Origin of the sequence: Methylobacterium sp. E-025, assembly GCF_022829705.1 — a bacterium.
GTDB lineage: Bacteria > Pseudomonadota > Alphaproteobacteria > Rhizobiales > Beijerinckiaceae > Methylobacterium.
Genome location: NZ_JAKSYR010000102.1, coordinates 281,187 through 394,276, shown reverse-complemented (window position 1 = coordinate 394,276; position 113,090 = coordinate 281,187). Strand labels below are relative to the sequence as shown.

Here is a 113,090-nt window from a genome sequence, read left to right as displayed (position 1 = left end):
GGTTCGGCGGCCCAAGCACGATGCCCCGTGGAAACGGGGACCGCGGGGCGTCGCGCGCGCTACGGCGGCGTCATCGATGACGGGCGAACGTCTGCCGGAACCATGAGCCCCTGTTAGACAGCGGCACCCGGCCACGCAACCCGCCGCCCGCTCATGCCGGTGCCGCAGCGACGGCGCGCAGATCCGCAACCAGCTCAGCGACGCGCTCACGCTTCGCGTCCCAGGCGAACATGAACCGGGCTCCACCACCGATGAAGGTGTAGAAGCGCCAGCCCCTGCCGCGCAGGCGTTCCATCGTGTCCGCCGGCATCGCCAGGAACACGGCGTTGGCCTGGACCGGGAACATCGGCGCGATGCCGGGCATGTCCGCGACCGCCGCCGCGAAGTCCTGTGCGCAGGCGTTGCCGTGCGCGGCGTTTCTCAGCCACGCCCCGCTCTCCAGCATCCCGACCCAGGGGGCCGAGAGGAAGCGCATCTTCGAGGCGAGCTGCCCCGCCTGCTTGCAACGATAGCCGAAATCCTCGGCCAGTGCGGCGTCGAAGAACACCACCGCCTCGCCGGCATGCATGCCGTTCTTGGTGCCGCCGAAGCAGAGCACGTCGACGCCCGACAGCCACGTCATGTCCGCCGCGCTGCATCCGAGATGGGCGCAGGCGTTGGCGAAGCGGGCCCCGTCCATGTGCAGCGACAGGCCGAGGTCGCGGCAGGTCGCCGAGATCGCCCGCAACTCGGCGAGGGTGTAGACCTGCCCCGTCTCGGTCGGCTGCGTCACCGTCACCACGCGGACCTTCGGGAAGTGGATGTCCTTGCGGTTGGTGGCGAGCGCCCAGATCGCGTCCGGGGTCAGCTTGCCGCTCTCGGTGCGGACCGTGAGCAGCTTCGAGCCGTTCGAGAAGAACTCCGGCGCGCCGCACTCGTCGGTCTCCACGTGGGCGGCGTCGGCACAGATCACGCTGTGGTAGGAGCGGCAGAGCGCGGCCAGCGCCAGCGCGTTGGCGGCCGTGCCGTTGAAGGCGAAGAACACCTCGCAGCGGCTCTCGAACAGGGTGCGGAAGGCATCCGCCGCGCGTGCCGTCCAGGCATCCTCGCCGTAGGCCGGCGCATGCCCGGCATTGGCGGCCGCCATCGCCGCCCAGGCTTCCGGGCAGATGCCGGAATAGTTGTCGCTGGCGAATTGCTGCGCGTCGTCGGTCATCGCTGTCTCTCACCCGTCATGAGCGTCCCTTCGCCAGCCTTGCCGGGACGAGTCCGGCCTGGGATGTCATACCCGACTTAGGACGGCATTGCAGGAGCCGGGCCGGATTGCTGCGCCCGGCATGTCCTGTGCGGGCGGACGACGGCCTTCCCCCCCTGCGTCCGCGCGGTCACACCGCACGCGGATCGACGTCGCGTCGCCAATCCGGTTGGAACTCGCGGGCGCTTGGTGTAAGAGCCTGCCCAAGGTGCAGATTTGGTGCCGAATCGAGACGGTCCGAACCGCGTCCCGCCCGGGCGATCCCCGGGTCCGGGGCGCTGTCGGTTTCCCGCAATGCTCGCGGGCGTCACGCTGACCGCGCCGACCGAATGCCACGTTCAAACCGGTTCTAGAGGATCCACTCCGTTGCAGGTACTCGTTCGCGATAACAACGTCGATCAGGCGCTCCGCGTCCTCAAGAAGAAGATGCAGCGCGAAGGCATCTTCCGCGAGATGAAGCAGCGCAAGGCCTACGAGAAGCCGTCCGTGCGCAAGGCGCGCGAGAAGGCCGAGGCGGTCCGTCGCGCCCGCAAGCAGGCCCGCAAGACCGCGATCCGCGAGGGCCTGATCGCTGCTCCGAAGCCGAAGCCCCGTTTCGGCGCCGGCGCCCCCCGTCGTCCCGGCTTCCCGTCGATGACCCCGTCCGCTCCGGCCAGCGGCGCTCCGGCGGCTTCCGCCGCCGAGTAAGACGATCCGGGCCGCGAGGCCCGTCGATCGCGATCCTCGAAAAAGGCCCGGCCGCCCTTGTGGTCCGGGCTTTTTTCGTTCGTGAAAGGATTTCGGACGACGCCGCGTGCGCCGTCCTCGTATCGGACCGGAACGCGCTCAGGCGGCGCGGGCGGCTTCCGTCGCATGCTCGGCCTGGACCAGCACGTCGAGGGCGCGCCACGGCTTCTGCATGAACACCGCCTGCGCCGGCATCCTCGCATCGCCGCCGGCATCGTAGCCCGAGGTCACCACCACCCGCACGTCCGGCCAGCGGCGCTCGACGGTGCGGGCGAGCGCGAGCCCATCCATGGCGCCCGGCAGGCGAATGTCGGCGAAGAGCAGCGCGACGGTGACGTCGTCGCGCTCCAGGATCGAGATCGCGGCCTCCGCGCTGTCGCAGGCGATCACCCCGAGGTCGGTCTCCTCGAGCACGGCGGCGGCGAGGTTGCGGACCGCGGCATCGTCCTCGACGACAAGGGCGACCGGACAAGGGGAGGGGGCGCGGTCCATGGGACCTCCTTCACGAGATGTTGCGGATGCGGGTTCGATGCCTGACCGGCGACGCGACCTCATGCGTGGGGCGCTGATTCCCGGATGAGCCATGCTGCGCCGTCCGAAGCCGGGTAACAAGAGTCCGAATTCGTCTCAAGCGCATGCCTGCGTTGCGACCGGTTTGGCGAGGATCCGTTCAGGAGCGCACAAACTCCGTGCATGCTGCAGTGCGTTAGCGAACTGTTCATCATCGACAACGAAATGTTACGGTTCGGCGATGGCGCGGCACCGGGCTTGCCCGAGGGCAGACTGGGTAAGGTTCGCGCCAGCGCGATCAGCAAGAGGTTGGCCCCAACCATGTGCCGCTTCCTGGCCTATAGCGGTGAGCCGGTTTTCCTGTCGGACCTCGTCTGCGCGCCGACGCACTCGCTCGTGCATCAATCGTTGCACGCCGAGCAGGGGAAGACCGAGACCAACGGCGACGGCTTCGGCCTCGGTTGGTACGGCGAACGACCGGAGCCGGGCGTCTATCGCGACATCTCGCCCGCGTGGTCGGACGAGAACCTCGTCAACCTGTGCGGGCAGGTCCGCGCCCGGACCTTCTTCGCGCACGTGCGCGCCTCCACCGGGACGGCGACCGCGCGGACCAACTGCCACCCCTTCGTGAACGGCCGGCACCTGTTCATGCACAACGGTCAGATCGGCGGATATCTGCGGATCAAGCGCCGCCTCGAGGCGCTGATCCCGGACGCCCTGTACGACGGGCGTCGCGGCAGCACCGACTCCGAGGCCCTTTTCCTGCTCGCCCTCTCCAACGGCCTTGCCGAGGACCCGATCGGCGCCATGGCCGAGACCTTGGCCACCGTGCGCGACCTGATGAAGGCGGCCGGCATCACCGAGCCGCTGCGCTTCACCGCGCTGCTGACCGACGGCGACGAGCTCATCGCCTATCGGTGGGCCTGCGATGCGCGGCCCCCGAGCCTGTACTATCGCCAGACCGAGGCCGGCCTGGTCGTGGTCTCCGAGCCGATCGACGGCGCCAAGGACGGCTGGCAGGTCGTGCCGAAGGGCGGCACGCTGCGCGCGCGCCGCGGGGGCCCCGTCACGGTGAAGGGCTCGGAGCCGGTCAAGCGCAGCATCGCCGCCTGAGCCGGACATCCCGGCCGGTTCGTTCCCGCCGGCGCCTTGCCCCCGGCGACGTCGAGCGCGACATTGCCTCAGTCGCCGGCCCATCGCGGCCGGCCGGGCAGGGATCGCAGGGCCGACATGTATCCGGACGTGACGCTTCACATCGCCGGCGCCTGGGTCGCCGGCTCGGGCGGCGAGACGCTGCCGGTGCTCAACCCCGCCACCGGCGAGACCATCGGGCGATGCGCCGTCGCCACCCGGGACGACCTCGACCGGGCGCTCGAGGCCGCCGCGCGCGGCTTCGCGCAGTGGCGCAAGGTCTCGGTTTTCGATCGCGGCAAGGTGCTGCGCCGGGCCGCCGACCTGCTGCGGGAGCGCGCCGACGCCATCGCCCGGATCATGACGCTGGAGCAGGGCAAGCCCCTCGCCGAGGCGTGCATCGAGACGATGGCCGCGGCCGACGTCACCGATTGGTTCGCCGAGGAAGGCAAGCGCGCCTACGGCCGGGTGATCCCGCCCCGCGGCGACGGGGTGCTGCAGTTCGTGGTGCGCGAGCCGGTCGGGCCGGTGGCCTGCTTCACCCCGTGGAACTTCCCGATCAACCAGGCCGTCCGCAAGATCGCCGCCGCGCTCTGCACCGGCAACCCGGTGATCCTCAAGGGACCCGAGGACACGCCGGCGAGCTGCGCCGAGCTGGTGCGCGCCTACCTCGATGCTGGCGTGCCAGGCGATTGCCTCGCGCTGGTCTACGGCGATCCGGCGACGATCTCGTCGTACCTGATCCCGCATCCGGTGATCCGGAAGATCTCGTTCACCGGCTCGACCGTGGTCGGCAAGCAGCTTGCGGCCCTGGCCGGCCAGCACATGAAGCGGGCGACGATGGAGCTCGGCGGCCACGCGCCGGCGATCGTCTTCGGCGATGCCGATGTCGAGAAGGCGGTGGCGGTTCTCGGCGCCAACAAGTTCCGCAACGCCGGCCAGGTCTGCGTCGCGCCGACCCGCTTCCTCGTCCACGATTCGGTGTTCGACCGCTTCGTCGACGGCTTCACCGACCTCGCCTCCAACCTGAAGGTCGGCGACGGCCTCGATCCCGAGACGAAGATGGGGCCCCTAATCCACGGGCGGCGCCTGGAGGCGATGGAAGCGCTGGTCGCCGATGCCAACGCGCAGGGCGCCACGCTGCGCACCGGCGGCAAGCGCATCGGCAACCGCGGCAACTTCTTCGAGCCGACGGTGCTGACCGACCTGCCGCTGACGTCCCGGATCATGAACGAGGAGCCGTTCGGCCCCGTCGCGGCGATCCAGCGCTTCTTTGACGACGCGGAAGCCTACGCGGAGGCCAACCGCCTGCCCTACGGCTTGGCGGCCTACGCCTACACCCGCTCGTCGGAGCAGGCGACGCGGGTGTCGAGCATGGTCGAGAGCGGCATGGTCTCGATCAACCACCACGGCATCGCCCTGCCGGAGACGCCCTTCGGCGGGGTGAAGGAATCCGGCTACGGCAGCGAGGGCGGCTCCGAAGCGCTGGACGGCTACCTCGCCACCAAGTTCGTCACGCAGGCGAATTTCTAGGCTTCGAAGGCAGGTTCACCGCGTCTTCTCTCCCCTTTCGCGGGGGAGGGAAGGGCGCGCTGATGCCCTCAATAATGCGGCGGTGGGGGCTCGGCGCCGCCGGCAGCCGTGCGAGCGCCCGCCTCCTCGACGCGCTCGATCAGCGATTCCACCTGCCGCCGCAGCCGGTCGATCAGCCGCCACTGCTCGGTGACGGTGCGGTTGAGGTCGTCGATGGTCGCGTCCTGCTCGGTGAGGCGCATCTCGAGATGGTCGATGCGGGCGGACTCGCTCATCGCGGGATCGCTCATCGCAGGGCCTCCGGCGGATGGTCGGGCCGCTCGGCCAGCGCCGGCCCCAGCGCGATGCGGCCGTCGAAGACGAAGCAGTCGCCGGTCCAGCGGCTCTTGGCCTCCGGCACGGTCTCGAGGTATTTCAGGATGCCGCCCTGGAGCAGATGGACGTGCGCGAACCCGCGCGCCTTGAGGTAGGCGCCGGCCTTCTCGCAGCGGATGCCGCCGGTGCAGAACAGGGCGACCTCGGTGCAGGAGTCGAGCGTCTCCGCGAACGCGCGAAACTCGCCGAAGCGCGACAGACCGGGATCGACCGCGCCCGCGAACGTGCCGAGCGCCACCTCGAACCGGTTGCGAGTGTCGACCGCCACCACCCCCGGCCGGTCGAGCAGCGCGTTCCAGTCCTCGGGCGCGACGTAGGTCCCGACCCCGTCGGCCGGGTCGGTGGCGCCGCCGTCGAAGGTCACGATCTCCGGCTTGCGCTTCACCTTCATCCGCGCGAACGGTGGCGCCTCGGCCGTCGACAGCTTGCATTCGAGCCGATCGAGGCGTCCGCCGAACAGGTCGGGCCCGTTCAGGGCGGGGAGGAACGCCGCGATCGCCTCGGCCGAGCCCGCCACCGTGCCGTTGATGCCTTCGTGCGCCAGCAGGAGCGTGCCGGTCAGGCCGAGGTCTTTGCACAAGCCCTCGATCACCGGCGCGAGCGTTGCGGCATCGGGGAGGGGGACGAACTGGTAGAGGGTGGCGACGGTTTGGAGCATGGCGCGGGTTTAGCAGGGCCTCGCTATCCGGGGAATTCACACGCGGTCCGCCATTCCCGTCCTCGACTCATCCTGAGGTGCCCGCGTCAGCGGGCGTCGAAGGAGGCCTCCAGAACCCTCGGTGTGACCTGGAGGCCCCCGCTGGGCTTCGACGCCTCAGGATGCAGTGGTTTGACGGAGGTCTGAAGCTCGATCACTTGACGACCGGGTGAGCCCCTGCTCAATGCGCCTCCTCCCAGTTCTCCGCTGCCCGCGCCTCGACCACCAGCGGCACGTGGAGCGTGAGCGCCGGAGCCGGGGCCTCTTCCATGATGCGCTTGATCACCGGGATCGCGCGATCCACCTCGGCCTCGTTCGTCTCGAACACCAGCTCGTCGTGCACCTGCAGCAGCATGCGGACGTTCAGGCGCTCGGCGGTGAGCGCCGCCTCCATCCGGGTCATCGCCCGGCGGATGATGTCGGCGGCGGTGCCCTGGATCGGGGCGTTGATCGCCTGCCGCTCGACGCTGGCGCGCTCGGACGGGTTGTTGGAGCGAATCTGCGGGTAGTGGCAGACGCGGCCGAACAGGGTTGTGACGTAGCCCTTGTCGCGGCAGGCGCGCTTGGTGGTGTCGATGTAGTCGCGGATGCCGGGGAAGCGCTCGAAATACTGCTTGATGAACAGGCTCGCCTCCTCGCGGCCGATGCCGAGGCGATCGGCGAGCCCGAAGGCCGAGATGCCGTAGATGATGCCGAAGTTGATGGTTTTGGCCCGCCGCCGCAGGTCCGGCGTCATCTCGGAGAGCGGCACGCCGAACATGGCGCTCGCGGTCGCCGCATGGATGTCGATGCCGTCGGCGAAGGCCTGCCGCAGCTGCGGGATGTCGGCCATGTGGGCGAGCAGGCGCAGCTCGATCTGGCTGTAGTCGGCCGAGATCAGGCGGTTGCCGGGGTCGGCGACGAAGGCGCGGCGGATGCGGCGCCCCTCCTCGGTGCGGATCGGGATGTTCTGCAGGTTCGGGTCCGAGGAGGACAGCCGTCCGGTGGTGGTGGCGGCGAGCGAGAACGAGGTGTGGACCCGGTTGGTGTCGCGGTCGGCGTGCTCTTGCAGCGAGTCGGTGTAGGTAGACTTCAGCTTGGCCAGCTGGCGCCAGTTGAGAATCTTCTTCGGAAGGTCGTGCCCGGCCTGGGCCAGCTCCTCGAGCAGGGTCGCTGGCGTCGCCCATTGGCCGGACGGCGTCTTCTTGGCGCCGGGCAGGCCCATCTTGCCGAACAGGATGTCGCCGATCTGCTTCGGTGAGGAAACCTGGAAGCGCTCGCCGGCAATCTCCTGGATCTCCTCTTCGAGACGCGCCAGGATCTGCGAGAAGTCGCCCGACAGCCGCGAGAGCATGTTGCGGTCGACGCGGATGCCGTGCTGCTCCATCCGGGCGATTACCGCGATCAGGGGCCGTTCCAGGGTCTCGTAGACGGCGAGCCGCCGCTCGGCGACGAGGCGGGGCTTCATCATCCGCCACAGCCGCAGCGTCACGTCGGCATCCTCGGCCGCGTAGGCGGTGGCCCGGTCGAGCGGCACCCGGTCGAAGGTGACCTTGGCCTTGCCGGTGCCGGCCACGTCCGAGAAGGTGATCGGCTGGTGGCCGAGATGGCGCTTGGCGAGTTCGTCCATGCCGTGCCCGCCCTTGCCGGCATCGAGCACGTAGGAGATCAGCATGGTGTCGTCACACGGCGCCACGGTGATGCCGTAGCGCTGGAACACGAGCCAATCGTATTTCAGGTTCTGCGCCACCTTGAGCACGCTCGGGCTCTCGAGCAGCGGCCTCAGCCGACTGAGCGCGGCGTCGCGGTCGATCTGCGAAGGCAGCGGCTCCACGAGATCGGACGCCGTCGCCCCGCCGCCGAACAGGTCGTCGGCGTTCGGCGCGGCCTCGACCGCGCGGACATGGGCAAGGGGGATGTAGGCGGCGCGCCCCGGCGCGAAGCAGAGCGACACGCCGACGAGGTTGGCGTGGTGCGCATCGAGCGAGTCGGTCTCGGTGTCGACTGCGATCACGCCGACCTCGTGCGCTTCGGCGATCCAGGCATCGAGATGCTCGAGCGAGAGGATCGTCTCGTAGGCGCTGGTGTCGAACGGCTTGCTCGCCTCCGCCGCGCGCGCCGCGACGAGGTTCGACGGCGTCGGATCGGACGGGCCGCGGGCTTTGGGCGCGGCGTCCGGCAGGCCGAGATCGGCGAAGGGGTCGATCTCGGCGCCATCCCCGGCCGCGGCTGCGGCGTCGGAGAAGGGGGCGTCGTCGCCCGGGACATGGCCCGGGAGCAGGCGCGGATCGGGCTTCACCGCTTCCGGGTCGACATGCAGCATCGCGGCGATGCGCCGGGTCAGCGTGTTGAACTCCATCGCCTTGAGGAAGCCGACGAGCTTTTCCGGGTCGGGCTTGGGCAGGCGCAGGTCGTCGAGCGCCACCGGCACGTCGACGTCCTCGACCAGGGCCACGAGCCGGCGCGAGAGCCGCGCCTGCTCGATGCCGGCGAGCAGCATCTCGCGGCGCTTGGGCTGCTTGATCTCGCCCGCCCGCTCCAGCAGCTGCTCGAGGCTGCCGTATTCCTTGATCAAGGCCGCCGCGGTCTTCAGGCCGATGCCGGGCACGCCGGGCACGTTGTCGGAGGTGTCGCCGATCAGCGCCAGCGCGTCGCCGATCTGGTTCGGCTGCAGGCCTTCCCACTTCGCGACGATCGCCGCCTCGTCGAGGTTGCGCTCGGGGCGGTGGCCCGGCTTGCCCTTGGAGCCGGATTCGAAATCGTAGAACCGAACCAGCGGCCCGACGAGCTGCATCAGGTCCTTGTCGGACGAGACGATGATGACGCCGGCGCCCCGCGCCTCGGCCTGCCGGGCATAGGTGGCGATCAGGTCGTCGGCCTCGTAGCGCTCCATCTCGATCGCATGCAGGCCGAAGGCGCGCACCGCGTCGCGCATCAGCGGCATCTGCCGCTTCAGGTCGTCCGGCGCGTCGGGGCGGTGGCCCTTGTAGTCGGAGTAGAGCTCCTTGCGGAACGAGCCCTCCGACTTGTCGAAGACGATGCCGAGATGGGTCGGGCAGATGCCGGCCGCGCCCTCCTGAACAAACTGCGCGATCTTGGTGCAGAACAGCCGCACGGCTCCGGTCGGCAGCCCGTCCGAGGGCCGAAAGTTGAATTTCTCCGGCTGGTTTATCGCCTGGAAGTAGGCCCGGAAGATGAACGACGACCCGTCCACCAGGATCACCTGATCGCCGGGGCCGACGGGGGAAGGAAGCGTCTCGTCGGTCATGGTGCGCGGACATCTCGGCGAACGGGAGAACAGAGGATCACGCAGCCGGATCCTGATGCGCCTCGAGCTCGGCGCGGCAGACCACAGCGATCTCCATCAGCGGCTCGTGGACGGTCCTCCATACGATGTCCAGCGCGACACGATGGTAGGCGTGGCGATAGAAGTTGCCCGTATCTGCGACGTCCTGCCAGGGGATGTGCGGATGCCGGGCTTTGAATGCCGCTCCGAGGCGTCGGCTCGCCTCGGACACGATCTCGATGCAGCGGATCACCGCGTAATTCGTCCGCAGATCGGCGGCGAAAGCCTCGTAGGGCATGCCGTCGATGAAGTCGCGGGCGGCCTGAACGTTGGCGACGATATCGACGCAGGCGTCCGATTCACGCTCAGAAAGCACGGACAGCATCCCGCTCGGCGCGCGAGAGAATGTGCGGCTTCAACGTCTCGCGATTGGCGACGTCGACGGGGATCGGGAACAGGCTCCCGATGGCTCGGCAAATCCCGACGTAGTTGAAGGCATCTCGTACCGCCCGCGCGTCGATCTCGATCATCACGTCGAGGTCGCTGCCTGCATGGTTCTCGCCCCGCGCGACCGAGCCGAACACCGCGGCATGCCGCACGCCGAGGCGTTGCAGCTCCGGCTCATGCGCACGCAGGATATCGATGGCGGCGTCGCGATCCATGGACCGACCCTACTGCGGATCCGACCTTCGCGGAACGCGCCTCAGGTCGCAGCCCCCACCGTATCCGCCATCTTCGCCCGCCGCGTGCCGAGCGGCTGCGGCGCCCCGACCGTGGTGTCGTGGACGGTCTGGTGCTCCATCTCGGCATTCACCTCCGCGCCGAGCAGCACGATCACCGTCGAGATCCAGATCCAGGTCATGAACCCGATCACGGCGCCGAGCGAGCCGTAGGTGTCGTTGTACTTGCCGAAGTTCGCCACGTACCACGAGAAGCCGAGGGAGCCGGCGAGCCAGGCGAAGGCGGCGATCGCGCTGCCCCACGTCACCCAGCGCCAGCGCGGCGCGTCGCGGCAGGGGCCGTAGCGGTAGAGCAGGGCGAGGCCGCCGAGGACGGCGACGAACAGGGCGGGCCAGCGCAGCAGCGCCAGGTACCACGCGTCCGCCGACAGGCCGACCGTGTTGAACACCACCGGCAACACCACGATCGCCCCGAGCGCCAGGATGATGAACAGCAGCGCGCCCGCGGTGAAGGCGAGGGACCGCAGGTTCAGCCAGACGAAGTTTCGCGTCTCGCGCTCCTCGTAGACGATGTTGAGCGCGTCGAAGACCGCCTTCATGCCGCCATTGGCGCTCCAGACCGAGAGCAGGATGCCGGTGAAGAACGTGACGCCGAGGGTCGTGTCGCCCTTGGCCGCGATGCGCTTGACCTGCTCGCCGACGATGTCGATCGCGCCGGAGGGCATCACCCCCTGGAGGCTGGCGAGGTGGTCGTTGATCGTGGCGACGTCGGCGAAGAGGCCGTAGCAGGACACCAGCGCCGCCACGGCCGGGAAGATCGCGAGCAGCACGTAGAAGGTGACGCCGGCCGCGACCGAGACCAGGCGATTCTCCTTCAGGTCGCGGAACACGCGCAGCCCGACATCCTTCCAGCCGCTTTTGGGTATCTCGGAGGGGGTGCTCGCCTGCCGGCCGCGGTCCGACTCGGTTTGCGCCACCGCCCGGGCGTCGCCGCCGGAATGCGAGGGCGAGGGTGCACGGGGACCGTCCAGGGCCGGCGCGGGCCGGTCTCCGCCGCGCCGATACGGCAGCGCGGCGATGCCGACGAGGGTGGCGGCGAGCGCCAGCGTCCACACGGCGGAATGGCGCTCGTCCAGTCCGTCTGCGCTATGGTTTCGGTCGGTCATCAATGGTCCCGTCGCGATGGCCGTCTACGAGACGGCGCGTCGCGACGACAACCGGTGGTCGCAAGGAGTGGTTTCCTCGGACGACGGGCGAATTCTCAGGCTGCCCCGTGCTATTTCACCTGAACACTGTCCACGACCTCGCGAAATTTGGCGAGCGTGCCCTCGCGCTGGTCCTCGCGCACCACCCCGAGGGCGCGGAGATAGCCGTCCGGCGCGAAGCGGATCGTCTGGGAGACGACGACCGGCGTGTTCGTCGGCATGTCGGTGGCGCGCGCCACGATCTCGTGCCAATCGGTTCCGTTGGAGCGGTAGCTCTGCGAGCGCTCGATCACGAAATCCTTCATGGTCTGGTTGGAGTACAGCGCGGCCTTGGCGAAGCCGTCGCGCTGCTCGGCCGTCGGCGGCTGCTGCACCGCCTGAGCCAGCACCAGGATCGGCTGCTCGAGGTTGCTCATCTGGTCCTTCGGTCCCTGCGTCAGCAGCACCGAGTTGCCGGCGAGCACGCGCAGCGGGCGGAACCCCGCCGGATCGGCGATGCGGAAGGGCAGCGCGTCGACCTGCTGCGCCAGCGTCAGCGCCGGCCGGATCGTCACGCCGGTGACGAGGCTGCGCATGGTCTTCTCGGTCTCGGCATCGGGCAGCGCCTGCCCGATGATCAGGCCGGTGACGGTCGGATCGCCGACGAGCAGCAGCCACTTGCGGACCGTCGGCGTGGCGCTGCCCGGTTCGCCCGGCTGCGAGCCGGTGAACAGCATGCCGTCGGCCTCGCCGATCTTCACCGGCTCGCGGGTCTCGACGGCGAAGCCCTGGTTCTTCAGGTTGGCGTCGGTGAAGGTCTGCACGAGGTCGGCGAAGGCGGTCGCCGGCAGCTCGACCACCGAGAGCGTCGCCCCGCCCTCCTTGCGCTCGAAGCCGGAGAAGCGGCGCGAGGGCGACATGTCGGAGGGCGGCTCGAACCCGAAGCGCGAGCCCGCGGGATAGACCGGCTCGGCGGCCGACGCCGGCCCCGCATCGAAGCCGAGCACCAGGGCAAGCAGCGCGAGGGCGGACAGACGGGGGCGCAGGCGCATCGAACCAGGATCTCCACAATCCGGAACGGCGCCGGACCGGATGCGATGCGTCGGCCCGCGGCCGGGTCCTGTCAAGCGGACGCGTTCACGCGTCTGCCCGGAAGCTGGACCTGCGGGCCTTGGCGCGAACTTCGAACCAGGCGCCTGTCTGCATGAGTCCGCATCAACCAGGGCCCTTCGCGTTCAAGGCGCCCTCGTCACCCGCCGCAGGGTCAGGTTGCAGCGGCCGCCCGGGGGCAGGAAGGGCGGGTCCGGGTCTTCCGCCACCGACAGCAGGTCGCCGCCCGCGACGATGCGGTCGACGCCGTGGTGGATGAGGCGGGAGGGGCCGCCGATCACCAGGGCGTCGCCGGCCGTCAGGCGGATCGAGCGGGTCGGGTCGGAGCGCTTCGGGCCGCCGTAGCGGAACACCGCCGCCGCGCCCAGCGACAGGGACACGACCGCGGCCGTCAGGTCGTCCTCGTCGCGGTCCTGGTGCAGGCCCATGCGGGCGCCCGGCGCGTAGAGGTTGATCAGGCAGGCCTCGGGCGGGCGGGGATGATCGGCGAGCGCGCCCCAGGCGGCGCGTGCGGTCGCGGGCATCGCCGGCCAGGGGTCGCCGGTCTCGGGATGATCCGGCTGGTAGCGGTATCCGGCGACGTCCGAGACCCAGCCGAGCGGGCCGGCATTCGACATCCGCACCGAGAACGGTTTTCCCGTGCGCGGCATCCGCGGCATCCGCGGCGTGAACGGCGGCGCGGCCGCCAGCACGGTCGCGATCTCGTCGGCGAGGCGCCGCCGGGCCGCCGCATCGAGCCAGCCGGGATGGTGGATCAGGCCCGGCGCGAGTTCGACCGCCACGCGCTGCGCGTCACGCGTCGTCGATGTCGCGTTCCAGCACCGTCTTCGAGGCGACGGTGGTGTCGGCCTTGAGGCGGTAGACGAGCGGCACGCCGGTGGCGATCTCCAGGCCGGCGATGGTCGTGGTGTTGAGCCGGTCGAGCACCATCACCAGGGCGCGGAGCGAGTTGCCGTGGGCGGCCACGAGCACCCGGTCGCCGGCCATCACGCGGGGCAGGATCGTCTCGATATAGTAGGGCAGCACCCGGGCCGCGGTGTCCTTCAGGCTCTCGCCGCCGGGCGGCGGGATATCGTAGGAGCGGCGCCACTGGTGCACCTGCTCGGCCCCCCAGCGCGCCTTGGCGTCTTCCTTGTTGAGGCCGGACAGGTCGCCGTAATCGCGCTCGTTCAACGCCTCCGAGCGGATCGTCTCGATCTCGGACAGGCCCATCTCGCCGAGCATCAGCTTGCAGGTCCGCTGCGCCCGCCCGAGGTTCGAGGTGAACGCCACGTCGAAGCCGTAGCCCTCGCTCTTCAGCCAGCGCCCGGCCTTGTGCGCCTCGTCGACGCCGCGCTCGGTGAGGTCCGGGTTGCGCCAGCCGGTGAAGAGGTTCTTGAGGTTCCACTCGCTCTGGCCGTGGCGAGCGAGGACGAGCAAGCGGTCCATCGGGGTCCGGTCTTTCTGGGGAGGCGCCCGATCGGGCAGGTCGCTGCGGCTCCTACCAGAGCCGGGCCGAGGCCCCAAGCGCGGGCCGACCACCCGCGCCCGTCCGTGGTCGAGCGTAGCCTTACAGCCCGAGCACGTCTGTCATGCTGTAGAGGCCCGGCGGCTTCGGATGCGCCCAGAGCGCCGCCTTCACCGCTCCGGCCGCGAACAGGCTGCGATCTTCGGCGTGGTGCGAGAGGGTGATGCGCTCGCCGGCGCCGGCGAACATCACCGAATGGTCGCCAACGACGCTGCCGCCGCGCAGCGTCGCGAAGCCGATGTCGCCGGCCCGGCGCGCGCCGGTATGGCCGTCCCGGGTCGAGACGCGGACGTCGGCGAGGTCGACGCCGCGGCCTGCCGCGGCGGCCTCCCCGAGCAGCAGGGCGGTGCCGGAGGGCGCGTCCACCTTCATGCGGTGGTGCATCTCGGCGATCTCGATGTCGAATTCCGGCCCCAGGGCGGCGGCGACCCGCTGCACCAGGGCGGCGAGCAGGTTGACCCCGAGCGACATGTTGCCGGAGCGCACGATGCGGGCGTGGTAGGCGGCGGCCCGGAGCTTGGCGAGGTCGTCCTCCGACAAGCCGGTGGTGCCGACCACGTGGACGATGCGGGCCTGCGCCGCGAGCTCGGCGAACTGCACCGTCGCCGCCGGGACGGTGAAATCGAGCACGCCGTCGCTGGCCGCGAACGCCGTCAGCGGGTCGTCGGTGACGGGCACGCCGAGCGGGTGGAGGCCGGCGAGCGTCCCGGCATCGTGGCCGATCGCGTCCGAGCCTTCGCGCTCGATCGCGGCCGAGAGCGTGCAGCCCTCGGCTTCCGCCACCGCGCGGATCAGCATCCGCCCCATGCGCCCGTCGGCGCCCACCACCACCAGCCGCATCGTCTTCGCCGTCCTTCGATCCGAGGATCACGGGTATAGGCTCGGTGCCGGCCTGCCAACCCGATCCTGCCGACCTGAACGTGCCTGTGCGCCGGAACACCCCCGGGTGCCATCGCGTACGGAATTCGATGCGCGATTCCGCTACGGCGTTCAGGAACGCCCATCCCGACGCCGACGCCAGGAGACCATCGCCCCGTGCCGCATGCGACCGAGCTGATCGCCATCATCGCCCTGGGCCTCGTGATCGCCTTCGTGTTCGGCATGCTGGCTCAACGCCTGCGGCTGCCGCCGCTGGTCGGCTACCTCGTAGCCGGCATCGCCATCGGGCCGTTCACGCCGGGCTTCGTCGGCGACCAGAAGCTCGCCGGCCAGCTCGCCGAGATCGGCGTCATCCTGCTGATGTTCGGCGTCGGCCTGCACTTCTCGATCAAGGACCTCATGGCGGTGCGCACGATCGCGCTGCCCGGCGCCGTGGTGCAGATCGCGGTGGCGACCGCGATGGGCGGCGGCCTGGCGCTCGCCTGGGGGTGGGGCCTCGGCGCCGGCCTGGTGTTCGGCCTCGCCCTGTCGGTGGCGAGCACGGTGGTGCTGCTGCGGGCGCTGGAGGAGCGCAACCTGCTCGACAGCGACAAGGGCCGCATCGCGGTCGGCTGGCTCATCGTAGAGGATCTCGCGATGGTCCTCGCCTTGGTGCTGCTGCCGGCGCTGGCGCCCTCGCTCGGCGGGAGCGCCGGTACCGGCGACCATGCCACGGGCAACACCCTCGCGCAGGCGCTCTCCGGCTATCTCGGCGACAGCATCTGGCTCACCCTCGGGCTGACGCTCGCTAAGGTCGGCGTCTTCACCACCCTGATGCTGGTCGCAGGCCGCCGCATGGTGCCGTGGCTGCTCGACCAGGCGGCCCGCACGGGATCGCGCGAGCTGTTCACCCTCGCCGTGCTCGCGCTCGCGCTCGGCATCGCCTTCGGCTCGGCGGAACTGTTCGGCGTGTCCTTCGCCCTCGGCGCCTTCTTCGCCGGCATGGTGCTCGCCGAGTCCGACCTGAGCCATCAGGCCGCAGCCGATTCCCTGCCGCTGCAGGACGCGTTCGCGGTACTGTTCTTCGTCTCGGTCGGCATGCTGTTCGACCCCGGCATCCTCGTGCGCGAGCCGCTCTCGGTGCTGGCGGTGCTCGGCGTGATCCTGCTCGGCAAGTCGATCGCCGCGGTGGCGATCGTGCTGGCGTTCAAGCATCCGGTCGGCACCGCGCTCACCATCGCCGCGAGCCTGGCGCAGATCGGCGAGTTCTCCTTCATCCTCGTCGGGCTCGGCCTCTCCCTGAAGCTGCTGCCGGAGGAGGGGCGCGACCTCATCCTCGGCGGAGCGCTGCTGTCGATCACGCTGAACCCGTTGTTCTTCGTGCTCGCCGCGCGGGTCGAGCGCTACCTCGCCGACAGGCCCGACCTCGCGCGCCGGTTCGAGCGGCGCGGCGCCGATGCGATCGCGGTCGCCGAGCCCGCCAAGCCCCATCGCGGCCACGCGATCATCGTCGGCTACGGCCGGGTCGGCAGCGGGATCGGCAAGGCGCTCGACGCCTGGGACCTGCCCTTCGTCGTGGTCGACCGCGACCGCCGGCGGGTGCTCGACCTGCGCGCCTCGGGCCTGGAGGTGGTGTTCGGCGATGCGCTGGCGCCGGGCATCCTCGCCGCCGCCGATATCGCGCAGGCCCGCCTCCTGGTGATCGCGACACCGGATTCGCACCATGCGCGCCGGCTGGTCGAGATCGCCCGGGAGGCGAACCCGCGGATCGACACCCTGATCCGCACCCACAGCGACGCCGAGCGCCGCCGGATGGAGGAGGAGAAGGTCGGGCTGGTGCTGATGGCCGAGCGCGAGCTCGCCTTCGGCATGACCTTCTATGCCCTACGCAGCCTCGGCCTGACCGAGGGCGAGGCCCGCCTCTTCGTCGATGCGAGCCGCGCCGACAGCCGCGCCGAGGCGCCGACGGAGGCCGAGATCGACCCATCGCCGGAACTCCGGCCGCACAAGGAGGAGCCGGCGGCGGGGTGAGCGCCGACCGCGTCGTCCTAGGCCGCCAGCGCGTGGCCCATTTCCGCGACCCGACGCAGGTCGTCGACGAAGGTGGCGTAGGCCTCCTCCTTCGCCTCGTCCGGCAGGCGCAGCAGGTAGGAGGGGTGGACGGTGATGAAGCCCTGGAAGCGGTCGTCGAGGCGCTCGAACCGGAACGGGCCGCGGGCACGGGTGATCGGGATCTGCTTGCCCGTCAGCGCCAGCACGGCGGTCGCGCCGAGCGCGACGACGAGCTTCGGGGCGACGAAGTCCAGCTCGCGATCGAGCCACCAGCGGTAGTGGCTGACCTCGCCCGCGGTCGGCTTCTGGTGGATGCGACGCTTGCCGCGCTCCTCGAACTTGAAGTGCTTGACGGCGTTCGTGAGGTAGCTCGCCGCGCGGTCGAGACCCGCTTCCGCCATCGCCCGCGACAGCAGCTGGCCGGCCGGCCCGACGAAGGGGCGGCCCTGCCGGTCCTCCTGGTCGCCCGGCTGCTCGCCGACGAAGGCGATGGTCGAGCCGATGCGGCCCTCGCCGAGCACGGCCTGCGTCGCGCCCGGCACCAGCGGCTCGGAACGCTTGATGATCGCGTTCAGCGCCTCGAGGGTCTTCGGCGCCTGGTCGGACATCGCCGCCACCGCCTTGGCCGGATCGCGCTTGATCGTCATCTGGGGGGCCCTTTCGATCATCTGCGTGGTTCGGGTCGCGGCCGCGCGGACGAGGCCGGGGATGGCGGCGGTCTCCGGCATGTTGTGCCAGTACTTCTTCGGCATCTCCGCCCGCATCGCCTTGAGGTTGGTACGGGCCGGGTTGAACGTGCTCTCGTAATAGTCCCGCCAGCCGGCCTCGAAGCCATCGCCCTCCGGCAGCTGCGCCTTGTCGCCCGGCGGTCCGAAGGTCAGCGCCGTGCGGTCCCAATGCGCCGAGCCGTCCGGCGTCAGGATCGTCCAGTCCATGGCGCGGAACCGGTCGACGAAGAACGGAGCCGCCGCCTCAAGGATGTGGTTGTCCGGCTCGAACCACGCGACGAAGCGTTCGTTCGTATCGGTTTCGATACGGCGAAAGCGCAGGAACGCGTGCATCTTGTGCAGGTCGCGGGCGATCGCCTTGCGCATCCCGTTGAGGCGGTGAACCAGCGGGTCGCTCGCCACCTCCGGCAGGTGGCGCTCGCCGCGGAGCACGCGCCAGACCAGGGTGTGGAGCAGCGCGTAGCGCTCGGGATCGCGGTGGGGCACCACCATCGGGATCAGCCCGGCCACGGGCTTCGGCAGCGCGACCGGCGACGCGTCGGGCTCGTCGCTGGCGGACGTGCCGAACAAGCCGGGCGCATCGCCCGCCGACCACGTGACGCGATCGGGCGGAACCCCGTCGGCGACCAACCGGCGCAGGGCGGCGCGGAAGCCATCGAGATCGGCACCGGGGCGCAGGTGGATCGTGCGATGCGCGCTGTCTGTCCCTCCCCCCTCTGCGGGGGAAGGTGGCCCGCGCAGCGGGTCGGGAGAGGGGAGCGGCATTTCCGGATACGGCGCTCCCCTCTCCCGACCCTCGCTGACGCGAGGCCTACCCTCCCCCGCACAGGGGAGAGGGACGAGGTCGCGCGCATCCATCAGAACAGGCTCAGCTGCTGCGCCGGCTCCACCAGACGGCTGCGCAGATCGAGCCGATCTGTGAGCCCACCCGGCGTGTAGTCGGCCGCGATCAGGAACGGGCGGGCGCGCTTCAGCGCCGAGGACAGCCGCGCCACGTCGTCGAGGCGCAGGCGCGTGTGGCGGCGCGCGCGGATGATCTTGTCGACCGCCCGCGCCCCGAGGCCGGGGACGCGCAGCAGCATCTCGCGGTCGCCGGTGTTCACGTCCACGGGGAAGCGGTGGCGGTTCTTCAGTGCCCAGGCGAGCTTCGGGTCGATGTCGAGGGAGAACATCCCGTCGTCGGCCGCATCGGCGACGTCGTCGGCGGAGAAGTCGTAGTACCGGATCAGCCAGTCGGCCTGGTAGAGCCGATGCTCGCGCTGGAGCGGCGGCGCCTTCAGCGGAAGGATGCCGGAGCCTTCCGGGATCGGGCTGAAGGCCGAGTAGTACACCCGCTTGAGCCCGACGCTGCCGTAGAGATGCGCGCTCTTGCGGATCAGCGCCTCGTCGGTGGTCGCGTCGGCCCCGACGATCACCTGTGTCGACTGCCCGGCAGGCGAGAAGCGCCGCCGCTCGGCCTTGGCCTCGACGATGCGCTCGGCCACCTGCGCCATCGCCCCGAGGATCGTCGCGCCGTCCTTCTCGGGGGCGAGCTTCTGCAGGCTCGCCTCGGTCGGCAGCTCGACGTTGATCGAGAGGCGGTCGGCGTAGAGGCCGGCTTCCTCGATCAGCCATGGGCTCGCCTCGGGAATCGACTTGAGGTGGATGTAGCCGCGGAACCCGTGGTCGCGCCGCAGCGACTTCGCCACCCGCGTCAGCAGCTCCATCGTGTAGTCGGGCGACTTGATGATGCCGGAGGAGAGGAACAACCCTTCGATGTAGTTGCGCTTGTAGAACTCCACCGTCAGCGTCACGACATCCTGCACCGAGAAGCGTGCCCGCTCGACGTTCGAGGAGCGGCGATTGATGCAGTAGGCGCAATCGAACAGGCAGTAGTTCGTCAGCAGGATCTTCAGCAGCGAGATGCAACGCCCGTCCGGAGTGTAGGCGTGGCAGATCCCCGATCCGGTGGTCGAGCCGAGCTCTTCCTTGCCGGCCTTGCGCTTCGGCGCGCCGGACGACGAACACGAGGCGTCGTACTTGGCGGCATCGGCGAGGATGCGCAGTTTCTTGGCGAGCGTTTCATCCATCGAACAAACAATGAACCTGGGGAGCGTGAATACAAGGCGTCGGCCGGCGTTGCCCCCGGGCGGCGATGCCGCACCCCGCCTGCCTTTCGCGGGGCGCGGCTCCGAAGACCGATCAGCCCTGCTTAAGGGTGGCCTTCAGGGTGATCTCGCAGTCCAGAACCTTCGAGATCGGGCAGCCGATCTCGGCGGCATGCGCCAGCGCGTCGAACTTGGCCTGGTCGATGCCCGGGATCGCCGCGGTCAACGTCAGCGCGGACTTCGTCACCTTGAAGCCGGCACCGTCCTTCTCGAGCGTCACGACCGCCTCGGTGGTCATCTCGGTCGCGGCCAGCCCGGCTTCCTGCAGCTGGAACGCCAGCGCCATGGTGAAGCAGCCGGAATGCGCCGCCGCGATCAGCTCTTCCGGATTGGTCCCGGGCTTGTCCTCGAAGCGCGTGTTGAAGCCGTAGGGCTGCTGCGAGAGCACGCCGGACTGGGTCGTGATCGTGCCCTTGCCGTCCTTGCCGTTGCCCTGCCAGACAGCGTGCGCCTTGCGGTTGATCATCGAAGCTCTCCAGGGTTCGCGGTAGCGCGCACGACCGTGCGCGACGTCACCGTCGATGACCGGCCAAGTGGCGCAGGCTCCGGCGAGTTCCAGGCTCAGGCCCCGTCGGGCACCTCCTCGGCGTCGACGGTGCGGCGCGCGAGATCGTAGCCGAAGCCGGCCCGCGCCAGCGCCGCCAGATCTCGGTCGCGGTGGAGAGCGCGGATGTCCGGGCGGCGGAACGGCCCGAGCCGCCGCCGCTTGGCGTAGGCGAAGGCGGCCTTCTCCTCGATCGCCGCCGAATCCGCCTCGGGCACGGCCTCGCGCTCGGCCTCCATCGCGGTGTCGACCGCATCGCGCGACAGGCCCTTGGCCGACAGCTTGGCCGAGGCGCCGCGGGAAGAGGTGCCGCGCCGGCGCAACGTCGCGAGCCGCGCAGTCGCGAAGCGCGCGTCGTCGACCAGCCCGGCGGAGACCGCCCGCGCCACGGTCGCCTCGATCATCTCGAAGAAGGCGCTCGCCTCCTCGCCGCGGGCCCGGGCGCGCTTCTCGACCCGCCGCCGCAGCGTCCGGCGCAGCATCTCCACCGAGGCGCTGTAGCGCTCGAGGTAGTGCAACGCCGCCCGCTCGAGATAGGCGGCCGTGACGGGCGGCGCGGGCCTCGCACCGCGGGCCGCACCGGAGTCTGCAACGGTTGCGCGTTTCACGGGTTCTTCACGATCCGGACAGGTTTCGGTTTCATGGATCAGCCATGGAACCCAGGCAACGCGGCAGGATCGGTCATGGTCTCCTCCCCGCAGCATCGGCCATCCTGTTGAGACGCGAGTGGCTCCTCGTGCTGCTCGCTCTCGGGCTCGCCGCCACCGCGGCGGCGGTGGTCTACCTGTCCCGTCCGACCACGCTGACCGTAGCGGTCGGGCCGCAGGACGGCCCCGAGGCCGCGCTGATGGAGGCCTACGCCAACGCCCTGTCCCGCGCCCGCGAGGACGTACGCCTGAAGGTGGTGCGCTACGCCGACGTGCGCGACAGCGCGGCCGCGCTCCAGGCCAACAAGGCCGACCTCGCGGTGGTGCGGCCGGACGTGCTGCTGCCCGAGAACGGCCTGACGCTCGCCATCCTGCACGACGAGGCCCTGATCGTCGCCGCCTCGGAGGCCGGCGAGATCGATGATTTTCCCGACCTTGCACGCCGGCGCCTCGGCATCGTCGTGCGCCACAGCGCCGACATCCCGTTCATCACCAACCTGCTGACCTTCTACGACTTCGTCCCCGCCGCCGCCGACATCCCGGACGGCGAGGAAGCCCCGCCGGGGCAGGTCGTGCTGGTTCCGCTCAAGCCGTCCGAGGTCACCGCCGCGATCGCCGAGAAGCGGGTCGAGGCGGTGGCGATCATCGCCAGCCCGACCTCCAAGGCCGCGGGCGCCATGGTCCACGCCGTCGAGATCGGCCTTCCCGACAAGAAGGTCGGCCTCGTCTCGGTGCCCGACGGCGACGCGATCCTGCAGCGCTATCCCGAGCTGCAATCCGTCACGATCCCGGCCGGAACCTTCGGCGGGCGCCCGAAGCGTCCGGCCGAGGAGGTCAAGACCGTCGGTGCCTCGTATCGCCTGATGGCACGGGGCACCGTGAGCCGGGTCGCCGTCGCCTCCGCGACGCAGCACTTGTTCGAGTGGCGCTCGCGCCTCGCGGCGGCCGCGCCGATCGTCAGGCTGATGAAGGCGCCCGACTTCGACACCACGGTCGCCGCCACCTCGGCGCGCCTGCCCAACCACCCCGGTGCGGTGGACTACTTCGAGCGCGAGCAGCAGACGTTCCTCGACCGCTACGAGGACTACATCTACCTGCTCGCCTTCTTCGGCGGCACGATCGGCTCCGCCGTCGCCTGGCTCGGCCAGCGCCTCGCCCGCAAGCGGCGCGAGCGGGTCGACATCGTGCTCGACCGCCTGCTCGACGTGATGCGCGAGGTCCGCGCCGCGCCGACGATGGCCGAGCTCGACGCCCTGGCGATCGAGGTGGACGACCTCGTCGCCGACGTGGTGCGCTATGCGCGCGAGCGCTCGATCGACGCGCGCACAGTCAGCGCCCTGATCCTGGCGGTGGACGGGGTCCACGCGGCGATCAACGATGGCCGACGCGGGCTTTCCGCCGGGGCCGAGCATCGCCCCGGCGGCCGCACGCGAGCCGCCCGGTCGCTCGCCCTCAACCTCTCGGCCGCCGAATAGGCGAGCCCGGGACGCGGCGCCGCCCTATCCCTCAATGATCTCGCGGATGCGGCTGGCCAGCACCTCGACCGGGAACGGCTTGGTGATCATCTGCATGCCCGGGTCGAGGCCGCCGTTGCCGAAAATCGCGTTCTCGGCATAGCCGGTGATGAAGAGGATCTTCAGCCCGGGCCGCACCAGCCGGGCGCGGTCGGCGAGCTGGCGCCCGTTGAGGCCGGGCAGGCCGACGTCGCTGACCATCAGGTCGATCCGCGCACGCGATTCCGCGATGCGCAGGCCGGCCGGCCCGTCGGCGGCCTCGAGGGCGTGGTAGCCGAGCTCGCCCAGCACCTCGACGATGAGGTCGCGCACCACCGGGTCGTCCTCGACAACGAGCACCGTCTCGCCGCGCTCGGCGCGCAGGGCCGTGGCGATCCCGGGACCGGTGCCCTCGGCCGCCGCCTCGCCGCGGTAGCGCGGCAGGTAGATCTTGATCGTCGTGCCCGATCCCAGCTCCGAGTAGATCTTGGCGTGCCCCTCCGACTGCTTGGCGAAGCCGTAGATCATCGACAGGCCGAGGCCGGTGCCCTGGCCCAGCGGCTTCGTGGTGAAGAACGGGTCGAAGGCCTTGGCGGCCACGTCCGCGCTCATGCCGGTGCCGGTATCGGTTACGCAGACGCAGATGTACTGGCCCGGTTCCACCTCCGGATGCAGCCGCGCGTAGGCCCGATCGAGGTGGGTGTTGCAGGTCTCGATCACGAGGCGGCCGCCGTCCGGCATCGCGTCGCGGGCGTTGATCGCGAGGTTGAGCAGCGCGTTCTCGAGCTGGTGCGGGTCGCAGAGCGTGAGCCACAGGCCGCCGGCGGTGACGATCTCCAGGTTGACCTGCTCCGTCAGCGTCCGGCGCAGCATGTCCTCCATGCCGGCGATCAGGCCGTTGGCGTCGGTGGGCTTCGGCTCCAGCGGCTGGCGGCGGGCGAAGGCCAGCAGGCGGTGGGTCAACGCGGCGGCGCGGTTGGCCGAGGACAAAGCCGCGGTGGCGTACTTCTCGATCTGCTCGGTCCGGCCCTGCTTGATCCGGGTCTGCATCAGGTCGAGCGAGCCGACGATGCCGGTGAGCAGGTTGTTGAAGTCGTGGGCGATGCCGCCGGTGAGCTGGCCGACCGCCTCCATCTTCTGCGCCTGGCGCAGCAGCTCCTCGACCGCACGCTGCTCGGTGATGTCGCGGCCGACGATGTAGAACAGGTCGCCTTCCGGCACCGCGTTCCAGGAGATGGTGAGGCGTTCGCCGTCCTTCCGGATGACGTGGTCGACGAAGCCGTCGACGGTCTCGCCGCGGGCGAGCTGCGCGACGACCTCGGCGGTCTCGGCATGGTCGGCGGTGTCGATGATCGTCGCGAACGGCTCGCCGAGGAGTTCCTCGCGGCTCCAGCCGAGCACCCGCGTCCAGGCCGGGTTGACCGCCTTGAGGTAGCCGTCGAGCCCGGCCGTGCCCATCAGGTCGGTCGTGGTCTCCCAGAGCCGGTTGCGCTCGCGGGTGCGCGATTCGACCTCCCGCGTCAGCGCGGCCTCGATCCGCGTCCGGTCGGTGATGTCCTGCACGAAGGCGTAGAAGCCGTCGACGGCGCCGTCGCCATCCCGCCGCGGGATGTAGCGGATGTCCGCGACGCGCTCGCGCCCGTCGGGATGCGGCCACTCCATCTCGAAGCGGACATCCTCCCCGCCGAGCGCCGCGGCGAAGGCCGGCTCACGCCGCGCGAAGCCGTCCTCGTCCACGAGGTCGCGGACGGTACGGCCGATCACCTCGGAAAGCGGGCGCGAGAACCACGTCTCGTAGGCGGCGTTCGCGAAGCGGTAGGTCAGCGTCGGATCGATGAAGGCGATCAGGCTCGGGAGCGCGTCGGCCACCAGGCGAAGCTCGCGCGCAGCCGCGCGGACCGCGTCCTCGGCGTCGCGACGCTCGGTGATGTCGAAGGTCACGCCCGGGAACTGAACGGGGCGGCCGTCCGCATCGAGCACGCACTGCCCTTGCGCCGCGACCCAGCGCACGCCGTCCGGCTGGACGAGCCGGTACTCGGCGGCGAAGTCGCCGCCCGTCCGCATCGCCGCCGCGATCCGCTCCTGCACGGCGGGCAGGTCGTCGGGATGGATGCCGCCGAAGAACTCGGCGATCGGCGCGCCGGCGGCGGCCCGGTCGGGATCGACGCCGTAGAGGCGGGCGAAGCGGGCATCCGCGGTGACGCGGTCGGCCGCGACGTCCCAGTCCCAGGTGCCGATGCCGTCGCCGGCCGAGAGCGCGAGGTCGAGCCGGCTGCGGCTGTCCTCGCGGTCCTTTTCCGCCAGGATCTGCGCCGTGGTCTCCCGCGTGATGCAGATCATGCCTGCGACCGCGCCGTCGTCGTCGTGGACCGGCGAGTACGAGAAGGTCCACCAGGTCCGCTCGGGCTGCCCGCGGCGGTGCATCGTCAGCGGCAGGTCGCGCACCGACACGCCTTCGCCCGCGAGCGCCCGGGCGCAGAGCGGCCCGATCTCCGGCCACAGGTCCGCCCACAGCTCCGGAAACCGCACGCCGAGCGCACGGGAGACGCGATCGCCCAGCACCTCGCGATAGGCGTCGTTGAAGAAGCTGACGAGGTCCGGCCCCCAGGCCAGGAACATCGGCACCGGGCAGGCGAGCATCGTCGCGAGCGTGGTGCGGAGCGCCACCGGCCATTCCGCCAGCGGGCCGAGCACCGAGCCGGACCAATCCTTCATCAGGATCTCGCGGCCGGTCTCGCCGCCCTCGGCGAGGAAGCGGAACTTCGGGTCCTCGATGCCGATCGTCACCGGGTCGGTCTCGGCACGGTCCGGTCGCGATCCGGACGTCGGCCGAGGCGGCGTTCCTGGCGGGCGGTGGCTGTCGAAACGTCGGTCCGGAACATCGCAGGAGGGATGTCGGCAAGTCCGATGGGTGTCAACGCGGGTCCGGCGGGTCCTGCTCTCAGGCGGCGACCCGCCCTTCGAGCGGGAAGACCTTCGCCGGGTTCATCAGCCAGTGCGGGTCGAAGACGTTGCGCACCCGCATCTGCTGCTCCAGGTCGGCCTGCGTGTACTGAAAGCGCATCAGCTCGCGCTTCTCGATGCCGACGCCGTGCTCGCCGGTCAGGCATCCGCCGACCTCGACGCAGAGCTTGAGGATCTCGTCGCCCGCGGTCTCGGCCTTCTGCAGCTCGCCGGGCTTGTTGATGTCGAACAGGATCAGCGGGTGCAGGTTGCCGTCGCCGGCATGGAACACGTTGGCGACGCGAAGCCCCTGCGCCTTGCAGATCGCGCCGATGCGCTCCAGCACCACGGAGAGCTGCCCGGTCGGGATCGTGCCGTCCATGCAGATGTAGTCGGAGATGCGCCCCGTGGCGCCGAAGGCCGACTTGCGGCCCTTCCAGATCGCGGCGGATTCGGCCTCCGACTTCGAAACCCGGATGCTCGTCGGGCGGAAATCCTGCGCGATCGCCGCGATGCGGGCGAGCATCGCCTCGCACTCGGTGTCCGAGCCCTCGACCTCGATGATCAGCATCGCCTCGGCGTCGCGCGGGTAGCCGGCCTGCGCGAAATCCTCGGTGATCAGGATCGCCTCGCGGTCCATGTACTCGATCGCAACCGGGATGATGCCGGCGGCGATGATCGCCGCGGTGCAGGCGCCGGCATCCTCGACCGACGAGAAGCCGACGAGCGCCGGGCGCGCGCCCTCGGCGGCGCGCAGGATCCGGACGGTCGCCTCGGTGACGATGCCGAGTTGCCCCTCCGAGCCGCAGATCAGCCCGAGCAGGTCGTAGCCGCCGGCATCGAGATGGTCGCCGCCGATCTCGACCACGGTGCCGTCGTTCATCACCAGCGTCACGCCCATCAGGTTGTTCGTGGTGACGCCGTACTTGAGGCAGTGCGCCCCGCCGGAATTCATCGCGATGTTGCCGGCGATGGTGCAGGCGAGCTGGCTCGACGGGTCGGGCGCGTAGAAGAAGCCCTCGTGGCCGACCGCGCCCGAGATCGCCAGGTTGGTGATCCCGCTCTGGACGCGGGCGATGCGGTTCTCGAAATCGAGGGCGAGCACCTGGGTCATCTTCCCCACGCCGAGGATGATCGCATCCTCCTGCGCGATGGCGCCGCCGGCCAGCGACGTGCCGGCGCCGCGCGGCACCACGCGGACGCCGTGGGCGTGGCAATAGGCCATCACCGCGGAGACCTCGGCGGTGGTGGAGGGCAGGACCACCGCCAGCGGCATCTTGCGGTAGGCGGTGAGCCCGTCGGTCTCGAAGGCGCGGCGCTCGTCCTCCGTGGTCACCAGGGCCTCGGGGCCGACCAGCGGCCGCAGGCCGGCGACGATCGCGTCGCGGCGGGCGACGACGCCGGCATCGGGCTCGGGGAAGCGGATGGACATGGCGAAACCTCCGGATTTCGTCGATCCGATCGTCACCGCGTCAGGCCCTTCAGCCGCCGCTCAGGAGCGTGGGCCTAGATGGGTTCCGCGGCGGTGCGGGGACCGTTTGGAGATCAGTCTATCGCACTCCCGGCGGGTCCGCACCGTCGGGCGAAGGGGCGGCTCGAAGGCGACTGAGAGGCTACTGCAACGTTTGGTCGCACCGGCACATCGGCGTGAACGGCGTTTGCACCTTCGACCTGTTCCAATCGACCAAGCTCTGCCATAAGCCTGACGGCCATAGCCGTCATAATGGAGGAAATCCCGATGCGTCATGTCATCCTCGGCGCCGCCCTTGCCCTGCTCTTGCCGATCGCCGCTCAGGCGGAAGGCGATGCGGCCGCCGGCGAGAAGGCGTTCGCACCCTGCAAGTCCTGCCACAACTTCGAGAAGAACGGAGTCGGCCCGAACCTCAAGGGCATCGTCGGCGAGAAGGCCGGCGAGGGCCGCGACGGCTACGCCTTCTCCGCGGCGCTGAAGAACTCGGGCATCACCTGGGACGAGGCGAATCTCAAGGAGTGGCTGGTCGACCCGAAGAAGAAGGTCCCCGGCACCAAGATGGTCTTCCCGGGCATCAAGGACGAGAAGAAGGTCGAGGACATCATCGCCTACCTCAAGTCCAAGACCTGAGCGATCGACGACCCGGCCATTCAGGTCAGGCCGAGGGCCGTTCCCGCTCACGCGGGGACGGCTTTTTTTCTTTGCGGTCGCCGAGTTTCGCAGGAGTCGACATTGCCGGCCCGATCAGGCGTCGGTGCCGTCGTGCAGGCCGGTGCGGAGGGTGACGAGATGGTCGAGCAGGGCGCGGCGCCCCTCGACGTCAAGGCCGGTCATGCCGCCGGCCTGATCGGGAATGCAGGCCAGCGGCTTGCGCAGGGCCCGGCCGGAATCGGTCAGGAAGATGCTGACCTGGCGCTCGTCCGCACGGTCGCGGGCGCGCCGGACCCGGCCCGACGCCTCGAGCCGCTTCAGCAACGGCGTGAGCGTCCCGGAATCGAGGAACAGCCGCGTCCCGATCTCCTTCACCGACAACCCTTCCTCCTCCCACAGGACGAGAAGCACGAGGTATTGCGGGTAGGTGAGGTCGTGCTGGCCCAGCAGCGTGCGATAGGCGCGGCCGAAGGCATGCGCCGCGGCGTAGACGGCGAAGCAGAGCTGGTTGTCGAGGCGCTGCGAGTCCGCGGACGCCTCCGGGACGATTGCGGGCTTCCTCGGCGCTCGCCGCTGCGAGCCTTGCCGAACGGACATGGGCTTTTCGACTCCGGTTGACGACGCTGGTCAAATCCCAGCACGAATTCGGTCAGGCGTAGGCACAGATCTGACGCAGTATCTCGGTCGGGCAATATCTTAGCCAGCACGGAGCGATTGCACAATCTATGCGATCATCCTGCGGCTTTTCGAGACGGACTACCCTTTCCAATCCTTCAGCGCAGCGAAGGGGCTGCCCGAGCGATCCGGCGGCGGCGGATTGAGAATCGGCTCGACCTGGGCGATCGCGTCGGCGAGCGAGAAGGCCGAGCCGGCGGGCAGCTTGCCGCCGGCGGCGTCCTTGTGGCCGCCGCCGCGGAACTTGCGCGCGGCATCCAGGGCGGTCTCGTCGTTCGAGCGGAACGACAGGGAGCCCGTGCGCTGGACGTTGCACACCCGCTTGGCGCCGCCGCGATCCATGATCAGGTCCGAGACGCGCTGGAAGGTGCCCGAATCGAGGCCGAACGAGAGCAGGGTCCCGTCCGAGAGCGGGCGGAACAGCACGTCCGAGCGCGCGAGCACGCGGGCGATCCGCATCCGCGTGGTCAGGTTGCGGTCGTCGTCGGCCTCCCCATCGAGGAGCCGATCGAGGACCTGCCGGCGCAGCGCGGCGACCCGGGTCTCGATCTCGGCGGGCGCCAGGCCTTCGTCGATCAGCCCCGAGACCGCGCGGAGCAGCGCCACGACGAAGCGGTCGTGCCAGGGGTGGCCGACCGGCACGAGGTTGCCGACGTTGTCCCAGAACACCTCGTCGAGCATCAGCCCGCCGGCGAAGGTCGGGCGCTCCTTCTTCCACAGGTCGAGGGCGTCCACGGCCTCGACCAGGGCGGTGAGATCCTCGCCGTCGCGCGTCGCGTAGAGGCTGCGGTTGGCGTGCGCCATCCGCGTGGCGCAGCAGGTCTCGTCGATCAGGACGACGACGTCCGGGTCTTCCAGCTCGAAGCGCTTCGGCGAGGCCGCCTCGTCCACCGGCTCGACCCCGTGCTGGCGCAGCTGGTCGATCGAGGAGGCGTGATGGTCGAGGACGATCAGGCGGTGGCGGGCATCCTCGCCCCGCTTGCGGTTCATCGCGACGAAGCTCTTGAGGAACTTCACCGCCACCGGCTCGAGCCCGAGATCGGTCATGATCAGCGTCTCGGAGGCTTCCGCCTTCGACAGGCGCTTCAGCTCCTCCTCGACCACCGGGCCGACATCGGAGTAGCGCGGCACGTGGACGATCCGCGCGACGTCGACGTGGTTGCCGACGATCGCCACGGCGCCGTAGCCGTCGAGGTCGTGATGGGTGATCTGGGTGACGGTCACGGGGCGGTCCTCGGGAGCGATCTCGCCGCCTTATGCGGCACGGCGCGGCCCGGGGCGAGCCCTGCCGAGGCGTGCCTCAATGATACGGGTCGGCGGCGTCCCGAAGCCCGTCGCCCAGGAAGTTGAACGCCAGCACCGTCACCAGCACGGGCACCACCGGCAGCAGCAGCCAGGGGTAGAGCTGCACCGCCGAGAGGTTCTGGGCGTCGTTGAGCAGCACGCCCCAGCTCGTCACCGGTGGCCGAAGGCCGAGGCCGAGGAACGACAAGGCGGTCTCGCCCAGGATCATCGTCGGGATCGAGAGCGTCGCCGAGGCGATCAGGTGGCTCATGAAGTTCGGGATCAGGTGCCGGCCGATGACGCGGGCGGGCGAGGCGCCCATCAGCTCCGCCGCCTGCACGAAATCCTCCTCGCGCAGCGCCAGCAGCTTGCCGCGCACGGCGCGCGCGAGGCCCGGCCAATCGAGCAGCCCGAGGATGATGGTGATGCCGAAGAACACCCAGAGCGGGCTCCAGCTCGGCGGCAGCGCCGCCGACAGGGCAAGCCAGAGCGGGAGCTCGGGCAGCGAGCGCACCACCTCGATCAGCCGCTGCACCGCCGCGTCGACGAAGCCGCCGAAGTAGCCGGCGATGCCGCCGAGCAGGAGCCCGAGCGCGAACGAGATCGCGACGCCGACGAGGCCGATCACCAGCGAGACCCGCGCGCCGTAGATCATGCGCGAGAGCAGGTCGCGGCCGAGCCGGTCGGTGCCCAGCAGATAGAGCGTCCCGCCCTCGGACGGGCAGACGAGGTGAAGGTCGCCCCGGCCGAGCCCGAGATGGGTGTAGGCGTCGCCGCGGCAGAAGAAGCGCAGCGGCTGCGGCGTGGCGGTGTCGGTGACGTAGCCGCGGCGGAAGGTCTCCATGTCGAGCTCGGCCCGGTAGAGATAGACGAACGGCCCGACGAACCGCCCCTCGTGGAACAGGTGCACCGCTTGCGGCGGCGCGAACAGGTAGTCGCCGTTGCGCCTCGCCTGCTCGTAGGGGGCCAGGAACTCAACGAAGGGCACGGCGGCGTAGAGTGCCAGGAGCACGAGCGCCGAGGCGACGGCGATGCGGTGGCCGAGGAACTTCCGGAAGATTAGCCGCCAAGCCGAGGCGTAGGCCGTGCCGGAATCACGTCCGCCGCCGGCCTCCGGATCGAACGGCGCCGGGTCGACGAAGTGAGGTGCCACGGGTGCCGTCTCGGGCACCATCAGCGTGCCCCCATGCGGATGCGCGGATCGAGCCAGACCAGGACGAGGTCCGAGATCAGCATGCCGACGAGCGTCAGCAGCGCGACGAACATCAGGATGAAGCCGGCCATGAACTGGTCCTGGCTCTTCAGCGCGTCGAGCAGCAGCGGGCCGACGGTCGGCAGGCTCAGCACCAGCGAGACGAGCACCGATCCGGAGACGAGGTGCGGCAGCAGGTTGCCGATGTCGGCGACGAACGGGTTCAGCGACATCCGGAACGGATACTTGAGCAGCGCCCGCAGCGGCGGCAGGCCCTTGGCCCGCGCGGTCACGGTGTAGGGCTTCGCGAGCTCGTCGAGCAGGTTCGCCCGCATCCGCCGAATCATCGCCGCCGTGCCGCCGAGCCCGATCACGAGCGTCGGCACGGCGAGGTGGGCCAGCAGCGACTGGACCTTCGGCCAGTCCCAGGGCTTGCCGGTGAAGGATGCGTCGTAGAGGCCGCCGATCGACAGGCCGAACCAGATGTTGGCGTAGAACAGCAGGATCAGCGCCAGCAGGAACCCGGGCACGGCGAGGCCGACATAGCCGAGCACGGTGACGACCGCATCGCCCGCGGTATGGCGATGCGTCGCCGAGTAGATCGCGATCGGGATCGCGACCAAATGGACGAAGACCAGGGCCGCGAGGTTGACCACCAGCGTCAGCCAGAGCGCATCGCCCACCACCTCGGAAACGGGGCGATCGTACTCGAACGACCAGCCCCAATCGCCCTGCAGCAGCCCGGAGAAGCCCGCCGGGCCGGGCATCAGCCCGATCCAGATCAGGTACTGCTCGTAGACCGGCCGGTCGAGGCCGTATTGCCGGATCAGCAGCTCGGCCTTGGCGACGGACGCCGCCTCGCCCATGGAGCGCAGCTCCATGATCCGGTTCGTCAGGAAGTCGCCCGGCGGCAGCTTGATGATCGCGAAGACGAGGGCGGAGATCACCAGCAGCGTCACCGCCATGGTGAGGACGCGGCGCAGCACGGCGATCGTCATAGCTGGGCCTGGCGTTCGGCCGGGCGGTCCCAGAACACCTCGTCGAGGCGCTGGACGCCGATCATCGCCGTCGGCTCGAAGGCGTACAGCGCCTTGGCCGGCAGGTTTGCGAGGTGGCTCGATGCGACCACCGGCTGCAGCGCGCCCCCGACCGTGCCGATGACCCAGGTGTTCTCGGCGTGGTTCATCAGCATCTCGCGCCAGATCGCCGCCTGCCTGCCTGCGTCGTCGGTGTCGCGCCACTGGCGGTCGAGGTCGATCAGGCGGTGGACGGCCTCGACGTCGCACGCCTCGCCGCTCGCCCCGTGCGTCTCGACGTGAAGGCTCCAGCGCGGCCAGGAATAATGGTCGCTCTGCGCCGGGCTCAGCTCGGTCGGCGGCATGATCGCCGTCGGCACCGCGAGGTCGAGCCCCTGCGCCGCCACCATCACCGTCATCCCGGCCACCGAGCGACGGCGCAGGTTCGTGCGTTCCTGCGGCTTGACCACGAGCTTGATCCCGACCTCGCGCCAGAACTCGCCGATCAGCAGCAGCCCGTCGAGCACCATGGAGACCTCGCCGTCGCTCTCGACGACGAGTTCGAGCAGCCGGCCGTCCGGCATCAGGCGGATGCCGGAGGGGTCGCGCCTGTCGAGGCCGGCGGCGTCGAGCAGTCTTTCGGCCGCCGCCGGTTCGTAGCCCGCATGCAGCGTGCGCATCTCGGGCGCGTAGAGCGGGCTCTCGGGGATCAGCGTGTCGTTGCCCTCGGTGCCGAGGCCGAACAGCAGGGTGTTGTTGAGGGTGCGGCGATCGATGGCGAGCGACAGCGCGTGGCGCCAGCGCACGTCGCGGTTGAGGGCGCGCCAGCCGGGATCGAGGGTCGTCAGGTTCGGGTAGAGCGCGATCTCGGAGCCGCGCGCGAGCGGCCACAGGTTGGTGCGGTAGCCGTGCGCGCGCTCGCCCTCCTTGAGGCTCGGGATGTCGGCCATCGTCAGGCCGCGGAACATCAGGTCGGCCTCGCCGGCATTGGTCTTGGCGACGAGCAGCCCGCTCGAGGCGACGTCCATGACGATGCGGTCGAGATAGGGGAGCTGCGTGCCGGCCGTGTCGATGCGGTGGTAGTAGGGGTTGCGCTCGAACACGAAGCGCGTCGCCGGCGCGCGGGTGCGGGGCCGCCACCCCTGCAGGGTCGGGGCGTCGGGATTGTTCAGCTCGTAGTTGTCGTCCATCCGGTTGTGCAGCGCCGCCCAGCCGCGGAGCTTCTGTGCCTTGGCCGCGGCCTCGGCCTTCTCGCGCCCGACGTATCGCGGATGAACCGTCCTCAGGTAATGCGACGGGCGGTAGATCAGCGGGTCGCGCGGCGCGGCGAGGGCCGGCAGGAAGCGCGGGTTCGGCCGATCCCAGGTGAAGCGCACGGTGATCGGATCGACGATCTCGACGGTCGGCGGCTTGCCGTCGACCAGCAGGAAATCGGGCGGGCCGCCGGGGCTCAGATCCCTGTCGTTGGCGACGTCCTCCCAGTAGTAGCGGAAATCCTCCGTGGTGAAGGGCTCGCCGTCGGACCAGCGATGGCCCTTGCGCAGGGTGAAGGTGAAGCGCCCGCCCTCGACCGCGACGGCCGCCAGCACGTCGGGCTTCAACACGAGGTCCGCATCGTAGCCGACGAGGCGGGTGTAGCCGTAGACCGAGAGGTAGCGCACGTCCCGCGCCTTGGCGATCAGGGTGCGGATCGTCCCGCCGCTGGTGCCGAGCTTGCGCGCGGCGGCGGCGGGATCGACGACGAGCGGGGTTTCGGGCGGCCCTGTCCGAGGGGTATCCGCGCGGGCGAAACGCGGAGCGGCGAAAACCGTCGAGGCAGTCGCGACGCCGATCAACAATGCACGGCGCGAAATCCCGGCATCCGATGTGCGCGCCGCCTCGGCGCGCGTCTCCCTCCCCCCCTTGCGGGAAAGGGTACCTTGCGCAGCAGGGGGGGAGGGGGAGCCCGTGCTTTCGTCGTTCCGAAGCCCGATCAAGCGGCTATTCCTCGCTTCGGCGGATGCAGCGCCACGTAGGTCAGCCGGGCCGGCGAGTAGCCGGTGGCGCGGTGCAGGTCGTCGAAGGCGTGCGCGTGGGCGATGCCGGCTGCGGCCTCGCGGGCGAGCGGGTCGTCGGCCGGCTGCTCGAAGCTGCGGCCGTTGCGCTGCCAGCGGATCGGCTCGGCCCTGACGCGCCGAGCCTCGTCGCGCCCAGCCTCGTCACGCAAGGTCTCGATCATCGCGATGGTGGGATGCGCCGGGCCGCCATGGGCATGGATGCGATGGCCGGCGGCGTCGTCGTCGAACAGAAGGCGGGTGAGGCCCAGGCGCCTCGCCTCGATCACCCGCCGCCCCTGCGAGACGTGGTCGTCGAAGAACGCGACCGTCGTCGCCGCATCGAGCTGAGACCAGTCGGCCGTCGACCAGTCGGCGGTGCTGTAATGCGCTCCCGGGTCGCGATAATGCAGGTTCGACAGGTCCGGATCGTGGCAATGGATCGTCGCGTCCGGGCAGGCCTGCCGGATCACCCAGGTGGTGAGCCCGCGGAAGACCCCGGACTCGATGACCGTGGCCGGCGCCAGCGCGCGCATCGCCACGTAGAGCTGGAGCGCGCCGTTGAATCCGCTGCCGCCGCGGCGCTGGCGCACCGGCGCCGTCGGGATCAGCGTCCAGAACCGCCGCACCGCCGCGGGCACGTCGAGGCCGGTCGCGATGCCCGACGCGGCGAGGTCGCGCTGCAGGCTGTCGGCCGCTGAGCCGAGCAACTGGTCGACCTCGCGCGGCGAGGTCGGGCGGTGCGACCAGTCGGGGGCGGCGGGCACGAGGTCGTAGCCGAGCCGGTCGAAGAACGGCGCCAGCACGCGGCGGCGGAGCCGTTCCAGCGTGCGGGAGGGGCGGGGCGTGCTCATGCGGCCCGCCGCGCATCGGCTGCGCCGTGGCGGACGTGGTAGCCCGGCTCGATCTCGACCATATGGCCGGCCTCGTCGGGCGCCAGCCGGTAGGGCTCCGGCCAGCACCCCGGGTCGGAATGGTCGCCGGTGACCGCCGAGAAATCGAGCGGGTGGTCGAGGCTCGGGTCGGGCACCGCGGCGAGCAGCGCGCGGGTATAGGGATGGACCGGGTTGCGGAACAGGGCGGCCTTCGGGGCCTGCCCCACGATTCGCCCCCGGCACATCACCGCGATGGTATCCGCCATGTAGTCGATCACCGCGAGGTTGTGAGAGACGATGAGGTAGGTCAGGCCGAGCGCGGCCTGCAAGTCCTTCAGCAGGTTCAGGATCTGGGCCTGCACCGAGACGTCGAGCGCCGAGACGGGCTCGTCGAGCACCAGCACCTTCGGATCGAGGGCGAGCGCCCGGGCGATGCCGATGCGCTGGCGCTGGCCGCCGGAGAAGGCGTGCGGATAGCGCCCGAGCGCGCCGGCTTCGAGGCCGACCATCGCCATCAGCGCCTCGGCCCGCGCCCGGCGCTCGCGCCCGCCGATCCCGTGGATCTCCATCGGCTCGGTGAGGATCTGGCGCACGGTCATCCGCGGATCGAGCGAGGCGTAGGGGTCCTGGAACACGAACTGCACGGCGCGGCGGTAGGCGAACAGGTCGGCGCCGGCGAGGGCGTGGACGTCGCGCGGGCCGGTGCCGTCGTCGAACAGCACGCGGCCGGCATCGGGGGCGAGCGCGCGCATCACCATCTTCGAAACGGTGGTCTTGCCCGATCCGGATTCGCCGACGAGCCCGAGCGTCCTGCCGGGCACGAGGTCGAGCGACACGTCGGAGACCGCCCGCACGACCCGCGGCGGGCCGCCGAACCGCCCCGAGCGCAGGGTGAAGACCTTCGAGACCCCTTCGATGCGCAGGATCGGCCCGTCGATCGCCGCCGGCCTGCGTGCCGGCGGGATCACCGCCTTGGCCGGGCGGATCGGCGTCAAGCGCTCGCCCGGCGCCATGTCGAAGCGCGGCACGGCGTGGAGCAGCGCCTTGAGGTAGGGGTGGCCGGGGTCGCGCATGACCGCGCCGCGCGGGCCGGACTCGACGAGGCGGCCGCGATAGAGCACCGCCACGTCGTGGGCGACGTTGGCGACGACGCCGAGGTCGTGGGTGATCAGCAGGATCGCCATGCCGGTCTCGTCCTGCAGCCGGGTCAGCAGCGCGAGGATCTGGGCCTGGGTCGTCACGTCGAGGGCCGTCGTCGGCTCGTCGGCGACGAGCAGGGCGGGCTTGAGGATCAGCGCCATCGCGATCATCGCCCGCTGGCGCAGGCCACCGGAGAGCTCGAACGGATAGGTGTGCAGCGCCCGCGCCGGATCGGGGAAGCCGACGCGGGCGAAGGCGTCCCTGGCCTGCGCGTCGGCCTCGGCCCGGGTGGCGTTGCCGTGGATGCGCAGCGCCTCGCCGACCTGGTCGCCGATGGTGTGGAGCGGCGACAGGCAGGTCATCGGCTCCTGGAAGATCATCGCGATGCCGGCGCCGCGGATCGCGCGCATCGCCGGGCCGTCGGGGGGCAGCGCGGCGATGTCGGTTGCCCCGCGGCCGGTGTCGAACAGGATGCGGCCGGCGCTGATCGTGGCCACCCGGGGCAGGATGCGCAGGATCGCCTGCGCGGTCACCGACTTGCCCGAGCCGGATTCGCCGACGAGCGCCAGGGTCCGCCCGCGCATCACGTCGAGCGACAGGCCGTGCAGGGCGCGGAACGGCGCACCGTGTCCGCCAAAATCGACCTGCAGGTTCTGGATGGACAGGAGCGGGCTCAAGCGATCCTCGCAGGCGCGTCGGCCGGGCAAGTCCACCACGCCGGCACCGCCCCGTCCACCGCCGGCGGCCGGAACAGATGCCGCGGGTCGCAGAGCGTCACCGCCGGATGCCGGAACAGGATCGCGAACAGGGCGCCGAGGAAGTCCCAGATCGCTTCGTCGTGGGCGAGGTGGTGAGTAAGCAGCCCGACCGGCCGATCGTTTCTCTCCGCGATGGTCCGGCACAGGGTGTCGATCAGCCGTGCGGGATCGACGAGCGAGCGCGTGCCGCGCCAGTCGATCGGGTCGATTGCGACGTCGGCCCGCATCAGGCCGGGCACCGCCGCTCCGGGCACCGACGACAGCCCGCGATAGCCCAGCGCCGGAAGGGCGGCGGCGATTTCGGGGGCGAGGCGGTTCCACGGCGGCACGAACACCGGCAGGAGCCGGTCCGCCGGAAGCCGCGCGCGGGCGAGGCTCAGGCCTTCCGCGGCGTCCGCGATCGCGAGCGGCAGGGGACGGTCGGCGCCGAACTCCGATGGTTTGCTGCCGGGTGCGGCGTGATCGGTGTGGGCCAGTCCGTGCACGGCGAGGCTGACGCGTGGCGCGTCGGCGAGACGCTCGCCGAGGGACGGCTCGATGCCTGCCGGGATCGCCGCGACGAGCAGCGGGGACGCGAAGGTGTCCGAGAGGTCGAGCAGGCGGTCCAGGGCGGGCGTCGCGGCGACGGCATCGTCGTCTCGCCACCAGATCGGCACGCGGCGGCCGTGCGCGCCGGACTCGTCGAGGACGGCGCGCAGGCGGTCGAGCGGGGTCTTCTCCGCACGGGCGCTCCGTTTCTTCGCGGCGAGGAGAGTTTCGACGATGGCGACCGTGCGCCGTGCGCCGTCGAGCGCGATGCCGTGATCTGCCGGGATCGGCGCTCCGGCTGCAGACGCGATGGCGTCGAGCAGCGTCGCCGCGGAAAGTGCGTCCTCGGGCACGATCCGGGCCAGGCCGCGGGCGGCGAGGTGCTGGGCACGCAGGCTCTGCTCGGTCTCGGCGCCTGCCGCGAACGGCACCAGCACGGCGGGCGTCCGGGTGGCGAGGAGATCCACCGCGGTGTTGTAGCCGCAGGCGCTCACCGACACCGCAGCCCGCGCCAGAAGCGCGCGATAATCCGGCTGCGCCCGCGTCAGGACGCCGTCGGCCAGCCTCGCGCGCATGGCATCGATCTCGGCCTGCGCGATGCCGTGGCCGGCAAGGATGCGCCAGCCGAGGTCCGGCCTCCGCCGCGCCGCGTCCGCGGCGGCGCGGCAGAGGCCGAGCCCGACCGCGCTCGACCCGGCCGAGACCAGGACGCCCGCGCGGGCATCCGCATCCTCGATCGGCGCCGCGTCCTCGTCGACGTAGCCGGTGTATCGCAGCTTGGCGCGCAGACCCTCGTCCACCGGCCAGGAGGCGTCGAGGGCGACGAGATCGGGGTCGCCGTGCACCAGCACCGCGTCGTAGATCTCGGCCAAGCGCGCATGCGCGGTGCGGATCTTCCGCGGCTTCTCCGGCGAGACGAGCACGTCGCGGATCGACGCGAGGATCAGCGGTCGCGGGCGCCGCACGGATGCCGCCTCGACGAGGTCGAGGAACTCGGCTTCGAGCGCGCGGCGGCCGAACGGGAACAGCTCGGTGATCACCACGTCCGGAGCCGTCTCGGCCAGCGCCCGCCGAAGCAGCGCCCGGCGTGCCGCGAGCAGGTCCGCGCCGGCCGCGTGCCCGTCCGCGCCGAGAAGCCATGTGAAGGCGGTGCCGACGATGTGCAGCGGCGGCAGTTGCACGAGGCGGAGGCCGTCGAGCCGCACCATCGGCGCAGGGCCGCCGCCCGAGACCAGGGTCACCGCATGGCCCGAGGCGGCGAAGGCGCGGCCGATCGCGGCGGCGCGGGTCAAGTGACCGGCGCCGAGGAGATGCGTGACGGCGATCAGCACCCGCATGCGCAGGCCTCCGCCGCTCGCTCGGGCGCCGATGCGGGACGCGGCGGCGCGATTCCCGCCGACGCGGCGAGCCGCCCGCCGATCAGGTCGATGCCGGCATCGAGCGAGAAATCCCGCAGCAGGCGCGCGCGGGCGGCGTCCGCGAAGCGTCGGCGCCGAACCGGATCGCCGGCGAGCCGCAGGATCGCCGCGGACAACGCCGCGGGATCGCCCGGCGCGACCAGGCATCCCTCGACGCCGTCGGTGACGAATTCCGGCGTGCCCGCGAAGGCGGTCGCGAGGATCGGCAGCCCCTGCGAGGCGGCCTCCATCAGCACGTTGGGCAGGCCGTCGCGGTCGCCGGACGGCGCAGGCTTGGTCGGCAGCACGAAAAGGTCGGCCGCCCGCATCGCCGCGATCACCGCCGGCTGGGCCAGGGCGCCCCGGAAGGCGACGCGGCCGCCGAGCCCGCGCTCCGCGACGCGGGCTTTCAGGTCCTCCCGAAGCTCGCCGCCGCCGATCAGGTCGAGGCGCCAATGCAGGTCCGGCGGCAGGGCCGCCAGCGCGTCGATCAGGTCGTCGTGCCCCTTCTTGGCGACGAGCCGGCCGACGCTGAGGATCCGAATCGGATCCTGCGCATCTGTGCCGTCACGCGGCGGTCGGAGGGGCGGCGCCGGAAAGCGGGCGAGATCGAGGCCGTGATAGGCCAGCGCGACGGAGCCGGCTTCCGCTGCCGCCCGACCTGCCGACACCGCCCGCAGGCGGCCGAGGCCATCGCGGGTGCAGGTCACCCCCCAGGCCGCGTCGGAGAGCTTGTCGGACAGCTCGCGGTCCGGCGTCGTCCAGATGTCCTTGGCGTGCGCGGAAAAGCTCCAGCTTCGCTCCGTCAGGAGCGCGGCGTAGCGCGCGACGCTGGCCGGCGTGTGGAGGAAATGCGCGTGCAGGTGGCGGACCGCCTCGGGCAGCTCCCGCGCCAGCACCAGAGCCTGCCCGAGGCGGCGGATGCGCGAGGCCGTTGGGTCGTGCAGGAAATCCGTGGCGAATTGGAGCGCCAGCGCGACGAAGCGCCGGCGGCGGAGGCCCCAGGCCAGCCCGCGCAGCACCCGCAGGGGCGCCTCGTGCAGGTATTCGGGGAGGTAAGCCACCGGCGCCGCGATCGCGTCGTGTATCGGATGGCGGCTCGCGTCGGTCGGGCGGCGCAGCGACCAGATCGCCAGCGCGAGGCCGCGGCCCTCGAGCGCCAGGATCTCCTGCGCGATGAAGGTCTCCGACAATCGCGGATAGCCCTTCAGCACGATCGCGATGCGCGCCTCGCTCACGGCCTGTCACCGAGGGCGAGGACGGGTCCGCCAGCGTTCAGCACGCGGACGCGCTCGGCGATCCGGTCGAGGCCGCCGAGCAGGTCGGGGATCCGCGCGCGCGACGGAGGCGCCTGGTCCGGCAGGGCCCGGAGCGCCGCCGCCATGCGCATGGGGTCGCGCCCGTCCGACTCCAGCACGGTGCGGGCGAGGCCGAGGCCTTCGGCGGCCACCGCGCGGATCTCCTGCTCGCGCCGCGGCGTGGTGCGCGGCACCAGCACCGCCGGCTTGTCGAAGGACAGGATCTCGCAGAACGTGTTGTAGCCGCCCATCGCCACGACGCCCGACGCCTTCTCCATCAGCAGCTCGATCTCGCTGTCGAAGGTGATCGCGGAGAGCCGGCCCGGCAGCCGCGCGATCCGGCCCAGGAATACCGCCCGGCTCTTCGAGGCGAGGAAGGGTCCGAAGGCGATCAGCGCGGGAAGCGGGATCGCGGGATCGGCCTCGTAGGCCGAGATCACCCAGTCGATCAGCCCGTCGCCGTCGCCACCGCCGCCGGGGGTGACCAGGATGAACGGCTCGGCTGCGACGCCAGGCTCGGCCCGGTCCGGTCGGGGGCGCGGCGCGGCGCGGTGGAGATAGCCGGTATAGGTCGTCCGATCCGAGAATTCCGCACCCACGGGAAGCGCCGCCAGCGGCCGGTGGATGCGCGCGAGGCCGTAGATCCAGATCTCGTCGTAGAACCGGCGGACCGCCTCCGAGGCGCCCTTGCGCTCCCATTCCGGCACGAGGCGGTCGGGGTCGTCGAGGACGTCGCGCAGGCCCAGCACCACGCGGCAGCCGCGGGCGCGCAGGTGCTCCAGGGTCGGAAGCATCTCGCCGTGGAAGCCCGTCGGCTCCTTATCGACGATCACCAGGTTCGGCCGGAAGTCGCGGGCGGTGCGCAGGACGATGTCGGCGCGCCGGGCGACCGTCTCCTGCAGCGACGCCTGCGGGTCGAGCCCGGCATAGCTGCCGTCGGCGCGCTTGGTGACGCCGGGCACGCGCACGGAGGAGACGCCGCGGGCGAAGGCGAAGCGGGCGACCACCGTCGAGCCGGAGACGATCATCGCCTCGACCTCGCCGGTGCCGGCCAGCGCGTTCGCGATGGTGCGCGAGCGGCGCAGGTGCCCGAGCCCGAACGTGTCGTGGCTGTAGATCAGGACGCGGCTCGGGCGCATCACGGTCTCATCCTCGAACGCCCCCTCGCGCCGCCGCCATCCGCGCCCCGGCACGCGCAGCGCATGCAGGTGCAGCGTCGCAGCCGGTCTGCGGTCGCACAAGCCGGGCCGCCGTGACAATGCCTCGCGTGGGGCGACACCGCATTCCGGAGTGACGGAGGCCCGAGGCTGTGAGTCCGCGCACGCTCGGGCTTCGCCTTTTCGTTGCACGATGACATGCGTGTGACGCGCGGGCTCGCGAGAGGGTATGGGAGCCGGAACGGGGGCCGGGGACGGGCGATGCGGGATCTGGAGCCGACGCTGTTCGGCTATATCTGGCGACATTCGAAGCGCGACCAGTTCGCGATCTGCGCCGTCGTGCTCGCATCGCTGCCGTTCTACTTCGCCTCGCTCGACCTGCCGAAGCGCATCGTCAACGACGCCATCTCCGGCAAGGCGTTCAAGGGCGGGCGCGAGACCGTCGACTTCCTCGACCTCATCATCCACTGGCCCGGCTGGCTCGGCGGCGAGCAGGAGGTGCTGTTCTCCGGCTTCGAGGTCGACCGCACCGGGCTGCTGTTCGGGCTCTCCGGGCTGTTCCTGACCCTCGTGCTGATCAACGGCGCGTTCAAGTTCTGGATCAACCTCAGCAAGGGCGTGCTCGGCGAGCGCATGCTGCGGCGCCTGCGCTTCGAGCTGTTCTCGCTGATGCTCCGCTTCACCCCGGACACGACGCGCGAGGTGAAGTCGTCGGAGACGGCGACCATCATCCGCGACGAGGTCGAGCCGATCGGCGCCTTCATCGGCGACGCGATCGTGGTGCCGTGCTTCCTCGGCACGCAGGCGGCGACCGCGCTGATCTTCATCCTGATGCAGAACCTGTGGCTCGGGCTCGTCGCCGGCTCGATCGTCCTCGTGCAGATCGTGGTGATCCCGCGCCTGCGCCGCGAGATCATCCGCTTGAGCCGGAAGCGCCAGATCGCGTCGCGGAGCTTCGCCGGCCGGGTCGGCGAGGTGCTGGACGGGCTCGAGGCGGTCACCGTCAACGACACCGGGCGCTGGGAGCGTGCCGAGATCGGCGGGCGGCTGTTCAGCCTCTACGACCTGCGCCTGCGGATCTACCGGCGCAAGTTCCTAGTGAAGTACCTGAACAACCTGCTCGCGCAGGTGACGCCCTTCCTCTTCTATGCGATCGGCGGCCTGTTCGCGCTGCGCGGTGAGCTCGACATCGGCCAGCTCGTGGCCGTGCTGGCCGCCTATCGCGACCTGCCGCCGCCGCTCAAGGAGCTGATCGACTGGGACCAGCAGCGCCTCGACGTCGAGGTGAAGTACGAGACCGTCGCCGCCCACTTCGCGCCGCACCGGCTGCGGCCGTCCGAGCCGGAGGGCCAGGGCCTGGTCCGGCCCCTCGGCGGCCCGCTCGAGCTGGACGGCGTCAGCCTCAAGGATCCCCTCGGCGGCCCGGCGCTCGAGCTCGGGGCCGTCAGCCTGCCGATGCCGGTGCAGGCCGCGATCCTCGCCCCCGCGGGCGGCCTCGGCCACGTGGTCGCGCGGCTCGTCGCCGGGCTGCAGGCGCCGCAGGGCGGAACGGTGCGGATCGGCGGCGCGGACGTCGCCACGCTGCCGCAGGCCCGCCGGGCCCGCGCGCTCGCTTATGCCGGCCCGGAGCCGGTTCTGTTTCCCGGCACGATCCGCGACAATCTCGCCTACGGCCTGCGCCGGCGCCCGGTGATCCGCGACGACGCCGGCAGCCCGGAGCGTGCGCGGCGCCGGCGCGCGGAAGCGCGGCGGACCGGAAACCCGGTCGAGGATGCGAGCGATCCCTGGATCGACTACGCCGCCCTGGGCCTGGCGGACGCCGCCGCCCTCGACGCGCGAATGCTCGACCTGCTGCAGCGCCTCGGGATGGGCGACGACCTCTACCGCTTCGGCCTCAGCGCCTACAGCTTGGTGCACCACGAGTCCGAGCCCGGGCGTCGGGTCGTCGCCGCGCGCCGGCACCTGCAGCAGCACTTCGCGGCCGCGGGCATGGCCGACCTCGTGATCCCGTTCGATCCGCGCCGCTACAACGAGCAGGCGACGATCGCGGAGAACCTCCTGTTCGGCGTGCCGACCGTTCCGGAACTGACCGGGCGCAACCTCGCGTCCGAACCGCGCTTCCGCGCTGCCCTCGACAAGCTGTTCCTGCTCGACGACCTCGCCCGGATGGGCGTGGCGATCGCCCGGAACCTGGTCGACATCTTCCGCGACGTGCCACCGGGCCATCCGCTGTTCCGCAGGTTTTCGCTGATCGCGCCGGACGAGCTGCCGGTCTTCGAGCAGCGGCTCTCGGCCCTCGGTGCCGACGAGGCGCCGCCGGCGGCCGACAACGAGGCGTTCCTCGCCCTCGCCCTGGCCTACGTCGAGCCGCGCCAGCGGCTCGGCCTCCTCGATGCGCCTTATCGGGCGCGGCTGGTGGCGGCGCGCTACACGGTCCGCGAGGCGCTTCGACGGGAGGACGGCACCGAGGACGTCGAGCCCTACGATCCCGAGCGGATCAACCGGCACAGCTCGATCCTCGATGCGCTGCTCTTCGGCCGGATCAACACCGCGCGGATGCACGGCGAAGCCGAGATCCAACGCCAGGTCCGCCTCGTCGTGCAGGAGTTCGACCTGGAACGCCGCATCCGCCTGCGCGGGCTGGATTTCCCCGTCGGCAACCGCGGCCGCCTGCTCACCCCGCGTCAGCAGGCGCTCGTCGACCTCGCCCGCGCGATCCTGCGGCGGCCGGAGATCCTGGTGGTCGACGGAACGATCCCGCATCTCGACGGCGGCGCATCGGCCCTGATCGCGGCCGTCACCAGCGGCGGGCCGCAGATCAGCCTCGTCGCGGTCGCGGCGACGGAAGCCGAGGCGGCGCCGTTCCCGGTTCGTCTGCGCTTCGACACGACCGGTGCGGTCCGCGTCGAGACCGCGCCGGAGCCGGAGGTCTCGGTGCCGACCGCGCGTTCGGCCTGAGGCGGCGCGTGAAACGCCGGCTTTCTGCCTGGAATTTCCGTGTTGGAAACCGATTCTGCACTGTCGTCTCGACAAAATGCCGAAAAAGCGTCATGGAATACGGTACGCGTCCGCGCGTTCCTGTCCAAATCCAAGAGAATCATACGCCGCATGTTGCGCAGCCGTGTGCGACGGTCCTTTACCGTCGAGGTCAAGTCGAAGAACCGCCACTCCCTGTCCTGGCCGGATGATCCTACCCCGGCGCCCCTGAACTGGGCCGCGCTCGATCCGGCGCCCGAGACGCCGTCGCCGTTCGATACGGTCTGGCCCGACCAGGCCGCCGCCCCCGCGCCGCCGGTGCCGGCGGAGAAGCCTCGGCGAATCCTGCAGAGCCTGATCGTGGCGGAGCCCGAGCCCGAGGTGGCCGAACCCGTGATCGAGCGCGAGCTTCGGCTTCCGCGCGTGAAGCGGGTGAAGCCTCCGCAGATGCTGTCCGAAAGCCCGCGCTCCGAAGCCGGCCGTTCGGATCAGGCACGATCCGAAATGGTGCGCCCCGATGCGATCTGGTCGTTCGCCGACATCGCGGACGCGTCCTCGGAGCCGGCCGTCGCTGCCCCGACGATCCCGGCTCCGCCGGTGACCGCCGTCGCTCCGGTCGCCGCAGCGCCTGTCGTGATGCGCAGGCCGACGAAGTCGCGATCGACCGAACCCGCCCTCGCGCCGGGCCAGCGCTGGAAGCGGCGCCTGCCGCGCTCCTGCCGCTAGCCGACGTTCGTGCGAGCCGGGCGCCAGCTCGCTCCATGCGACGGCACCCGTCGCACGAACGTCCTATGATCCGGGGATCCTGGTTGCGGCCAGGCGCGGGGCGTCAGGCCGCCCGGCGCACGGCGTAGCGATAGCGGCGCCCCTCCGCGTCGAGCAGCTCGCTGTCGGAGGTCTCGCGCCAGACCACGTCGTCCTCGGGCCGCGCCGCATCGGTCAGCTCGGTGCCGCGCACGATGCTGAGCGCGATGCCGAAACCGTAATTGGTCGCCGTCGCCTCGGTGATGGCCGAGCCGATGTCGGCCTCGTCCGGCAGGCAGGCGAACAGGACGCCGTCGGCGATGGCGAGCGTGTAGGTTCCCATGGCGCGCTCCGCGGTTTTCGAAGCGCCGGACCGTATGAGCTGTTTCCGGCCGTGGAAGGGCGAGGGGTGGGATGCTGCAATGCGGCGGGCGGCGGTCGCCCGCGGGAGCCGCATCGATCCCCCGAACGCAGGTGCGGAATGTCACGCTGCCGGCTTCGGCCGCGCACGCGATCGTGTAGACCGTCGTCGCCCGACCCCATGATCGCCGAACGCCGCGCACGCCCATGACGGACCCGCTTCTCGACCGGCTCACCGACATCCTCGGACCCGACGGCCTCGTCGTCGGCGACGAGCTCGCGAGCCGACCCGCGAGCTGGACCCGTGCCGACGAGCCTTGCGCCGCGGCCGCGCTCGTCCGCCCCCGCAGCACCGAGCACGTCTCGGCGGTGCTCGCCGCCTGCCACGCGGCGGGGCGCGCCGTCGTCCCGCGCGGCGGCGCCACCGGCCTCGTCGACGGCATCCTCTGCGCGCCCGGGGACATCGCCCTGTCGCTCGAGCGCATGACCGGGATCGAGGCGCTCGATCCCTTGGCGATGACGATGGTGGTCCGCACCGGCACCACGCTCGAGGCGGTGCAGGCGGCGGCGGAAGTGGCGGACCTGTTCTTTCCCCTCGATCTCGGAGCCCGCGGCTCGGCGACGATCGGCGGCACGATCAGCACCAATGCCGGCGGCCTGCGGGTGCTGCGCTACGGGATGATGCGCGAGATGGTGCTCGGCCTCGAAGCGGTGCTCGCCGACGGCACGATCGTCTCGTCGATGCGGCCGCTGATCAAGAACAACACCGGGCTCGACTTGAAGCAGCTCTTCGTCGGCACGGAGGGGACGCTCGGCGTCGTCACCCGCGCGGTGCTGCGCCTGCGCCCGGCGCCGGCCGGCTACGCCACCGCGCTCGTCGCCTGCGCCGACGTGAACGCCGCCGCCGCCATTCTCGCCCGCGCGCAGCGGGCGTTCCAGGGTCGGGTGTCGTCCTTCGAGGGCATGTGGCCCGACTTCTACCGGACGATGACCGCGCCCGGCCGCTTCATCCCGCCGCTCCCCCGGGAGCACCCGTACTACGCGCTGATCGAGGTCGAGTGCGTGCCCGAGGAGGAACCGCGCTTCTTGAGCCTGCTCGAGACCCTGATGGCCGAGGCGGTCGTGCACGATGCCGTGGTCTCGGCGTCCGAGGAGCAGCGCCGCGCGCTGTGGCGCATCCGCGACCGCGTCGAGATGCTGGTCGAGGCCGGGCTCGGCCGCCCGTTCGACGTCAGCGTGCCGCTCTCGGCCATGGCCGGCTACGTCGCCGAGGCGCGCGCGCGGATCGCCGCGATCCACCCGGACGCGGCCAGCGTCGCCTACGGGCATGTCGGCGACAACAACATTCACTGGAACACCGCGCGCCTGCCGGACCCCGCCCTCGAAGCAGAGGTCGAGGCGGCGATCTACGAGCCGCTCGCCGCGCTTCAAGGCTCGGTCTCGGCCGAGCACGGCATCGGGCTGGAGAAGCGCGGCAAGCTCGGGCTCTCGCGCTCGACCGCCGAGATCGCGACGATGCGCGCGGTCAAGCGCGCGCTCGACCCGAGGAACATCCTCAATCCCGGCAAGATTCTCGCGAACCCCGCCGGGTGACGGGCCTCAGAACCCGACGCGGTCGCCGCCCTTCAGCGACAGCATCTCGCGGGCATCGTCCGGCGTCGCGACCTCGAGCCCCAGCCCTTCGATGATCCGGCGGACCTGGGCGACCTGCTCGGCGTTCGACTGCGCGAGCCGGCCCGGGCCTGCCCAGAGGCTGTCCTCGAGCCCGACGCGGACGTTGCCGCCCATCGCCGCCGCCATCGCCGCGATGTTCATCTGATTGCGCCCGGCGCCCAGCACCGACCAGTGGTACTGGTCACCGAACAGCCGATCGGCGGTACGCTTCATGTGCATCACGTCGTCCGGGTGCGAGCCGATGCCGCCCTGCAACCCGAACACGGTCTGGATGAACAGCGGCGCCTTCACCAGGCCGCGGTCGAAGAAGTATTTGAGATTGTAGAGGTGGGCGGTGTCGTAGCACTCGAACTCGAATCGTGTGTCGTTGCCGGCGCAGGTGGTGAGGATGTGCTCGATCTGCCCGAACGAGTTGCGGAAGATGATGTCCTTGTTGGCCAGATACGTCCGCTCCCATTCGTGCTCGAGATCCTTGAAGCGGTCGAGCATCCCGAACAGGCCGAAGTTCATCGAGCCGAGGTTGAGCGAGGCGATCTCCGGCTTGAAGGTCGCGGCCGGGCGCACGCGCTCCTCGATGATCATCGTCGGCGCGCCGCCGGTGGTGATGTTCACCACGCAGCTCGAGCGCTGCTTGATGACGGGCAGGAACTTGGCGAAGGCCTCCGGCGTCTGGTCGGGCTCGCCGGTTTGCGGGTTGCGGGCGTGCAGGTGGACGATGGCCGCGCCCGCCTCCGCTGCGCCGATTGCGGCGTCGGCGATCTCCTCCGGCGTCACCGGCAGGTAGGGCGACATGCTCGGCGTATGGATCGCGCCGGTGACGGCGCAGGTGATGATGACTTTTCGCGCGCGCGCCATGGCAGCGTCCGTCCCTGTCTGTTCGCGGACCGCTCCGGGCCCTTCGCTGCGATGGTAGCGCTGCCGCCCCGTGCGGGCCAAGCCTCGCTGAGCAAGCCTCGCTGAGCAAGCCTCGCCGAGCCGAGCGAGGGGATCGGCCCGCACTCAAGCCGGGCGCGATCCGGCCGCCGGCCGTCTCAGCCGGCGCCAGCCCATCGCCACGCCCGAGCCCGCGATCACCGATCCGGCCGCGAGCAGCAGCAGCATGACCCCGTCCCAGGCGGGGCGGTGGCGCAGGAGGATGCCGAGATCGAGGGTGTGCAGCAGGTCGAAGCCCCAGCGCTCGACGCGGCCCGACCGGTCGAGCCGGTTCAGGATCTCGCCGGTCTCGGGATCGATGTGGAACCACGTCGCCGCCGGGTCGTCGAACACCACCCGGAGCACCGGCAGGCGCCGGGCGCGGTGGTGCGAGGTCCAGTAGAAGTCCTCGCGCTCGAGCCGAGAGGTCGTCATCGATCGAGCCTCCGGGACCAGGCGGCGCGCGGCGGCGTCCAGCCGGTCGGGCGCGACCGGCGCCGTTCCGCAGCAGGCGATCTCCCGTCCGTCGCGGCAGGCGATCACCGCGAGCGGCGCACCGCCGAGCCAGGTGAACCGCACCTCCGCCGCGTCCGTGCAGGCGCGCTGGCGGATCGCGGCGCGGTCGAGCCCGGTGCGGGCGCCGGGTGCGTCGGCGTAGCGTTCGAGCATCGCCTGCGACGGGCTGAAGGAGGAGAACCAGCGGTTCGGGTTCATCGAGAGCCAGCCGCTGACGATGAAGCTCAACAGCGCGAGCCCGCCGATCAGGCCGCCGAGATGATGCCAGCGCGCGAGGCCGCGATAGGGCGTCACCGCGCCGGAGCGATAGCGTCGGGCGATCCGCATCCGCAGGAGCCCGAGCACGAACCCGGTGACGGCCCCGACCATCGCGATCCCCGAGACCCACACGATCACCGTGCGCCACAGCGCCGCCTGCGCCCGCAGCGGCGCGACGTAGAGCCAGTGCGGGACGGCGCCGAACCAGTTCCAGAACCGCTCGTGCGCCGTGGTGTCGAGCACCACGACACCGGTCAGCTGCGAGACGTAGAGCTCGGTGCCGTCCGCATCGCCGAGCGCGATGCGGTGGAGCGGGCGCACCGCATCGTAGCGCTGGTGCACCGTCCACAGATCGTAGGCGAGCGTGTCGCGGTAGGCCGGGCGCAGGCTGCGCGGATCGTGGCCGGCGATAGCGAGGGCCTCGTCCGGTGACGCGGGGCCGATCGCCCGGCCGTCGACCGCGGAGACGGCGCGGCGGGACCCGTCCCAACGCGCGACCTGGTAGACCGGCTCGGCCCCCCGCATCGACAGGCTCAGCGCCCGGGGAAAGCCGGGCTCGTCGGCCAATGCCGCGTCCGGCGAGACCCGCACCGCGTCCCAGGCGATCGCGGGCAGCCCGGCCCGGCGCTCGGGCTCGGTCAGCGACGGGTAGGCGACGTACATCATCACCACGCCGCTCACGAACCACGTCGTGAAGAACAGCCCCGTGACGATGCCGAGCCAGCGATGGCCGAGATGCAGCCACCGCTTCCCCGTCTTGCCGAGCTTAGCGAGCTTGGCGAGCATGCGCGCTGCGGAGGCCATCTCAGAACGCCGTCGTGAAGGCGACCTCCAACGAGCGCGGGCGCCCGAGGAGCCAGTTTTTGCCGACCCCGTCCACCGCGTTTCCGCTGATCGCGTAGACCTTGTCGAACAGGTTGAAGACGCGGAAGGACAGGCGCGAGGCCGGCGTGACCTGATGGTCGAGGCCGAGGTTGACCAGCCCGTAGGCCGGGCGTCGCGCGGTGTTGCCGAAATCGCTGAACACCTCGCCGACGTACTGGAACCCGACCCGTGCTTCCCAGGTCGGCGCGAAGGCGTAATTGAGCCAGAGGTTGGCGACCCGCTCGGGCACGTCGATCGGCCGGTTGCCGGCGTACGAAATCGTCGCGCCGTTCACGGCCTGGTCGAAGGAATCGTACTGCGCGTGCAGCAGGGCGAGGTTCGCGTCGACCCGCCAGAGCGGCGTGACCTGCAGCGAGAGCGCCGCCTCGACCCCGTAGGAGGATTGCCGGCCGACCTGCGTCGAGACGTTCGGCTGGCCCGGCACCGCCGAGATCAGGTTGTCCTTGACGATGCGGTAGCCGGCGAGCGTCCACTCGCCTCGGCCGTCCCAGAACACGCCCTTGGCGCCGAGCTCGACCTGCTCGCCGGTGGAGAGCTTGAAGCCGGCCAGCGATTGCGACAGCGTGATCAGGCTGTTCACCGGGTCCGTGGCGGTGGCGACCTGCGCATAGAGCGCGGTGTCCGGCGTCGGGTTGAACACCAGCCCGAAGCGGTAGCCGAGGCCCTGGAAGGACTTCTCGAACTGCGCGTTGCTCATCAGGTTCTCGCGCTGCAGGGTCGAGGCGTCGAACCGGACGCCGGACAGGAACGAGAGCTGGTCGGTGAGGATCAGCCGGTCCTCGGCGAAGACCGAGGCCTGGTCTGTGCTCGTCGCGTAGGCCGGGCTGGCGCGGCCGTTCAGCGGGAACGAGCCCGGGTCGTAATCCGTCAGCGGGACGCTGGTGACGAGGCCCGATCCGACGGTCGAGAAGTTGTTGGTGTGCCGAAAATCGATGTGGTTCACGTCGAAGCCGGCCAGGAACTCGTTGCGGAAGCCGAACAGCGTGCCCTTGAACGCGGCGTCGAACCGGTTCCCGAGCTGTTCCTGCTGGTGGTAGATTTCGGTGTAGTCGCTCCGGTCGACCAATCGCGTCGATCGGTTGAAGCTGTAGGTCTCGACGTCGAGCCAGTGGCGCCTGCTCTGCAGCCGGTAGGCGGTGTTGCGCACCGTGATGTCGGCGGTGGGCGTCCACTCCGTCTTGAGCTGGGTCCAGTTGTCCGCCCAGGTGATCTTGGCGTCGCGGACGTTGTAGTTCTTGAACCGGATGAAATCCGGGATGCGCCCGTCAACCAGCGGCGTGCCCCAGTAGCGCGCCGGCTCCTGATAGCCGAGGTCGTGGCTCAGGGTGAAGGCGAGGTCGGGCGTGGCCTGGAGCAGGATCGCGCCCGAGACCGCGAGGTTGCGGAAGTCGCCGTCCGGGCTGATCCAGCCGCCGGCGCGGTTGCCGCTGACGTTGAGGCGATAGGCCACCGCGTCGCCGATCGGGCCGCCGGAATCGAGGGCGAGCCGCGCGATCCCGTCCGATCCGACGCCGGCCCGCACCACGTTGATGGGCATGAAGGTCGGCTTCTTCGTCACCACGTTGATGACGCCGCCGATCGCCCCGTCGCCGTAGAGCACGGAGGCCGGCCCGCGCAGCACCTCGATGCGCTCGACGTTCCAGGTGTCGAACGGGAAGGTCACCGTGTTGGCGCCGACGAACAGCCGCGTGCCGTCGTAGAGCTGCTGGATCGAGTTCGGCCCCGAGAACCCGCGGCTGGTGAAGGCGCCGTTGCCGTTGCCCGGCGAGGCGATGGTGGTGATGCCGGTGGCGTTCTGCGTCACGGCGTCCGCGATCGTGTCCTGGCCGCGCAGCCGCGCGGTCTCGCCGGAGATGACGTCGACGCTGCCGGGGGTCTCCAGCGGCGTGAGGCCGAGGCGGCTCGCGCCGCGGTCGGGCGTGCGCAGGTTGAGGCCGACCGGCGCGGCGCGGCTCAAGCCGACGCCGTCGCCCGCGACCGTGAGGGTGTCGAGCACGACGCTCGCCGATTCGCCGGCGACCGGCTGCGCGCCGGCCTCTCGCGGCGCAGCGAGGATGACGAGCGCCGTGCCGGCGAGGAGCAGGCAGCGCGTCGCGCGCCCGAGGGAACGAGCGGTTTGCAGAAGAACGAGCATGGATCGGATTCGGCTCTATCGGCGCGACGCGACGGCCTGCCCGACCCTCGATCTACATCGAATGTAACAATGTTACAATTAGGCGATCGGCCGAACGCGGCTCGGCCGCCGGCGCACGGATGCCGGGCGGCTTCCTGTGCGTCGTTCGGCGCGGGTCTCGCGGTCGGCAAGGGCATGGAAGGGACGTGCGGACGCGTGTGGTGGCACGTCACCGCGAACGAGGCCGCCCCGCATGCGCCGCGCGGGCCCATGCGTCTCGACACCCGTCGAGGCACCCCGCCCGACGCGTTTCGCGTGTGACCACGACTGACGGCAGGTCTCCTGGCTCGCGGGTCGCTGCCCCTCATCGTCTTCCCAGGCGCCGTGACCCAGTGACGTGTTGATGGAGGCTCGCCGCTTACAGTTGCGGGGGCAGCCGCGGCATCGGAAAGGCTCCTCGGAGCCTCGTCCTCACCGCGTTCCCTTTTGATCCCCGAGGGGAACCGTCCCCGCCAAGTGGCTTCCGCGGTCCCGAAGAGTCAACGGCCGGAAGCACGCTCCTGTGAAGTGTGACCCGGCGGCGACAGCGACGGCGCGCACGGTGGCGCTAGGTCGAGACATGCGATCCGTCCTGCGCCGACGCCTCGACGACGACGCTCGGCGGCAAGGTTCCTCCGGCGCCGCCGAGGACGGAGCCGAGGTCGCCCGGCAGGGCGGTCTCCGCGGTCAGCTCCGCCGGCTCGCCGCCGGCCGCGTGCTCGTCCGCCACCAGGGCGACCGCGCCCGGTGCGATCAGGCCGAGGCTCGCCGCGTGCCGGGCGATGGCGGTGCTGTCGGCGGCGATGACGAGGTGGCTCCCGGCGGCCGCGACGACCTGCGCCAGCGCCTCGATCTCGCGTATGCGGTCGGCGTCCCGCGACACGTTGCGGATGTAGACCGCCTTCACCCGGCCCGGATGGTCGGCGACGAGCCGGCCGTAGACCTCCGGATCGTGCTGCCCGCTGTCGCCGATCAGCACGAAGGGCAGGTCGCGATACAGCGACAGCATGTGGACGATCAGGGCGCGCTTGTGATCCTCCGCCCGGCGGGGGAGGGGGTGCTTCCACGACAGGCCCCATTCGCGCAGGAACAGGATCGGGCCCACCGGGATGCCGTGGATCGTGAAGAACTCCGACAGCATCTCGTACAGGCCCCACGGCGCGCGCGAGACGTAGAGCATCGGGTTGGCCTCGATGCCGTCCGGGCCGACGTAGAGGGCCCGGTAGAGCGCGGCGACGCCGGGGAAGGCGACGCGGTTCTCGGCATCCTCCACGAACAGCCGCCACAGCATCTTGGCCTTGTTGGCGACGCCCGTGCGCATCACCGTGTCGTCGATGTCGCTGACGACGACGCAACCGGTGGCGCCCGGCGGCACGAACACCTGCCCCCGCGCCCGCACCGGCGGCTCCGCCTCGAGCGTGAGGTCGACGTCGTGCCAGCCATGGTCGCCCGCGGGCAACGCCTCCGGGCTGAGATGGACGCGGAAGTAGCCGTCGCGGTCGGTCTCGACCCGCGCCTGCGCGCCGCCGAAGCGGGCGGTGACGGCGGCGTCCTTCAGCGCCCGCCGCGCGATCCGCCGGGCGATGTCCCGCAGCTGCGCGCGCAGGCTCTCGTCGCCCGGTGCCGTATCGGGGTGGGATTGGCGGAAGATGCGGCCGATCAGGAAGATCTCGTCGGCGGAGCCGTAGCCGCGATAGGGCTCGATGACGATGCCGCCGCGCCCCTGCGCCCGGCGGACCGGGCGGGCGACGAGCTTCAGCGCCCGGACCGCGCCCTTCCTCCAACGCCGCAAACGCACTCCCATCGCCGATCGCCCGCTTCCGTCGCCTGAGCCGGTCAACGCCGCAAGCGGCGGATCGGAGCCCTCACGGCTGCACCTCCGGTGCGCCGTCGGGGCCGGAGGGCTCGTCCATCAGCGGATGCAGGTCGCGGACCATGCTCTTCAGGCGGTCGTCGAGGACGTGCGTGTAGATCTGCGTCGTCGAGATGTCGGCGTGGCCGAGCAGCTCCTGCACGATCCGCAGGTCGGCGCCGTTGTGCAGCAGGTGACTGGCGAAGGCGTGGCGCAGCACGTGCGGGCTGACCTTGTCGGCGCGCAGGCCCGCAGCCTCCGCCGCCGCCTTCAGGTCGCGGGCGAAGGCCTGCCGGGTGAGATGGCCGCTCTCGCTGTCGGCGGGAAACAGCCACGGCGCATCGCTCGGCGAGGCGGCGAGGTGCCGGCGCATCGCGTCGCGCGCCAGCTCGGTGAGCGGCACGAGCCGTTCGCGCCCACCCTTTCCCCGCACCACGAGGTAGCGCTCGCGGGTCGAGGCGGCCGAGCGCGGAAGCGCGATCAGCTCGGAGACGCGCAGGCCCGTGGCGTAGAGCAGCTCGAGCAGGCACAGCATCCGCTGCGCCCGCCGCGCCTGGCCCGGTGCCTCGGCCTCGACCGCCGCATCGATCTGTGCGCGCGCCGTCGCGAGCAGCCGGTCGACTTCGGCGACCGACAGCACCTTCGGCAGCGCGCGGCCGCGGCGCGGGCCGGTGAGCGGCGCGCTCGGATCGGATTCGGCCAGCCCTTCCGCGTAGAGGAACTTGTGGAAGCCGCGGATGCAGGAGAGCCGCCGGGCGGCGGAGGCCGGCTTCAGGCCACGCGGCTCGAGGGAGGCGACGTAGGCGCGGAGGTCCGCCGCCTCGATCTCGGCGAGGTCGAGGCCCTCGTCGGCGAGGTGACCGAAGTAGTCGTCGAGATCGCGCCGGTAGGCTTCGAGGGTGTTCTTCGCCGCTCCGCGCTCGGCGGCCAGCATGTCGAGGTAGGCCGCGATCTCGGGCGGCGTCCGCCGCTCGGCCTCGGGCGGACGCTCCTCCCTCACCGGCCGCCCGGCTGGAGCTTCGAGGCGGGGATGGTCACGCTCATTTCCCGCGGCGTCGGCGTCACGAAGGTCGCGAGCGCGAACATGCCGGCGAAGACGAGGCCGGCCAGGATCGCGAGGGTGGCGAAGAAACGGAATAGGGTCGGCACAGCGGTCGAACCTCGGGGCACGCGGACGCGATGGAGCAGGGCGCAGCGGGGACTTAAGTTTTGCGCCGCGGCGACCCGGGTTGCACCATGCCGCCGCCGCGCTGGCAAGGCCCGGAAGGCCACATCCTGCGCCCGTCTCGCCGCGACGATGGGCCGGCGCATCGGGCCGGCTCCATGCTGTCTCCGGGACCTTTCCGAGATTTCAGGGGGCGGCGGCCGCGGGCCCGACCGCATGGGTGATAACCCCGCAGACTTGGTATAAGACCCGGGACACCGCCGCACCCGCTTCCAGCCCCGTCGCCGACCCGCCCTTTGCCGTCCATGCCGAGCCCCGCCCGATGACCACGCCCGAGCCGATGGGCGATCCGATCGAAGCGCGCCTGCGCCGGGCCCTCGGCTCGCGCTCGATCGTGCTCGTGGGCCTGATGGGAGCGGGCAAGAGCACTGTCGGCCGCCGCCTCGCGAGCCGGCTCGGCCTGATCTTCAAGGACGCCGACATCGAGATCGAGGCGGCCGCGGGCCTGACCATCCCCGACATCTTCGCGATCTACGGCGAGCCGAGCTTTCGCGACGGCGAGGAGCGCGTGATCTCGCGCCTGCTGCGGGCGGGGCCGCTGGTCCTGGCCACCGGCGGCGGCGCGTTCATGCGCGAGTCGACCCGCGCGCGAATCGCGGAATCGGGCGTGTCGGTCTGGCTCAAGGCCGAGCTCGACGTGCTGATGCGGCGGGTGCGCAAGCGCGGCAACCGCCCGCTGCTCCAGACCGAGGATCCCGAGCGGACCATGCGCGACCTGATGGACCTGCGCCATCCGGTCTATGCCGCCTCCGACGTGACCGCGCTGTCCCGCGACGTCGCCCACGACCGCGTCGTGCAGGACGTGCTCGAAGCCCTCGACGCCTACCTCAACCCGCCGGACGAGAGCCGCGCGGTCGCCGCGCAGTGAAGCTGTCATGACCGAGCCCCTCGCCGTCCACGTCCCCCTCGACCGGGGCCGCGACTACGACATCCTGATCGGGCGCGGCCTCATCGCCGGCGCCGGCGCGCGCGTGGCGGCGCTGGGCGGCAAGGCGGCGGTGATCGTCAGCGACGAGACCGTCGCGGCGCTCTACGGCGACGCCCTGCGGAGGAGCCTGGAGGAAGCGGGCCTGCGCTCCGCACTCGTCGCGGTGGCGCCGGGCGAGGCCTCGAAATCCTACGCGACCTACGCGTCGGTCTGCGACGGCCTGCTCGCCCACAAGGTCGAGCGCGGCGACCTCGTGGTCGCCCTCGGCGGCGGCGTCGTCGGCGATCTCGCGGGCTTCGCCGCGGCGACCCTGCGGCGCGGCGTGCGCTTCGTGCAGGTGCCGACGAGCCTGCTCGCCCAGGTCGATTCCTCGGTCGGCGGCAAGACCGGGATCAATTCGCCGCTGGGCAAGAACCTGATCGGCGCCTTCCACCAGCCCCGCCTCGTGCTCGCCGACACCGCGACCCTCGACACGCTCTCGGAGCGCGAGATGCGGGCGGGCTACGCCGAGGTCGCCAAGTACGGGCTGATCGGCGATGCCGGCTTCTTCGACTGGTGCGAGGCCCATTGGCGCGGGATCTTCTCCGGCGGGCCGGAGCGCGACGAGGCGGTGGCGATCTGCTGCCGCGCCAAGGCCGGCGTCGTCGTCCGCGACGAGCGCGAGGACGGCGAGCGCGCCCTCTTGAATCTCGGCCACACCTTCGGCCACGCGCTGGAACGCCTCACCGGCTACGAGTCGGCCCGCCTCGTCCACGGCGAGGGCGTCGCGATCGGGCTGGCGCTGGCGTTCCGCTTCTCGGCCCGTCTCGGCCTGTGCGCGGGCCAGGATGCGGGCCGCGTCGCCAACCACCTCGCGCTCGCCGGCCTGCCGACCACCCTCCAGGCCGTGCTCGGCGGCTGCGGCGACGCCGACGCGCTGCTCGACGCGATGGCGCAGGACAAGAAGGTGAAGGACGGCGCGCTGACCTTCATCCTCGCCCGCGGCATCGGCCGGAGCTTCATCGCGCCGGGAATCGAGCGGGACGCGGTGCGCGCCTTCCTGCAGGACGAGCTGCGGGCCGGCTGAGCCCGACCCGCATTAACCGCGGCGGAACCTCGCGGCCCTATCGTCGCCGCGCTGGCGCTCGGCCAGGATGCGGGTCGGACCATGGGCGCGTCGCAGGGTGTCAGCGCGTCGGAGCGCTTCGCGGCCAGCCTGCGGGAACGTCTCGCCGACGATGCCGGCCTGCTCCGTTTCGCGCGCCTGGCCGCCGCGTTCCTGGTTCCGACGATCCTGGCGCTGGCCTACCTCGCCTTCGGCACCGGTCCCGATCCGCGCCACAACTGGCTCGGCGACGTGATGGGCAGCGATCTCGCCCAGGTCTGGGTGGTCGGCCGGACGTCGCTGGGCGGACGCGCGACGGAGGCCTACGACCTGCCGGTGCACCTTCAGAACCTCGCTGCGGCCTTCGGGCCGGAATGCCGGTTCGCGTGGCATTACCCGCCGGTGTTCCTTCTGGCGGCGTCCCCCCTCGCGTTGCTGAGCCCGCAAGGGGCCTTCCTCGTCTGGATCACCCTCTCGCTCGCGATCTTCGCCGCTGCGCTCCACCGTGCGACCGGGCGGCGCGACGCGGTGCTGATCGGGCTCGCGCACCCGCTGGTGCTCTGCAATCTCGCCTACGGCCAGAACGGCCTCGTCACCGCTGGATTGCTGACGCTCGGAGCGATGCTGGTCGACCGGCGGCCCTGGCTCGCCGGTCTCTGCTTCGGGCTCGTCGCCTACAAGCCGCAACTCGCAGCGCTGGCGCCGTTCCTGCTGCTCATGACGGGCCGCCGACAGGCGCTCGCCGCCTGCCTCGCCACGGCACTGGCCCTGTGTCTCGCCTCGGTCGTCCTGTTCGGGCTCGCGCCGTGGCAGGCCTTCGTCGCGAGCCTGTCGGAGACCAACCGGATCATCCTGCAGGAGGCCGGCGCCGGCCTCGATCTCAACGCCAGCGCCTTCGGCGCGGTCCGGCTGGCCGGCGGCTCGTTCGCGGCGGCCTGGACGCTGCAGATCGGCGCGAGCCTCGCGGCGCTCGCGGTCGCCTGGCGGGTCTGGGCCGGCAACGGCGACCTCGGCCTGCGCGCCGCGACGCTGCTCGCTGCGGCTCCGATGGTCTCGCCCTACGTGCCGGTCTACGACCTCGTCCCTCTGGTTCCGGCGACGATCCTCCTCGCGATCGCCGCCCACCGCGCCGGCGGCCTGCACGACCGTGAGCGGGCGTTGATGCTCGCCGCCCCCTTCGTCGCGCTGCTGCGCCCGGCGATGGCGGCGACGAGCCTCCCCTTCGGCTTCCTCCTCGGCCTCGCGACGCTCGCCTGCATCGCCGCGCGGGCGCTGCCGCGCCCCGTGCCGCGCCTGGGACCGGCGGTGCCGGCCAAATCCTGACCCTGCGCGCCCGGCGATAGGGCAATCCGGCGCCGAATCCCCTATGAGGGATGTCGCCGTCGCGCCTCGATCCCGAGCCTGCCGCGACGGCATGAGCTCGAAAACCCGGCGCGATGGAAACCCACACCGACCTCTGGCTGGCCGCGAGCATCGTCGTGATCTCGCTGCTGCTCTCGGCCTTCTTCGCGGGCGCGGAGACAGCCTTCACCGCCGCGTCCCGCGCGCGGATGCATTCCCTGGAGGAGGCGGGGGATGCGCGGGCGGGCATAGTCAACCGCATCCTGGCGATCCGCGAGCGCTTCATCGGCGCGATGCTGATCGGCTACAACATCGTCGCGATCGGCGCCTCCGCCTTCATGACGAGCGTGCTGACCGCGGTCTTCGGCAAGAGCGGCGTCATCTACGCCACCGTCGGCATGTCAGTGCTGGTGATCGTCTTCGCCGAGGTGCTGCCGAAGACGCTCGCCATCTCGAAGCCCGACAAGGCGGCCCTGATGATGGCCCGCCCCGTCGCCTTCGCGGTCGCGGTGATGGGCCCGGCGGCGCTCGCGATCGAGAGCCTGGTGCGGCTGATGCTGCGCCCGTTCGGCGTCACGATCGGCGACCACCAGTCGATCCTGTCGCCGACCGAGGAGATCCGCGGGCAGGTCGCGCTGCTGCACCGCGAGGGCGGGGTGGCCAAGGCCGAGCGCGACATGCTCGGCGGCCTGCTCGACCTCAACGACCTCTCGGTCTCCGAGGTGATGGTCCACCGCACCAAGATGCGGATCATCAACGCCGACCTGCCCTCCGAGGAGATCGTGCGCGAGGTGCTGGCCTCGCCCTACACACGGATGCCGCTGTGGCGCGGCACCACGGAGAACGTCGTCGGCGTGCTGCATGCCAAGGACCTGCTCCGGGCCCTCGACGCGGCCGGCGGCGACGCGTCCGGCCTCAAGGTCGAGGCGCTGGCGCTCGAGACCTGGTTCGTGCCGGACACCACCAGCCTGCGCGACCAGCTCAAGGCCTTCCTCTCGAAGAAGACCCACTTCGCCCTCGTCGTCGACGAGTACGGCGAGGTGATGGGCCTCATCACCCTGGAGGACATCCTCGAGGAGATCGTCGGCGACATCGCCGACGAGCACGACGTCACCGTCTCGGGCGTGCGGCCGCAGGGCGACGGCTCGGTCAACGCCGACGGCGGCGTGCCGATCCGCGACCTCAACCGGGCGATGGACTGGAACCTGCCGGACGAGGAGGCGACCACCATCGCCGGGCTCGTCATCCACGAGGCGCGCGCCATCCCCGACCAGGGAACCGCCTTCAACTTCCACGGCTTCCGCTTCCAGGTCCTGCGCAAGGCAAAGAATCGCATCACGACCCTGCGGATCACGCCGCTGGAGCCGACGGGGAGCAAGCGTGGCGACGGATGAAGGATTTGGCCCGTCATCTCGATAACCTATGTTACGGAGATTTGGTAGTAGCCAGGCCCGAAACAGGCGTTTAGATGTTGTTTATGCTCTAGTCTGATGTTGTGCTCAGTCTCGGGTGCCGTATCACAGGTGTGGTCTCGGCCATCGGAGTGATCGTCGGGAGACGTCAAGCGGACCATGCGTCTCGACATCGCGACCCTCTTGCTGGTGACCTTCGTCCTCACGTTCCTCGTGGGCGTGCTCTTCGTGCTGTCGTGGGTTCAGGCACGTCGGACGCTCGCTCTGGCGATCTGGGGCGTCGCGCACCTCGTGGGCGCGATCGCCTCCGGCGGGCTGGCCCTGCGCGGCACGATCCCCGACTGGCTCTCCATCGGCGTCGCCAACGCGATGATGATCGCCGCCTACGGTCTGATCTGGAGCGGCGTGCGGGCCTTCGAGGGGCGGAGCCTGCGCCTGTCGATCGCGATCCTGAGCGGCGGCGCCTTCGCGGCGGCCTGCCTCGTCCCGGCGTTCTACGGCTCGATCGCGGCGCGGGTCGTCCTCGCCTCGTCGATCGCCACCGTCTTTTGCACGGCGAGCGCGTACGAGATCTGGCGCGGCCGGGCGGAGCGGCTGGTCTCGCGCTACCCCGCGATGATCCTGCTGTGCATCTACGGGATCTGCTACGCGGTCCGGATCCCCGCAGCCTTCCTCGCCCCCCTGCCGACCAGCCCCGACGCCCTGCAATCGCGCTGGGTCGCGATCCTGTGCTTTGCCGCGATGCTGTTCACGATCGCCCTCGCCTTCACGTTCATGGCGCTGACCAAGGAGCGGGCCGAGCGGGCACAGCGGCTCGCCGCATCGGTCGATCCGCTGACCGGCATCGCCAACCGCCGCGCCTTCGTGCTGGAGGCCGAGGCGATGCTGGCGCGGCCCTCGCCGAGCGCGCTGCTGCTGTTCGACCTCGATCACTTCAAGCGTGTGAACGACACCTACGGCCACGCGGTCGGCGACGGAGTGCTGGTCGGTTTCTGCGCCCTGGGGCGGGCCTTGCTGCCGGGCGATCGCGCGTTCGGCCGGCTCGGTGGCGAGGAGTTCGCGTGCCTGATCCCGGCCCAGACCCCGGAGGCCGCCCGGCGCGAGGCGGTCCGCTTCGGCCGCGCCTTCGCCGCCCTGCGCCTGCCGACGCTGCCGCACCTCGAGGTCAGCTGCAGCATCGGCGTGGCGGTGAGCACGCCGGGACATGAGCGTTTCGACGACCTGATGCGCCGGGCCGACCTCGCGCTCTACCGCGCCAAGCGCAACGGCCGCAGCCGGACGGAACTGGCCGAGGCGGACGGTCCGGATGCGCAGGCCGCCCGAAACCGGCGACTGCCTTGGCCTCAGGCAGCCGAGTAGGCTGCGGCCCCCAGGCGTGCGCGGGCAGCCGCGTATTCGCGCGCGAGCCGTGCGACCACGTCCGCCACGGGCGGCGCGTCCGCGATGGTCCCGACGCCCTGGCCGGCACCCCACACGTCGCGCCACGGCTTCGCCCGGCTGCTGCCGAAGTCCATCGCGCTCTTGCCGACGTCCGGCAGGCTCTCGGGATCGAGCCCGGCGGCGCGGATGCTGGGGCTCAGGTAGTTTCCGGGCACGCCCGTGAAGAACGGGGTGTAGAGGATGTCGGCGGCCGCGCTTTCCGCGATCATCGCCTTGTAGCCGTCGGCGGCGTTGGCCTCCGCCGTCGCGATGAAGCGCGTGCCCATGTAGGCGAGGTCGGCGCCCATCGCCTGCGCGGCGAGGATCGCGCTGCCGGTGGTGATCGCCCCCGACAGGATGATCGGCCCGTCGTAGAAGCGCCGCACCTCGCCGAGCAGGGCGAACGGGCTCAGCGTGCCGGCATGCCCGCCCGCGCCGGCGCAGACCAGGATCAGCCCGTCGACGCCGGCCTCCAGCGCCTTCTCCGCGTGTCGGACGGTGGTGACGTCGTGGAACACCACGCCGCCGTAACCGTGGATCGGCCGCACCACGGCGTCGGGCGCCCTGAGCGAGGTGATGACGATCGGGACCGCGTGGGCGACGCAGGCGGCGACGTCCCGGGCCAGCCGGTCGTTCGAGGCGTGGACGATCTGATTGACCGCGAACGGCGCGATCCGCCGCGTCGGCTCGGCCGCCCGCGCCGCGGCGAGCGTGCCGGTGATGAGCGACAGCCAGGTGTCGAGGCGTTCGGCTGGCCGGGCATTCAGCGCGGGAAACGACCCGACGATGCCCGACAGGCACTGGGCGATCACGAGGTCGGGCCCTGACACGATGAACAGCGGTGCGGCGATCACCGGCAGGGCCAGCGTGCCGCGCAACGCCGGGGGCAGGCGTTCGTTCGATGCGGATTCGGTCATGCGCCCTGCCTCTCGATCGTCGCGGCGAGGATCAAGGGCCGGGCGGTCGCGCCGTCAAGGCTCCGACGCAGGTTTGCCGACGACATCGACGGACACCGGCGTCGGCCGTCGCCAGGCCGTGGCGCGGGTTGTGCAGCCCGGGGCCAAGGTGCAGGCTCGGTCGGAGCCGGTCCGGTCTCGCGCGGCGATCGCGCGTGCCGGCCGGCTCGAGGCCATGTCAGAGGGCCGCCACGGCCCGAACCCGGAGGATGCCGCTTGAGCGGGACGATCGACGACACGATTCTCGGCGTTCCCGAGGCGTTGCGCACGCATGTCGGCGCGATCAGGCCGATGGCCGAGCACAAGGTGCTCCCGCGGCTCGATCACTTCGCGCGCGATTTCATCGCGCTCTCGCCCTTCCTCGTGCTCGCCTCGATGGACGCGGATGGCCGGGCCGACGCGAGCCCGCGCGGCGACGCTCCCGGCTTCGTCCGGATCCTCGACGACGCGACGTTGCTGATCCCGGACCGCCGCGGCAACAACCGCGTCGACAGCTTCGGCAACGTGCTCGGCAATCCCGGGGTCGGGCTGATCTTCTTCGTGCCGGGCATCGACGAGACGCTGCGGGTGAACGGGCGCGCGGCGCTGGTCACGTCGGCCGAGATGCTCGCGCCCCTGGTCGCCCAGGGCAAGGTCCCGGTGACGGGTCTGCGCGTCGCAGTGGAGGAGGTGTTCTTCCACTGCGCCAAGGCGCTGATGCGGGCCAAGCTGTGGTCGCCGGAGGCGCAGGTCGAGCGCAAGAGCTTCCCGAGCCTCGGGCGCATCCTCGCCGAGCAGACCGGCACCGCGAGCGTCGCCGATGCCGAGCGCTCGACCGAGGAGGCCTACCGCACCCGGCTCTACTGAGCATCGCGCGGGATCGCCGGAGGTCCCCGGCGATCCCGCCTCCCGTTCATTCGGCTTCGGGGGCGATCGGCTCCAGGCCGCCGACGTGGCGCTGGGCGTAGAGCGGCAGGCCGATCTGGCGGATCAGTTCCTGCTGGGTCTCGAGGAAGTCGATGTGGCCTTCCTCGTCCTCGGCCAGATCCTCGAACAGGCGCTTCGACACCCGGTCGTTGATCGAATCGCAGTACTTGGCGGCTTCGAGGTAGAGCGCGCGGGCCTCGCACTCGGCGGCGAGATCGCAGGCGATGATCTCCTCGACGTTCTGGCCGATCCGCAGGGGATCGAGCTCCTGGAGGTTGGGGAAGCCGTCGAGGAACAGGATCCGGTCGACGAACCGGTCCGCGTGGTTCATCTCCTCGATCGATTCCTTGCGCCAGAACTTGGCGAGGTCGATGTAGCCCCAGTCGTTGAGCATCCGGAAGTGGAGCCAGTACTGGCTCACAGCGGTCAGCTCGCTGCGCAAGCCGCGGTTGAGATACTCAATGACCTTGATGTCGCCCTTCATGAAACCCGTTCTCCCCTTGGCCGTGCGAGGGAAAAGCCGGGCTACGCCTCAGGCGGCGATCCCCTCCTCTGCAGGCTGGACCTTTCCCAAACTGCAGCCGGTTGCGCAACCCGTCGCGCAGGCATGGGCGTCCTGTCCCGCCTCGAGCGCCGCGGCGGCGAGGGCGTTCTGCATGATCGAGCGGATCGTGCGGGCGCAACGCCCGCATTTCGGGCTGCAGCCGAGGCAGGCGTAGACCTGGGCCGGCGTGCGCGGGCAGCCAGGACCCGGGCCGAGACACCCGCGCACGGCGCCATCCGAGAGGACGTTGCAGGAACAGACGATCATACGATCCAAAATTCGATGGCTGGAGGCTCGTTTCCTTCGACGCCCTCGAATCGTTCGAGAGCGCTCGCCGTGCGTCGTCCCGTCCTCGACCGTCGCCAGTTTAGAACTCTTGAAAACTAAGCGTTTTCAACGTGTTAGCGAACGCCACATGCCATCCGGCACCGTATCGGTCAAGGCTCCGGCGATCACGAGCGCACGATCGGATCGCATCGTCGCGTTTCGCGGCTCCCTATTGCGCCAGCTCCTTCAGCGCGAGCCGGATGAGAACCTTCGCCTCGGCGTCCTCGCCGCCAGCCTTCAAGGCAGCGGCGACCGCGGCCGAGGCCTGGAGCTGGGCGTAGCCGAGGTTGACCAGCGCCGAGATCGCGTCTGCGACGGGCTGGGGCGCGGAGCGGTTCTCGACCGCGCCCGACAGGGCGATGAGCGCCGGATCGATCGGCGCGAAGGCCGGCGCCTTGTCCTTGAGTTCGGCCACCAGCCGGGCGGCCAGCCGCGGGCCGACGCCGGGCGCACGCGCGACGGCGGTCTTGTCGCCCATGGCGATCGCCGAGGCGAGCTGAGGCGGCTCCAGCACCGAGAGCAGCCCGAGGGCGACCTTGGAGCCGACGCCCTGCACGGTCTGGAGCAGGCGGAACCACTCGCGCTCGGCATCCGAGCGGAAGCCGTAGAGGCGGATCATGTCCTCGCGGACATGCGTCTCGATCGAAAGGACGGCCGGCTCGCCGGGCTTCGGCAGGCGCTGGAGCGTGCGCGCCGAGCAATGCACCTCGTACCCGACTCCCTGGACGTCGAGGAGGACGAAATCCTCGCCGTAGGAATCGACCACGCCCTTGAGCTTCCCGATCATGAGATCCCGATCATTCGCGCCGCCGCGTCCAGCGTGCCGTCCGCTGCCTACAGAATGCCGCGCATCGCCGCCATCCGGCGAACCGTGGCGAGTCTTTCTGCAGGCCAGTCTTGAGAGCGGCCGAGCTTCGTGGGATCAGGGCAGGGAAACGGTCGGTTACAACCCAGGCGATCCCGATGCGCGGACCCTTGCTTCTCCTCGCCCTGACGCTCGCCCTCTCGCCGGCGCGGGCCGCCGACACCGCGACTGCCCCCAGCGCCGACCCGACGCAGGTCCGGCCGGGCACCTACCGCCTCGATCCCGACCACGCCAAGATCACCTGGTCGCTGAGCCATCTCGGCTTCTCGACCTATTACGGGCAGATCACCGACGTCACCGGCGACGCGACCCTCGACCCCAAGGACGCGACCAAGATCCGGCTCAAGGTCACGATCGGCACCGACAGCATCACCGGCGTGAACCCGAAGCTCGACGCGCATCTCAAGACGCCCGACTTCTTCGACACCGCGAAGTTCCCGAGCGCGACCTTCGCCGCCACCGCGGTGGAGGCGACGAGCCCGACCACGGCACGCGTCACCGGCGACCTGACGCTGCGCGGCGTCACCAAGCCGGTCGCCTTCGACGCGACCTTCAACCGGGCCGGCATCCATCCCGTCGACAAGGCCTACACCGTCGGCTTCGACGGCCGCGCCGTGCTGAAGCGGTCGGACTTCGGCATCGACGCCTACCTGCCGATGCTCGGCGACGAGGTCGTCCTGCGCCTCGAAGGCGAGTTCAAGGCGGTGAACTGATCTGCCTCAGCCGAGCTTGGCCAACGCCGCCGCGATCCGCGCGGCGCCCGGCCCGGCCGCGCCGGGCGGCGGGTTCGCGCGCTTGAGCGCATGGGCGCCGCGATGGTTGACGTGGGTGATGGCGATGGCGAGCGCATCGGCCGCATCCGCCAGCTTGAACTCGGCCTTCGGCAACAGGAAGCGCACCATCGCCTGGATCTGCGCCTTCTCGGCATGCCCCGAGCCGCAGACCGACTTCTTGATCAGGTTCGCCGCGTACTCGAACACCGGCACGCCGGCGAGCGCCGGCACCAGCAGCGCGATGGCGCGGGCGTGCCCGAGCTTGAGCGTCGCCTGCGCGTCCTTGTTGACGAAGGTCTCCTCGACCGAAACCTCGTCGGGCGAGAAGTCCCGCACGACCCGGGTGATGCCCTCGTGCAATTCGCGCAGGCGCAGCGCCAGCGGCAGGTCGCCGTCCGAGGTGACGACGCCACAATCGACGTAGGCGAGCTTCGCCCCCGTCACCGTCACGACGCCCCAGCCGGTGCGGCGCAGGCCCGGATCGATGCCGAGGATGCGGATGGGCGTCATGAACCGGACCTTGGCCGCACGGCCGGAACGCCGTACCGGCTCTGTCTGAGCACATAGCGTGAACGAAGGGTTTCGCCAAACGGTCGCGGCTGGCCGACTTTCGAAACTGAGGCGATCGAACTACCGTCGGCTTCGCGGCGCGCCACGATGCGGGCCGAAACCTCGGGCGGGCTGGCGGATGAACACCCTCGATTGGCTGGTGCCGACCCTGGCCTTCCTCGCGCCGATGCCGCCGATGCGGCCGGAGCCGCCGAAACCGCTGCGCGGCAACGCCTGGGCGGCGGGCATGGTCATCGGCAGCGTCTGCCTGATGATGGTGCTGCCGATGTTCACGATCTGGAGCTTCTGGGGGCCGCACGATTCCTTCCAGGTCCGCTGCGAGGCCTCGGGCGGCCGCGTGCTGCAGGACCCGGCGATCGGGGTCGCGCCCTACCGCTGCGACCGCAGCGGGGCGGCCTCGCCCCGCTGACGCCCACGCCTCAGGCCTCGAGCTTGGCCACCAGCGCGTCGGACAGGGCGAAGTTGACGTAGACGTTCTGCACGTCGTCCTGGTCCTCGATCACCTCGACGAGGCGGATCAGCTTCTCGCCGGTCTCGTCGTCGACGTCGATCGTGTTCTGCGCCTTCCAGACGAGGCCGGTGCGGGTCGGCTCGCCGAAGCGCGCCTCCAGGGCCTTGGTGACCTCGCCGAAGGAGTCCTGCGCGCAGGTGATCTCGTGGCCGGATTCGTCCGAGCGCACGTCGTCGGCGCCGGCCTCGATCGCCGCCTCCAGCATCGTGTCGGCGTCGGCGACCGAGGCCGCGAAGCCGACCACCCCGACGCGGTCGAACATGAACGCGACGGCGCCGGTCTCGGCGAGGCTCCCGCCGGACTTGGTGAAGGCCGAGCGCACGTCGGAGGCCGTGCGGTTGCGGTTGTCGGTCTGCGCCTCGACGATCAGCGCGGCGCCGCCCGGGCCGTAGCCCTCGTAGCGGATCTCCTCGTAGGTCTCCCCGTCGGCACCGGCCGCCTTCTTGATCGCCCGCTCGATGTTGTCCTTGGGCACGTTCTCGGCGCGGGCCGCGATGATCGCCGCGCGCAGGCGTGCGTTCATCGCCGGATCGGGCAGGCCGAGCTTGGCCGCCACCGTGATCTCGCGGGCGAGCTTCCCGAAGAGCTTCGAGCGGACGGCGTCCACCCGGCCCTTGCGGTGCATGATGTTCTTGAACTGGGAATGGCCGGCCATGGCGTCGCGCGTTCTTTGGGTCTTGGCGGCGGAGGGCTCGCGCCCTCGACGCCGCCGGGCGGGGATGCCGCGGTTTATACGCGCGTGCGGCGCGGGGAGGCAACGCGGGCGGCACACGCGAACGCGATCGGCCGACGACGGAAAGATCGGCGGCGACGGGCGTTCCCGAACCGCGGCCGACCGGCGCGCCGACGAGGACAGAATGCGAAAACAGGTTGAGCGGAAACGGACGGTCGTGGTCACGGGCGCCAGCGCCGGCGTCGGCCGGGCGGTCGCCTGCGAGTTCGCCCGGCATGGATGGAACGTCGGCCTGATCGCCCGAGGCGAGGCCGGCCTCCACGGGACGATCGAGGACGTGGTGCGGGCCGGCGGACGCCCGATGGCGTTCGCGGCCGACGTCGCCGACGCGGACGCGGTGAGCCAGGCGGCCGCCGAGGTCGTCGCGGCGTTCGGCGGCATCGACGTCTGGGTCAACAACGCGATGGTGACGGTCTACGCGCCCGTCCAGCAGACCTCCGCCGAGGAGTTCCGTCGCGTCACCGAGGTGACCTATCTCGGCCAGGTCCACGGCACGCTCGCCGCGCTCGAGCACATGGTGCCCAAGGATTCCGGCACCATCGTCCATATCGGCTCGGCCCTGGCCTACCGCTCGATCCCCCTGCAGGCGACCTATTGCGCGGCCAAGGCGGCGGTGCGCGGTTTCGTCGACTCGCTGCGCAGCGAATTGCTGCACGACGGCAGCAAGGTACGGCTGACGATGGTGCAGCTGCCTGCGGTGAACACGCCGCAATTCGATTGGGCCCGCTCGGTGCTGCCGCGCAAGCTCGAGCCGGTGCCGCCGATCTACCAGCCCGAGGCGATCGCCCGCCACGTCTACGCGGCCGCGCAGGCAGCGCCGCGCGAGCTCTGGATCGGGACGTCGGCCTGGAAGGCGATCGTCGGCAACATGGTGATCCCGGGCTGGATCGACGGGTATCTCGCCCGTCACGGATATCGCGGGGAGATGACCAGCGTGCGCGCCAACAAGCACCGAGCCGACAACCTCTACGAGCCGGTGGACACCGATCCCGGCGCCCATGGCCGTTTCGACGACCGCGCCGTCGGCCACGTCGCCGCCGCCGACCCGAAATGGCTGAAGCTCGGGCTTGCCGCGGCGCTGGGCCTCGTCGCGGGGACGACGCTGTTCGCGACGGAAGCGCAGGGACGGCACGATGCGCGCCGGCAGTCGGCCGGTCGCCGGCTCGCCCGTCGCGACTGACGGGTCAGGCGCTCGCGTGCCACTCCCTCAGGCCCGCGAGCGTCACCACCCCGTCCGCCCACGCGAACCCGAAGACGTGCCGGTGCGGATGCCCCGGCTCGCCGAGATCCGACACCGCCGAGAACGCGCCGTCGAGGCGGTGGCTCTCGGTGTAGCGGCTGCGGGTCGCCAGCACCGGCAGGCCGGCATCGAGCGCCGATCGGATGCCGGCGGCGGAATCCTCGAACGCGATCGCCTCCGACGGCGCGATGCCGAGGCGTTGCACCGCGAGATCGAAGATGTCGGAGGCCGGCTTCTTGCGGGCGGCCTCGTCGCCCGAGGCGATCACGTCGAAGGGGCGGTCGCCAGCGGGGAAGTTGACGGCAAGGAGCGTGTCGACGTTGGCGCGGGTGGTGGTCGTCGCGATCGCGAGCCGGACGTCGCCCGCCCGCGCCTCGGCGATCAGCCTCGCGACGCCTGGGCGGAGCGCGAGCGCACCCTCCGCGACGAGGCCGCCGTAGATCGCGGTCTTGCGGGTGTGGATCTCCGGCATGCGCGCTCGCAGGCCCGCGGCATCGCCGTGGCGGGTCGCGACGTAGTGGGCGAGCCGCTCCTTCCCGCCCATCACCGTCAGCAGGTCGGCGTAGCACGCCGGGTCCCAGTGCCAGGGCAGGCCGAGCTCGGAGAAGGCGTGATTGAAGGCCTGGCGATGCAGGTCCTCGGTCTCGGCCAGCGTCCCGTCGACGTCGAAGATCAGCGCCTTCAGCATGAGGTCGCCATCAGCATCGGATTGCCCGGCCGCTCGCCGCCTCGGCGCCGGCGCGGATTGCGGCGATCCGCTCGGCGTAGCGGTCGGGGCCGTCCTTGAACACCGCGTTGCCGGCGACGAACACGTTGGCGCCGGCGGCCGTCGCACGGCCGACCGTCTCGGCGTCGACGCCGCCGTCGACCTGGATATCGATGGCGCGGCCCGCGATCATCGCCTTCACCCGCGCCACCGTCTCCAGCGCGCTTCCGAGGAAGCTCTGGCCGCCGAAGCCCGGGTTCACCGTCATCACCAGCACCATGTCGGCGAGGTCGAGCAGCGGCTCGACCATCGCGGCGGGCGTTCCCGGGTTGAGCGCGATGCCGGTGCGCTTGCCCAAGCTTCGGATGGTCTGGAGCGAGCGATGGCTGTGCGGCGCGGCCTCGACGTGGACGGTGATGCCGTCGGCGCCGGCGTCCGCGAAGGCCGCGAGGTAGGGGTCGGCCGGCGCGATCATCAGGTGCACGTCGAAGAACTTCTTCGTGTGCGGGCGCAAGGCCTTCACCACCGGGGGCCCGAAGGTGATGTTGGGCACGAAATGCCCGTCCATCACGTCGAGATGGATCCAGTCGGCGCCGGCCGCGTCCACGGCGCGGGTCTCCTCCGCCAGCCGTGCGAAGTCGGCCGACAGGATCGAGGGGGCGATGATGGCCTTTGGCATGCGGCATGTTCCGAGACGCGCGGGGCCGACACGCCCTCGCGCGGGCTGATGTGGGGTGGGGAAGCCCGGCCAAAACAGCCGGACTTTTTGCCCGCGACGACCCGTGCGGTCAGGCGAGCCGGCGCTTGCGCTCGACGAGTTGCATGATGATCGGCGTGAGGATGAGCTGCATCGCGAGGTCGAGCTTGCCGCCGGGGATGACGATCGAGTTGGCCCGGCTCATGAAGCTGCCCTCGAGCATCGAGCGCAGGTACGAGAAGTCGATGCCCTTGGGGTCCTTGAAGCGGATCACCACCATCGATTCGTCGGCCGTCGGGATCCAGCGGGCGATGAACGGGTTCGAGGTGTCGACCGTGGGCACCCGCTGGAAGTTGATGTCGGTCCATGAGAATTGCGGGCAGATGGTCTGCACGTAATCCGGCATCCGCCGCAGGATCACGTCGGTGACCGCATCGGTCGAATAGCCCCGGAACGACCGGTCCCGGTGCAGCTTCTGGATCCATTCGAGGTTGATCACCGGCACGACGCCGATCTTCAGGTCGGGGTAGCGCGCGAGGTCCAGGGTCTGGTCGACGACGCACCCGTGCAGGCCCTCGTAGAAGAGCAGGTCGGAGCCGGGCGCGAAATCCTCCCACTCGGTGAAGCTGCCCTGCGGCCGCCCGTAGCGCGCGGCGTCCTCGACGTCGTGGACGTAGTGCCGGGTCCGGCCCCGCCCGGACTCGCCGTAGGTGCGGAACACCTCCTCGAGCTCCGGCAGGAGGTTGGCGCGCGGCGCGAAGTGCGAGAGCGTCGGCTCCGCCGCCATCATCGCGTGCATCGTCTCGCGGTCGAAGGCATGGAAGCCGTCGCCCTCGATGTAGACCGCCGACACGTCCTCGCGCCGGAAGATCTGCTCGAAGGTGTTGCGCACCGAAGTCGTGCCGGCCCCCGAAGAACCGGTGACCGAGATGATCGGATGCCGCGCCGACATGCTGCTACCGGGCGTGTCCCGAGGTCACGAGCGCATCAGCCCGCGCTGCCCGAACAGGGGGGAGCGCCCGGCGGCGTGGTTGCGCCCGTCGTAGTACTTGGCGACGCTGGCGACCTCCTCGACCGAGCCGAAGACCAGCGGCACGCGCTCGTGGATGCCGGCGGCGGCGATGTCGAGGATGCGGCGCTCGCCGTCGGTGGCGCCGGCGCCGGCCTGCTCCATCAGCATGGCGATCGGGGCAGCCTCGTAGAGCAGGCGCAGGCGCCCTTGCGCGTAGCCCTTGCGCCCGTCGCCGGGGTACAGGAACACGCCGCCGCGCATCAGAACGCGCTGCGCGTCGGCCACCAGCGAGCCGAGCCAGCGCATGTTGTAGTCCTTGTCGTGCGGGCCCTCGGCGCCGCGCAGGCAATCCTCGATATAGGCCTTGATCGGGCCGTCCCAGTGCCGGGCGTTCGAGGCATTGATCGCGTATTCCTTGGCGGCCGCCGGCACCTCGAGCGCGGCATGGGTCAGGCGGAAGGCGCGCTCGGCACGGTCGAGCACGTAGACCTGGGTGCCGTGGCCCAGCGTCAGGATCAGCGCCGTGGCCGGCCCGTAGGTGACGAAGCCGGCCGCCGTCTGCGCCGTGCCGGGCGTGGTGAAGGAGGCGATCGGGTCGCCCTCGGCGGTCACGGCCGGGCGGATGCCGAAGATGGTGCCCACCGCCATGTTCACGCCGATGTTCGACGAGCCGTCGAGCGGGTCGATCGCGACCGCGAGCGGCGCCCCGGCGTTGAGGTGCATCACGCCCTCGGCCTCCTCGGAGGCGACCTCGGCGACGGGCGCGCCCTGGAGGGCTTCCGTGACGCGCTGGTGAGCGATCACGTCGAGCGCCTTCTGCACGTCGCCGTCGCTGTTGTGCTCGCCGGCCGCCGCGAGGTCGCCCCCGAGCGCTCCGCGCCCGATGACCTCGCTGATGTCGATGGAGGCCGCCGCGATCGCGGCGATCACGGCGGCGGTGTCGGCCAAGTGCGGCTCCGCCGCGACAGCCTCGGCGAGGCATGCATCGAGCCGCGATCCGAGTGCCGGTGAACCTGTCGACATCCGCTTGCCTTTCCGCCCGAGATCCTGCCGCGCCGTCATGCGTGCGACGGCGCCTGCCGCACGCCTTACCTGCCCGAAAGCCGGCAGGATACCGCACGCGGGCCGCCCTTCACCAGGGACCGACGCCGCCTGTGAGCAAGAAATCTAAAACTTCTTGCGGCCGATTACAAAAAAACTAAAAACAGCGCATGCGCAACCTGTCCCTTAAGCAACTTCAGGCCGTCGCGGCGGTGGCACGTCTCGGCACCATGACGCGGGCCGCCCAGGAGCTCAACGTCACCTCGGCCGCCCTATATGCCCGCATCCGCCAGCTGGAGGAGGAGGCGGGCCTGCTGCTGTTCGACCGGACGCCGACCGGATTGAAGCCGACCGATGCGGGCCGCGAGATGCTCTGGGCGATCGACAGCATCAACACCGTTCTGGAAACCTGCGCCGACAAGCTCCGCATCCTCAAGGGCGGCGCCGGCGGCCGGGTGACGCTCGGCGTGGTCTCGACCGCGAAGTACTTTGCGCCGCAGGTGATCGCCGGCTTCGTGAAGGCGCATGCCGGCGTCGAGATCAACCTGTCGGTGCGCAACCGCGGCAACACGGTCGAGGCGCTGCGCAACTACGAGATCGACTTCGCGATCATGGGCCGGCCGCCGCGCGACTTCGCGATCGAGGCCGAGATCTTCGGGCCGCACCCCCTGGTGCTGATCGCCGATCCCAACCACCCCCTGGCGGGCCGCCGCGGGCTGACCAAGGCCGACATCGCCGAGGAAGCCTACCTCGTGCGCGAGGACGGATCGGGCACCCGCACGGTGTTCGAGGAATTCATGAACGGCATCATCATCAAGCGGGCGAAGCTCGGGATCGATTCCGGCTCGAACGAGACGATCAAGCAGGCGGTGATGGCCGGGCTCGGGATCGCGCTGCTCTCCGCGCACACGGTCTCCGCCGAGGTCGAGGCCGGCCGTCTGGTTCTGCTCGACGTCCAGGGCCTGCCGATCCGGCGCGATTGGTACGCGGTCCGCCGGGCCGACAAGGTCCTGGGTCCGGCGGCCGCCGCGTTCTGGGAGTACCTCATGCAGGACGGCGCCCGCTGGTTGCCGGGGGTCGAGGTGCTCGGCCAGGAGACGGTCGCCGCGATCGCCGCCGGGGGCAGGGCGTGAGCGCCGGCCTCGTCGTCGTCGGGGGCGGGCAGGCGGGGTTCCAGGTCGCCGCGTCGCTGCGCGAGGCCGGGTTCGCCGATCCCGTCACCATCGTCGCCGACGAGCCGGGCCTGCCGTATCAGCGGCCCCCGTTGTCGAAGGCCTATCTCGCCGGCAAGACCGACGCCGCGGGGCTGCACCTTCGCCCCGACGCCTTCTATGCCGAGCACCGCATCGCGGTCCGTTCGCAGACCCGGGCCGTCGCGATCGACCGGGCGGCCAGGACGCTGCGGCTCGGCGACGGGACCGTCCTCCCGTACGATCACCTCGTTCTCGCCACCGGCGCGCGCAACCGCCCGCTGCCGGTGCCCGGCGCCGACCTTGCCGGCGTGCGCCAGCTGCGCGACCTCGCCGACGCGGACGCCCTGCGCGCGGCCTTGGAGATCGCGCGGCGGATCGTCGTGGTCGGCGCCGGCTTCATCGGCCTCGAGTTCGCGGCCGTCGCCGCCGCGCGCGGCCTCGACGTGACGGTGATCGAGGCCGCCGACCGCCCGATGGCGCGGGCGGTCTCGACCGAGACCGGCACCTTCTTCCGCGGCGCGCACGAGGGGCTCGGCGTCCGCTTCGCCTTCGGTGCCGGCGTCGCATCGATCGCGGGGGAGGGCGGCCGCGCCGGCGCCGTCCGCCTGTCGGACGATCGCGAGCTGCCTGCCGACCTCGTCGTGGTCGGGATCGGCGTGCTGCCGAACCAGGAGCTCGCGGCCGAGGCCGGCCTGTCCGTCGCGGACGGCATCCGGGTCGACGCGTTTCTCGCCACCGACGACCCGGCGATCTCGGCGATCGGCGACTGTACGCGCCATCCCAGCGCCTTCGCGACGGGATTGTCCGCGGACGGCACCGTGCGGATCGAATCGGTGCAGAACGCGATCGACCAGGGGCGGTGCCTCGCGGCCCGCCTCGCCGGCCGGCCGGCAGCCTACGCGGCGCTGCCGTGGTTCTGGAGCGACCAGGGTCGCTACAAGCTGCAGATCGCCGGCCTCTCGGGGCCGTCGGACCTGTCGGTCCGGCGGGGTGGCGGCGAGGCGTTCTCGGTGTTCCGCTACCGCGGCGCGCGCTTGGTCACGGTCGAGTCGATCAACCGCGCGGGCGACCACATGATGGCCCGTCGCATCCTCGGCGCCGGACGGACGCCGACGCCGGAGCAGGCCGCCGACCCCGCCTTCGACCTCAAGGCGTTCGCGGTGGCGTGAAACGCATCGACCCCGCACGGCCGGGGCCGAACGGGGTCGATGGTCGTCGGATGGGGTGAGGCCCGACCCGCCCGGGCCGGGCGATCGCCCTTAGGAGATCAGGTCGAGCTTCGCGGCTTCGAGGCCGTTGCTGCGGACCGATTCCGGCAGCGCGAGGAAGTCGCGGTAGCCGGCCTCGCGCGCCATCGCGTCGAGGGCGGTCGCCTCGTCGTCGGCCGAGCCGGTCCACAGGACGATGCCGTTCTTGGTCTGACGAATCTGGAAGATGCTCATGGGAGCCCCGTCGCATGGGATGTTGAAAGCTTAACGTCCTTAATGCGGCGCGGTTGCAGGTATTCGGTCGCCTATTTCCAGGCCGTCGTCTACGCTCCCCGGGGCGTCGGCGCGTGCCTTCAAAACGCCGGGCTGCGGTGCGACAGGGCAGGCTCAGGCGAGCCCATGGACGCCAGCGAGACCACTGCCGTGATGCGATCCTTCGTTGCCGCCCTGCGTGTCGCCGGCCTCGCGGCGGCCTTCTGCGCGGGCGCATCGTCCGTCGGCGCGGTCGAAACGGCGGCGGTGCCCGAGCCGCAATCCATCGCGCCGGCGATCAGCGTCGTGCCGGCCCAGATGCGGGAGATCGTCGAGCGGGCGGTCATCACCGGCACGCTGGTGCCGCGCGACGAGATCCTGGTGTCGCCGGAGATCGAGGGCTTCCGCATCATCGAGCTGCTGGCGGAGGAGGGCGACCGGGTCGCCGCCGGTCAGGTGCTCGCGAAACTCTCCACCGAGATGATCGCGACCCAGGAAGCCGCGAACGCGGCAGCGGTCGCCCGGGCCGAAGCCGCGATCGTGCAGGCGAAGAGCCAGATCGTGCAGTCGGAGGCGGCCCAGACCGAGGCGCGGCTGTCGTTAGAGCGCGCCCAGGCCCTGATCAAGACCGGGAACGCCACCGCCGCGATCCTCGAGCAGCGCGTCTCCGCGGCACAGGGCGCGGACGGCAGGCTCGCCTCGGCCCGCGGCGGCCTGCAGGCCTCAGAGGCCGATCTCGCCACCGCCAAGGCCTCGGGTGCCGAGATCGCGCTCAAGCGCGCCCGCGCCGCGATCCGCGCGCCGGAAGCCGGGATCGTGAACCGCCGCACCGCCCGCGTCGGCGGAACCGCGACCGCGGCCGGCGAGCCGCTGTTCCGCCTGATCGCGCGCGGCGAGATCGAGCTGGAAGGCGAGGTGCCGGAGACCTGGCTGCCGCGGATCAAGATCGGCGATCCGGCCCAGCTCGACCTGGAGGACGGGCGCAAGATCGTCGGCAAGGTCCGCCGGGTCTACCCGGAGGTCGACCGCACCACGCGGCTGGGCAAGGTCCGCATCGCGCTCAGCGACGATCCCGCGCTCCGCATCGGCGCCTTCGGCCGCGGCACCGTCGAGGTGGCGCGGCGAACCGGCGTCGCGGTCCCGGTCTCCAGCCTCCTGTTCGCGGCCGACGGCAATGCCGGGGTCCTCGTGGTGAAGGACGAGCGGGTCGAGGCGCGCAAGGTCGTGCCCGGCCTCTCCGCCGCGGGGTTCTCCGAGGTTCGCAGCGGGCTTGCCGCCGGCGAAACCGTCGTCGCGCGCGCCGGAAGCTTCCTGCGCGACGGCGACCGGGTGCGGCCCGTGCCGCCCGAGACCCTGACGCCGCTCGCCGACGCGACCATGCGTTAGGGGCGACGTCATGCGCCTCAACATCTCCGCCTGGTCGATCCGCCGGCCGCTGCCGTCGATCGTCCTGTTCCTCGTATTGCTGCTGCTCGGCTTCGTCAGCTTCCGCTCCCTGCCGATCACGCGCTTTCCCAACATCGACATCCCGATCGTCTCGGTGACGATCACCCAGTCGGGCGCGGCGCCCTCCGAGCTTCAGACCCAGGTCACGAAGTGGGTCGAGGATTCGGTGGCGGGTGTGAAGGGCGTCAAGCACATCCTCTCGACCATCACCGAGGGCTCGTCGGTCACCACCATCGAGTTCCGGCTCGAGGTGAACACCGATCGGGCCGTCAACGACGTGAAGGATGCGGTCTCGAAGATCCGCCTGAACCTGCCGCGGACCATCGACGAGCCGATCATCAACCGCGTCGAGATCGCCGGCCTGCCGATCATGGTCTACGGCGCGTCCGCGCCCGCGATGACGCCGGAGGACCTGTCGTGGTTCGTCGACGACGTGGTCGCCCGGTCGATCCAGGGCGTGCGGGGCGTCGGCGGCGTCGAGCGCCTCGGCGGCGTCGCCCGCGAGGTCCGCGTCACCTTGAAGCCCGACCGGCTGCTCGCGCTCGGCATCACCGCGGCCGACGTCAACCGGCAGCTGCGCCTGACCTCGGCCGACATGGCCGGCGGACGCGGCGAGGTCGGCGGCCAGGAGCAGTCGATCCGCACGCTCGCGGCCTCGGCGACCCTCGACACGCTCGGCGCCACATCGATCGTCGTCTCCGGCAACCGCAAGGTGCGGCTCGACGAGCTCGCCACGCTCACCGACACCGCCGAGGAGCCGCGCACCTTCGCCCGCTTCAACGGCGAGCCGGTGGTCGCCTTCGCGATCTCGCGCTCGGCCGGCGCCAGCGACGCCGAGGTCTCGGTCGGCGTGGCCGACCGGATCGCGTCGCTGCACGCCGCCAACCCGGGCGTGCGCTTCGACCTGATCGACACCTCCGTCACCAACACGGTCGGCAACTACCATTCCGCGATGCTCGGGCTGCTGGAGGGCTCGGCGCTGGCGGTGATCGTCGTGCTGCTGTTCCTGAAGGACTGGCGCGCGACGCTGATCGCGGCGGTGGCGCTGCCGCTTTCGGTGCTGCCGACCTTCTGGGTGATGAGCACGCTCGGCTTCTCGCTGAACGCCGTCAGCCTGCTAGCGATCACGCTGGTGACCGGCATCCTGGTCGACGACGCCATCGTCGAGATCGAGAACATCGTCCGCCACATGCGGATGGGGAAGACGCCCTATCGCGCGGCCCTCGAGGCGGCCGACGAGATCGGCCTCGCGGTCATCGCCATCACCGCGACGATCATCGCGATCTTCGCCCCCGTCTCGTTCATGGGCGGCATCGCCGGGCAGTACTTCAAGCAGTTCGGCCTGACGATCGCGGCCGCCGTGTTCATGTCGCTGCTGGTCGCGCGCCTGATCACGCCGCTGCTCGCCGCCTACTTCCTGCGCGACCACGGGCCGGAGGACACGCGCGAAGGCGTCGTGATGCGCGGCTACACCCGCCTCGTGGCGTGGTCGGTGCGGCACAAGTTCGTGACGCTGGTGGCGGGGCTGGCCTGCTTTGCCGCCTCCATCCTGTCCACCGGCCTGCTGCCGTCCGGCTTCCTGCCGGCCGAGGACGCGGCCCGCACGCTGTTCGTGGTCGAGCTGCCGCCCGGCGCCAAGCTCGCCGAGACCACGCGCGTCACCGACGCGCTGGTGGACAAGATCCGGACGCTGCCCGAGGTCCGCAGCGTGTTCGTCGACGGCGGCCGGCAATTGCCGGGGAAGAAGGAGGTGCGGCTCGCCTCGCTGACCATCAACCTGACGCCGAAGAACACGCGACACCGCACGCAGAAGGAGGTCGACGTCGCCGTCGGCGCGATCCTGCGGCAGCAGCCCGACATCCGGTTCTGGGCTTTGCGCGAGGGCGGCCAGCGCGATCTCGAGCTCATCATCGCCGGCCCCGACAAGGCGGTGGTCGCCGACGTGTCGCAGCGCCTCCAGCGCGAGGCGGCGCAGGTGCCCCACCTCGTCAACGTGATCTCGACCGCGCCGCTCGACCGCACCGAGATCCGCATCCGCCCCAAGGCCGGGGTCGCGGCCGATCTCGGCGTCTCCACCGACCTGATCGCCGAGACGGTGCGCGTCGGGACCATCGGCGACATCGGCGCCAACCTCGCCAAGTTCAACGCGCGCGACCGTCAGGTGCCGATCCGGGTGCAGCTGCCCGAGACCCTGCGCGGCGACCTCGCCCAGCTCGAGACCCTCAAGGTCCCGGTCAAGGGCGGCGCCGCGGTTCCGCTCTCGACGGTGGCCGACCTGTCTCTCGGGCAGGGCCCGACCGCGATCGACCGCTACGACCGGGCGATCCGCGTGGCGCTGGAAGGCGACATGCAGGGCTCGGACGCCCTCGGCTCGCTGATCGACCAGGTCATGCACCTGCCGACCGCCCAGGCCCTGCCGCCGGGCGTGACCATCAGCCAGACCGGGGATGCCGAGGTGATGGGCGAGGTGTTCTCCGGCTTCGCCCTCGCCATGGGCGCGGGGCTGATGATGGTGTTCGGCGTTTTGATCCTGCTGTTCGGCTCGTTCCTGCAGCCGATGACGATCCTGTTCTCGCTGCCGCTGTCGATCGGCGGCGCGATCCTCGGGTTGCTGGTGTTCCACAAGCCGATCTCGATGCCCGTCGTCATCGGCATCCTGATGCTGATGGGCGTGGTCACGAAGAACGCGATCATGCTCGTCGATTTCGCCGTCGAGGAGATGGGGCGCGGCGTAGACCGCGCCACCGCGATCATCGATGCCGGCCGCAAGCGCGCGCGGCCGATCGTGATGACCACGATCGCCATGGCCGCCGGCATGGTGCCCTCCGCGATGGCGCTCGGCATCGGCGGCGAGTTCCGGGCCCCGATGGCGATCGCGGTGATCGGCGGCCTCATCGTCTCCACCGGCCTGTCGCTGGTCTTCGTGCCGGCGATCTTCGTGCTGATGGACGACCTGTCCCGCCTGATCGTCCGCCTGTTCTCCCGCTTCGTCGGCGCGCGCGACGACCCGGAGGAGGCGGGGCGCGCGCCTTCCGGCCATCCCGCCAACGACGGGCGGGGCTACCCGGCGCCGCCTCGGGTTGCGGCGGAGTAGGGGACGCTTCGGCGCACGCGCATCTTCGATCGGGGCGCGGACATCGCGTTCGGGCGGTCGATCCGAGCGCTTCGCGGTTCCGTCATCCCGCGATGAGAGGCCCGTCGCTCACCGCGCCGGCGCAGCAAGCGCCTCGGCCCATGATCCACCACCGCGTTGCCGACCGCGGCCGCGATGGAGAGCAGGGCGGGCAAGGCCGGCGCGCGATCGTGCCGCCATCGTCGAACACCGCGCCTCGCGTGCGCCCAATGGGCATGACGTGCCATCGCCCTCGTGCGGCAAGCGCGCACAAAGGCACTGCCCTCGTCCGCCCGCGTTCCTACATAGGGAGCGAGACAGGATCGGCCGTTTCGCGGGTCGATCGTCACGAGGCGCGTCGCCCCTTCGGAGCGCGCGCGAGATCAGCCAGGAGCAGGCCGCATGACCGAGACAGCAGGCTCGCCGAAGAAGGGCCGCAAGCCGGCGGATCCCGGCACCCATCACGAGGCGCCGACGCAGCCCCCGCGCGAGGCGGCGGTGGAGGCGCTGATGCGGCTGGCGGCCGAGCAGCCCTGGAACGACATCGAGGTCGGCGACATCGCCCGCGAGGCGGGTCTGAGCCTTGCGGAGCTGCGCGACCTGTTCCCGTCGAAGGGCGCGATTCTCGCCGGCCTCGCCCGGATCATCGACCGTAAGGTGCTTGAGGAGGACGGTGCCGATCTCGCCGAGGAGCCGACCCGCGAGCGGCTGTTCGACGTGCTGATGCGCCGGCTCGACGCGATGACGCCGTACAAGCCGGCCTTGCGGCGCATCTCGTTCGCGCTGCGCGGCGACGTGCTGTCGATGCTGGCCCTGAACGGCGTGGCCCTGAACTCCCACCGTTACATGCTGGCCGCGGCCGGGATCGACACCGAGGGCCCGCTCGGCCGGCTCAAGCTCCAGGGCGTCGTCATCGCCTTCGCCCGCGTGGTCGAGACCTGGCTGCAGGACGACGACCCGTCGCTCGCCCGGACCATGGCCCGCCTCGATAAGGAGATCCGCAGCGGCGAGCGCTTTATGGAACGCGCCGAGGACGCCCGCCGGCTTGTCGCGCCGTTCCGCGCGCTCGGACGGTCGCTGCTCGATCGCCGGTCCCGGTCGCGCACGCCGGACGTGGAGGACGGCGAGCCGGCGCCGAGCCTCTGACGCGCTGGCGCTCGCCATCGGGCCGGCCATCCGCGCCGAGGCGAGCGCCACGATCACACCGGGCGGTCGAACGCCCGCACATGCGGAATCCCGATTGACGCCACCGATGCCACCCCCTAAACGAGCCTTCGTCGGCGCCGAGCGCCCGGCGAGCCCAGGTGGCGGAATTGGTAGACGCGCTGGTTTCAGGTACCAGTCTTGCAAGAGGTGAAGGTTCGAGTCCTTTCCTGGGCACCATCAGCTGGCCAAGCCGCTGATCCGCAAAGAGAAATAACAAATTCAAAGGCTTAGAGCCATCCGGTGATACACACGGGTGGTACACATGGTGCTCGGAATGAGCCGGCCTTGGAAGCACCCGAAAACGGGCGTCTATTATCTCCGCAAGCGGGTGCCAGCGGACTTACGCAACGTTGTCGGTACCGAAGTGGTCAAGATCACTCTCGGAACTAAAGACCCCACGGTTGCGAAAGCCCTCCATCTTAAAACCTTAACCGATCTCGAATCACGCTGGGCCAACCTGAGGCTTGGCGCGCAAACGCTGACTGAGCGGGAAGCACACAGCGTCGCTAACCGCGCCTATGAAGTCTGGGTGCGGATGCATCGAAACGACCCGAGCTTCCAAAATTTCTGGCAAACGGAGATTTACGAAAAGCTCTGGACGACGGAGCTCATCGATATTTCAGAGGCGAACCTCAAAGAATTTGGCTCCGTAAAAATTCACCAAAGCTTTTCAGCTTTCGAAATGAGAAGGTTCTGCCGGAAGGTCTCAATATCGTACTTGACCGCCGGAGGAATAAATCTTGATGCGGCGAGTGAAAGCAAGCTGGAAAAGGCAATTGCTGCAGCATTTCAGAGGGCAAGCATCGAATTATCTCGTATGGCCGAAGGATACGACCAAGATAAAGACGTTAAACTCGGTAAAGAACTTTTTGACGAATATTATTCAACAAGGTTAGTATTTAAAAAAAATGGAATTTCTGTCAAGGAAAAGAACTTGGAGCAGTTCAGCCTCACGGCTCTCTTGGAGAGCTGGTGGCGCGAAAATAAAGCTGCAGGCATAAAGCCGAGTACTTACCAGAGCTATCGAAACACCATAAAATACTTCATAGTTTTTTTGGGCCACGAAAAAGTTGAGGCGGTCACACCGCACGATATCGTTGCTTTCAAAGATCACCGATTGACAGAACCATCGCCAAAAACCGGTCGTGTGGCTTCTGCGAAAACGGTGAAAGATAGCGATTTATCGGCGTTAAAGACATTGTTCCGATGGGCAGTCTCAAACCGAAAAATCCAAGAGAATCCGACGCTTGGTATAACAATAAAAGTCACGAAGTCTGCCCGCTTGCGTTCGAAGGGTTTCTCGGATGCCGAAGCTGTAGCAATTCTCGCTGCGGCTTTGAAATACGAGAATACCAATGAATTTAAGGGCACCGCCTTTGTCAAGCGTTGGGTACCATGGCTTTGCGCCTTTACAGGCGCAAGGGTTGGCGAGATTGCTCAGCTAAGGCGGCAAGATATTCGTTGGGAAAACAGCAGATGCATTATCCGAATCACGCCAGAGGCAGGCACCGTGAAAACCAATGAAGCGCGTGAGGTTGTTTTACATCGGCAGCTTGATCTAATAGGATTTCAAGCGTTCATTGAGGCATGTCCAAATGGCCATTTATTTCTCAAAGCAAGGCACGATGGTGATGTCCTAGGTCCGCTCCAGGGACTTAAAAATCGCCTCGCCGAGTTCGGCCGTTCTATTATAACTGATCGAAACGTTGCCCCAAATCACGGATGGCGGCATCGTTTTAAGACTGTTGGTATGGAGGTAGGTATTGCTCCAAGGATATTGGATGCAATTCAAGGCCAAGCGGCACGGACAGTGGCCGACACATACGGAGACGTAAGTCTCAAAACAATGGAAGCCGCGATAGATCGCCTACCAGCGTTCGAAATTTCAAACGAACGCATTTGAAGACAAAAAGGCGAACCGCTGCATTTGTACGATTGGGGATTAGCATTCGTTCAGGTAAAAACTTTCACGTCAACGTTTGGCTCAAGCACCCTGGCGGAAGGCAGCAACTTAAGAACGATTAGGGTTCGATGAAATACAAGCGGATCGGTAGCGAATACTGCGATCGAAAGCGAGTCAACGCAACGCCATAAAAAGATAAAAAGCGTCAAAGAGATTATTCAAAGGTCGTCATTGAGCTGCCAATTAAAAGTTGGCATGTTATGTTTATAAGCTGAATTATATGAGCAGCTTACAAAGGCAAGGAAATCGCCGAATCGAAAGTTGAGAGACATGGTCAAACGCCCACAATAGATAGACGTCACATTGTGTGAAACCTCAAATCCAAACTATCTGAAAATTTACAAGATAATATGTGTAATTAAGGACCACCTATAATGCTCATACGTTCCGGCTAAGCCAACGGTCGTTGGTACGACGAAACTGTTCGATGGCAATCGTCCGGATCCGCGTATAAAAAGCACAAGAAAGAAAGCGTTTGATGCGTTGCTGACCATTCTAGGGGGGGCACCGCTACCGTTAGCCATGAAAGGTAAATATCTTGTCGGCTCAAAGTGCGACGAAGCTTACAGCCATTATCGTCCAACAGGGGAAAGTTCTCGACTTCATCGATGGATCGACCCAAAGGAATGAGACGCCTGAAGAGCATGTTCGACAGGAAATAGCAAAATCACTCGTTCGCGAGTATCGTTATCCGAAATCGAATATTTCAATTGAGTATACGGTTCAAATTGGTACCCGTAAACCCAGGGCTGATATTGTTGTATTTGCTGCAAATATGCGGCACGAACAGCCAAACGCTACGATTATTGTTGAATGTAAGGCCCCATCAGTCAAATCAACAGACAAAGAAAACGGTGTAGCTCAACTAAAAAGCTATCTCGATGCGTGCCCGAACACGCGTTTTGGCATGTGGATTAACGGGGTTGAACGCGTATGTTTTCGCCGCATCGAGTCCGACGGTCATCGCTTTTGGGAGGAGATACCGGACCTGCCCCGGTTCGGAAAAGAGGATGAGCTCGACGATCGTCCTCAATTCCACCAGTTAGACCCAGCCAGTTCTGATGCTCTTTTGTTTGCGTTCAGAAGATGCCACAATTTCATAGCCGGCAATCAAGGGTTACAAAAACCTCAAGCCTTCTGGGAGTTACTTAAGCTTATATTCTGTAAAATCGAAGATGAGAATGGCTCTGAGATCCAGTTTTATGCTGGAGCTACGGAACGTCGCACGTTGAACGGTGCTCTTAAGGTCAAGGCTCGTGTCGAGTCACTGTTCTCAGCAGTAAAAGATCAATTCCCCCAAATATTTAAGTCTGAAGAGCAGATCGATCTTGATCCAAAAGTGATAGCTTACATTGTTAGTCAGCTTCAAGGGTATATTCTGCTCGACAGCGACATCGACGTAAAGGGGCGGGCATACGAAGAAATCGTGGGTTCGAACCTTCGTGGAGATCGTGGTGAGTTTTTTACGCCCCGAAATATATGTCAGATGGCAGTCAGCATGCTGGCCCCTAACGAAAAGCAACTCATATGTGATCCTGCTTGCGGTACAGGCGGATTTTTGATCACCGCAATGCATTATGTGATCCGCGAAATTGAAAACGCCCAAAGATTGAAATGGAAAAATAATCCAACATTGGCTCGAGACGCAATTAAAACTAGAATTGTAGACTATGCTAAAAAGTTCATTGTTGGCGTTGACTTCAATCCTGAGTTAGTAAAAGCGTCTAAAATGAATATGGTTATGAACAATGATGGAGCTGGGGGGCTTTACCAGGCCAACTCGTTAGAAAATCCAGCTGGATGGCGCGATGACGCTCTTCGAAACCGCAAGCTGATGGGGCGAGCGGACCTTGTCTTTACAAACCCACCGTTCGGATCGAAAATTCAAATCAGCGACACTTCAATACTTGAACAGTTTGACCTCGGACATAAATGGTCATACGATGAAAAAAATGATTTGTGGAATAAATCGGGGTCATTGCACAAGTCGCAACCTCCAGAAATTCTATTTATCGAAAGATGCATCCAGTTACTCAAACCTGGTGTCGGTCGAGCGGCAATTGTTTTACCTGACGGTATATTGGGTTCGCCCGGGCTTGGATATGTTCGAGAGTGGATACTACGCAACACCCGCATCCTGGCCAGCATAGATCTTCATCCTGATACATTTCAGCCATTTGTAAGCATTCAAACAAGCCTTTTGATTCTTGAGCGAAAAACAAAGGAACAAATCGATTTGGAGGCCGCAGCCGGGTCGATAAGTGAATACCAAGTCTTTATGGCAGTTGCGAACCATATTGGGCATGATAAAAGAGGCCAGAAGACGTATGTGCGTGATGCTCTCGGGAACGAAATGTTCCGAGAGGTCGATAAGCAAGTTTGGGAGTATGAAGATGGTGTCCGTGTAATTCGCAACCAGAAAGTGCAAGATAAAGTTCTTGACGATAATACTAAGCAAATAGCAGAAGCGTTTCGCCAATGGCTCTACGAGCACGACCTATAAATGATGCATCACCAGAGGTCACATCTTGGCCCTGGCATACTGCAAAGACGGCGAGCGTATCGATTTCACTCATGTCGACTGCTCATCGTCGATTTGATGCTGAGGCTTACCTCACCGATGGTTTTGGAGTACGTAGGTCGATCGAGAGTAAAGGGACTGGGTGGCAATGCTTTGGAAATGTCGCCGAAATACGCATGCCTTCCCGTATCAAAATGGTTCTGGTTTCAAGCACTGAGGGCACTCCTTACCTTAATACTAGTCAGGTCTTCGACATACGGCCCAGAGCCCGAAAGTGGTTGGCGATGGGAAAAATCACGGAGGCCGATGACCGCTTGGTAAAACAAAATCAAATTTTGGTTATGCGATCTGCGACGGTTGGCCGATCAATCGTCACCTATAGCGCACATGAACGCTCAGTCATCAGCGATCATTTTTTACGGGTCACCCCACGCGATCCGAAGATGAATGGCTGGATTTACGCGTATTTGAAAAGTCCGCAGTGTTCTGCAATGTTGAAGGGCTCTCAGTATGCCAGCATAATTAGGCATATTGAACCAAAGCATCTTCAGCGCATCCCTTTTGTTGATCCAAGCGATGACGTTGTTGCATATTTCGATCGTAAGCTTAGTAAAATAATCGCATGCCGCAATAAGTCGGCGGCTCTTCGCGATGAAGCAGAGTCCTTACTTTCGAAGGCCGTTGGCTCGCTGAGATCAGTTGACAAAGAGATCGGATTTTCGGTCCCTGTTGGATCATTGAAGTTTAACCGGCGTCGATTTGAAGCCAGTTACCATTCGCCAGAAGTGAGCAAGATTATTGCTTCTTTCGAAAAATATGATCGGCTTGGAGCGGTGGTCGAAAAGATTTGGTGGCCGAATAGATTTAAGCGCTACTATGGCGAGGGCGGAACACCCTATATGAGCGCCGACGATGTTTTTACAACCAACCCCTATGATTTAAAAAGCGTCTTAGTAGAAAACAAGAAAGATAAAGAAGATTTCCAAGGAATGCCGGGAACTATAGTGATGGCAAGGTCCGGTCAGACTTATGGCTTAAACGGGTCTGCCGCACTTGTTACAAGCTTTCATGCTGGTTATTTCCTTTCCGACGATCTTTTGCGTATTATTCCGAAATCGGATAACGCGAGGGCCGGATATATTCTCACTGCTTTAACCCATCCGATTCTAGGACGACCTTTGCTCATCCGAGAAGCCTACGGAATGTCGATCCCCCACCTCGATCCGGGTGATGTGGCCAATTTCCCGCTTGTTCGTTTGGGGTCAGAATTGGAAAACAAGATAGCAGATTTAGCCGAAGCCTCTGCTCTTGAGCATGCAAACGCCCAAATAATTGAATTAGAAGTCGCGGAAGAAGCGGGGCAAATTGTTTCAAGTTTTCTTGTGCACGACGACTCAACGGTGGAAGATGCTATCGATGAAGCTTTGGCAAATGATCGGCTTGTACAAATACATAAAGACGACAGTTCGGTGATTCGCGGTACTGCATTAGACGATAGGATGAAGATGTGGGAAGCATGATCGAATGGCTAAGCTGCCTCGGGGTTTGGCGGTTGGCCCTGCGGCAGCTTCCTTTCTGGATGCCATGCAGCCTGGGAAAGTTAGAACACAGATCGTTCGAAAGATGAGAGCTCTGCAGGAGGATCCACGTCCGCCCGGATGTAAGAAGCTCGCTGGTGTATCGTCAAAATCGGATTCGGTATGGCGGGTACGATCAGGCAACTACCGCATGCTCTATGTCGTACATGAAGCTGAGGTTATTGTAATTGATATAGGCCATCGAAAAAATATCTATAAATGAATTCGATGGTTTCTCTCACATATACAGCTTCGTATCCTGTAGTTATGAATACGGTGGGGCACGGTGAAAGTCCTTGTCCCGGACGACCTCTCGGCAACGATACCCGCATCTGCCGCCGGTAGGCTTGTGTCCGAAGGGTGGGCGACCCCCGTTCTCGAAACCTGCCGCGTTCTATGGTCTCTTCTCCATCCTGCACACAAGTCTGCCGTGAGTGTATCTGCCCCAGGATATGGGCTGCTGTTCAGGTATGTCGTGTTAACGACGGCTGCGCCACTGGCAGGATGCGGGTGTTCGGGCGGCATTGCACCGTGCTTTGCTAGACCGGTTCGAAAGAGCCGAGCAATTCGGGTTGCGTTGGGCCGCTCTAGACAGCGCCTCCAGCGGCCAGAAAGGCGGCACAGCGATCGGCACGACCCCACAAAGCGCAGCAAGCCGGGCACAAAGCGCCACCTCGTCGTAGAAGCATTTGGCTCACCAGTCGGCTGCATCCTGACAGGGCCAACCGGCATTACAGCACGCAACTCATCGCCGCCCTGGACGCTATTTCGACCGTACTCTCGGGCCTAAGCGGTTGCCCTCGCTGCCGCCCCGCATTTTGAATGTGGGCAAAGGCTACGATCACCCTCTCCACCGCCGGGGGTGGAAGACGCATGGGATCATCCGCTGAATCGCGCGCCGAGAAATTCAAAGCAATGAGCACTTGGGCCATCACGGGTGGATCTCGGAACGTACCTTGGCACGGTGTTCCTGTTTCCGCCGCCTCGCCATCTGCTACTAGCCCCGCAACGACATTTAGATCGGCTTCAAGACGATGGCTTGCGCCCTCATCACCCTCAACAAGTGCAAACGGTTCGATCTGCCCCTTTCGATTCTGCTTACTCGATGCAGGCGGCGGTAGCGGGTTGAGGAGGATACTCCGGTACGCCTGTTTCATTATCACGAACGCTCGTATAAGATGACGTTACGTGCATGGGGGAGCGGGGGAGTGATGCGATGGCAGAGGGATCATTCGTTTCGTACATCCGCGTTTCAACGGCCCGGCAGGGCGTCTCAGGGCTTGGTCTCGACGCCCAGCGCAAAACCGTCAGTGACTTCCTAAACGGCGGCTCGTGGCGCCTCGTGGGGGAGTTTGTTGAGGTCGAGAGCGGCAAGGCGGCCGATCGGCCCGAACTGGCAAACGCCTTGTCTCTGTGTCGGGTCATGGGTGCCACTCTCGTGGTCGCGAATGTTTCGCGCCTTACCCGATCCGTGGCCTTCCTATCCAGACTCCTAGAGACAAGCGTCCCGGTTCGCTTTTGTGATCTGCCGGCGATCGAGGGGCCGACGGGTCGGTTTCTTCTGACCCAGATGGCGGCCGTGGCAGAGCTTGAGGCGGGTCTGATCAGCGACCGCACCAAAAAGGCGCTGGCCGCTGCGAAAGCGCGGGGGCAGAAACTTGGAAATCCAGGCAATCTCCGCAATCGCGACTTTGGCAGCGCCAAAGGCCAGGCTGTGCGGATCAAAGCCGCGAATGGACGGGCGATTGACCTAGCTCCCATCATTGCAGAGGTACGCAAGTCTGGAGCGGAAACTCTTCGCGAGATCGCGGCTGGCTTGAACAATCGCGGAGTTTATACAGCGCGAGGAAAACATTGGTCTGCGACGCAAATCCAAAGAGTTTTGGTCCGTCTTGCGAATAAGAGGCTCTAGAAAGCGCTTTTATCATTCGAAATCTAATGACCTTACCGTCTGATATCAATCTATCTCGTACATGCCAAAGCCTTATATCGAGGTAGTTCATTTAATGAAAAAAATTTCTAGAGCCTCGTAATAAGGTGTCTAGCTGACTATTTCGATACCTATATGGTGTAAGTCGCAGAACGGGGTTTTATAGACGAAATTTCGCTGATCGAGAACGGGATTTTGCTGCTCATGAAGATTGTCTGCGATCAAGCTGAATGCGATGCGGCGTTTCGAAAGTGGGCCGACACGCTAACCGAATATTCAAAATATACGGGAAATAGATGGATTATTGAAGGGACGGGTGTAATCTTCACCAATTATGGCCATGGCAAGCCCGGGGAGATTACACGAGAGGTTATGCTGGGCGTCGATCCAGTCACACGTAATTCCACTGTCAAAATCGTCAGGCCGAACGCTGCAAAGGTTGACAAAGGACCCGTAACTGTTCTTGCGGAAGATGAGAGTGGTCGCCGCTACCTTCTTCGTGAAGGCAGACTCCAAAAAAATAACATCTCGAAACTCATAAAAACTGAATTCGCTCATCTGAGTGGGCTGAGGGAGGTTCCACTCTTTGTCGAAAGGCGTCGATCGAAACGTAGCTGGTACGTTGTCGCTGATCTTGCCTCTTCGCCGAATGAGATCGTGGCACAGGCGGCTTCGTTTTCTTTAGCATGCGCGCGAGCGCGAAACTTAGCAGGTGGCGGCCTACACGCAAATGATGATACGAAGGAAGATCAATCTAGGCCGACTTATGGAATGGACGAGAAGGGACGTATTACAAAGCGCAGCATGCCCGGCGGCATTACCGAAGTGTGTGAATTACAGGGCTATGTGTATAGCGCCCTCAAAAGTGTTATAGGGAAAAAACTGCTTAAGCCTAGCAATAATGGATATTGTGTTGACGGATTTATTGGCTCAGCGAACTTGCTAATTGAAATAAAAACTGGGACATCGGCTCACTATATATATGAGGGTATCGGGCAACTCCTTCTTTATCCTAGTTTGATTGGCATTAAAGGGACGCCTGAGCTTGCCCTTGTCATCCCAGACGATCGCCCACTAAGGCCTGTAATGGCTGCAGCACTAAACGCCGTGAACATAACCGTCTTTACTTACAAGATCGACGGTAGTGGTAAAGCACCTCAAATCATTTTTTCTAAAGCATTTATCGACCGGTGCGAAGTTGCAGCAGCGGCTGTTTAGACGAAAATAATTCCTGACACTTTCTGAACGAACTTGCATTTCATTTAGATCATAGAGTGTAAACTGATATAATAAACAGTTCTTTCGCGTACGCACTTAGCTGGAAGCTCAGTCTCCTAACAAAAATTGACTATATATTCTGCCCTTTTCAGTCTGAATCCAGCTCAAGATTTCTTCTTTCCGAATAATGTTTGCGCTCGCCGGGTTTTCACCGTGGCATCCGCCGAATGCGAAAAAGAATGAAAGCTTTTTACCTGGAATAAGATTAAGGCTTTCACTAAAATCCCTCGGGATTTCCACTGAGTTAGGACTTTTCTTGCATTGTCCGAATATAAACTCACCGTTTGGCATGCTCTTTCCAACTATGTCAAATACCGCTAACGTTGATCCTGTCTTTAAGCCTGTTGGAACGAAGCCATATTCTATAATCAAGTACGCTGTACAGACTGACTCCCAAGCGGCATCGCCCAGAAAGTCGATTAATTCGTCAAAACTCAACTTTCCTAGGGTGCTGCGAACACTCGCTGTATCTGGATGTTTGGCTAGAAGCCGTACATGCTCCCGCATACCGCGAAACTGGTGGACGTTGGCTCTACCCTGCGCTTTGAGCAAACGAAAGGCGTCGGGTAATTCCGAAATAAAGAACTTTTTCTTCTCTACAATTTCTCGATATTTGAAAGTTTCCCATGACCCATTGTCGTAATAATGATTTAAAGGGTGGTTTATTTTCGATTTCAGCCCTCCCGAAACACGTGCCAAACCAATCTGTCCTTTCTCAAGAAATACCACTACCCAATCATTCGGCGTTATTGCCTCGAACTTTTTTACGGTGGTCACACTCAGATTAAATTCATTTCCTAGTTTTTGTTGATCGGGCAATGCTTCGAGAAATGATCGTGGGTTTTTTAAATCATTTAAGCAAGCATCTGACCAATCCTTCGCTGTCCAGGCTCCATACCAGATGCCTACAATATCTAAGTCCCACGCTTCTTGAGAACATTCACGCCAATTTGCGACTTTCATTCGGATGCGTCGTAGGTCCATAATCATCTTTCACGTTAAGTTACATTTCGCTTCGTGCTTTTGGCGCAACGATCATATCGCTGGTGTCAAAACTTCCGCGATAAAGGTGTTTTGCAGCGTATGCGGTTGCTTTTTCTGCATCTGTGATAGGCACCAGATGGATTTCTTGAATTTTGCCATGTTTCGGACAATACGTAGCGGGCTTCCTATTGATGTGATCAATGAGACTTTCGCCCCTCAGCCGTGATATTTTTGGGATCATAAGTGGACCATGTAGGTGAAGTCCATTATTAACTGATGTTAAATCCAGATTTTTCTTGTAATCGTTGCTTTTAACTTTGCTTTTTCGAACAGGTAAATCGGGAAATAGCAGGACAGCAAAATTTCTCTCAGTCAATATGCTTGAATTTGGGTTCCTGAATAAACGTTTGAGCAAAGCACCTGCAAATATTCCTACTTCCCTTCGCATTATATCCAATGCTGTAACCCTTTGTAAATCACCAAAATGTTTGAAAGTCATTGTTGCAAAAAATAAATCCACGTTGGGATCAGCAGACTTGGATTTCATCCAATGTCCATAGGCAACAATGGACTTCGTCAAATGATCATTTATCGACATTTTTCAAATATCCAAATTTTGGACAAGCTCCACACATATCCAGGCCGATTTGGCCATCTTATATGCATGTAACAAACCGTCCGCTTTGAAGGCGCGCCAGCAAAACTCTGATCTGTATTGTGACTAAATTGTATCACACCTTTATTGGTATGTCAAAAACTGTAAAACCTAGCTAAAATAGGGCATTTCGAGTCGTTTTCTCAAATCATGGGACTTAGTATCAGGTATGACGTTGCAACGATGTAATGACTTTTTTAGAGCTGCCGTTGTTCATATTAGGGTATACGGCTCAGTATCGCACTTTAGAGCGTTTGAAGGTGCTAACTAGTCTAAACGCTGGTGCCGTGGTGATGTCCACGCTGCTTCGGATTGGCCGTCTTAACAATATTTCTTACAGGGGTGCATGACAGACGTGGCTGTGTGCATTGACGACCATCCTTCGCACGACCTCAACGCCTCGCTGAGCTGGAATGGGCGGCAATCTTTCGACAATCACTCCCTAGCCCTCGCCCCCTGCCGCCTTCCTTTTATTAAGTGTTATACTCGACGCTCTCGCAGGATGAGGCAGTGGGATCCAAGGTTCTTATCTTCTAGGTCGTCGTGTTGACTCATAAATTCTCTATTTCAGATTTTTCGGAATCGCTCTCTCGCGTTCGCGTCCACGCGGAATTCCGAGACAATTCAGACCTTCCGAAAAAACCGCAGGGGTGGTACACAAACAGACGGCAATGGCTCTGTAAGTCTCTGTTTTTGTTCGTGGCTCGGCGAATTATGCCGAATCCTTTCCTGGGCACCAATCCTAAACAGCCGTTAAGATCGAACAGCGTTTAGGTTCGCATCCCGTACCCGGAGACCCGGGGCGGGATTTTTGCGTTTCAGCACCCCTGCGCGCTGGGATTGGGCCGCGCGATCTCCGGTGTCGTCGGCACGGGACGCGGCCGTCTCACTTGCCCTTCGGCTTGGCGCGAAACACCACCGGGATCGTGAAGGTCAGCCCCTCGTCCGCGACGAGCGGCGGTGGCGGCGGAACCGGATCGGATCGGTGCATCATCGTCAGGGCGGCCTGATCGAGCGCGCCGTCGCCGGACCCCTTCAGCACCGTCGCCGAGACCACGTGGCCGACGCGGTCGAGGAGGAAGCTCACGAGCACCTCGCCGGTCGGATGCGTGGCGCCGCTCGGGTAGCGCTTGTGCCGGTCGAGATGGGCCATGAGCTGCTTCTGCCACGTCGTGCGGACGCGGCGCGCGCTCTCGCCGGTGCCGAGGACGGGCGCGGTCGCGATCGCAGCCTCCTTGACCGTCTCGGACGTCGGCGCGGCGGCGGCCTCGGACGCGACCGACTCCGCCGACGGGCTGGTCTCGGCGACCCTGACCTTGCTCTCGTCCTCCTGCGGCTTGAGGGGCGCCTCCGGCGAGACGATCCGGTCGGGATCCTCCGTCTCGGTCGGCACGGCCTTCGGCAGCTCGGTCGGGTCGTCGACGGCCTTCTGCTGGACGACGGCCGGCGAGGCGGCCGCGTCGTCGGCTTCCGGCCCGGGCGGCAGGTCCGAGGGCTCGCGCCGCGGCGCCGTCATCTCCAGGCCGACCTCCAAGGCGGCGGCGCCCAGGTCGTCGGCCTCGTCTGGCTCCGCGGAGCCGAGCGCGAGCAGGCCGCCGCCGGCATGCAGCGCGAGCACGAACGCGCCCGCGGCCAACCAGAGCGGCCAGCCGAGGCGCGCCGTGCCGGAAGCCCCGAGCGCGCGTGCTCTGCCGATCCTGCCCGTCATGGCGCCCGTGGCGCCGGCCCCGACCCCGACGCATCCGCGGGCGGACCTTCGAGCGCGACGAGCGCGACCTTGAGGTAGCCGCCGGCGCGGAGAATCTCGAGGACGTCCATCATCTCGCCGTAGGGGACCGCGCGGTCCGCACGCAGGAAGATGCGCCGTTCCCGGCTCGGATCGGCCTGCGCGTCGAGGGCCTGCGCGAGGTCCACGCGCCGCACCGGCGTCTCGCCAATCGCGACCGCGAGGTCGGCCTTGATCGTCACGTAGGTCGGCTTGTCCGGTCGCTTCTGCGGAACCGCGCTGGAGGAGGGGAGGTCGATCGGCAGGTCGACCGTCGAGAGCGGTGCCGCGATCATGAAGATGATCAGCAGCACGAGCATCACGTCGATGAACGGCGTCACGTTGATCTCGTGCGCCTCTCCGAACTCGTCGCCGTCCTCGTCGCCACCGAGTGAGATCGCCATGGTTCAGGGCCCCCCGCTCACTCGGCCGCCTGCGCCAGCGGCGCATGGCGCCCGACCTCGCCGCGCTCGAGTTCGCGCGACAGCAGCCGCATCGCCGTGCCGGAGGCGCGCTGGACCAGGTCGCCGTAGCTCCGGGTCGCCCGGGCGAAGTGGTTGTAGATGATCACCGCAGGGATCGCGGCGGCGAGGCCGATGGCGGTCGCCAGCAGCGCCTCCGCGATGCCGGGCGCGACCACCGCGAGGTTCGTGGTCTGCGCCCGCGAGATCCCGATGAAGCTGTTCATGATGCCCCAGACGGTGCCGAACAGGCCGACGAAGGGCGAGATCGCGCCGATCGTGGCGAGCGCGCCCATGCCGCGGCGGGCGAGGCGGCCTTCCGCCTTTACCAGCTCGGAGCAGCGCGAGACCGCCCGCTCCTTGATGCCCTCCGCATGGCCCTTGGAGATCCGCACCTCGTTCGCGACCGTGCCGACGAGGCGGTCGAGGATCGTGCCGCCCCCGCCGAGCGCCCGCTCGGCCTCGGCCAGCGACCCGGTCTCGGCGACGCGGCCGAGCGCCTGCACGAGGCTTCGGCGGGCGAGACCGAGCTCGATCGTCTTCGCCACGAGGATCGTCCAGGTGACGACCGAGGCGAGTGCCAGCCCGCTCATCACCACCTTCACCAGGATGTCGGCGTTCAGGAACATCGACCACGGCGACAGCTCGTGGCCGCCGGGGACCGAGGCGGAAATCGCCCTTCGCGGGCCCGGCTCCGGCGCCGGCGGCGCTTCGGCAGCCAGCGGCGCACGGGCAGGGCCGCCGACCTCGACCTCGGTCGGCCGCGCGGGCTTCGCCGGCGCGGGTGCGGCCGGCGCGGCGATCGCCGGCGGCGGGACGGCGCCCGTCTGCTGCGCCTGCGCCGGCGCCAGCCAGAGCAGGGGGGCGAGGGCGATCGCGCGGATCGCGGATCGCCGGCGGGGTCGATGATCGGTCATGTCTCGGCCCAGGTCCGGATCAAGTTGTGGTAGATGCCCGTGAGCCGCACCACCTCGGCGTGGTCGCGGCCCAGCTCCCCGACGAGCCCCTGAATGGAGGTGTCGAGGTCGTAGATCAGGCTGCGCGCCTGCGGGCTGCGGATCATGCTCTGCAGCCAGAAGAACGAGGCGACCCGCGTGCCCCGCGTCACCGGCGTGACCATGTGGAGGCTCGATGCCGGGTAGAGCACGAGGTCGCCCGCCGGCAGCTTCACCTCCTGCGAGCCGTAGTAATCCTCCGCGACCAGCTCGCCGCCGTCGTAGGTGTCGGGCTCGGCGAGGAAGAGCGTGACCGAGAGGTCGGTGCGGATGCGCAGGCCCGTCATCGGGTCGCCGCGCACGGCGTTGTCGACGTGCACGCCGAAATGGTGCCCCTCGCCGTAGCGGTTGAACAGCGGCGGGAAGATGTGCAGCGGGATGGCGGCCGAGACGAAGAGCGGGTTGGCCAGGAGCGCGCCGACGATGCGCTCGCCGAGGCGCCGCGCGACCGCGCCGTTGGGCGGCAGCTGCTCGTTGCGCTTGACCAGGGCGGACTGCGAGCCGGCCGTGGACCGGCCGTCCTCCCACTCCGCCGCGTCCATGATCGCGCGGAACTCCGCAACCTCGGCCTTGCTCAGCACCTCGGGAATGCAGACCAGCATCGCTCAGAACCGCGTCTGCGCGATCAGCGAGATGGTGCGGCCGGGCTGAAGCTGCGTGAACGGCACGTTGCTCTGGTACAGCGCGTCGTAGATGCGCCGGTCCGCGAGGTTGGCGCCGTAGAGCTTCACCGTCAGGTTCTCGTTCACCTTCGCCTCGAGGAAGGCGTCGAAGCGCCAGTACGAGGGCAGCACGTTGGCGTTGGCCGCCAGCGTGCCGCCCGCCACCCGCGAGTTGTTGACCACCTGCGCGCCGATCTCGAACATCGGGGACAGCTGGTACTTCGCCAGCATGCTGAAGGAGCGGTTGGCGATGTTGGCCAGCCGGCTGCCGACGTTCTGCGGGATCGCGGACTGCGTCACCCGCGTGTCCATGATGACGTAGCCGCCGAACAGGCTGAGCCGGTCGCTGACCCTGCCGGCCAGCTCGAGGTCGAGGCCGCGCACCCGGTACGCGCCGGTCGCCGAGATCACCGCGTTGGTGCCGCTGCCGATCGTCTCGCGCGCGTTGTCCTTGACGGTGTTGAACAGGGCCGCGGTGGCGAGCAGGCGGCGGTCGAACAGCTCGGACTTGACCCCGATCTCGTCGGCCGTGTTCTGCTCCGGCGCCAGGATCTGGTTGCCGGCGAAGGCGGGATTGAGGCCGCCGTAGAGGGAGCTCGACGCGTCGAGCTCCGCGCCGACCGGGTTCGACGAGGTCGCGTGCGCGGCGTAGACGCTCACGGTCGAGGTCGGCTTCAGGGTCAGCCCGATGTTGTAGTTCAGGTTTCCGGAATGGGCCGACACCGAGCTGGTGTCGTTCGACGAGGTGATCGCGTAGTCGTCGAAGCGCACCCCGCCGTTGAGCAGCACGAGATCGCTGAAGTTCATCGTCTCGATCAGGTATCCGGCCTTCGTGTCGACCGGGATGACCGTCGGGTTGCCGGCCTTGGTCGGCCGGGTCGAGAACGGCAGCGTGTTGGGCGGGGTGAGGATGTTGATGCCGCGAAGCGTCCCGTTGCCGCTGAAGTTGCCCGAGAACAGTTCCGAGGTCAGGCCGGTATAGCCCTGGCGGCTCACCTCCTCGCGGCTGAACTCGGTGCCGAGGACCAGGGTGTGCTTGATCGGGCCGGTGTCGAAGCGGAAGGTCGCGTCGGAGATGTCGGCCGTGACGTCGACCGTCTGGTAGCGGCTCTGCGGGTTGAGGCTGAGCGTCGTGCCGTAGAGGTTGCGGTTGGCCGGGATCACCGGGGCCTCCGGCAGCGTGCCGACGTAGTCGAGCACCGAGTGCGCGGCCCGGAACCGGTTGCTGAGCGTGACCCATTCGGTCGGGGACCATTCCGCGGTCAGCGTCCCGGTATCCTGCTGGACGTGCTGGAAATCGCGGTTGATCAAGCCGTAATAGGTGTCGCGCGGCACGATGTTTTCGGTGAAGGGCCGCCGCGACAGGGCGTTGAAGGGCACGCCGAAATCGGGCAGCCCGTTCAGGTCGGTGTGGACGTAGTTGGCGGTGAACTTCCAGTCGTCGGCCGGCTTCAGCGTCACGGCGAGCGCCGCGCCGTCGCGGTCGTCGGTCACGAACCGCCGCCCGGCGACGCCGGATTCCTGGTACAGGCCGCCGATGCGGACCGCGAGCGCCGGGCTGATCACCTGGTTGAAGTCGAGCGTGACGCGGCCGCGGCTGTCGCTGCCGACCTGGCTTTCGGTGTTGTAGAAGTCACCCGCCGTGGTGGCCTGCTTGGTGACGACGTTCACCGCGCCGCCCGCCGTGCCGCGGCCGGCGAAGGACGAGGCCGGGCCGCGCAGGATCTCGACCTGCTCGGTGAAGAAGTTCTCGCGCACGCTGACCGACGGGTCGCGGATGCCGTCGATGAACACGTCGTTGCGCGCATCGAAGCCGCGGATGAAGAAGCGGTCGCCGAAGGCGTTGCCGCCCTCGCCCGAACCGAGCGTCACGCCGGCGGTGGTCCGCAGGATGTCGCGGAAGCTGGTCGCGTTCTTGTCGTCGATCACCTCCCGCGTGACGACGGTGATCGACTTCGGCGTGTCGAGGATCGGCTGCGTGAAGCGGTTCGAGGACAGGCGGTCCGCCTTGTAGGGCGCGGCCGGGTCCGCATACGGATTGCCGCTGATGTCGCCCCGGGCCAGGATCGGCAGGCCGGCGCCGGTCGCGGCGGCGCCGATTGCGGGCGCCGCGACCGGAGGTGCCGCCACACGGCGGGCCCGCACCGCACGGCGCAGGGCCGTGCGTGCCTTGACCTGGGTCGGGCCGGGCTTCGGAGCGGGCGGGCGCTGCCGCGTGATCGGGGCGTCGATGTTCAGGGGCGGCAGGGCGGATGCAGGCCCCTGCTGCGCCTCGGCGCTGCCGACCGAGCCGACCGCGACGGCGCAGGCGACGCCGATGACGCCCTTCTGCTCCTTAAGCTTCGCGTAACGCCCATCGGCAGCAGGACGCAGCGACGTTGGAATACGAGATGAGCTCTGCACGATCTTCCGACCCCCCGGCACCCGCAGCGCCAGTCGTCGGGCGATGCGATGGCCTCAAAGGGCTCGGGAAAGATCTTCCGTCAACGAACGAATGTTGGAACAGAACCAAACTATGGCTGATTTCCGCGGCCGAACGACGATCATCGGCCCGATCGGAGATCGGAACTATTCCAGGTTGACGGATGGGATGCCGACGAGTTCCCCGGAATGACCATTCCCGGTAGGCCGTTGGGTCCGATTTCTGAATTGGAATAGGTCCAAGGCATCGCTAAGACCTTCTCGTCCCGCCCCGCGTGTTGCTGGGGAGACACAATTCACACCGATCGCGTCGCGGCTCGGATTAAAGCGCGCCCATCGCGGGCGCCGCCGCGTCCGGCGGACATCGACGCGGCGCGGTCCGTCCTGCCTGCGCCGGTGATTCCGGATCGCAGGACCCGTTCAATCCTGGCTCGGCGGCTTCATCAGCGAGAACAGCTCGTCGATCGCGTGGAGCGCGGTCGCTCGCACGTGGCCCTCGTCCTCCGCCCCGGTGATCCGGATGCCGCTCACCACGGCGCGGATCTCGTCGCGAAAATCCGAGAGGAAGCCGACCGGGTAGCGGTTCTCGCTCGCCATCCGGGCGATGACGCCGGTGAGCAGGATCTGCAGCCCGAGAACCCGGCCGTTGAGTTCGTCCATCGTCGTCCCCCGTCCCAGGCACGCGTTGCGCCATCCGGGCGCCGGATCGCCGAGCGATCCATCCGGACGGTCGCGAATGCGACGTGCACGGCCCGATCTATCCCAAAAGCGGGACCTCTCTGGAAGCGGCATCGTCATCTGGGAGCGGACGTGCGGACCGTCCGGCATTGTGGGCATGACGCGAGGCACCGCTTCGACGACCGACGCCGCGGACGGGATCGAGAGCACGGGCCGTGGCGCGCAGCCGTATCGGCACCTGGGGGCGCTCGGTGTGCGCGTCAGCCGAGAACCGCTCCCCCTTCGAACGGCGTGCCGGCGACGATGCGGTTGCGGCGCAGGGCGCGTGGCATGGCGAGGCGTTCGCGATTGCGACGAGCCGTGGGAAGCGCGCTCGCGAAGCTGGGTCGTGGAGCGGACCCATGCCGGGTTCGACCGCTTCCGTCGCCTGCTCGTCCGCTCCAAGCGACGCGCCGACATCCACGACGCCTTCACCGCCCTCGCCGCAAGCCTCATGACCCGCAACCAGATCTGACGGTTCTGTTAGGCGCTTCGAGACCGGTATAATTTCTTATGTGAAGATCGAGGCGGACATACTGTCTTATTGCCTTTGTTCTGTAGGTATTTTCAGTATTTACTTGATGTAATGACTGCGCGCCGGCGCAACGGGCGCGAGCCGCAAAAGTACGATCTGCGAAGAATCGAGCGAGGCTGTTAACGGCTTGTTCGAACCTCGGAAAATAAACCTGACGGCATCGCGCGCCGGATCTGCGATCGGCGGACGCGCGCATATCGGGGGGCGAAGCATGGCCGAGCAGACGACGGGCATCTGGTATTTTGGCAATCCGGTGATCGACAGCCTGAACGTCGGGCGTGCCTGGATCGGACCGGACCTGACCTACAGCTTCGCCTACAGCGACATCAACGGCAACGGCGTCCCGGACATGGACGAGGGCGACTGGAAGCCGTTCTATCGCGAGATCATCGCAAATATCGAAAGCTTCACCGCCTTGCGCTTCACCGAGGTCGCATGGGGCGGCAATCTGAGCTTCAGGCTCGAGGAAGGCGGCGGCGGCGAATCGGTGCTGCCGTGGGTGGGCGTGACCAGCGCCGACAGCGTCATCGGCATCAAGCCAATGTGGCCGGATCGGCCGCGGCGGTGCGGCTGGGCACCTACTCGGAAACATGGTTCCACGAGACCGGCCATGCCCTGGGCCTCAAGCACACTCACGACCTCGATTTCGGAAATGTCCTGGATGGCGCGACCTGGGCGGGCGATCCCGGCAGGCATCAGCTGAATTCTCAGCTGTACTCTGTGATGACCTACACCTCGCCGTTCCTGGGCGAGGACAACCCGTTCACACCCTGGGTCGATTACGGAACGCCGCTCAACGCCCAGCCCGGCTCTTATGCCGCGATCGACATCGCAGCGCTGCAGGCCATGTACGGCCGGTCCGAAAACGCCACCGGCGACACCGTCTATCGCTTCGGCGACGACGTCGACTTCAACCACGGATATACGACGATCTGGGATACCGGCGGCATCGACTCGATCGCGTACGTCGGCGACGCCCGTTCCAAGATCGATCTGCGCGCCGCGACGCTGAAGGAGGAGATCGGCGGCGGCGGCTGGGTGAGCACGTCCGAGACGTTCACCGGCGGCTTCACCATCGCCAACGGCGTCACGATCGAGAACGCGGTCGGCGGCCACGCGGCCGACATCCTGATCGGCAACGATGTCGCCAACCGGCTCGATGGCGGCGCCGGCGACGACAAGCTGACCGGCAATGGCGGCGACGACGCGCTCGTCGGCGGCACGGGCTTCGACACGGCGGTGTACGCGGGCAACCGCGCGGATTACACCGTGATCTGGAATCCCGCCGCGTTGAACGCCGGCTTCTCGATCCGCGGCGCGGCGACCGGCACGGATACGCTCAGCGGCATCGAGATGCTGTCGTTCGACGACGGCACGGTCGCGGTCGCCGACCTGATGGCTGCGTTGCGCGCGCGCGGAGGCGTCGGGCAGCAGGAAACCGTCATTCCGGCCGTGCTGGCCGCCGACATTCACGGCGCCTTCACCGCCACCGCCCAGGCCCGGTTCGACGATCCCGCCGGCGGCACGTGGCAGCGCGTGTTCGACTTCGGCAACGGCCCCGGGCAGGACAACGTGTTCCTGGGCCAGCGCGCCGACAGCACCGACATGATGTTCGCGATCTGGCGCGACGGCCGGCCCTACAGCATCACCGCCGCGAACGCGATCGTTGCGGGCGAGACGGCGACGTGGAAGGTCGCGGTCGACGACGGCGGCACGATGCTCCTGTCGAAGAACGGCACGCTGGTGGCGCAGGGTCAGGGTGTCGTCCCCGCCGACGTCGTGCGCGCCAGCGAACTGGTCGGCAAATCCAACTGGGGCTGGGACACGCCGCTGATCGGCAAGGTGCTCGACGTCACCGTGGCCCAGAATCCGGCGGACATCCATGGCGCCTTCGTGGCGGACGTCGTCGCCCGGTTCGACGATCCGGCCGGCGGCGCGTGGCAGCGCGTGTTCGACTTCGGCAACGGCCCCGAGCGGGACAACGTGTTCCTGGGCCAGCGCGCCGACAGCACCGACATGGTGTTCTCGATCTGGCGCGACGGCGAGGACCATAGCATCACCGCCAAGGACGCGATCGTCGCCGGGCAGGACGCGCACTGGACGACGAGCGTCGACGAGACCGGCGTGATGAAGCTCTACAAGGACGGCGTCCTGCTCGCCGAAGGGCACGGGGTCGTTCCCGCCGATGTCGTGCGCACCAGCGAGTTGGTCGGCAAGTCCAACTGGGCGAGTGATGCGCCGCTGCTCGGCAGTGCCGGCAAGGTCGACGTCCATGCCTACAGCGAACTGAATCATGCCGAAGGCGCTTTCTCGGTCAGCGCCGAGGCGCGCTTCGATGATCTCGGACACGGCTGGTACCAGCGGATCTTCGACACCGGCAGCGGCGCGGACACGAACAACATCTGGATGGGCCAGGTCGGAAACGGCGCCGACATGGCGTTCGAGATCATCGAGGACGGCATCAAGCACCGGCTGGTCGCCAAGCATGCGATCGCCCAGAGCGAAACCGCGCTGTGGCAGGCGAGCGTCGACGAGGGCGGCGTCATGCGCATCTACAAGGACGGCGTGCTGCTCACGCAGGGCGAGGGCGCGGTGCCGTCGGACGTGGTGCGGGGCCACAGCCTGATCGGCGCGTCCAACTATGCCAGCGATACCCCCTTGGTCGGCAGCGTGAACCATCTCGAGGTCCAGGCCCACAACGCGATTCCCGAGATTCACGGCGCGTTCGACGCCTACGCGACCGTACGCTTCGACGACCTCGATGCGGGCGGCTTCCAGCGCGTGTTCGACACCGGCAACGGCGCGGGGACGGACAACATCTGGCTGGGGCAGGTCGGGCAGTCCGACACCATGGCGTTCGAGATCTTCGACAAGGGCGTCGCACACCGGATCGCCGCCGCGGACGCGATCGTCGAGGGAGAGACGGCGACCTGGCACGCCGGCGTGGACAGCCACGGCCTGATGCAACTGTTCAAGAACGGTACGCTGCTGGCACAGGGGCAGGGCGAGGTGCCGGACGACGTGGCTCGCGCCAGCGATCTCGTCGGCGCCTCGAACTGGGCGAACGACGCCCATCTGAAGGGAATCGTCCACGACCTGTTCTTCGTCTGACGCCGCGACCGAGGAGCCCTCGTTCCGAACCCGCGCCCATCCGATCTCGATCGGATGGGCGCGTATCGCATGCGTCCCGCTCGTTCCGTGCCGATGCGGCGATGCAGGTGGATCGCATCCCTTCGATCGGCCGGATTCGAAGGATGTGCATCGCGGCGCACGTGACGATGGCGGGGCGAGCGAGCGGCATTCGGCGGCTTGGTACCGTCGGTCAGATGTCGATTCTCCGGCGCAGGCGTTCGGTCGCCGGGCAACGCGAGCGGCCCCGGGCGGCATTGTCGTGCCTCCGCCGTGGCTCGATCACGACGTCGGCAGGCAGGATCGCGCGCGACCCGTCACACGCCGCCCGCGCGCGCGAACTGTGGCCGGGTCGCAGGGGGGGCCGACGTGGCGAGGCGTTCTCAACGCGATGCACCGCGCTCAGAGGTTGACGACCTCGAGATTGGGGCGCGGCGCGTCCCAGCGCACGGGTCGATGCTCGCGCGTGACCGGCATGAGGGCCGACAGCTCGACCGCGATCACCTCGGCCATTCTCTGCACGAGGTCGCTTCCGGTGGCCGAGCCGTCGTCGCAGCGGGCCTGCAGGCGCGCGAGATCGATCTGGTCGAACGCGTCGAACAGGGCGAGGCCGCCCTCGCGCCAGTCCTGATGCCGGTCGATCGCCGCGCACAGGGCCTTGATCATGCGGGCATTCAGCATCCCGGGCTTGTTGTTGCCGGTCTCGATCACGCATTGCAGGGCGGTGATGACGGTGTTCTGGCCGTGCCGCTTGATGCATTGCTTGATCGCGCCGACCGCCATGGTCTGGCCGGCGGCCTGCTTGCTGATCGGCAGCGGATAGCGGAGCAGTGTGGCGTCCGCCCGGGCGCAGACGTCGGCGACCTGGACGGCCCAGGTCTCGCCGGCGACCAGGGCGGCGGCGTGGACCGCGACGCGGGCGATCGGCGTGGTGACGCAGTTGATCGCCTTGAACGCCGCCGCCTGCTGCTCACGCGCGGCGATCACGATCTGGCAGGGCACCTCGTCGTACCCGACGAGCAGCGCCGCCGTGGTGCGATGCTGCCCGTCGATGATCGCGAAGCGGCCCCCTTCGACGGGGGAGACGACCACGGGGGTGAAGCAGCACCACGAGAACATGCTGGCAATGCGTTCGACGTTCCTGCGACCCACACCGATGATCGGGCGCTGGTAGCTCGGGTCGATCGTCAGCGCGCTGATCTTCAACCATTGCAGCATCGGCGCCACCCCGGCGTCGACGTGACTGGGACGCGTGAACCCATCGGTAGAGATCGTATGCATGGCCTGCCCTCGAACGAATTCTCGCCTGTCGCGATCGATATCCCGGCTCCTGCCGGCTGCGACGTTTCCCTCGATCGTGTCCTGCAGCGGATCCGCGATGTTGATTTCAGGCGACGAAGTGACCAGTCGGTTCTGATCGCGCTTCGAAGCCCGTCCACGATCCGGATCGAGCATTTTGCCGTTTATTGATTTCTGCCAAATTGTATTTGACGAAAAACTGTATCCATTAGGAGAAAAAGTCAATATTAACCTATATTAAACCAGACGTTGTGTTTGGGGCGGCTCTATAGTGGATTTTTGCCAGTTTCCAGGACACGCGCTGCGGATGGTCCGGTGCCTCGGATGGGGCCGAGATGCCATCGTCGTCCGTCGATGATGTTTGGATTTTTGTGCTGGACGATCGCACGATGGCTGCAAACAGCGCTGCCGAATCGCTGAAGATCGTCATCGTCCGTGCAGTTTTTTGATTTTATATCCATTGAAGCGTCATATGCTTGATTTCATAAACTAGAAATTTGATTGATATCTTTTTTCGAGGCTATGATATGCATGCGATAGCTCAGAGAAAGTGAGCTTAGAATGGGATTTCGGCCGGGATATCCAGCATTCGTAGTCGATGTTATGAAGCCGGATGAGGCGGAGTGGAGCTTTGTCCCTCTCCTCGACACGCTTCCCGGGAGGCTCACTGGCAACGACCAGCGCCTGATTGGTCTTGAGAAACCCGACATCGAGTGCGCCGCGCTCCACGCGTCATCGGTTTACTGTTTTGAGGCGCGATTTAGCGTTTTGCACAGGATCCTTGCGTCGATCGGTCAGATCCTCGCCCCACAACTGGAGGTCGACGGCGACCGTCTCGCGCGGGGGAACCCCGCCGTTCTGGCCGTCTCGCGTCGCGTGGGCGTTTCCTTGGCGTTCGGCGAATGGGTCCGAGCGGCGTCCAATCTCGCGGGCAGGCTCGGAAACACGGCCGAGCGTACTCCGGTGCGGGCGGACTCACCGACCAATCGATCGAGTGCCGCCTCTGGCGTCGACACGACCGATTCAGTGCCCTGCCACGTCGTCATCGCGGATCGGGTGGCTGCGAGCGACAAGCCGGCGGATCCCAAGGGTATTGCGGGCCATGCCTGGCTCGCCCAACCCTTCGCGAGCCGTGCCGTCAGGCCCTTCGCCGCGATGGCCGGCCGGGAGCGGCGGCGCCATGGCTGAGGCGAAGCCCTGGCTGCCCGCGAGCGGGCGCTACCGCCTCGAGATCCTGTCGCGCGGCGCTCGCCTCTACCATCCGCAGGACCGCCAGATTCGAGCCCTGGCCAAGCGCGGGCTGATCGAACCCTTGCCGGAGGCCGACCTCGCCGGTGCCTGCCGCTGGACGATCACCGAGGCCGGGCTGACCGCGCTGATGGGGTTCGTGCCCACAAGCAAGATGGGGCGGTCGGGCAACCGCTGATGCTCCGCGAGCTTCGGCATCGGGGAACGTCCGACTCAGCCACCGGGCTCGACATCGAGCGTTCTCGCCGGACCCTCCAGCTCCTTGGCGACATCGTGGAGCACCTGCTCGACCAAAGGCGGCCACGGGACGTCGCAGGCCTGAAGCAGCTTCGCCGCATCGAGAAGCGCTTCGATCTGCGCCGGCAGGATCGGGCCGCCCACCATCTGCGCATAGCGGACCCGAGCCGCGAGAGCCGACGACAGCCGTACGACTTCCGAGCGTTTGTCCATCTATGGCTCCGGGGATTCGATCTTGTCGTAGTTCACCAAAGCGATGCTTTCGAAATGGTCGTCTCAAGGGTTATTATTAAATATTTCACGACTATCATTAAGGTGGCTGTGAGATTTAATCGACTAATTAATATTGATTTTTTATCCCCATAGATCACAACTTGTAGCATTTTGCAGACGAGTAGGCAGTTGGACTCAATAAATACATTTCGATATATCGATAAAGAGTAGCATCGAAATTATGAACTACCTTGCGCGCGCTGTGCGACGAAGCCACCGCGAATGTCACGCACCTCGCGTCCGCGCGTTGCGCTCCGAGCGCCTACGCAGATCCAATAGCAGGACAGGAGTTACGCCACCGCCGCCGTGAAACGGAACCTAGACCGGCTCTGTCGAATGGTCGAGGACGAGGTTGGCGATTTCGAAGCAGTCGGGAAGGAACGCTGCAGGCTGCCGACGGCTCAGCGGACCCCAGCAGATGCGGCGCTGCAACGGCCCCGTGTCGGCGAGTTTCCCGCGCGTTCGCCCGGTTGCCGACCGTGGGTTCCCCGGCCGATGCGAGAGACCATGACGACGGGCGAGATTTCGTTCCGAAACGCGTGGCTTCCGGTGTTCGTCGACCGCGCCGTGACGAACGTCGTCGACCGAGTCGATGACAGGACCATCTGGGCGTCGTCGTGGCGGGTGCATGGCCACCGCCCGGTGTTCGCATTGCTGTGTGGGAATGGCGCGCCCGAAAGGATTCGAACCTCTGACCCCCAGATTCGTAGTCTGGTGCTCTATCCAGCTGAGCTACGGGCGCCCTGCGGACCGGTCGGCGGTGGAGGCCTGTTCCGGTCGCGAGGGGGTGTCTAGAGGGTCGTTCCGCGCTTGGCAAGTGGGTATCGGCAAGTGGGTATCGGCAGGTGGGTTGGCGGAGCGGTCCCTTGCCGTCGCGCACGCGGCGCATCGATCCCATGGCTCGCGACGGCGCTCGCAACCGAGGCGTCGCTCGGGCCCGCGCATCGCCGAGCCCACCGTGCTGCCTTTGTGCCGTCTCCTGCGCATGGTATCCGAACGCGTCCGCGCGCCGGCTCGCGGCGGAGGTGGATACGGCAAAGCCGCCGCAGGCGGGCAGGGCGGCGTCCTGCCGGCGAGAGATGCTTTTTAGGGTACGAGATCCGAATGATTGCGGCGGCCGAGACGGACGGCACCCTCGCAGACTGGCGCTTCAGCGTCGCGCCGATGATGGACTGGACGGATCGCCATTGCCGGGCGTTCCATCGTGTGCTGTCGGCGCGGGCGCGGCTCTATACCGAGATGGTCACCACCGGCGCGGTCATCCACGGCCCACGGGAGCGGCTGCTCGGGTTCTCGCGCGCGGAGCATCCGGTGGCTGTGCAGCTCGGCGGCTCCGAGCCGGCCGACCTCGCCGAGGCCGCGCGGATCGCGGAGGGCTACGGCTACGACGAGATCAACCTGAACGTCGGCTGCCCATCGGACCGGGTGCAGAACGGGCGCTTCGGCGCCTGCCTGATGCTGGAGCCGGAGCATGTCGGCGCCTGCGTCGCGGCGATGAAGGCGGCGGTGCGGGTGCCGGTGACGGTGAAGTGCCGGATCGGCGTGGACGAGCAGGACCCGGAGCCGGCGCTCGACACGCTCGCCCGCGCGGTCGTCGCGGCCGGCGTCGACGGGCTGATCGTGCACGCGCGCAAGGCCTGGCTCCAGGGCCTGTCGCCGAAGGAGAACCGCGACGTGCCGCCCCTCGACTACGGCCGGGTGGTCCGCCTCAAGCAGGCATTTCCCGCCCTGCCGATCGCGGTGAACGGCGGCATCGCCACCGTGGCGCAGGCGAAGACGCACCTGTCCGGCCTCGACGGCGTGATGGTCGGGCGCGCGGCCTACGGCGATCCGGCCGGGCTGATCGCGGTCGATCCCGAGCTGTTCGGGGCGCCGGCCCCGGTGGCGGACGCGTTCGAAGCGGTCGAGGCCTATGCCCCCTACGTCGCGGCGGCGTTGGAGGGCGGCGAGCGGCTCCATGCCATCACCCGGCACATGCTCGGGCTGTTCAACGGGCGGCCGGGCGCGCGGGCGTACCGGCGCCACCTCTCGACGGCGGGCGTCGAGGCCGCGGCCGACCTCGCGACCCTGCGCGCCGCCGTGGCGCTGGTCTCGCGGGCGTTGCCGGAGAGGGACGCCGCCTGATCAGCGCCCGCGCAGGATCAGCCGGTCGCCGCGGACCTCGTAGCCGGCGAGCCGCGTCAGGAAGCTCTGCCCGAGCAGGTTGCCGTCGAGGGCGCCCGGCTTGGCGACGAGCGCCGGGACGCGCCGTTCCGTGATCGGGCCGATGGCGAGCGCGTCGAGCGTGGTCGGCGCGGCATAGGCGATGCCGTTCGCCGTCGCGACGCGGGCGGTGAATGCGCCGGCTTCCGGGCGGAGGCCGAGCGCCGCGGCGTTCTCCGCGGTGAGGACGACCGCGCTGGCGCCGGTATCGAAGGCGAAGCTCTGGCTGCGCCCATCGACCTGCGCCTCGACATGGAATGCGCCGTCCGACCGGCGCGTGATCGTCACCGTGCCCCCGGGGCCGATCGTCGGGGAGCCGGGGCGCAACGCACCGGTCACCCGCGCGCCGACCTCCTGCAGCGGCTCGCGATAGACGTAGCCGACGATGCAGGCGAGCCCGAGGCCGCACCAGAGCAGCAGCGCCTGGAGGTTCTTTCCGGGGGCGCCTGCGAATTGCCTCCAGAACCCGGCGACCACCAGCGCGAGGATGCCGGCGCCCCAGGCGAGGCCGGCGAGCTGGTCGGGCTCGATCGCCCCGGCGATCCGGCCGCCGTCGGTCGCGACCAGCACGGCCACCACCAGGCCGATCGCGATCAACGCGAGGATCGTCATGCCGGCGTTCCGGCCACCGCGAGACCGGCCCCCCGCAACCGGGCCGGGAGCCCTGCCATGATCGCGCGGCGCTGCGGCTCGGAGAGCGAGCCCCACAGCCCGATCTCGTCGCGCGTCCGGCCGCAGCCGATGCACAGGCCGCTCGGCCCGTCGAGGACGCAGACCTTGGTGCACGGGCTCGAGGGTTTGCCGGACGACGTCGGGATGGGCGGGTTCATGCCGCGTCCATGCCCGCTTCGTGGCCCCGCGATCAAGCTCAGACCGTGGCCAGCAGGGCGAGGAGGGCCCCAATCTCCGCGACCTGCTGGCAGGCTCCGACGACGTCGCCGGTCTGCCCGCCGATCTTCCGCCGGGCGATGCGCGTCATGGCGAGGGCGGCGAGCGGCGCCAGCACCACCATCGCGAGGATGCCGGAGAACGGCAGGCCGAGCGGCCGCGCCAGCAATGCCAGCACCAATCCGATGCCGATGGCCGTGCCCGTCGCCGCCCGGCTCGGGCGGCCGACTGCGGCGGACAAGCCCTCGGGCCGGGCCGGCGCGAGCAGCACAATCGGCGCGAGCGCGGCGACCCGCGACAGGATCGCGGCGAGGGCGAGGCCGGTGGCGGCGGCCGTGCCGGTCCGATCCAGGAGGGTGGCGAGCGCGCCGATCCGGAGCGCCAGCGACAGCATCAGCGCGACGCCGCCATAAGCGCCGATGCGGCTGTCCTTCATGATCTCGAGCCTGCGCTCCGGCGTCGCGCCGCCGCCGAACCCATCGGCGACGTCGGCGAGGCCGTCCTCGTGCAGCGCACCGGTGAGCATCACCGCGACGGCGACGGCGAGCGTCGCCGCGACGAAGGGCCCGAGGTCGATCCACCATCCGGCGATCAGCACGAGGGCCGGCGGCAGCGCCAGGATCAGGCCGGCCAGCGGCAGCATCCGCGGGATCGTCCGGAAGTCGGGGACGGCGTGCGGATCGGGCTCGCCCGGAAACCTCGGCAGCGGCAGGCGCGAGTAGAAGCGCAGGCACGCCGCCAGATCGTGCAACAGGTCGCGGCCCGGCCAGTCGGCCTCGCCGCGGAACGGTCCGCCCACCATCACGCCGCCTTCGCTCGCAATCGGCCTTCGTCCGCACGCAGCCTTCACCCGCGCGTCCCGCACCACTATAGCTCGCGGGAACGGCGCGCCCGTCCACCGGCGCAAGCCCGCCCACAACAATCCTTCGGACCCGATGACCGACCCGACCCCGTTCGCGGATATCCGCCGCCTGATCGAGACGATGCCCGGCCCCGATCGCGATGCGACCGCGGCGATCGCGGCGCGCGAGGCGCGGCTGACGAAGCCCGCCGGCGCGCTCGGGCGAATGGAGCAGCTCGTCGCCTGGCTCGGGGCGTGGCAGGGCAAGGCGATGCCGACGCTGGACCGGCCGCTGGTCTGCGTGTTCGCCGGCAGCCACGGCGTGACGAAGCGCGGCGTCTCGGCCTTCCCCGATGCGGTAAATCGCCAGATGCTCGAGAACTTCGCCGCGGGCGGGGGAGCGATCAACCAGATCTGCGCCGCCTACGGCCTCGGCTTCAAGGTGTTCGACCTCGCCATCGACCTGCCGACCGGCGACATCACGCAAGACGCGGCCCTCGACGAGAAGGCCACCGTCGCGACCATGGCGTTCGGCATGGAGGCGGTGGCCGCCGGCACGGATTGCGTCGGTGTCGGCGAGATGGGCATCGGCAACACCACGATCGCCGCCGCGATCTACGCCGCCCTGTTCGGGGGAGCGCCGTCGCACTGGGTCGGGCACGGCACCGGCTTGGACGAGGCCGGGATCGCGCGGAAGGTCGCGGCGGTGGAGGCCGCGCTCGCCCACCATGCCGGCCATCTCGACGACCCACTCGAGGTCCTGCGCCGCCTCGGCGGCCGCGAGGTCGCGGCGATGGCCGGCGCGATCCTGGCCGCGCGGTTGCAGCGGGTGCCGGTGGTGCTCGACGGCTACGTCGCGACCGCCGCCGCGGCGGTGCTGCACGCGCTCGACCCGCGCGCGCTCGACCATTGCCTCGCCGGCCACGTCTCGGCCGAGGGCGCCCATGCGGAGGTGCTGGAACGCCTCGGGCTGGTGCCGCTGCTGGCCCTCGGCATGCGGCTCGGCGAGGGCTCGGGCGCCGGCATGGCGGTGGGCCTGCTGAAGGGCGCGCTCGCCTGCCATCGCGACATGGCGACGTTCGAGCAGGCCGGGGTCTCGGGCAAGGCCGGCGTCTCGGGCAAGGCGGAGTAGCAGGATGAAGATCACCCAGGCTTTCACCTTCGAGGCGGCCCACCGCCTGCCGAACGTGCCCGAGACCCACCGCTGCCACCGGATGCACGGGCATTCCTACCGCGTCGAGCTGACGGTCGCCGGCCCGGTCGACCCGCGGACCGGCTGGGTGGTCGACTTCTTCGACATGGAGGCGATCTTCGCGCCGGTGCTGCTCCGGCTCGATCATTACTGCCTCAACAAGGTCGAGGGTCTGGAGAACCCGACCGCCGAGAACATCGCGGCCTGGATCTGGCATCGCACGAAGGACGGCCTGCCGGGCCTCAGCTCGGTGAAGGTGTTCGAGACGCCGATGTCCTGGGCGGAGTACGACGGTGACTGACGAGCGCGCACTGGTCCTGTTCTCGGGCGGCCAGGATTCCGCCACCTGCCTCGCCTGGGCGCTCGACCGGTTCGCCCATGTCGAGACGCTGGGCTTCGACTACGGCCAGCGCCACCGAATCGAGCTCGACGGCCGCGACGCGCTCCGCGACGGGATCGTCGGCATCCGCCCCGACTGGGCGGAACGGCTGGGCCAGGACCACACCCTGGCCCTCGACGCGCTCGGGCAGGTCTCGGAGACGGCGCTGACGCGCGAGACGGCGATCGGCTTCGAGGCCGGCGGGCTGCCGAACACCTTCGTGCCGGGCCGCAACCTCATCTTCCTCACCTTCGCCGCCGCTCTGGCCTATCGAAGGGGCCTGCGGCACGTCGTCGGCGGCATGTGCGAGACCGACTATTCCGGCTACCCGGATTGCCGCGACGACACGATCAAGGCGCTGCAGGTCGCGCTCAACCTCGGCATGGAGCGGCGCTTCGTGCTGCACACCCCGCTGATGTGGCTCGACAAGGCCGAGACCTGGCGCCTCGCCGAGCTCCTGGGCGGACGGCCGCTGGTCGATCTGATCGTCGAGGACAGCCACACCTGCTACCTCGGCGAGCGCGGCGCGCGCCACGCCTGGGGCTACGGCTGCGGCACCTGCCCGGCCTGCGCTCTGCGGGCCTCCGGCTACGCCCGCTTCGTGGCCGACGCACCCGGGAAATCGAGCCAGAACGCCGCCGCTTGACAGGACGCCCGCGTCAGCGGGTTTGGACGATCACCCCGTACCAGCCGAGGCCCGCATAGGTCTCGTAGCCGGGGGTGCGGTGGAAGGCGGTGACGGCCGCGCCCTGCACCACGCCGTTGGCGCTTCCCTTCGGATCGAAGGCCAGCGTCTCGCTCAGCACGCCCCGGTCGTCGGAGGCGGCGAGGACGCGGCGGTCCGCATCCACGAGCAGCACCCGCGTGCGGGCACGATCCTGCGGCGAGACCCGCACGCCTGCCACGATCGCCCGCGCCTGCGGTTCCCAGTCGAAGTGGATCGCCAGGATGCCGGCCGGCACCCCGTCCGCTCGCCCGCCCGCGCGGATGCTCGCGCAGTACGTCGCGACCTGCGCCCCGCCGAGACGCGCCTCGCGCCGCACGTTGCCGGAGACGTAGTCGTCGCCGCTGCGCAGGACGGTGGCCTCTCGGAACCAGGGCTCGTCGGCGACGCTGTCGCCGCACACACCGGGATACCGATCCGGCCTGCCGACGGCGAGGATGCGTCCGTCGCGGTCGCAGACCCAGAGGTCGAGATAGACCGTGTAGGCGGACAGGATCACGCCGAGGCGGGCGCACGCATGGGCCGCGGTCGCTTCGCCGGGCTCGGTCACGCAGGCTACCAGGGCCGCATCCGTCGCCCACCAGCGCACGTCGCAGGTCCGCTCGTAGAGATTGCGGTCGACGAGCTCGATCGCATTGAGGGCGAGATCGATCATGCGCTCGCCCTGGGCCTGGACGGCCATCGCGCCGACGGTGCGGCCGAGCTCGCCGATATGCCCGGACAGCTGCGTCTCCAGCTCGCGGGCGAGGCTCTCGATCTCGGCGCCGATGCCGCGGACCTCCTGTGCCACCACCGAGAAACCCTTGCCGTGCTCACCGGCATGGGCCGCCTCGATCAGCGCGTTGAGCGCAAGGATCTTCGCCTGCGCGGTGATCTGGTGGATGCGCCCGATCTTCTCCTGTGCCACCCGGCTGACCCCGGCGGTCAGGGTCGAGATCGTCGCCAAGGTCGGCGCCGGCTCGACCGCCGCGTCCGCGGCTCGGCCGACGATGTTCGAGGCGGAGACGGGCATGCGGTTCGGCTCGGGTTCGGATCGTCGTTCGTGACTTAATACCTAGACGCGCCGAGTGAAAAAGACTTTAATCTAATCGAAGAGCCGGGCGGCGCTGCTTTCAATCCGGCCGCCGCTGTCAGCGGCGCGAAACCCGTCCGTCTCGGGCGGCCATCGTTCGCGAGCCGGGTCAGCGCAGGCGGTCGGTCAGCGCGGTCAGCGTCCCGGCGAAGGCTTCGGGGCCGCCGAGCAGCCGCTCCAGCAGCAGGGCGCCTTCGAGTGTTGCCACCACCAGGCGGGCATGGCGCGCGGGGTCGAGCCCGGCCCGGATGCTCCCATCGGCCTCGCCGTCGCGAAACACCTGCTCCAGCCACGTCAGGTGAAGGGCGAAGAACGCGCCGACGTCGCCCCGCAGCCGTTCGGGCAGCGCGTCTCCCTCCGTGGCGAGCGCGGCGCACAGGCAGCCGAGCCCCTGCTCGACACCGCCGAGATAGAGCCGGCCGTAAGCCGCGATCCGGTCGATGCCGGCCGGGTGCGTCGCGCAGATGTCGGCGAGGGCCGCGTCGTAGCGTTCGCCGTAGGCCGCCACCAGTGCCGCGCCGAGATCGTCCTTGGTCCGGAAGTGATGGTGGATGCTGGCCTTGCGGATGCCGACCACCTCGGCGAGGTCGGCGTAGCTGAAGCCGGACCAGCCGCGCCCGCGCACCAGCATCTCGGCCTGAAGCAGCAACTCGGCGCGGGTGTCTCGCATCGTGGGGTCGGAAACCGTGTTCGCAGCGCGCCGCCGGGCAGCACGTTCCCCCTTGTGGCACTTGACGCCGAAGAAATCTACCTACTAGCTGGTTGGAACAATAAGTCAGGAGGTCCCGCATGTCGGGAACGGCTCAGCGCCACGCTCATGCCCGCCGCAGGGATTCCCGGCGATGAGCGCCGTGCTGTCGCGCCGCGCCGCGCTCTTCGGTGGGTTCTGCCTGTGCTGCCTTCCGAAGCCCGGCTTCTCGGCCGAGTCCTTCGCGATGGAGGAGGTCGGGCCCGGCATCTTCATGCGCCGCGGACCGAACGCCGACGCGACGCCCGAGAACGACGACGCAATCGCCAACATCGGCTTCATCGTCGGCAAGGAGGCCGTGCTGGTCACGGAGTCGGGCGGCAGCCTCGCCGACGGGCAATGGCTCCGCTCCGAGATCGTGAAGCGCACCTCGAAGCCGATCCGGCACGTGGTCGTCACCCACGTCCATCCGGACCATTGCTTCGGCGCCGCGGCCTTCCTGGCCGACAAGCCCAACGTCATCGGCCATGCCCGCCTGCGCGAGGCGCTCGACGCGCGGGGCGACTATTACCGCCAGCG

At 68.2% G+C, this 113,090-nt stretch carries 100 protein-coding genes, 2 tRNA genes, 1 pseudogene and 1 riboswitch (1 of these 104 only partly in view); of the genes and pseudogenes, 41 read left to right on the top strand and 62 right to left on the bottom strand.

What is annotated here, in order from left to right; all coding sequences use genetic code 11:
• Window positions 1-151: 151 nt before the first annotated feature.
• Window positions 152-1,195, bottom strand: a complete 1,044-nt coding sequence (locus tag MKK64_RS14080) for a threonine aldolase family protein (protein ID WP_243935526.1) — start codon at window positions 1,193-1,195, stop codon at window positions 152-154.
• A gap of 405 nt (window positions 1,196-1,600) precedes the next feature.
• On the opposite strand from MKK64_RS14080, the gene rpsU reads away from it, so the two are divergent.
• Window positions 1,601-1,921, top strand: coding sequence for a 30S ribosomal protein S21 (rpsU, locus tag MKK64_RS14075; RefSeq protein ID WP_243935599.1), 321 nt, complete (start codon window positions 1,601-1,603; stop codon window positions 1,919-1,921).
• 138 nt (window positions 1,922-2,059) lie between these two features.
• On the opposite strand, the gene MKK64_RS14070 is transcribed toward rpsU, so the two are convergent.
• Entirely contained in the window at window positions 2,060-2,452 is a 393-nt protein-coding gene (locus MKK64_RS14070) for a response regulator (protein ID WP_147725038.1), read from the bottom strand.
• 339 nt (window positions 2,453-2,791) lie between these two features.
• On the opposite strand from MKK64_RS14070, the gene MKK64_RS14065 reads away from it, so the two are divergent.
• Both MKK64_RS14065 and MKK64_RS14060 read left to right on the top strand, forming a co-directional pair.
• Window positions 2,792-3,583, top strand: coding sequence for a class II glutamine amidotransferase (locus tag MKK64_RS14065; protein ID WP_243935524.1), 792 nt, complete (start codon window positions 2,792-2,794; stop codon window positions 3,581-3,583).
• A gap of 117 nt (window positions 3,584-3,700) precedes the next feature.
• Window positions 3,701-5,134 carry an NAD-dependent succinate-semialdehyde dehydrogenase gene (locus tag MKK64_RS14060; protein ID WP_243935523.1) on the top strand — a complete coding sequence of 478 codons (1,434 nt, stop codon included), beginning with the start codon at window positions 3,701-3,703 and terminating at the stop codon, window positions 5,132-5,134.
• A 68-nt stretch (window positions 5,135-5,202) separates the two neighbouring features.
• On the opposite strand, the gene MKK64_RS14055 is transcribed toward MKK64_RS14060, so the two are convergent.
• The 10 genes from MKK64_RS14055 to dapB all read right to left on the bottom strand — a co-directional run bounded on the left by MKK64_RS14055 (window position 5,203) and on the right by dapB (window position 14,792).
• Window positions 5,203-5,424 carry a SlyX family protein gene (locus MKK64_RS14055; RefSeq protein ID WP_409567949.1) on the bottom strand — a complete coding sequence of 74 codons (222 nt, stop codon included), beginning with the start codon at window positions 5,422-5,424 and terminating at the stop codon, window positions 5,203-5,205.
• Window positions 5,421-6,167: a rhodanese-like domain-containing protein gene (locus tag MKK64_RS14050; protein WP_243935522.1), complete on the bottom strand. Its 747-nt coding sequence runs from the start codon at window positions 6,165-6,167 to the stop codon at window positions 5,421-5,423. The genes MKK64_RS14055 and MKK64_RS14050 overlap by 4 nt, the downstream gene beginning before the upstream one ends.
• A 220-nt stretch (window positions 6,168-6,387) precedes the next feature.
• Window positions 6,388-9,453 carry a DNA polymerase I gene (gene polA / locus MKK64_RS14045; RefSeq protein WP_243935521.1) on the bottom strand — a complete coding sequence of 1,022 codons (3,066 nt, stop codon included), beginning with the start codon at window positions 9,451-9,453 and terminating at the stop codon, window positions 6,388-6,390.
• Between the two features lie 37 nt (window positions 9,454-9,490).
• Complete coding sequence (locus tag MKK64_RS14040) at window positions 9,491-9,856, bottom strand: DUF86 domain-containing protein (RefSeq protein ID WP_243935520.1); 366 nt, start codon at window positions 9,854-9,856, stop codon at window positions 9,491-9,493.
• Window positions 9,837-10,133, bottom strand: a complete 297-nt coding sequence (locus tag MKK64_RS14035; RefSeq protein ID WP_243935519.1) for a nucleotidyltransferase family protein — start codon at window positions 10,131-10,133, stop codon at window positions 9,837-9,839. The genes MKK64_RS14040 and MKK64_RS14035 overlap by 20 nt, the downstream gene beginning before the upstream one ends.
• A 41-nt stretch (window positions 10,134-10,174) precedes the next feature.
• Entirely contained in the window at window positions 10,175-11,317 is a 1,143-nt protein-coding gene (locus MKK64_RS14030; protein WP_243935518.1) for a YihY/virulence factor BrkB family protein, read from the bottom strand.
• Between the two features lie 110 nt (window positions 11,318-11,427).
• A complete protein-coding gene (locus MKK64_RS14025) occupies window positions 11,428-12,387 on the bottom strand; it encodes a hypothetical protein (protein ID WP_147841219.1) in 960 nt (319 codons plus the stop codon).
• A gap of 183 nt (window positions 12,388-12,570) precedes the next feature.
• On the bottom strand, window positions 12,571-13,227 hold the full coding sequence (locus MKK64_RS14020; protein WP_243935517.1) for an alpha-ketoglutarate-dependent dioxygenase AlkB: 657 nt from the start codon (window positions 13,225-13,227) through the stop codon (window positions 12,571-12,573).
• A gap of 10 nt (window positions 13,228-13,237) precedes the next feature.
• Window positions 13,238-13,873, bottom strand: a complete 636-nt coding sequence (locus tag MKK64_RS14015; RefSeq protein ID WP_147725019.1) for a 2,3-bisphosphoglycerate-dependent phosphoglycerate mutase — start codon at window positions 13,871-13,873, stop codon at window positions 13,238-13,240.
• A 121-nt stretch (window positions 13,874-13,994) separates the two neighbouring features.
• On the bottom strand, window positions 13,995-14,792 hold the full coding sequence (gene dapB, locus MKK64_RS14010) for a 4-hydroxy-tetrahydrodipicolinate reductase (RefSeq protein ID WP_147841221.1): 798 nt from the start codon (window positions 14,790-14,792) through the stop codon (window positions 13,995-13,997).
• 195 nt (window positions 14,793-14,987) lie between these two features.
• Here dapB and ybaL point away from each other — a divergent pair, with 195 nt between their 5' ends.
• On the top strand, window positions 14,988-16,841 hold the full coding sequence (ybaL, locus tag MKK64_RS14005) for a YbaL family putative K(+) efflux transporter (protein WP_243935515.1): 1,854 nt from the start codon (window positions 14,988-14,990) through the stop codon (window positions 16,839-16,841).
• Between the two features lie 17 nt (window positions 16,842-16,858).
• Here the strand turns inward: ybaL and MKK64_RS14000 are convergent, their stop codons facing one another.
• The 4 genes from MKK64_RS14000 to MKK64_RS13985 form a co-directional block, all read right to left on the bottom strand.
• Window positions 16,859-18,355 carry a UdgX family uracil-DNA binding protein gene (locus tag MKK64_RS14000; RefSeq protein ID WP_243935514.1) on the bottom strand — a complete coding sequence of 499 codons (1,497 nt, stop codon included), beginning with the start codon at window positions 18,353-18,355 and terminating at the stop codon, window positions 16,859-16,861.
• A gap of 92 nt (window positions 18,356-18,447) precedes the next feature.
• Window positions 18,448-19,659, bottom strand: a complete 1,212-nt coding sequence (locus MKK64_RS13995) for a putative DNA modification/repair radical SAM protein (RefSeq protein ID WP_243935513.1) — start codon at window positions 19,657-19,659, stop codon at window positions 18,448-18,450.
• 112 nt (window positions 19,660-19,771) lie between these two features.
• Window positions 19,772-20,203 carry an OsmC family protein gene (locus MKK64_RS13990; protein WP_147725009.1) on the bottom strand — a complete coding sequence of 144 codons (432 nt, stop codon included), beginning with the start codon at window positions 20,201-20,203 and terminating at the stop codon, window positions 19,772-19,774.
• Window positions 20,204-20,298: 95 nt separating this feature from the next.
• Window positions 20,299-20,889 (bottom strand): regulatory protein RecX, encoded by a 591-nt coding sequence (locus MKK64_RS13985; RefSeq protein ID WP_243935512.1) that lies wholly within the window; start codon window positions 20,887-20,889, stop codon window positions 20,299-20,301.
• Window positions 20,890-20,996: 107 nt separating this feature from the next.
• On the opposite strand from MKK64_RS13985, the gene MKK64_RS13980 reads away from it, so the two are divergent.
• Window positions 20,997-22,403 (top strand): TAXI family TRAP transporter solute-binding subunit, encoded by a 1,407-nt coding sequence (locus tag MKK64_RS13980; RefSeq protein ID WP_243935511.1) that lies wholly within the window; start codon window positions 20,997-20,999, stop codon window positions 22,401-22,403.
• 24 nt (window positions 22,404-22,427) lie between these two features.
• Here the strand turns inward: MKK64_RS13980 and MKK64_RS13975 are convergent, their stop codons facing one another.
• Entirely contained in the window at window positions 22,428-25,208 is a 2,781-nt protein-coding gene (locus MKK64_RS13975) for a PAS domain-containing protein (RefSeq protein WP_409567948.1), read from the bottom strand.
• A gap of 154 nt (window positions 25,209-25,362) precedes the next feature.
• Window positions 25,363-26,796, bottom strand: coding sequence for an FAD-linked oxidase C-terminal domain-containing protein (locus MKK64_RS13970; protein WP_147841226.1), 1,434 nt, complete (start codon window positions 26,794-26,796; stop codon window positions 25,363-25,365).
• Between the two features lie 306 nt (window positions 26,797-27,102).
• Between MKK64_RS13970 and MKK64_RS13965 the strand changes: the two genes are divergently transcribed.
• Window positions 27,103-27,465, top strand: a complete 363-nt coding sequence (locus MKK64_RS13965; RefSeq protein ID WP_147725000.1) for a c-type cytochrome — start codon at window positions 27,103-27,105, stop codon at window positions 27,463-27,465.
• A 114-nt stretch (window positions 27,466-27,579) separates the two neighbouring features.
• On the opposite strand, the gene MKK64_RS13960 is transcribed toward MKK64_RS13965, so the two are convergent.
• The 10 genes from MKK64_RS13960 to MKK64_RS13915 all read right to left on the bottom strand — a co-directional run bounded on the left by MKK64_RS13960 (window position 27,580) and on the right by MKK64_RS13915 (window position 40,821).
• Window positions 27,580-28,083, bottom strand: a complete 504-nt coding sequence (locus MKK64_RS13960) for a MarR family winged helix-turn-helix transcriptional regulator (RefSeq protein WP_147724998.1) — start codon at window positions 28,081-28,083, stop codon at window positions 27,580-27,582.
• A gap of 159 nt (window positions 28,084-28,242) precedes the next feature.
• The gene (locus MKK64_RS13955; RefSeq protein ID WP_243935510.1) at window positions 28,243-29,385 is read right to left on the bottom strand and encodes a dimethylmenaquinone methyltransferase; all 1,143 of its coding nucleotides are present in this window, start codon (window positions 29,383-29,385) and stop codon (window positions 28,243-28,245) included.
• Window positions 29,386-29,461: 76 nt separating this feature from the next.
• A complete protein-coding gene (locus MKK64_RS13950; protein ID WP_279593165.1) occupies window positions 29,462-30,619 on the bottom strand; it encodes an ABC transporter permease in 1,158 nt (385 codons plus the stop codon).
• Window positions 30,619-31,635 carry an ABC transporter permease gene (locus MKK64_RS13945; RefSeq protein ID WP_147724992.1) on the bottom strand — a complete coding sequence of 339 codons (1,017 nt, stop codon included), beginning with the start codon at window positions 31,633-31,635 and terminating at the stop codon, window positions 30,619-30,621. Before MKK64_RS13945 ends, MKK64_RS13950 begins: the two co-directional genes overlap by 1 nt.
• A complete protein-coding gene (locus MKK64_RS13940; RefSeq protein WP_243935509.1) occupies window positions 31,632-33,491 on the bottom strand; it encodes an ABC transporter substrate-binding protein in 1,860 nt (619 codons plus the stop codon). Before MKK64_RS13940 ends, MKK64_RS13945 begins: the two co-directional genes overlap by 4 nt.
• 134 nt (window positions 33,492-33,625) lie before the next feature.
• Window positions 33,626-34,540, bottom strand: a complete 915-nt coding sequence (locus MKK64_RS13935; RefSeq protein WP_243935508.1) for a hypothetical protein — start codon at window positions 34,538-34,540, stop codon at window positions 33,626-33,628.
• The gene (locus MKK64_RS13930; RefSeq protein ID WP_243935506.1) at window positions 34,537-36,378 is read right to left on the bottom strand and encodes an ABC transporter ATP-binding protein; all 1,842 of its coding nucleotides are present in this window, start codon (window positions 36,376-36,378) and stop codon (window positions 34,537-34,539) included. Before MKK64_RS13930 ends, MKK64_RS13935 begins: the two co-directional genes overlap by 4 nt.
• A complete protein-coding gene (locus MKK64_RS13925; RefSeq protein ID WP_243935504.1) occupies window positions 36,375-38,324 on the bottom strand; it encodes a glycosyltransferase in 1,950 nt (649 codons plus the stop codon). The genes MKK64_RS13930 and MKK64_RS13925 overlap by 4 nt, the downstream gene beginning before the upstream one ends.
• The gene (locus tag MKK64_RS13920) at window positions 38,312-39,622 is read right to left on the bottom strand and encodes a glycosyltransferase (protein WP_243935503.1); all 1,311 of its coding nucleotides are present in this window, start codon (window positions 39,620-39,622) and stop codon (window positions 38,312-38,314) included. The genes MKK64_RS13925 and MKK64_RS13920 overlap by 13 nt, the downstream gene beginning before the upstream one ends.
• Window positions 39,619-40,821 carry a glycosyltransferase family protein gene (locus tag MKK64_RS13915; RefSeq protein WP_243935502.1) on the bottom strand — a complete coding sequence of 401 codons (1,203 nt, stop codon included), beginning with the start codon at window positions 40,819-40,821 and terminating at the stop codon, window positions 39,619-39,621. Before MKK64_RS13915 ends, MKK64_RS13920 begins: the two co-directional genes overlap by 4 nt.
• A 279-nt stretch (window positions 40,822-41,100) precedes the next feature.
• Here MKK64_RS13915 and MKK64_RS13910 point away from each other — a divergent pair, with 279 nt between their 5' ends.
• The gene (locus tag MKK64_RS13910; RefSeq protein WP_243935501.1) at window positions 41,101-43,797 is read left to right on the top strand and encodes an ABC transporter ATP-binding protein; all 2,697 of its coding nucleotides are present in this window, start codon (window positions 41,101-41,103) and stop codon (window positions 43,795-43,797) included.
• Between the two features lie 42 nt (window positions 43,798-43,839).
• Window positions 43,840-44,541: a hypothetical protein gene (locus MKK64_RS13905; RefSeq protein WP_243935500.1), complete on the top strand. Its 702-nt coding sequence runs from the start codon at window positions 43,840-43,842 to the stop codon at window positions 44,539-44,541.
• Between the two features lie 103 nt (window positions 44,542-44,644).
• Here MKK64_RS13905 and MKK64_RS13900 read toward each other — a convergent pair whose 3' ends face one another.
• The gene (locus MKK64_RS13900; RefSeq protein WP_147729370.1) at window positions 44,645-44,902 is read right to left on the bottom strand and encodes a hypothetical protein; all 258 of its coding nucleotides are present in this window, start codon (window positions 44,900-44,902) and stop codon (window positions 44,645-44,647) included.
• 224 nt (window positions 44,903-45,126) lie between these two features.
• Between MKK64_RS13900 and MKK64_RS13895 the strand changes: the two genes are divergently transcribed.
• Complete coding sequence (locus MKK64_RS13895; RefSeq protein WP_243935499.1) at window positions 45,127-46,512, top strand: FAD-binding oxidoreductase; 1,386 nt, start codon at window positions 45,127-45,129, stop codon at window positions 46,510-46,512.
• 6 nt (window positions 46,513-46,518) lie between these two features.
• Here MKK64_RS13895 and MKK64_RS13890 read toward each other — a convergent pair whose 3' ends face one another.
• From MKK64_RS13890 to MKK64_RS28265, 6 genes are all read right to left on the bottom strand, one after another.
• Window positions 46,519-47,448, bottom strand: coding sequence for a 3-keto-5-aminohexanoate cleavage protein (locus tag MKK64_RS13890; protein ID WP_243935498.1), 930 nt, complete (start codon window positions 47,446-47,448; stop codon window positions 46,519-46,521).
• Window positions 47,449-47,592: 144 nt separating this feature from the next.
• Window positions 47,593-49,083, bottom strand: a complete 1,491-nt coding sequence (locus MKK64_RS13885) for a PepSY domain-containing protein (protein ID WP_243935497.1) — start codon at window positions 49,081-49,083, stop codon at window positions 47,593-47,595.
• Between the two features lies 1 nt (window position 49,084).
• Window positions 49,085-51,298: a TonB-dependent receptor gene (locus MKK64_RS13880; protein WP_243935496.1), complete on the bottom strand. Its 2,214-nt coding sequence runs from the start codon at window positions 51,296-51,298 to the stop codon at window positions 49,085-49,087.
• A 293-nt stretch (window positions 51,299-51,591) separates the two neighbouring features.
• Window positions 51,592-51,800: riboswitch (cobalamin riboswitch) on the bottom strand.
• Between the two features lie 84 nt (window positions 51,801-51,884).
• Window positions 51,885-53,120, bottom strand: a complete 1,236-nt coding sequence (locus MKK64_RS13875; protein ID WP_243935495.1) for an App1 family protein — start codon at window positions 53,118-53,120, stop codon at window positions 51,885-51,887.
• A 61-nt stretch (window positions 53,121-53,181) separates the two neighbouring features.
• Window positions 53,182-54,168, bottom strand: a complete 987-nt coding sequence (locus MKK64_RS13870) for a site-specific tyrosine recombinase XerD (RefSeq protein WP_313898914.1) — start codon at window positions 54,166-54,168, stop codon at window positions 53,182-53,184.
• Window positions 54,165-54,317 carry a histidine kinase gene (locus tag MKK64_RS28265; RefSeq protein ID WP_147730042.1) on the bottom strand — a complete coding sequence of 51 codons (153 nt, stop codon included), beginning with the start codon at window positions 54,315-54,317 and terminating at the stop codon, window positions 54,165-54,167. Before MKK64_RS28265 ends, MKK64_RS13870 begins: the two co-directional genes overlap by 4 nt.
• Before the next feature lie 338 nt (window positions 54,318-54,655).
• On the opposite strand from MKK64_RS28265, the gene MKK64_RS13860 reads away from it, so the two are divergent.
• The 5 genes from MKK64_RS13860 to MKK64_RS13840 all read left to right on the top strand — a co-directional run bounded on the left by MKK64_RS13860 (window position 54,656) and on the right by MKK64_RS13840 (window position 60,517).
• Entirely contained in the window at window positions 54,656-55,261 is a 606-nt protein-coding gene (locus MKK64_RS13860; protein WP_147727186.1) for a shikimate kinase, read from the top strand.
• Window positions 55,262-55,268: 7 nt separating this feature from the next.
• On the top strand, window positions 55,269-56,387 hold the full coding sequence (gene aroB / locus MKK64_RS13855; RefSeq protein ID WP_243935494.1) for a 3-dehydroquinate synthase: 1,119 nt from the start codon (window positions 55,269-55,271) through the stop codon (window positions 56,385-56,387).
• Between the two features lie 81 nt (window positions 56,388-56,468).
• Window positions 56,469-57,728, top strand: coding sequence for a glycosyltransferase family 87 protein (locus tag MKK64_RS13850; RefSeq protein ID WP_243935493.1), 1,260 nt, complete (start codon window positions 56,469-56,471; stop codon window positions 57,726-57,728).
• 113 nt (window positions 57,729-57,841) lie between these two features.
• A complete protein-coding gene (locus tag MKK64_RS13845) occupies window positions 57,842-59,140 on the top strand; it encodes an HlyC/CorC family transporter (protein ID WP_147841603.1) in 1,299 nt (432 codons plus the stop codon).
• 177 nt (window positions 59,141-59,317) lie between these two features.
• Window positions 59,318-60,517: a sensor domain-containing diguanylate cyclase gene (locus tag MKK64_RS13840; protein WP_243935492.1), complete on the top strand. Its 1,200-nt coding sequence runs from the start codon at window positions 59,318-59,320 to the stop codon at window positions 60,515-60,517.
• On the opposite strand, the gene MKK64_RS13835 is transcribed toward MKK64_RS13840, so the two are convergent.
• Window positions 60,502-61,494, bottom strand: coding sequence for an NAD(P)H-dependent flavin oxidoreductase (locus tag MKK64_RS13835; RefSeq protein WP_243935491.1), 993 nt, complete (start codon window positions 61,492-61,494; stop codon window positions 60,502-60,504). The two genes, MKK64_RS13840 and MKK64_RS13835, sit on opposite strands and share 16 nt — an antisense overlap.
• Before the next feature lie 255 nt (window positions 61,495-61,749).
• On the opposite strand from MKK64_RS13835, the gene MKK64_RS13830 reads away from it, so the two are divergent.
• Window positions 61,750-62,379 (top strand): pyridoxamine 5'-phosphate oxidase family protein, encoded by a 630-nt coding sequence (locus MKK64_RS13830; RefSeq protein ID WP_279593164.1) that lies wholly within the window; start codon window positions 61,750-61,752, stop codon window positions 62,377-62,379.
• A gap of 46 nt (window positions 62,380-62,425) precedes the next feature.
• Here the strand turns inward: MKK64_RS13830 and bfr are convergent, their stop codons facing one another.
• The 3 genes from bfr to ruvA all read right to left on the bottom strand — a co-directional run bounded on the left by bfr (window position 62,426) and on the right by ruvA (window position 64,097).
• A complete protein-coding gene (gene bfr / locus MKK64_RS13825) occupies window positions 62,426-62,923 on the bottom strand; it encodes a bacterioferritin (protein WP_147727192.1) in 498 nt (165 codons plus the stop codon).
• A gap of 48 nt (window positions 62,924-62,971) precedes the next feature.
• The gene (locus MKK64_RS13820; protein WP_147841606.1) at window positions 62,972-63,250 is read right to left on the bottom strand and encodes a bacterioferritin-associated ferredoxin; all 279 of its coding nucleotides are present in this window, start codon (window positions 63,248-63,250) and stop codon (window positions 62,972-62,974) included.
• 229 nt (window positions 63,251-63,479) lie between these two features.
• Window positions 63,480-64,097: a Holliday junction branch migration protein RuvA gene (gene ruvA / locus MKK64_RS13815; RefSeq protein WP_243935490.1), complete on the bottom strand. Its 618-nt coding sequence runs from the start codon at window positions 64,095-64,097 to the stop codon at window positions 63,480-63,482.
• Window positions 64,098-64,273: 176 nt separating this feature from the next.
• Between ruvA and MKK64_RS13810 the strand changes: the two genes are divergently transcribed.
• On the top strand, window positions 64,274-64,888 hold the full coding sequence (locus MKK64_RS13810) for a YceI family protein (RefSeq protein WP_243935489.1): 615 nt from the start codon (window positions 64,274-64,276) through the stop codon (window positions 64,886-64,888).
• A gap of 6 nt (window positions 64,889-64,894) precedes the next feature.
• Here the strand turns inward: MKK64_RS13810 and ruvC are convergent, their stop codons facing one another.
• Complete coding sequence (ruvC, locus tag MKK64_RS13805; RefSeq protein WP_147841608.1) at window positions 64,895-65,458, bottom strand: crossover junction endodeoxyribonuclease RuvC; 564 nt, start codon at window positions 65,456-65,458, stop codon at window positions 64,895-64,897.
• A gap of 178 nt (window positions 65,459-65,636) precedes the next feature.
• Between ruvC and MKK64_RS13800 the strand changes: the two genes are divergently transcribed.
• Entirely contained in the window at window positions 65,637-65,927 is a 291-nt protein-coding gene (locus MKK64_RS13800; protein ID WP_147841609.1) for a hypothetical protein, read from the top strand.
• Between the two features lie 10 nt (window positions 65,928-65,937).
• Here MKK64_RS13800 and MKK64_RS13795 read toward each other — a convergent pair whose 3' ends face one another.
• Window positions 65,938-66,684 carry a YebC/PmpR family DNA-binding transcriptional regulator gene (locus tag MKK64_RS13795; RefSeq protein ID WP_147727021.1) on the bottom strand — a complete coding sequence of 249 codons (747 nt, stop codon included), beginning with the start codon at window positions 66,682-66,684 and terminating at the stop codon, window positions 65,938-65,940.
• A 202-nt stretch (window positions 66,685-66,886) separates the two neighbouring features.
• Between MKK64_RS13795 and MKK64_RS13790 the strand changes: the two genes are divergently transcribed.
• Complete coding sequence (locus MKK64_RS13790; protein WP_147841610.1) at window positions 66,887-67,942, top strand: SDR family oxidoreductase; 1,056 nt, start codon at window positions 66,887-66,889, stop codon at window positions 67,940-67,942.
• Window positions 67,943-67,946: 4 nt separating this feature from the next.
• On the opposite strand, the gene MKK64_RS13785 is transcribed toward MKK64_RS13790, so the two are convergent.
• The 4 genes from MKK64_RS13785 to MKK64_RS13770 form a co-directional block, all read right to left on the bottom strand.
• Window positions 67,947-68,690: an HAD-IA family hydrolase gene (locus tag MKK64_RS13785; protein ID WP_147727023.1), complete on the bottom strand. Its 744-nt coding sequence runs from the start codon at window positions 68,688-68,690 to the stop codon at window positions 67,947-67,949.
• Window positions 68,691-68,700: 10 nt separating this feature from the next.
• Complete coding sequence (gene rpe / locus MKK64_RS13780; RefSeq protein WP_243935488.1) at window positions 68,701-69,387, bottom strand: ribulose-phosphate 3-epimerase; 687 nt, start codon at window positions 69,385-69,387, stop codon at window positions 68,701-68,703.
• A 109-nt stretch (window positions 69,388-69,496) separates the two neighbouring features.
• Window positions 69,497-70,357, bottom strand: a complete 861-nt coding sequence (locus MKK64_RS13775; RefSeq protein WP_147727025.1) for a phosphoribulokinase — start codon at window positions 70,355-70,357, stop codon at window positions 69,497-69,499.
• A gap of 24 nt (window positions 70,358-70,381) precedes the next feature.
• Complete coding sequence (locus tag MKK64_RS13770) at window positions 70,382-71,440, bottom strand: class 1 fructose-bisphosphatase (protein WP_243935487.1); 1,059 nt, start codon at window positions 71,438-71,440, stop codon at window positions 70,382-70,384.
• 188 nt (window positions 71,441-71,628) lie between these two features.
• On the opposite strand from MKK64_RS13770, the gene MKK64_RS13765 reads away from it, so the two are divergent.
• On the top strand, window positions 71,629-72,591 hold the full coding sequence (locus tag MKK64_RS13765; RefSeq protein ID WP_147727027.1) for a LysR family transcriptional regulator: 963 nt from the start codon (window positions 71,629-71,631) through the stop codon (window positions 72,589-72,591).
• Window positions 72,588-73,820 (top strand): NAD(P)/FAD-dependent oxidoreductase, encoded by a 1,233-nt coding sequence (locus MKK64_RS13760; protein ID WP_243935486.1) that lies wholly within the window; start codon window positions 72,588-72,590, stop codon window positions 73,818-73,820. Before MKK64_RS13765 ends, MKK64_RS13760 begins: the two co-directional genes overlap by 4 nt.
• A 90-nt stretch (window positions 73,821-73,910) precedes the next feature.
• Here the strand turns inward: MKK64_RS13760 and MKK64_RS13755 are convergent, their stop codons facing one another.
• The gene (locus MKK64_RS13755; RefSeq protein ID WP_147841615.1) at window positions 73,911-74,093 is read right to left on the bottom strand and encodes a hypothetical protein; all 183 of its coding nucleotides are present in this window, start codon (window positions 74,091-74,093) and stop codon (window positions 73,911-73,913) included.
• 192 nt (window positions 74,094-74,285) lie between these two features.
• Between MKK64_RS13755 and MKK64_RS13750 the strand changes: the two genes are divergently transcribed.
• The 11 genes and pseudogenes from MKK64_RS13750 (at window position 74,286) to MKK64_RS13705 (ending at window position 89,084) form a co-directional block, all read left to right on the top strand.
• Window positions 74,286-75,497 (top strand): efflux RND transporter periplasmic adaptor subunit, encoded by a 1,212-nt coding sequence (locus MKK64_RS13750; protein WP_243935485.1) that lies wholly within the window; start codon window positions 74,286-74,288, stop codon window positions 75,495-75,497.
• A gap of 10 nt (window positions 75,498-75,507) precedes the next feature.
• A complete protein-coding gene (locus MKK64_RS13745) occupies window positions 75,508-78,651 on the top strand; it encodes an efflux RND transporter permease subunit (protein ID WP_243935484.1) in 3,144 nt (1,047 codons plus the stop codon).
• Between the two features lie 420 nt (window positions 78,652-79,071).
• A complete protein-coding gene (locus MKK64_RS13740) occupies window positions 79,072-79,815 on the top strand; it encodes a TetR/AcrR family transcriptional regulator (protein WP_243935483.1) in 744 nt (247 codons plus the stop codon).
• A gap of 152 nt (window positions 79,816-79,967) precedes the next feature.
• Window positions 79,968-80,052, top strand: a tRNA-Leu gene (locus MKK64_RS13735).
• Window positions 80,053-80,137: 85 nt separating this feature from the next.
• Complete coding sequence (locus MKK64_RS13730) at window positions 80,138-81,778, top strand: DUF6538 domain-containing protein (RefSeq protein WP_243935482.1); 1,641 nt, start codon at window positions 80,138-80,140, stop codon at window positions 81,776-81,778.
• Window positions 81,779-82,376: 598 nt separating this feature from the next.
• Window positions 82,377-84,341 (top strand): N-6 DNA methylase, encoded by a 1,965-nt coding sequence (locus tag MKK64_RS13725; RefSeq protein ID WP_243935481.1) that lies wholly within the window; start codon window positions 82,377-82,379, stop codon window positions 84,339-84,341.
• A 302-nt stretch (window positions 84,342-84,643) separates the two neighbouring features.
• Window positions 84,644-85,879 (top strand): hypothetical protein, encoded by a 1,236-nt coding sequence (locus MKK64_RS13720; RefSeq protein WP_243935480.1) that lies wholly within the window; start codon window positions 84,644-84,646, stop codon window positions 85,877-85,879.
• A 4-nt stretch (window positions 85,880-85,883) separates the two neighbouring features.
• Entirely contained in the window at window positions 85,884-86,159 is a 276-nt protein-coding gene (locus tag MKK64_RS28440) for a type II toxin-antitoxin system RelE family toxin (protein WP_409567947.1), read from the top strand.
• A gap of 63 nt (window positions 86,160-86,222) precedes the next feature.
• Window positions 86,223-86,952, top strand: a pseudogene (locus MKK64_RS13715) (IS5 family transposase); the annotation flags it as partial.
• A gap of 200 nt (window positions 86,953-87,152) precedes the next feature.
• Window positions 87,153-87,848 carry a recombinase family protein gene (locus MKK64_RS13710; RefSeq protein WP_243935478.1) on the top strand — a complete coding sequence of 232 codons (696 nt, stop codon included), beginning with the start codon at window positions 87,153-87,155 and terminating at the stop codon, window positions 87,846-87,848.
• Window positions 87,849-88,070: 222 nt separating this feature from the next.
• Window positions 88,071-89,084 carry a hypothetical protein gene (locus MKK64_RS13705; protein WP_243935477.1) on the top strand — a complete coding sequence of 338 codons (1,014 nt, stop codon included), beginning with the start codon at window positions 88,071-88,073 and terminating at the stop codon, window positions 89,082-89,084.
• A 108-nt stretch (window positions 89,085-89,192) separates the two neighbouring features.
• Here MKK64_RS13705 and MKK64_RS13700 read toward each other — a convergent pair whose 3' ends face one another.
• From MKK64_RS13700 to MKK64_RS13665, 8 genes are all read right to left on the bottom strand, one after another.
• Complete coding sequence (locus MKK64_RS13700; RefSeq protein ID WP_243935475.1) at window positions 89,193-90,107, bottom strand: hypothetical protein; 915 nt, start codon at window positions 90,105-90,107, stop codon at window positions 89,193-89,195.
• Window positions 90,108-90,147: 40 nt separating this feature from the next.
• Window positions 90,148-90,675, bottom strand: a complete 528-nt coding sequence (locus MKK64_RS13695; protein ID WP_243935473.1) for a hypothetical protein — start codon at window positions 90,673-90,675, stop codon at window positions 90,148-90,150.
• A gap of 994 nt (window positions 90,676-91,669) precedes the next feature.
• Window positions 91,670-92,491, bottom strand: a complete 822-nt coding sequence (locus MKK64_RS13690; RefSeq protein ID WP_243935471.1) for a TonB family protein — start codon at window positions 92,489-92,491, stop codon at window positions 91,670-91,672.
• Entirely contained in the window at window positions 92,488-92,952 is a 465-nt protein-coding gene (exbD, locus tag MKK64_RS13685) for a TonB system transport protein ExbD (RefSeq protein ID WP_243934740.1), read from the bottom strand. Before exbD ends, MKK64_RS13690 begins: the two co-directional genes overlap by 4 nt.
• A gap of 17 nt (window positions 92,953-92,969) precedes the next feature.
• A complete protein-coding gene (exbB, locus tag MKK64_RS13680) occupies window positions 92,970-93,926 on the bottom strand; it encodes a tonB-system energizer ExbB (protein WP_243935470.1) in 957 nt (318 codons plus the stop codon).
• Window positions 93,923-94,606, bottom strand: coding sequence for a Fe2+-dependent dioxygenase (locus MKK64_RS13675; protein WP_243935469.1), 684 nt, complete (start codon window positions 94,604-94,606; stop codon window positions 93,923-93,925). The genes exbB and MKK64_RS13675 overlap by 4 nt, the downstream gene beginning before the upstream one ends.
• Before the next feature lie 3 nt (window positions 94,607-94,609).
• Window positions 94,610-97,069 (bottom strand): TonB-dependent receptor, encoded by a 2,460-nt coding sequence (locus MKK64_RS13670; protein ID WP_243935468.1) that lies wholly within the window; start codon window positions 97,067-97,069, stop codon window positions 94,610-94,612.
• A gap of 438 nt (window positions 97,070-97,507) precedes the next feature.
• Window positions 97,508-97,747 carry a hypothetical protein gene (locus MKK64_RS13665; RefSeq protein ID WP_147727275.1) on the bottom strand — a complete coding sequence of 80 codons (240 nt, stop codon included), beginning with the start codon at window positions 97,745-97,747 and terminating at the stop codon, window positions 97,508-97,510.
• Between the two features lie 406 nt (window positions 97,748-98,153).
• On the opposite strand from MKK64_RS13665, the gene MKK64_RS13660 reads away from it, so the two are divergent.
• The 3 genes from MKK64_RS13660 (at window position 98,154) to MKK64_RS13650 (ending at window position 101,450) form a co-directional block, all read left to right on the top strand.
• Entirely contained in the window at window positions 98,154-98,279 is a 126-nt protein-coding gene (locus MKK64_RS13660) for a hypothetical protein (RefSeq protein WP_409567946.1), read from the top strand.
• A gap of 271 nt (window positions 98,280-98,550) precedes the next feature.
• Window positions 98,551-99,042, top strand: coding sequence for a hypothetical protein (locus tag MKK64_RS13655; protein WP_243935467.1), 492 nt, complete (start codon window positions 98,551-98,553; stop codon window positions 99,040-99,042).
• Window positions 99,043-99,062: 20 nt separating this feature from the next.
• Complete coding sequence (locus MKK64_RS13650) at window positions 99,063-101,450, top strand: M10 family metallopeptidase C-terminal domain-containing protein (protein ID WP_409567955.1); 2,388 nt, start codon at window positions 99,063-99,065, stop codon at window positions 101,448-101,450.
• Between the two features lie 420 nt (window positions 101,451-101,870).
• Here the strand turns inward: MKK64_RS13650 and MKK64_RS13645 are convergent, their stop codons facing one another.
• On the bottom strand, window positions 101,871-102,923 hold the full coding sequence (locus MKK64_RS13645) for a ParB N-terminal domain-containing protein (protein WP_243935466.1): 1,053 nt from the start codon (window positions 102,921-102,923) through the stop codon (window positions 101,871-101,873).
• Window positions 102,924-103,370: 447 nt separating this feature from the next.
• Between MKK64_RS13645 and MKK64_RS13640 the strand changes: the two genes are divergently transcribed.
• Together MKK64_RS13640 and MKK64_RS13635 are read left to right on the top strand one after the other, a co-directional pair.
• Window positions 103,371-103,955 (top strand): hypothetical protein, encoded by a 585-nt coding sequence (locus MKK64_RS13640; RefSeq protein ID WP_243935465.1) that lies wholly within the window; start codon window positions 103,371-103,373, stop codon window positions 103,953-103,955.
• Window positions 103,948-104,193, top strand: coding sequence for a hypothetical protein (locus MKK64_RS13635; protein ID WP_243935464.1), 246 nt, complete (start codon window positions 103,948-103,950; stop codon window positions 104,191-104,193). The genes MKK64_RS13640 and MKK64_RS13635 overlap by 8 nt, the downstream gene beginning before the upstream one ends.
• Window positions 104,194-104,228: 35 nt before the next feature.
• On the opposite strand, the gene MKK64_RS13630 is transcribed toward MKK64_RS13635, so the two are convergent.
• Both MKK64_RS13630 and MKK64_RS13625 read right to left on the bottom strand, forming a co-directional pair.
• Window positions 104,229-104,465: a hypothetical protein gene (locus tag MKK64_RS13630; RefSeq protein WP_147841751.1), complete on the bottom strand. Its 237-nt coding sequence runs from the start codon at window positions 104,463-104,465 to the stop codon at window positions 104,229-104,231.
• Window positions 104,466-105,190: 725 nt separating this feature from the next.
• A tRNA-Arg gene (locus tag MKK64_RS13625) sits at window positions 105,191-105,267 on the bottom strand.
• Window positions 105,268-105,629: 362 nt separating this feature from the next.
• Between MKK64_RS13625 and dusA the strand changes: the two genes are divergently transcribed.
• Window positions 105,630-106,649 carry a tRNA dihydrouridine(20/20a) synthase DusA gene (gene dusA / locus MKK64_RS13620; RefSeq protein ID WP_279593163.1) on the top strand — a complete coding sequence of 340 codons (1,020 nt, stop codon included), beginning with the start codon at window positions 105,630-105,632 and terminating at the stop codon, window positions 106,647-106,649.
• Here the strand turns inward: dusA and MKK64_RS13615 are convergent, their stop codons facing one another.
• Genes MKK64_RS13615 through cobS form a run of 3 tightly spaced genes read right to left on the bottom strand, consistent with a single transcriptional unit; the run spans window position 106,650 to window position 108,417 of the window.
• The gene (locus MKK64_RS13615; RefSeq protein ID WP_243935463.1) at window positions 106,650-107,339 is read right to left on the bottom strand and encodes a TIGR02281 family clan AA aspartic protease; all 690 of its coding nucleotides are present in this window, start codon (window positions 107,337-107,339) and stop codon (window positions 106,650-106,652) included. It abuts the gene before it with no gap.
• On the bottom strand, window positions 107,336-107,557 hold the full coding sequence (locus MKK64_RS13610; protein ID WP_147841755.1) for a DUF1289 domain-containing protein: 222 nt from the start codon (window positions 107,555-107,557) through the stop codon (window positions 107,336-107,338). The genes MKK64_RS13615 and MKK64_RS13610 overlap by 4 nt, the downstream gene beginning before the upstream one ends.
• Before the next feature lie 38 nt (window positions 107,558-107,595).
• Window positions 107,596-108,417: an adenosylcobinamide-GDP ribazoletransferase gene (cobS, locus tag MKK64_RS13605; RefSeq protein ID WP_243935462.1), complete on the bottom strand. Its 822-nt coding sequence runs from the start codon at window positions 108,415-108,417 to the stop codon at window positions 107,596-107,598.
• A gap of 133 nt (window positions 108,418-108,550) precedes the next feature.
• Here cobS and cobT point away from each other — a divergent pair, with 133 nt between their 5' ends.
• The 3 genes from cobT to queC are packed head-to-tail and all read left to right on the top strand — an operon-like array spanning window position 108,551 to window position 110,673.
• Window positions 108,551-109,588 carry a nicotinate-nucleotide--dimethylbenzimidazole phosphoribosyltransferase gene (gene cobT, locus MKK64_RS13600; protein WP_243935461.1) on the top strand — a complete coding sequence of 346 codons (1,038 nt, stop codon included), beginning with the start codon at window positions 108,551-108,553 and terminating at the stop codon, window positions 109,586-109,588.
• A gap of 4 nt (window positions 109,589-109,592) precedes the next feature.
• On the top strand, window positions 109,593-109,949 hold the full coding sequence (gene queD / locus MKK64_RS13595) for a 6-carboxytetrahydropterin synthase QueD (RefSeq protein ID WP_243935460.1): 357 nt from the start codon (window positions 109,593-109,595) through the stop codon (window positions 109,947-109,949).
• A complete protein-coding gene (gene queC, locus MKK64_RS13590) occupies window positions 109,942-110,673 on the top strand; it encodes a 7-cyano-7-deazaguanine synthase QueC (RefSeq protein WP_243935459.1) in 732 nt (243 codons plus the stop codon). Before queD ends, queC begins: the two co-directional genes overlap by 8 nt.
• Before the next feature lie 13 nt (window positions 110,674-110,686).
• Here the strand turns inward: queC and MKK64_RS28095 are convergent, their stop codons facing one another.
• Together MKK64_RS28095 and MKK64_RS13580 are read right to left on the bottom strand one after the other, a co-directional pair.
• Window positions 110,687-111,763 (bottom strand): methyl-accepting chemotaxis protein, encoded by a 1,077-nt coding sequence (locus tag MKK64_RS28095; RefSeq protein WP_279593162.1) that lies wholly within the window; start codon window positions 111,761-111,763, stop codon window positions 110,687-110,689.
• A gap of 169 nt (window positions 111,764-111,932) precedes the next feature.
• A complete protein-coding gene (locus tag MKK64_RS13580) occupies window positions 111,933-112,493 on the bottom strand; it encodes a TetR/AcrR family transcriptional regulator (protein WP_243935458.1) in 561 nt (186 codons plus the stop codon).
• 172 nt (window positions 112,494-112,665) lie between these two features.
• On the opposite strand from MKK64_RS13580, the gene MKK64_RS13575 reads away from it, so the two are divergent.
• Window positions 112,666-113,090, top strand: partial view of a quinoprotein relay system zinc metallohydrolase 2 gene (locus tag MKK64_RS13575; protein ID WP_243935457.1) — the 5' portion only. It continues 508 nt past the right edge of the window; only the first 425 of its 933 coding nucleotides appear in the window; it begins with the start codon at window positions 112,666-112,668; the stop codon falls past the right edge of the window.

Coding starts and splice junctions, on each gene's coding strand:
- MKK64_RS28095 (WP_279593162.1), bottom strand. CDS start 111,763: ATGCCCGTCTCCGCCTCGAACATCGTCGGCCGAGCCGCGGACGCGGCG.
- MKK64_RS13885 (WP_243935497.1), bottom strand. CDS start 49,083: ATGGCCTCCGCAGCGCGCATGCTCGCCAAGCTCGCTAAGCTCGGCAAG.
- MKK64_RS14025 (WP_147841219.1), bottom strand. CDS start 12,387: ATGCGCCTGCGCCCCCGTCTGTCCGCCCTCGCGCTGCTTGCCCTGGTG.
- MKK64_RS13900 (WP_147729370.1), bottom strand. CDS start 44,902: ATGGGAACCTACACGCTCGCCATCGCCGACGGCGTCCTGTTCGCCTGC.
- MKK64_RS13765 (WP_147727027.1), top strand. CDS start 71,629: ATGCGCAACCTGTCCCTTAAGCAACTTCAGGCCGTCGCGGCGGTGGCA.
- MKK64_RS13850 (WP_243935493.1), top strand. CDS start 56,469: ATGGGCGCGTCGCAGGGTGTCAGCGCGTCGGAGCGCTTCGCGGCCAGC.
- MKK64_RS13890 (WP_243935498.1), bottom strand. CDS start 47,448: ATGGCGCGCGCGCGAAAAGTCATCATCACCTGCGCCGTCACCGGCGCG.
- MKK64_RS13645 (WP_243935466.1), bottom strand. CDS start 102,923: ATGCTCGATCCGGATCGTGGACGGGCTTCGAAGCGCGATCAGAACCGA.
- MKK64_RS13730 (WP_243935482.1), top strand. CDS start 80,138: ATGGTGCTCGGAATGAGCCGGCCTTGGAAGCACCCGAAAACGGGCGTC.
- MKK64_RS14080 (WP_243935526.1), bottom strand. CDS start 1,195: ATGACCGACGACGCGCAGCAATTCGCCAGCGACAACTATTCCGGCATC.
- MKK64_RS13635 (WP_243935464.1), top strand. CDS start 103,948: ATGGCTGAGGCGAAGCCCTGGCTGCCCGCGAGCGGGCGCTACCGCCTC.
- MKK64_RS14000 (WP_243935514.1), bottom strand. CDS start 18,355: ATGCCGCTCCCCTCTCCCGACCCGCTGCGCGGGCCACCTTCCCCCGCA.
- dapB (WP_147841221.1), bottom strand. CDS start 14,792: ATGCGGCTGGTGGTGGTGGGCGCCGACGGGCGCATGGGGCGGATGCTG.
- MKK64_RS14050 (WP_243935522.1), bottom strand. CDS start 6,167: ATGCTCCAAACCGTCGCCACCCTCTACCAGTTCGTCCCCCTCCCCGAT.
- MKK64_RS13700 (WP_243935475.1), bottom strand. CDS start 90,107: ATGAAAGTCGCAAATTGGCGTGAATGTTCTCAAGAAGCGTGGGACTTA.
- MKK64_RS14055 (WP_409567949.1), bottom strand. CDS start 5,424: ATGAGCGATCCCGCGATGAGCGAGTCCGCCCGCATCGACCATCTCGAG.
- MKK64_RS13640 (WP_243935465.1), top strand. CDS start 103,371: ATGAAGCCGGATGAGGCGGAGTGGAGCTTTGTCCCTCTCCTCGACACG.
- MKK64_RS13945 (WP_147724992.1), bottom strand. CDS start 31,635: ATGACGATCGCCGTGCTGCGCCGCGTCCTCACCATGGCGGTGACGCTG.
- MKK64_RS13880 (WP_243935496.1), bottom strand. CDS start 51,298: ATGCTCGTTCTTCTGCAAACCGCTCGTTCCCTCGGGCGCGCGACGCGC.
- MKK64_RS14035 (WP_243935519.1), bottom strand. CDS start 10,133: ATGGATCGCGACGCCGCCATCGATATCCTGCGTGCGCATGAGCCGGAG.
- MKK64_RS13995 (WP_243935513.1), bottom strand. CDS start 19,659: ATGGATGAAACGCTCGCCAAGAAACTGCGCATCCTCGCCGATGCCGCC.
- MKK64_RS13695 (WP_243935473.1), bottom strand. CDS start 90,675: ATGAAATCCAAGTCTGCTGATCCCAACGTGGATTTATTTTTTGCAACA.
- MKK64_RS13915 (WP_243935502.1), bottom strand. CDS start 40,821: ATGCGCCCGAGCCGCGTCCTGATCTACAGCCACGACACGTTCGGGCTC.
- MKK64_RS13895 (WP_243935499.1), top strand. CDS start 45,127: ATGACGGACCCGCTTCTCGACCGGCTCACCGACATCCTCGGACCCGAC.
- MKK64_RS13820 (WP_147841606.1), bottom strand. CDS start 63,250: ATGATCGTCTGTTCCTGCAACGTCCTCTCGGATGGCGCCGTGCGCGGG.
- MKK64_RS14060 (WP_243935523.1), top strand. CDS start 3,701: ATGTATCCGGACGTGACGCTTCACATCGCCGGCGCCTGGGTCGCCGGC.
- MKK64_RS14070 (WP_147725038.1), bottom strand. CDS start 2,452: ATGGACCGCGCCCCCTCCCCTTGTCCGGTCGCCCTTGTCGTCGAGGAC.
- MKK64_RS13860 (WP_147727186.1), top strand. CDS start 54,656: ATGACCACGCCCGAGCCGATGGGCGATCCGATCGAAGCGCGCCTGCGC.
- MKK64_RS13845 (WP_147841603.1), top strand. CDS start 57,842: ATGGAAACCCACACCGACCTCTGGCTGGCCGCGAGCATCGTCGTGATC.
- MKK64_RS13835 (WP_243935491.1), bottom strand. CDS start 61,494: ATGACCGAATCCGCATCGAACGAACGCCTGCCCCCGGCGTTGCGCGGC.
- MKK64_RS14065 (WP_243935524.1), top strand. CDS start 2,792: ATGTGCCGCTTCCTGGCCTATAGCGGTGAGCCGGTTTTCCTGTCGGAC.
- MKK64_RS13910 (WP_243935501.1), top strand. CDS start 41,101: ATGCGGGATCTGGAGCCGACGCTGTTCGGCTATATCTGGCGACATTCG.
- dusA (WP_279593163.1), top strand. CDS start 105,630: ATGATTGCGGCGGCCGAGACGGACGGCACCCTCGCAGACTGGCGCTTC.
- MKK64_RS13665 (WP_147727275.1), bottom strand. CDS start 97,747: ATGGACGAACTCAACGGCCGGGTTCTCGGGCTGCAGATCCTGCTCACC.
- cobS (WP_243935462.1), bottom strand. CDS start 108,417: ATGGTGGGCGGACCGTTCCGCGGCGAGGCCGACTGGCCGGGCCGCGAC.
- MKK64_RS13705 (WP_243935477.1), top strand. CDS start 88,071: ATGAAGATTGTCTGCGATCAAGCTGAATGCGATGCGGCGTTTCGAAAG.
- MKK64_RS13740 (WP_243935483.1), top strand. CDS start 79,072: ATGACCGAGACAGCAGGCTCGCCGAAGAAGGGCCGCAAGCCGGCGGAT.
- MKK64_RS13925 (WP_243935504.1), bottom strand. CDS start 38,324: ATGCGGGTGCTGATCGCCGTCACGCATCTCCTCGGCGCCGGTCACTTG.
- exbB (WP_243935470.1), bottom strand. CDS start 93,926: ATGACCGATCATCGACCCCGCCGGCGATCCGCGATCCGCGCGATCGCC.
- MKK64_RS13750 (WP_243935485.1), top strand. CDS start 74,286: ATGCGATCCTTCGTTGCCGCCCTGCGTGTCGCCGGCCTCGCGGCGGCC.
- MKK64_RS13960 (WP_147724998.1), bottom strand. CDS start 28,083: ATGTCCGTTCGGCAAGGCTCGCAGCGGCGAGCGCCGAGGAAGCCCGCA.
- MKK64_RS14030 (WP_243935518.1), bottom strand. CDS start 11,317: ATGACCGACCGAAACCATAGCGCAGACGGACTGGACGAGCGCCATTCC.
- cobT (WP_243935461.1), top strand. CDS start 108,551: ATGACCGACCCGACCCCGTTCGCGGATATCCGCCGCCTGATCGAGACG.
- MKK64_RS13720 (WP_243935480.1), top strand. CDS start 84,644: ATGGGAAAAATCACGGAGGCCGATGACCGCTTGGTAAAACAAAATCAA.
- MKK64_RS13675 (WP_243935469.1), bottom strand. CDS start 94,606: ATGCTGGTCTGCATTCCCGAGGTGCTGAGCAAGGCCGAGGTTGCGGAG.
- MKK64_RS13615 (WP_243935463.1), bottom strand. CDS start 107,339: ATGACGATCCTCGCGTTGATCGCGATCGGCCTGGTGGTGGCCGTGCTG.
- MKK64_RS13650 (WP_409567955.1), top strand. CDS start 99,063: ATGACCTACACCTCGCCGTTCCTGGGCGAGGACAACCCGTTCACACCC.
- MKK64_RS14040 (WP_243935520.1), bottom strand. CDS start 9,856: ATGCTGTCCGTGCTTTCTGAGCGTGAATCGGACGCCTGCGTCGATATC.
- MKK64_RS13795 (WP_147727021.1), bottom strand. CDS start 66,684: ATGGCCGGCCATTCCCAGTTCAAGAACATCATGCACCGCAAGGGCCGG.
- bfr (WP_147727192.1), bottom strand. CDS start 62,923: ATGAAGGGCGACATCAAGGTCATTGAGTATCTCAACCGCGGCTTGCGC.
- MKK64_RS13990 (WP_147725009.1), bottom strand. CDS start 20,203: ATGATCAACCGCAAGGCGCACGCTGTCTGGCAGGGCAACGGCAAGGAC.
- MKK64_RS13840 (WP_243935492.1), top strand. CDS start 59,318: ATGCGTCTCGACATCGCGACCCTCTTGCTGGTGACCTTCGTCCTCACG.
- MKK64_RS13755 (WP_147841615.1), bottom strand. CDS start 74,093: ATGAGCATCTTCCAGATTCGTCAGACCAAGAACGGCATCGTCCTGTGG.
- MKK64_RS13610 (WP_147841755.1), bottom strand. CDS start 107,557: ATGAACCCGCCCATCCCGACGTCGTCCGGCAAACCCTCGAGCCCGTGC.
- MKK64_RS13790 (WP_147841610.1), top strand. CDS start 66,887: ATGCGAAAACAGGTTGAGCGGAAACGGACGGTCGTGGTCACGGGCGCC.
- MKK64_RS13630 (WP_147841751.1), bottom strand. CDS start 104,465: ATGGACAAACGCTCGGAAGTCGTACGGCTGTCGTCGGCTCTCGCGGCT.
- ruvC (WP_147841608.1), bottom strand. CDS start 65,458: ATGACGCCCATCCGCATCCTCGGCATCGATCCGGGCCTGCGCCGCACC.
- MKK64_RS13785 (WP_147727023.1), bottom strand. CDS start 68,690: ATGCTGAAGGCGCTGATCTTCGACGTCGACGGGACGCTGGCCGAGACC.
- polA (WP_243935521.1), bottom strand. CDS start 9,453: ATGACCGACGAGACGCTTCCTTCCCCCGTCGGCCCCGGCGATCAGGTG.
- queD (WP_243935460.1), top strand. CDS start 109,593: ATGAAGATCACCCAGGCTTTCACCTTCGAGGCGGCCCACCGCCTGCCG.
- MKK64_RS13965 (WP_147725000.1), top strand. CDS start 27,103: ATGCGTCATGTCATCCTCGGCGCCGCCCTTGCCCTGCTCTTGCCGATC.
- MKK64_RS13800 (WP_147841609.1), top strand. CDS start 65,637: ATGAACACCCTCGATTGGCTGGTGCCGACCCTGGCCTTCCTCGCGCCG.
- MKK64_RS13935 (WP_243935508.1), bottom strand. CDS start 34,540: ATGAGCACGCCCCGCCCCTCCCGCACGCTGGAACGGCTCCGCCGCCGC.
- MKK64_RS13770 (WP_243935487.1), bottom strand. CDS start 71,440: ATGTCGACAGGTTCACCGGCACTCGGATCGCGGCTCGATGCATGCCTC.
- MKK64_RS13690 (WP_243935471.1), bottom strand. CDS start 92,491: ATGACGGGCAGGATCGGCAGAGCACGCGCGCTCGGGGCTTCCGGCACG.
- MKK64_RS13810 (WP_243935489.1), top strand. CDS start 64,274: ATGCGCGGACCCTTGCTTCTCCTCGCCCTGACGCTCGCCCTCTCGCCG.
- MKK64_RS13580 (WP_243935458.1), bottom strand. CDS start 112,493: ATGCGAGACACCCGCGCCGAGTTGCTGCTTCAGGCCGAGATGCTGGTG.
- ruvA (WP_243935490.1), bottom strand. CDS start 64,097: ATGATCGGGAAGCTCAAGGGCGTGGTCGATTCCTACGGCGAGGATTTC.
- exbD (WP_243934740.1), bottom strand. CDS start 92,952: ATGGCGATCTCACTCGGTGGCGACGAGGACGGCGACGAGTTCGGAGAG.
- rpe (WP_243935488.1), bottom strand. CDS start 69,387: ATGCCAAAGGCCATCATCGCCCCCTCGATCCTGTCGGCCGACTTCGCA.
- MKK64_RS13970 (WP_147841226.1), bottom strand. CDS start 26,796: ATGTCCATCCGCTTCCCCGAGCCCGATGCCGGCGTCGTCGCCCGCCGC.
- aroB (WP_243935494.1), top strand. CDS start 55,269: ATGACCGAGCCCCTCGCCGTCCACGTCCCCCTCGACCGGGGCCGCGAC.
- MKK64_RS13745 (WP_243935484.1), top strand. CDS start 75,508: ATGCGCCTCAACATCTCCGCCTGGTCGATCCGCCGGCCGCTGCCGTCG.
- MKK64_RS13950 (WP_279593165.1), bottom strand. CDS start 30,619: ATGGTGCCCGAGACGGCACCCGTGGCACCTCACTTCGTCGACCCGGCG.
- MKK64_RS28440 (WP_409567947.1), top strand. CDS start 85,884: ATGGCTAAGCTGCCTCGGGGTTTGGCGGTTGGCCCTGCGGCAGCTTCC.
- MKK64_RS13710 (WP_243935478.1), top strand. CDS start 87,153: ATGGCAGAGGGATCATTCGTTTCGTACATCCGCGTTTCAACGGCCCGG.
- MKK64_RS14015 (WP_147725019.1), bottom strand. CDS start 13,873: ATGGACCGCTTGCTCGTCCTCGCTCGCCACGGCCAGAGCGAGTGGAAC.
- MKK64_RS13875 (WP_243935495.1), bottom strand. CDS start 53,120: ATGGGAGTGCGTTTGCGGCGTTGGAGGAAGGGCGCGGTCCGGGCGCTG.
- MKK64_RS13775 (WP_147727025.1), bottom strand. CDS start 70,357: ATGTCGGCGCGGCATCCGATCATCTCGGTCACCGGTTCTTCGGGGGCC.
- MKK64_RS13655 (WP_243935467.1), top strand. CDS start 98,551: ATGGCCGAGCAGACGACGGGCATCTGGTATTTTGGCAATCCGGTGATC.